This window comes from Sphingomonas sp. YR710 (assembly GCF_900101455.1).
GTDB lineage: Bacteria > Pseudomonadota > Alphaproteobacteria > Sphingomonadales > Sphingomonadaceae > Rhizorhabdus.
The window spans coordinates 1-112,132 of sequence record NZ_FMZJ01000013.1; the positions used below are offsets into that span (position 1 = coordinate 1).

113 protein-coding genes and 1 pseudogene (1 of these 114 cut by a window edge) are annotated in these 112,132 nt (G+C 63.1%); 53 read left to right on the plus strand and 61 right to left on the minus strand.

Annotated elements, in window-relative coordinates; genetic code table 11:
- Window positions 1–297 precede the first annotated feature (297 nt).
- The 12 genes from BLS13_RS15020 to BLS13_RS15075 form a co-directional block, all read right to left on the minus strand.
- Complete coding sequence (locus tag BLS13_RS15020) at window positions 298–582, minus strand: flagellar biosynthetic protein FliO (RefSeq protein ID WP_093453353.1); 285 nt, start codon at window positions 580–582, stop codon at window positions 298–300.
- A complete protein-coding gene (gene fliN, locus BLS13_RS15025; RefSeq protein ID WP_037523555.1) occupies window positions 579–896 on the minus strand; it encodes a flagellar motor switch protein FliN in 318 nt (105 codons plus the stop codon). Before fliN ends, BLS13_RS15020 begins: the two co-directional genes overlap by 4 nt.
- The gene (fliM, locus tag BLS13_RS15030; protein WP_093453355.1) at window positions 893–1,873 is read right to left on the minus strand and encodes a flagellar motor switch protein FliM; all 981 of its coding nucleotides are present in this window, start codon (window positions 1,871–1,873) and stop codon (window positions 893–895) included. The genes fliN and fliM overlap by 4 nt, the downstream gene beginning before the upstream one ends.
- A 115-nt stretch (window positions 1,874–1,988) precedes the next feature.
- Window positions 1,989–2,591, minus strand: a complete 603-nt coding sequence (locus BLS13_RS15035) for a flagellar basal body-associated FliL family protein (protein WP_093453356.1) — start codon at window positions 2,589–2,591, stop codon at window positions 1,989–1,991.
- Window positions 2,592–2,606: 15 nt separating this feature from the next.
- The gene (locus BLS13_RS15040; protein WP_093453358.1) at window positions 2,607–4,439 is read right to left on the minus strand and encodes a flagellar hook-length control protein FliK; all 1,833 of its coding nucleotides are present in this window, start codon (window positions 4,437–4,439) and stop codon (window positions 2,607–2,609) included.
- A complete protein-coding gene (locus tag BLS13_RS15045; RefSeq protein ID WP_093453359.1) occupies window positions 4,436–4,867 on the minus strand; it encodes a hypothetical protein in 432 nt (143 codons plus the stop codon). Before BLS13_RS15045 ends, BLS13_RS15040 begins: the two co-directional genes overlap by 4 nt.
- Window positions 4,864–6,162: a FliI/YscN family ATPase gene (locus BLS13_RS15050; RefSeq protein WP_093453518.1), complete on the minus strand. Its 1,299-nt coding sequence runs from the start codon at window positions 6,160–6,162 to the stop codon at window positions 4,864–4,866. Before BLS13_RS15050 ends, BLS13_RS15045 begins: the two co-directional genes overlap by 4 nt.
- 29 nt (window positions 6,163–6,191) lie before the next feature.
- Window positions 6,192–6,854: a FliH/SctL family protein gene (locus BLS13_RS15055; protein WP_093453361.1), complete on the minus strand. Its 663-nt coding sequence runs from the start codon at window positions 6,852–6,854 to the stop codon at window positions 6,192–6,194.
- Complete coding sequence (gene fliG, locus BLS13_RS15060) at window positions 6,847–7,863, minus strand: flagellar motor switch protein FliG (RefSeq protein ID WP_093453362.1); 1,017 nt, start codon at window positions 7,861–7,863, stop codon at window positions 6,847–6,849. Before fliG ends, BLS13_RS15055 begins: the two co-directional genes overlap by 8 nt.
- Window positions 7,856–9,598 (minus strand): flagellar basal-body MS-ring/collar protein FliF, encoded by a 1,743-nt coding sequence (gene fliF / locus BLS13_RS15065; RefSeq protein WP_093453364.1) that lies wholly within the window; start codon window positions 9,596–9,598, stop codon window positions 7,856–7,858. Before fliF ends, fliG begins: the two co-directional genes overlap by 8 nt.
- Before the next feature lie 3 nt (window positions 9,599–9,601).
- The gene (gene fliE / locus BLS13_RS15070) at window positions 9,602–9,967 is read right to left on the minus strand and encodes a flagellar hook-basal body complex protein FliE (protein ID WP_093453365.1); all 366 of its coding nucleotides are present in this window, start codon (window positions 9,965–9,967) and stop codon (window positions 9,602–9,604) included.
- Window positions 9,964–11,238, minus strand: a complete 1,275-nt coding sequence (locus tag BLS13_RS15075; protein WP_093453367.1) for a sigma-54 interaction domain-containing protein — start codon at window positions 11,236–11,238, stop codon at window positions 9,964–9,966. Before BLS13_RS15075 ends, fliE begins: the two co-directional genes overlap by 4 nt.
- Before the next feature lie 311 nt (window positions 11,239–11,549).
- Here BLS13_RS15075 and BLS13_RS15080 point away from each other — a divergent pair, with 311 nt between their 5' ends.
- From BLS13_RS15080 to BLS13_RS15090, 3 genes are all read left to right on the plus strand, one after another.
- Complete coding sequence (locus BLS13_RS15080; RefSeq protein WP_093453368.1) at window positions 11,550–12,374, plus strand: flagellin N-terminal helical domain-containing protein; 825 nt, start codon at window positions 11,550–11,552, stop codon at window positions 12,372–12,374.
- Between the two features lie 176 nt (window positions 12,375–12,550).
- Complete coding sequence (locus BLS13_RS15085; RefSeq protein ID WP_093453370.1) at window positions 12,551–13,375, plus strand: flagellin N-terminal helical domain-containing protein; 825 nt, start codon at window positions 12,551–12,553, stop codon at window positions 13,373–13,375.
- 101 nt (window positions 13,376–13,476) lie between these two features.
- Window positions 13,477–14,301, plus strand: coding sequence for a hypothetical protein (locus BLS13_RS15090; protein ID WP_143011972.1), 825 nt, complete (start codon window positions 13,477–13,479; stop codon window positions 14,299–14,301).
- Here the strand turns inward: BLS13_RS15090 and BLS13_RS15095 are convergent.
- The 8 genes from BLS13_RS15095 to BLS13_RS15130 form a co-directional block, all read right to left on the minus strand.
- Window positions 14,281–15,009, minus strand: coding sequence for a sigma-70 family RNA polymerase sigma factor (locus tag BLS13_RS15095; protein ID WP_093453373.1), 729 nt, complete (start codon window positions 15,007–15,009; stop codon window positions 14,281–14,283). The genes BLS13_RS15090 and BLS13_RS15095 overlap by 21 nt on opposite strands.
- Complete coding sequence (locus BLS13_RS15100; RefSeq protein ID WP_093453375.1) at window positions 14,999–15,871, minus strand: MinD/ParA family ATP-binding protein; 873 nt, start codon at window positions 15,869–15,871, stop codon at window positions 14,999–15,001. The genes BLS13_RS15095 and BLS13_RS15100 overlap by 11 nt, the downstream gene beginning before the upstream one ends.
- A complete protein-coding gene (flhA, locus tag BLS13_RS15105) occupies window positions 15,868–18,000 on the minus strand; it encodes a flagellar biosynthesis protein FlhA (RefSeq protein ID WP_093453376.1) in 2,133 nt (710 codons plus the stop codon). The genes BLS13_RS15100 and flhA overlap by 4 nt, the downstream gene beginning before the upstream one ends.
- A gap of 218 nt (window positions 18,001–18,218) precedes the next feature.
- The gene (locus tag BLS13_RS15110; protein WP_093453378.1) at window positions 18,219–18,530 is read right to left on the minus strand and encodes a hypothetical protein; all 312 of its coding nucleotides are present in this window, start codon (window positions 18,528–18,530) and stop codon (window positions 18,219–18,221) included.
- A complete protein-coding gene (flgM, locus tag BLS13_RS15115) occupies window positions 18,527–18,805 on the minus strand; it encodes a flagellar biosynthesis anti-sigma factor FlgM (RefSeq protein WP_093453379.1) in 279 nt (92 codons plus the stop codon). Before flgM ends, BLS13_RS15110 begins: the two co-directional genes overlap by 4 nt.
- Before the next feature lie 71 nt (window positions 18,806–18,876).
- Complete coding sequence (locus tag BLS13_RS15120; RefSeq protein ID WP_093453380.1) at window positions 18,877–19,419, minus strand: flagella basal body P-ring formation protein FlgA; 543 nt, start codon at window positions 19,417–19,419, stop codon at window positions 18,877–18,879.
- A 47-nt stretch (window positions 19,420–19,466) separates the two neighbouring features.
- A complete protein-coding gene (locus BLS13_RS15125) occupies window positions 19,467–19,943 on the minus strand; it encodes an OmpA/MotB family protein (RefSeq protein WP_093453381.1) in 477 nt (158 codons plus the stop codon).
- On the minus strand, window positions 19,940–20,623 hold the full coding sequence (locus tag BLS13_RS15130) for a motility protein A (RefSeq protein ID WP_093453382.1): 684 nt from the start codon (window positions 20,621–20,623) through the stop codon (window positions 19,940–19,942). Before BLS13_RS15130 ends, BLS13_RS15125 begins: the two co-directional genes overlap by 4 nt.
- Window positions 20,624–20,860: 237 nt before the next feature.
- Between BLS13_RS15130 and flgB the strand changes: the two genes are divergently transcribed.
- The 13 genes from flgB (at window position 20,861) to BLS13_RS15195 (ending at window position 31,621) form a co-directional block, all read left to right on the plus strand.
- Complete coding sequence (gene flgB, locus BLS13_RS15135; protein WP_093453383.1) at window positions 20,861–21,214, plus strand: flagellar basal body rod protein FlgB; 354 nt, start codon at window positions 20,861–20,863, stop codon at window positions 21,212–21,214.
- Between the two features lies 1 nt (window position 21,215).
- Window positions 21,216–21,620, plus strand: a complete 405-nt coding sequence (flgC, locus tag BLS13_RS15140) for a flagellar basal body rod protein FlgC (protein WP_093453384.1) — start codon at window positions 21,216–21,218, stop codon at window positions 21,618–21,620.
- Window positions 21,617–22,297: a flagellar hook assembly protein FlgD gene (locus tag BLS13_RS15145; RefSeq protein WP_093453385.1), complete on the plus strand. Its 681-nt coding sequence runs from the start codon at window positions 21,617–21,619 to the stop codon at window positions 22,295–22,297. The genes flgC and BLS13_RS15145 overlap by 4 nt, the downstream gene beginning before the upstream one ends.
- Window positions 22,298–22,318: 21 nt before the next feature.
- A complete protein-coding gene (locus tag BLS13_RS15150; protein WP_093453386.1) occupies window positions 22,319–23,626 on the plus strand; it encodes a flagellar hook protein FlgE in 1,308 nt (435 codons plus the stop codon).
- Between the two features lie 23 nt (window positions 23,627–23,649).
- A complete protein-coding gene (gene flgF / locus BLS13_RS15155; RefSeq protein WP_093453387.1) occupies window positions 23,650–24,390 on the plus strand; it encodes a flagellar basal-body rod protein FlgF in 741 nt (246 codons plus the stop codon).
- Between the two features lie 61 nt (window positions 24,391–24,451).
- Window positions 24,452–25,240 carry a flagellar basal-body rod protein FlgG gene (gene flgG, locus BLS13_RS15160; protein ID WP_037523513.1) on the plus strand — a complete coding sequence of 263 codons (789 nt, stop codon included), beginning with the start codon at window positions 24,452–24,454 and terminating at the stop codon, window positions 25,238–25,240.
- Window positions 25,221–25,925 (plus strand): flagellar basal body L-ring protein FlgH, encoded by a 705-nt coding sequence (locus BLS13_RS15165; protein WP_093453388.1) that lies wholly within the window; start codon window positions 25,221–25,223, stop codon window positions 25,923–25,925. Before flgG ends, BLS13_RS15165 begins: the two co-directional genes overlap by 20 nt.
- A gap of 13 nt (window positions 25,926–25,938) precedes the next feature.
- Complete coding sequence (locus BLS13_RS15170) at window positions 25,939–27,042, plus strand: flagellar basal body P-ring protein FlgI (protein ID WP_093453519.1); 1,104 nt, start codon at window positions 25,939–25,941, stop codon at window positions 27,040–27,042.
- On the plus strand, window positions 27,039–27,416 hold the full coding sequence (locus BLS13_RS15175; RefSeq protein WP_093453389.1) for a rod-binding protein: 378 nt from the start codon (window positions 27,039–27,041) through the stop codon (window positions 27,414–27,416). The genes BLS13_RS15170 and BLS13_RS15175 overlap by 4 nt, the downstream gene beginning before the upstream one ends.
- Window positions 27,413–28,771, plus strand: a complete 1,359-nt coding sequence (flgK, locus tag BLS13_RS15180; RefSeq protein WP_093453390.1) for a flagellar hook-associated protein FlgK — start codon at window positions 27,413–27,415, stop codon at window positions 28,769–28,771. The genes BLS13_RS15175 and flgK overlap by 4 nt, the downstream gene beginning before the upstream one ends.
- Before the next feature lie 21 nt (window positions 28,772–28,792).
- Entirely contained in the window at window positions 28,793–29,653 is an 861-nt protein-coding gene (locus BLS13_RS15185) for a flagellin (protein ID WP_093453391.1), read from the plus strand.
- A 114-nt stretch (window positions 29,654–29,767) separates the two neighbouring features.
- Window positions 29,768–30,631, plus strand: a complete 864-nt coding sequence (gene motA, locus BLS13_RS15190; RefSeq protein WP_093453392.1) for a flagellar motor stator protein MotA — start codon at window positions 29,768–29,770, stop codon at window positions 30,629–30,631.
- A 3-nt stretch (window positions 30,632–30,634) separates the two neighbouring features.
- Window positions 30,635–31,621 (plus strand): flagellar motor protein MotB, encoded by a 987-nt coding sequence (locus tag BLS13_RS15195; protein WP_093453393.1) that lies wholly within the window; start codon window positions 30,635–30,637, stop codon window positions 31,619–31,621.
- Between the two features lie 2 nt (window positions 31,622–31,623).
- On the opposite strand, the gene BLS13_RS15200 is transcribed toward BLS13_RS15195, so the two are convergent.
- From BLS13_RS15200 to BLS13_RS15210, 3 genes are read right to left on the minus strand one after another with little or no spacing between them, the layout of a single operon-like run.
- On the minus strand, window positions 31,624–33,021 hold the full coding sequence (locus BLS13_RS15200) for an efflux transporter outer membrane subunit (RefSeq protein ID WP_093453395.1): 1,398 nt from the start codon (window positions 33,019–33,021) through the stop codon (window positions 31,624–31,626).
- Complete coding sequence (locus tag BLS13_RS15205) at window positions 33,018–34,118, minus strand: HlyD family secretion protein (protein ID WP_093453396.1); 1,101 nt, start codon at window positions 34,116–34,118, stop codon at window positions 33,018–33,020. The genes BLS13_RS15200 and BLS13_RS15205 overlap by 4 nt, the downstream gene beginning before the upstream one ends.
- On the minus strand, window positions 34,115–35,776 hold the full coding sequence (locus tag BLS13_RS15210; RefSeq protein ID WP_093453398.1) for an MFS transporter: 1,662 nt from the start codon (window positions 35,774–35,776) through the stop codon (window positions 34,115–34,117). The genes BLS13_RS15205 and BLS13_RS15210 overlap by 4 nt, the downstream gene beginning before the upstream one ends.
- Before the next feature lie 119 nt (window positions 35,777–35,895).
- Between BLS13_RS15210 and BLS13_RS15215 the strand changes: the two genes are divergently transcribed.
- On the plus strand, window positions 35,896–36,168 hold the full coding sequence (locus BLS13_RS15215) for a hypothetical protein (protein WP_093453399.1): 273 nt from the start codon (window positions 35,896–35,898) through the stop codon (window positions 36,166–36,168).
- Here the strand turns inward: BLS13_RS15215 and BLS13_RS15220 are convergent.
- The 4 genes from BLS13_RS15220 to pstS all read right to left on the minus strand — a co-directional run bounded on the left by BLS13_RS15220 (window position 36,165) and on the right by pstS (window position 39,979).
- Complete coding sequence (locus BLS13_RS15220) at window positions 36,165–37,073, minus strand: phosphate ABC transporter ATP-binding protein (protein ID WP_093453401.1); 909 nt, start codon at window positions 37,071–37,073, stop codon at window positions 36,165–36,167. The genes BLS13_RS15215 and BLS13_RS15220 overlap by 4 nt on opposite strands.
- A complete protein-coding gene (gene pstA, locus BLS13_RS15225) occupies window positions 37,070–37,909 on the minus strand; it encodes a phosphate ABC transporter permease PstA (RefSeq protein WP_093453402.1) in 840 nt (279 codons plus the stop codon). Before pstA ends, BLS13_RS15220 begins: the two co-directional genes overlap by 4 nt.
- Before the next feature lie 10 nt (window positions 37,910–37,919).
- Window positions 37,920–38,870 (minus strand): phosphate ABC transporter permease subunit PstC, encoded by a 951-nt coding sequence (gene pstC, locus BLS13_RS15230; RefSeq protein ID WP_093453404.1) that lies wholly within the window; start codon window positions 38,868–38,870, stop codon window positions 37,920–37,922.
- Window positions 38,871–38,941: 71 nt separating this feature from the next.
- Window positions 38,942–39,979: a phosphate ABC transporter substrate-binding protein PstS gene (gene pstS / locus BLS13_RS15235; protein WP_093453406.1), complete on the minus strand. Its 1,038-nt coding sequence runs from the start codon at window positions 39,977–39,979 to the stop codon at window positions 38,942–38,944.
- 276 nt (window positions 39,980–40,255) lie between these two features.
- On the opposite strand from pstS, the gene BLS13_RS15240 reads away from it, so the two are divergent.
- The 3 genes from BLS13_RS15240 to BLS13_RS15250 all read left to right on the plus strand — a co-directional run bounded on the left by BLS13_RS15240 (window position 40,256) and on the right by BLS13_RS15250 (window position 43,366).
- The gene (locus BLS13_RS15240; RefSeq protein WP_093453407.1) at window positions 40,256–41,677 is read left to right on the plus strand and encodes a hypothetical protein; all 1,422 of its coding nucleotides are present in this window, start codon (window positions 40,256–40,258) and stop codon (window positions 41,675–41,677) included.
- A 13-nt stretch (window positions 41,678–41,690) separates the two neighbouring features.
- Window positions 41,691–42,377: a winged helix-turn-helix transcriptional regulator gene (locus tag BLS13_RS15245; RefSeq protein WP_176943607.1), complete on the plus strand. Its 687-nt coding sequence runs from the start codon at window positions 41,691–41,693 to the stop codon at window positions 42,375–42,377.
- A gap of 104 nt (window positions 42,378–42,481) precedes the next feature.
- On the plus strand, window positions 42,482–43,366 hold the full coding sequence (locus BLS13_RS15250) for a LysR substrate-binding domain-containing protein (protein ID WP_093453410.1): 885 nt from the start codon (window positions 42,482–42,484) through the stop codon (window positions 43,364–43,366).
- Between the two features lie 11 nt (window positions 43,367–43,377).
- Here BLS13_RS15250 and BLS13_RS15255 read toward each other — a convergent pair whose 3' ends face one another.
- On the minus strand, window positions 43,378–44,427 hold the full coding sequence (locus BLS13_RS15255; protein ID WP_176943608.1) for a DUF4118 domain-containing protein: 1,050 nt from the start codon (window positions 44,425–44,427) through the stop codon (window positions 43,378–43,380).
- Window positions 44,428–44,664: 237 nt separating this feature from the next.
- On the opposite strand from BLS13_RS15255, the gene BLS13_RS21235 reads away from it, so the two are divergent.
- The 14 genes from BLS13_RS21235 to BLS13_RS15325 all read left to right on the plus strand — a co-directional run bounded on the left by BLS13_RS21235 (window position 44,665) and on the right by BLS13_RS15325 (window position 58,446).
- A complete protein-coding gene (locus BLS13_RS21235) occupies window positions 44,665–44,898 on the plus strand; it encodes a DUF983 domain-containing protein (RefSeq protein ID WP_371128212.1) in 234 nt (77 codons plus the stop codon).
- 187 nt (window positions 44,899–45,085) lie between these two features.
- Window positions 45,086–45,946 carry a type II secretion system protein N gene (locus tag BLS13_RS15265; protein WP_256325920.1) on the plus strand — a complete coding sequence of 287 codons (861 nt, stop codon included), beginning with the start codon at window positions 45,086–45,088 and terminating at the stop codon, window positions 45,944–45,946.
- Window positions 45,943–48,114 carry a type II secretion system secretin GspD gene (gene gspD / locus BLS13_RS15270; protein WP_093453415.1) on the plus strand — a complete coding sequence of 724 codons (2,172 nt, stop codon included), beginning with the start codon at window positions 45,943–45,945 and terminating at the stop codon, window positions 48,112–48,114. The genes BLS13_RS15265 and gspD overlap by 4 nt, the downstream gene beginning before the upstream one ends.
- A gap of 4 nt (window positions 48,115–48,118) precedes the next feature.
- Window positions 48,119–49,603 (plus strand): GspE/PulE family protein, encoded by a 1,485-nt coding sequence (locus BLS13_RS15275; RefSeq protein WP_256325912.1) that lies wholly within the window; start codon window positions 48,119–48,121, stop codon window positions 49,601–49,603.
- Complete coding sequence (gene gspF, locus BLS13_RS15280) at window positions 49,596–50,819, plus strand: type II secretion system inner membrane protein GspF (RefSeq protein WP_093453416.1); 1,224 nt, start codon at window positions 49,596–49,598, stop codon at window positions 50,817–50,819. Before BLS13_RS15275 ends, gspF begins: the two co-directional genes overlap by 8 nt.
- The gene (gene gspG / locus BLS13_RS15285) at window positions 50,819–51,436 is read left to right on the plus strand and encodes a type II secretion system major pseudopilin GspG (protein ID WP_371128213.1); all 618 of its coding nucleotides are present in this window, start codon (window positions 50,819–50,821) and stop codon (window positions 51,434–51,436) included. Before gspF ends, gspG begins: the two co-directional genes overlap by 1 nt.
- The gene (locus BLS13_RS15290) at window positions 51,411–51,881 is read left to right on the plus strand and encodes a GspH/FimT family pseudopilin (RefSeq protein WP_176943609.1); all 471 of its coding nucleotides are present in this window, start codon (window positions 51,411–51,413) and stop codon (window positions 51,879–51,881) included. Before gspG ends, BLS13_RS15290 begins: the two co-directional genes overlap by 26 nt.
- Window positions 51,871–52,236 (plus strand): type II secretion system minor pseudopilin GspI, encoded by a 366-nt coding sequence (gspI, locus tag BLS13_RS15295; RefSeq protein WP_093453419.1) that lies wholly within the window; start codon window positions 51,871–51,873, stop codon window positions 52,234–52,236. Before BLS13_RS15290 ends, gspI begins: the two co-directional genes overlap by 11 nt.
- Window positions 52,237–52,367: 131 nt before the next feature.
- A complete protein-coding gene (gene gspJ, locus BLS13_RS15300) occupies window positions 52,368–53,021 on the plus strand; it encodes a type II secretion system minor pseudopilin GspJ (protein ID WP_143011973.1) in 654 nt (217 codons plus the stop codon).
- Window positions 53,022–53,023: 2 nt separating this feature from the next.
- Window positions 53,024–54,001: a type II secretion system minor pseudopilin GspK gene (gene gspK, locus BLS13_RS15305; protein WP_176943610.1), complete on the plus strand. Its 978-nt coding sequence runs from the start codon at window positions 53,024–53,026 to the stop codon at window positions 53,999–54,001.
- On the plus strand, window positions 53,998–55,104 hold the full coding sequence (gene gspL / locus BLS13_RS15310; RefSeq protein WP_176943611.1) for a type II secretion system protein GspL: 1,107 nt from the start codon (window positions 53,998–54,000) through the stop codon (window positions 55,102–55,104). The genes gspK and gspL overlap by 4 nt, the downstream gene beginning before the upstream one ends.
- Complete coding sequence (gspM, locus tag BLS13_RS15315) at window positions 55,101–55,583, plus strand: type II secretion system protein GspM (RefSeq protein WP_093453425.1); 483 nt, start codon at window positions 55,101–55,103, stop codon at window positions 55,581–55,583. Before gspL ends, gspM begins: the two co-directional genes overlap by 4 nt.
- Before the next feature lie 62 nt (window positions 55,584–55,645).
- Entirely contained in the window at window positions 55,646–56,350 is a 705-nt protein-coding gene (gene gspN, locus BLS13_RS15320; RefSeq protein ID WP_093453427.1) for a type II secretion system protein N, read from the plus strand.
- 38 nt (window positions 56,351–56,388) lie between these two features.
- The gene (locus BLS13_RS15325; protein ID WP_093453429.1) at window positions 56,389–58,446 is read left to right on the plus strand and encodes a protein-disulfide reductase DsbD family protein; all 2,058 of its coding nucleotides are present in this window, start codon (window positions 56,389–56,391) and stop codon (window positions 58,444–58,446) included.
- 1 nt (window position 58,447) lies between these two features.
- On the opposite strand, the gene BLS13_RS15330 is transcribed toward BLS13_RS15325, so the two are convergent.
- Window positions 58,448–59,626: a serine hydrolase domain-containing protein gene (locus BLS13_RS15330; RefSeq protein ID WP_256325913.1), complete on the minus strand. Its 1,179-nt coding sequence runs from the start codon at window positions 59,624–59,626 to the stop codon at window positions 58,448–58,450.
- 4 nt (window positions 59,627–59,630) lie between these two features.
- Window positions 59,631–60,728, minus strand: coding sequence for a phytanoyl-CoA dioxygenase family protein (locus BLS13_RS15335; RefSeq protein WP_093453430.1), 1,098 nt, complete (start codon window positions 60,726–60,728; stop codon window positions 59,631–59,633).
- 313 nt (window positions 60,729–61,041) lie between these two features.
- On the opposite strand from BLS13_RS15335, the gene BLS13_RS15340 reads away from it, so the two are divergent.
- Both BLS13_RS15340 and BLS13_RS15345 read left to right on the plus strand, forming a co-directional pair.
- Window positions 61,042–62,334 carry an MFS transporter gene (locus BLS13_RS15340; protein WP_093453432.1) on the plus strand — a complete coding sequence of 431 codons (1,293 nt, stop codon included), beginning with the start codon at window positions 61,042–61,044 and terminating at the stop codon, window positions 62,332–62,334.
- A gap of 132 nt (window positions 62,335–62,466) precedes the next feature.
- Window positions 62,467–64,005: a sensor domain-containing diguanylate cyclase gene (locus BLS13_RS15345; protein WP_093453433.1), complete on the plus strand. Its 1,539-nt coding sequence runs from the start codon at window positions 62,467–62,469 to the stop codon at window positions 64,003–64,005.
- On the opposite strand, the gene BLS13_RS15350 is transcribed toward BLS13_RS15345, so the two are convergent.
- Window positions 63,983–64,816 (minus strand): arylamine N-acetyltransferase family protein, encoded by an 834-nt coding sequence (locus BLS13_RS15350; protein WP_093453435.1) that lies wholly within the window; start codon window positions 64,814–64,816, stop codon window positions 63,983–63,985. The genes BLS13_RS15345 and BLS13_RS15350 overlap by 23 nt on opposite strands.
- Window positions 64,807–65,268, minus strand: coding sequence for a DUF3617 domain-containing protein (locus BLS13_RS15355; protein ID WP_093453436.1), 462 nt, complete (start codon window positions 65,266–65,268; stop codon window positions 64,807–64,809). Before BLS13_RS15355 ends, BLS13_RS15350 begins: the two co-directional genes overlap by 10 nt.
- A gap of 283 nt (window positions 65,269–65,551) precedes the next feature.
- On the opposite strand from BLS13_RS15355, the gene uvrB reads away from it, so the two are divergent.
- Entirely contained in the window at window positions 65,552–67,744 is a 2,193-nt protein-coding gene (gene uvrB / locus BLS13_RS15360) for an excinuclease ABC subunit UvrB (protein WP_093453438.1), read from the plus strand.
- A 57-nt stretch (window positions 67,745–67,801) separates the two neighbouring features.
- Here the strand turns inward: uvrB and BLS13_RS15365 are convergent, their stop codons facing one another.
- From BLS13_RS15365 to BLS13_RS21240, 3 genes are all read right to left on the minus strand, one after another.
- Window positions 67,802–68,362, minus strand: a complete 561-nt coding sequence (locus BLS13_RS15365; protein WP_093453439.1) for a hypothetical protein — start codon at window positions 68,360–68,362, stop codon at window positions 67,802–67,804.
- A gap of 3 nt (window positions 68,363–68,365) precedes the next feature.
- The gene (locus tag BLS13_RS15370) at window positions 68,366–68,923 is read right to left on the minus strand and encodes a hypothetical protein (RefSeq protein WP_093453441.1); all 558 of its coding nucleotides are present in this window, start codon (window positions 68,921–68,923) and stop codon (window positions 68,366–68,368) included.
- A 135-nt stretch (window positions 68,924–69,058) separates the two neighbouring features.
- Window positions 69,059–69,160, minus strand: coding sequence for a hypothetical protein (locus BLS13_RS21240; RefSeq protein WP_371128214.1), 102 nt, complete (start codon window positions 69,158–69,160; stop codon window positions 69,059–69,061).
- Window positions 69,161–69,344: 184 nt separating this feature from the next.
- On the opposite strand from BLS13_RS21240, the gene BLS13_RS15380 reads away from it, so the two are divergent.
- A complete protein-coding gene (locus BLS13_RS15380) occupies window positions 69,345–70,028 on the plus strand; it encodes a transposase (RefSeq protein WP_093453443.1) in 684 nt (227 codons plus the stop codon).
- Between the two features lie 34 nt (window positions 70,029–70,062).
- Here BLS13_RS15380 and BLS13_RS15385 read toward each other — a convergent pair whose 3' ends face one another.
- The 13 genes from BLS13_RS15385 to BLS13_RS15445 all read right to left on the minus strand — a co-directional run bounded on the left by BLS13_RS15385 (window position 70,063) and on the right by BLS13_RS15445 (window position 79,815).
- Complete coding sequence (locus BLS13_RS15385; RefSeq protein WP_371128215.1) at window positions 70,063–70,980, minus strand: dioxygenase family protein; 918 nt, start codon at window positions 70,978–70,980, stop codon at window positions 70,063–70,065.
- 151 nt (window positions 70,981–71,131) lie between these two features.
- Entirely contained in the window at window positions 71,132–71,503 is a 372-nt protein-coding gene (locus tag BLS13_RS15390; RefSeq protein WP_176943612.1) for a beta/gamma crystallin-related protein, read from the minus strand.
- 124 nt (window positions 71,504–71,627) lie between these two features.
- Window positions 71,628–72,524: a hemolysin family protein gene (locus tag BLS13_RS15395; protein WP_093453448.1), complete on the minus strand. Its 897-nt coding sequence runs from the start codon at window positions 72,522–72,524 to the stop codon at window positions 71,628–71,630.
- A 72-nt stretch (window positions 72,525–72,596) separates the two neighbouring features.
- Window positions 72,597–73,106, minus strand: a complete 510-nt coding sequence (ybeY, locus tag BLS13_RS15400; protein ID WP_093453449.1) for an rRNA maturation RNase YbeY — start codon at window positions 73,104–73,106, stop codon at window positions 72,597–72,599.
- 143 nt (window positions 73,107–73,249) lie between these two features.
- Window positions 73,250–74,248: a PhoH family protein gene (locus BLS13_RS15405; RefSeq protein ID WP_093453524.1), complete on the minus strand. Its 999-nt coding sequence runs from the start codon at window positions 74,246–74,248 to the stop codon at window positions 73,250–73,252.
- A 118-nt stretch (window positions 74,249–74,366) separates the two neighbouring features.
- Window positions 74,367–75,719, minus strand: coding sequence for a tRNA (N6-isopentenyl adenosine(37)-C2)-methylthiotransferase MiaB (gene miaB, locus BLS13_RS15410; protein WP_093453525.1), 1,353 nt, complete (start codon window positions 75,717–75,719; stop codon window positions 74,367–74,369).
- Window positions 75,720–75,733: 14 nt separating this feature from the next.
- Complete coding sequence (locus BLS13_RS15415) at window positions 75,734–76,456, minus strand: lysophospholipid acyltransferase family protein (protein WP_093453451.1); 723 nt, start codon at window positions 76,454–76,456, stop codon at window positions 75,734–75,736.
- A gap of 6 nt (window positions 76,457–76,462) precedes the next feature.
- Window positions 76,463–76,885 carry a Fur family transcriptional regulator gene (locus BLS13_RS15420; RefSeq protein ID WP_093453452.1) on the minus strand — a complete coding sequence of 141 codons (423 nt, stop codon included), beginning with the start codon at window positions 76,883–76,885 and terminating at the stop codon, window positions 76,463–76,465.
- Window positions 76,886–76,993: 108 nt separating this feature from the next.
- A complete protein-coding gene (locus BLS13_RS15425) occupies window positions 76,994–77,410 on the minus strand; it encodes a Ros/MucR family transcriptional regulator (RefSeq protein WP_093453454.1) in 417 nt (138 codons plus the stop codon).
- 125 nt (window positions 77,411–77,535) lie between these two features.
- On the minus strand, window positions 77,536–78,000 hold the full coding sequence (locus BLS13_RS15430; protein ID WP_093453456.1) for a GNAT family N-acetyltransferase: 465 nt from the start codon (window positions 77,998–78,000) through the stop codon (window positions 77,536–77,538).
- On the minus strand, window positions 77,997–78,614 hold the full coding sequence (gene tsaB / locus BLS13_RS15435) for a tRNA (adenosine(37)-N6)-threonylcarbamoyltransferase complex dimerization subunit type 1 TsaB (protein WP_176943613.1): 618 nt from the start codon (window positions 78,612–78,614) through the stop codon (window positions 77,997–77,999). The genes BLS13_RS15430 and tsaB overlap by 4 nt, the downstream gene beginning before the upstream one ends.
- Window positions 78,614–79,204, minus strand: a complete 591-nt coding sequence (locus BLS13_RS15440) for a malonic semialdehyde reductase (protein ID WP_093453459.1) — start codon at window positions 79,202–79,204, stop codon at window positions 78,614–78,616. The genes tsaB and BLS13_RS15440 overlap by 1 nt, the downstream gene beginning before the upstream one ends.
- Before the next feature lie 38 nt (window positions 79,205–79,242).
- Window positions 79,243–79,815: a NifU family protein gene (locus BLS13_RS15445; RefSeq protein WP_093453526.1), complete on the minus strand. Its 573-nt coding sequence runs from the start codon at window positions 79,813–79,815 to the stop codon at window positions 79,243–79,245.
- A gap of 128 nt (window positions 79,816–79,943) precedes the next feature.
- Between BLS13_RS15445 and BLS13_RS15450 the strand changes: the two genes are divergently transcribed.
- From BLS13_RS15450 to BLS13_RS15465, 4 genes are read left to right on the plus strand one after another with little or no spacing between them, the layout of a single operon-like run.
- Window positions 79,944–81,545, plus strand: coding sequence for a hypothetical protein (locus BLS13_RS15450; protein WP_256325914.1), 1,602 nt, complete (start codon window positions 79,944–79,946; stop codon window positions 81,543–81,545).
- On the plus strand, window positions 81,545–83,131 hold the full coding sequence (locus BLS13_RS15455) for an O-antigen ligase family protein (RefSeq protein ID WP_093453528.1): 1,587 nt from the start codon (window positions 81,545–81,547) through the stop codon (window positions 83,129–83,131). Before BLS13_RS15450 ends, BLS13_RS15455 begins: the two co-directional genes overlap by 1 nt.
- Window positions 83,132–83,147: 16 nt before the next feature.
- The gene (locus tag BLS13_RS15460; RefSeq protein WP_176943614.1) at window positions 83,148–84,500 is read left to right on the plus strand and encodes an oligosaccharide flippase family protein; all 1,353 of its coding nucleotides are present in this window, start codon (window positions 83,148–83,150) and stop codon (window positions 84,498–84,500) included.
- Window positions 84,494–85,732 (plus strand): glycosyltransferase family 4 protein, encoded by a 1,239-nt coding sequence (locus tag BLS13_RS15465; RefSeq protein ID WP_093453462.1) that lies wholly within the window; start codon window positions 84,494–84,496, stop codon window positions 85,730–85,732. The genes BLS13_RS15460 and BLS13_RS15465 overlap by 7 nt, the downstream gene beginning before the upstream one ends.
- 22 nt (window positions 85,733–85,754) lie before the next feature.
- On the opposite strand, the gene BLS13_RS15470 is transcribed toward BLS13_RS15465, so the two are convergent.
- A complete protein-coding gene (locus tag BLS13_RS15470) occupies window positions 85,755–86,591 on the minus strand; it encodes a 2OG-Fe(II) oxygenase (RefSeq protein WP_093453464.1) in 837 nt (278 codons plus the stop codon).
- A gap of 190 nt (window positions 86,592–86,781) precedes the next feature.
- On the minus strand, window positions 86,782–87,969 hold the full coding sequence (locus BLS13_RS15475; RefSeq protein WP_176943615.1) for a glycosyltransferase family 4 protein: 1,188 nt from the start codon (window positions 87,967–87,969) through the stop codon (window positions 86,782–86,784).
- A gap of 194 nt (window positions 87,970–88,163) precedes the next feature.
- On the opposite strand from BLS13_RS15475, the pseudogene BLS13_RS15480 reads away from it, so the two are divergent.
- Window positions 88,164–89,189 (plus strand): annotated as a pseudogene (locus BLS13_RS15480) (acyltransferase family protein); the annotation flags it as partial.
- Between the two features lie 63 nt (window positions 89,190–89,252).
- On the opposite strand, the gene BLS13_RS15485 reads toward BLS13_RS15480, so the two are convergent.
- On the minus strand, window positions 89,253–90,407 hold the full coding sequence (locus BLS13_RS15485; RefSeq protein WP_093453530.1) for a glycosyltransferase family 2 protein: 1,155 nt from the start codon (window positions 90,405–90,407) through the stop codon (window positions 89,253–89,255).
- Window positions 90,408–90,409: 2 nt separating this feature from the next.
- Window positions 90,410–91,468 (minus strand): glycosyltransferase family 2 protein, encoded by a 1,059-nt coding sequence (locus BLS13_RS15490; RefSeq protein ID WP_093453531.1) that lies wholly within the window; start codon window positions 91,466–91,468, stop codon window positions 90,410–90,412.
- Window positions 91,469–91,730: 262 nt separating this feature from the next.
- Here BLS13_RS15490 and BLS13_RS15495 point away from each other — a divergent pair, with 262 nt between their 5' ends.
- From BLS13_RS15495 to BLS13_RS15510, 4 genes are all read left to right on the plus strand, one after another.
- Window positions 91,731–92,339 (plus strand): hypothetical protein, encoded by a 609-nt coding sequence (locus BLS13_RS15495; protein ID WP_143011974.1) that lies wholly within the window; start codon window positions 91,731–91,733, stop codon window positions 92,337–92,339.
- Between the two features lie 122 nt (window positions 92,340–92,461).
- A complete protein-coding gene (gene xrtD, locus BLS13_RS15500; RefSeq protein WP_176943616.1) occupies window positions 92,462–94,006 on the plus strand; it encodes a VPLPA-CTERM-specific exosortase XrtD in 1,545 nt (514 codons plus the stop codon).
- Window positions 94,007–94,011: 5 nt separating this feature from the next.
- Window positions 94,012–96,399 (plus strand): tetratricopeptide repeat protein, encoded by a 2,388-nt coding sequence (locus BLS13_RS15505; RefSeq protein WP_176943617.1) that lies wholly within the window; start codon window positions 94,012–94,014, stop codon window positions 96,397–96,399.
- Between the two features lie 25 nt (window positions 96,400–96,424).
- Entirely contained in the window at window positions 96,425–97,891 is a 1,467-nt protein-coding gene (locus BLS13_RS15510) for an undecaprenyl-phosphate glucose phosphotransferase (RefSeq protein ID WP_093453533.1), read from the plus strand.
- On the opposite strand, the gene BLS13_RS15515 is transcribed toward BLS13_RS15510, so the two are convergent.
- Window positions 97,885–98,745: a SurA N-terminal domain-containing protein gene (locus BLS13_RS15515; protein ID WP_256325916.1), complete on the minus strand. Its 861-nt coding sequence runs from the start codon at window positions 98,743–98,745 to the stop codon at window positions 97,885–97,887. The genes BLS13_RS15510 and BLS13_RS15515 overlap by 7 nt on opposite strands.
- A 112-nt stretch (window positions 98,746–98,857) precedes the next feature.
- Here BLS13_RS15515 and BLS13_RS15520 point away from each other — a divergent pair, with 112 nt between their 5' ends.
- Window positions 98,858–99,124 carry an XrtV sorting system accessory protein gene (locus BLS13_RS15520; RefSeq protein ID WP_093453471.1) on the plus strand — a complete coding sequence of 89 codons (267 nt, stop codon included), beginning with the start codon at window positions 98,858–98,860 and terminating at the stop codon, window positions 99,122–99,124.
- 19 nt (window positions 99,125–99,143) lie between these two features.
- Here the strand turns inward: BLS13_RS15520 and epsI are convergent, their stop codons facing one another.
- The gene (gene epsI / locus BLS13_RS15525) at window positions 99,144–99,851 is read right to left on the minus strand and encodes an exosortase-associated protein EpsI, V-type (RefSeq protein ID WP_256325917.1); all 708 of its coding nucleotides are present in this window, start codon (window positions 99,849–99,851) and stop codon (window positions 99,144–99,146) included.
- Window positions 99,848–100,771, minus strand: a complete 924-nt coding sequence (gene xrtV, locus BLS13_RS15530; protein ID WP_256325918.1) for an exosortase V — start codon at window positions 100,769–100,771, stop codon at window positions 99,848–99,850. The genes epsI and xrtV overlap by 4 nt, the downstream gene beginning before the upstream one ends.
- 213 nt (window positions 100,772–100,984) lie before the next feature.
- On the opposite strand from xrtV, the gene BLS13_RS15535 reads away from it, so the two are divergent.
- Window positions 100,985–101,497: a hypothetical protein gene (locus tag BLS13_RS15535; RefSeq protein WP_093453473.1), complete on the plus strand. Its 513-nt coding sequence runs from the start codon at window positions 100,985–100,987 to the stop codon at window positions 101,495–101,497.
- Window positions 101,498–101,525: 28 nt separating this feature from the next.
- On the opposite strand, the gene BLS13_RS15540 is transcribed toward BLS13_RS15535, so the two are convergent.
- The 4 genes from BLS13_RS15540 to BLS13_RS15555 all read right to left on the minus strand — a co-directional run bounded on the left by BLS13_RS15540 (window position 101,526) and on the right by BLS13_RS15555 (window position 106,091).
- Window positions 101,526–102,068 carry a CAP domain-containing protein gene (locus tag BLS13_RS15540; RefSeq protein WP_093453474.1) on the minus strand — a complete coding sequence of 181 codons (543 nt, stop codon included), beginning with the start codon at window positions 102,066–102,068 and terminating at the stop codon, window positions 101,526–101,528.
- Window positions 102,069–102,767: 699 nt separating this feature from the next.
- Complete coding sequence (locus tag BLS13_RS15545) at window positions 102,768–104,138, minus strand: glutamate--cysteine ligase (RefSeq protein WP_093453476.1); 1,371 nt, start codon at window positions 104,136–104,138, stop codon at window positions 102,768–102,770.
- A gap of 167 nt (window positions 104,139–104,305) precedes the next feature.
- Window positions 104,306–105,046 (minus strand): 16S rRNA (uracil(1498)-N(3))-methyltransferase, encoded by a 741-nt coding sequence (locus tag BLS13_RS15550; RefSeq protein ID WP_093453477.1) that lies wholly within the window; start codon window positions 105,044–105,046, stop codon window positions 104,306–104,308.
- 166 nt (window positions 105,047–105,212) lie between these two features.
- On the minus strand, window positions 105,213–106,091 hold the full coding sequence (locus BLS13_RS15555; protein WP_176943618.1) for a TauD/TfdA dioxygenase family protein: 879 nt from the start codon (window positions 106,089–106,091) through the stop codon (window positions 105,213–105,215).
- Between the two features lie 563 nt (window positions 106,092–106,654).
- On the opposite strand from BLS13_RS15555, the gene ubiA reads away from it, so the two are divergent.
- Genes ubiA through BLS13_RS15570 form a run of 3 tightly spaced genes read left to right on the plus strand, consistent with a single transcriptional unit; the run spans window position 106,655 to window position 109,737 of the window.
- Window positions 106,655–107,563 carry a 4-hydroxybenzoate octaprenyltransferase gene (gene ubiA, locus BLS13_RS15560; RefSeq protein ID WP_093453480.1) on the plus strand — a complete coding sequence of 303 codons (909 nt, stop codon included), beginning with the start codon at window positions 106,655–106,657 and terminating at the stop codon, window positions 107,561–107,563.
- Between the two features lie 55 nt (window positions 107,564–107,618).
- Window positions 107,619–108,965: a TldD/PmbA family protein gene (locus tag BLS13_RS15565; protein ID WP_093453482.1), complete on the plus strand. Its 1,347-nt coding sequence runs from the start codon at window positions 107,619–107,621 to the stop codon at window positions 108,963–108,965.
- A complete protein-coding gene (locus BLS13_RS15570; RefSeq protein WP_093453483.1) occupies window positions 108,958–109,737 on the plus strand; it encodes a 3'(2'),5'-bisphosphate nucleotidase CysQ in 780 nt (259 codons plus the stop codon). The genes BLS13_RS15565 and BLS13_RS15570 overlap by 8 nt, the downstream gene beginning before the upstream one ends.
- 63 nt (window positions 109,738–109,800) lie before the next feature.
- Here BLS13_RS15570 and BLS13_RS15575 read toward each other — a convergent pair whose 3' ends face one another.
- Together BLS13_RS15575 and BLS13_RS15580 are read right to left on the minus strand one after the other, a co-directional pair.
- Window positions 109,801–110,217, minus strand: a complete 417-nt coding sequence (locus BLS13_RS15575; protein ID WP_093453485.1) for a CoA-binding protein — start codon at window positions 110,215–110,217, stop codon at window positions 109,801–109,803.
- Window positions 110,218–110,242: 25 nt separating this feature from the next.
- Window positions 110,243–111,244: an Mrp/NBP35 family ATP-binding protein gene (locus BLS13_RS15580; protein WP_093453487.1), complete on the minus strand. Its 1,002-nt coding sequence runs from the start codon at window positions 111,242–111,244 to the stop codon at window positions 110,243–110,245.
- A 71-nt stretch (window positions 111,245–111,315) separates the two neighbouring features.
- Between BLS13_RS15580 and hflK the strand changes: the two genes are divergently transcribed.
- Window positions 111,316–112,132, plus strand: partial view of an FtsH protease activity modulator HflK gene (hflK, locus tag BLS13_RS15585; RefSeq protein ID WP_093453488.1) — the 5' portion only. The gene runs 236 nt beyond the window's last position; 817 of the gene's 1,053 nt are visible here — the first part of the coding sequence; its start codon is at window positions 111,316–111,318; its stop codon lies beyond the right edge, outside the window.

Sequence of the window (112,132 nt, forward strand, 5' to 3'; positions counted from 1 at the left end):
AGGATCATGACAAACCCGAAAAGCAATATGCCGATGCCGGCCTCGATGCCGAAACGATCGTCGCCACCGTATTGGCGGCGTTAAGGAAGAACAGCGGAAGCGTGAGCGCTCTGGCGTGAGCCACTTCCCCTCCCCGCCAAGGGAGGGGATACAGGGGTGGGTCGCGAGCCGTAGGCGAGCGTCCGACCTCGAACCAAGACATGACTTCAGTGGCATCGAGCCACCTCAGTCATTACCCACCCCCTTCCCCTCCCTAAAAGGGAGGGGCGAAAGAAGAACAGGGAGGGGATAAGAAGATCAATCTTCGTCGGGCATCACGAACACACCGTCGCCCGGCGCTTCGGCGAGTTTCTCAATCCGGCCGCGCGAGACGGCGATGAGAATGCGCTTGTTGGCGAATTCGACCACGGCCAGCCGGCCGGTCGCACCGATTGGCACCGCATCGATCACCTTGATCGCGCGCACCCGCTGGCCCATCGCGACGCCGGGCTGCAGCTTGCGCCACAGCCATAAAGAACCGAACGCCAGCCCGCCGACCAGCGGCACCAGCAGCAGCAATCGTAAAATATAATCGAACATCATGAGCGGCGTTCTATCCCCGACAGCCGCGCATCGGTGGCGACCACATCGACCACCCTTATCCCGAATTTGCCGTTCACTGTCACTACCTCGCCCTTGGCGACGAGGGTGCCGTTGACGAGGATGTCGAGCAGTTCGTTCGATTGCCGATCGAGTTCGACGACACTGCCCGAATTGAGGTCCATCAGATCGGCGAGTCGCAGCGACGTGCTGCCGACCTCGACCGACAGGCGCAGCGGAATATCCTGCAGCAGCCGATAATTGCTGCGGGTGCTCAGGTCTGCGCCGAAGGCGGAAACATCGGACATGTCGCTCATTTCAACAGACCCTTGCCTATGGTGTCGATCATCATTGCCGCGCGCCCTTCCTGCTCCCCGATCGTGCCTTCGGCGAATCGGCGGTTGCCGACGAGCAGGGGCACGGTCGACGAAAGGTTGATGGGAATTACATCGCCCGGCTTCAGCGCGAGCAGTTGCGCGACCGTCATCTCCGGCCGGGCGAGCACGCTGCGCACGGGCAGCGCGACATTTTCGAGCGCGGCTGCCAGCTTGTCCCGCCATTCGCCGGCATCGGCATCGGTGTCGCGGTGGATCCGCGAGGTGAGTTCGTCTTCGATCGGCTGGAGCATCGACAGCGGATAAAGAATCTCGATGCGGGTCGAGCGGGTGATGCCCGGCTTGATCGAAAAGCGCTGGACCACAACGCCTTCATCACCGCGCATCATGCTGGCGAAAATCGGGTTGGTCTCATGCGCCATCGGCTGGAATTGGAGCGGATAGAATTCGCTCCAGCTACGCTCCAATATCTCGGTGATGCCCTTGGTCAGCCGGTTCAGCAGCCGCTCTTCGGACGGCGTGAACTCGCCCGATTTGGTGGCGGTGCCGCCGCTCGTACCGCCGTAAAAGGCGTCGACCATGTTGGAAATGAAGGCTGGCTCGATCGAGATCATCAACGTGCCCTTGGCGGGCCGGATCCGAAACAGGCTGAGGCTCATGAAATCAGGTTGGTTGCGTTGCCATTCATCGAACCGCCGGGTCTCGAGCGGATGCGCCTCGATCTGCGCGCGTGCCTGGGCGATCGGCTCGATCATGTCGCGCATTCGCCGGCCAAGCCGCTCGTTCATGCGTTCGATCAGCGCAAGATCGGCGGTGGGGCGGTCTTTCTTCTGACCGAGGGTGAACGGAACCACGTTGCTGACGTCGGCGGAGGCGTCGTCGCCCAACGAAATGCCGCTGAGTTCATCCATTAGCGCGGCGACTTCATCGCCCGAGAGACTGGAACTGGCGCGCGTCATTCTGGTGAATAAGCCCTGATCTGTCCGGGCCGGCGGGAGAGCCGGCAACCGATATGATAGGACGTGGTGGTTAACAAATTATCGCGCTTGTGCAGGCGTTTGGAACATCGATCGATTATTGGATGACCATGCTGGTGAAATAGACATTGTCGACCCCGCCAAAGCCTTCGCGCTGCCGCAGGACGCCGTTCATCGCATCCTTCAGATCCTTTTGGAGCTTCAGCTTGCCTTCGGGCGTGGTGATTGCGAATGAATCCTGCTGGGCAATCGTCATCAGGATCGCCGATCGGATCGGCATTTCGTTATTCTTGATATTGTCGATGACCTTGGCGTCGTAAAATGTCGCGGCGGCCACGCCAATCTGGGCGAAACTGTCTGAATCGCGCAGATTGGCCGTGAACGGTTGGTCGAACGTGTAATAGCTCGCTTTATATTTGGATGGATCGGGCGATTGTTCGCTTTCGATGCCGGTAGGGGCGGAAGGCTTGGCTTCGCCGCTGGCTGCTGCCTTTTCCCCCTCCTTCAGCACCAGCTTGGGCATGTTGGGGTCTTCCTTCGGCGCATCCTTATGCGCGCCTCCGACCAGTCCGGCACCTGCCGCGTAGAGGCCTGCGCCAACACCGCCGGCGAGCAGCACGAGCGCGCCGACAGCACCAAGCAAAATCCCCTTCATCTTGCCCTTCTTCTTGGGCTGGGCTTCGGCGGTGGCACTGCTCATCGTTCAGATCCTGGTTCAGGCATAAAGTTCGTCGTCGGCGGGCGGCGGCGAATCAGGTGTTTGGGCGCGAGTAGCTGCCTGTGTACGCACAAAAGGTTTATGATCTTCTGACGACTGGCGCTGACCGCCTGCGGCGCCGCCGGATCCTGTCTGACTTCCGAGATCGACATGCGATTCGGCGATCCGCAGACCTTGGGCCCGAACCTCGGCAATCAGCCGCGGCTGCGCATCGACAAGAATGGTACGCGCCGCATCATTGTCGGCGGTCATCCGTACCGATGTTCCGGCTGCACTGTTGGCGATCTCCACCTGCAATGATCCGAGATGCTCGGGGTTGAGCTGAAATTTCAAGTGCCCGTTGGCGGTCGCGGCCTGTGTGATGTCGTGTGCCAGACGATCGAGCCACTGATTGTCGCGAGCAAGATCGAGATGCCGGGTCATGCTCTGCTCGGCCTGGGTCGGGCCAGGGGCGACAGAAGCGGTGGCATCGTTCGACGATATTTGCGTCGCGTGCGGTTGGCCGATCGCCGATGGCGTGCTGGTATCGAGCCGAGCGTCGGCCTTGGTCAGGGTGACGGCGTCGAGTACCGGAGAGGCGGTATCGGCACGGGCATGTTTCGGGCCGGGGGCAGCGGAAACGTCATCGGAGGACGAGGCATGCGATGGCGGCGGCATCTCGGATTGCGCTGCCACGGCCGGGTGTTGTGCCAGGGCAGCGGGGAGTTGGGCTGTCGGTGCGAGGTTCGGTATCGCCTTGTCAGCGACGGTCTGCGCCATCGCAGCGTTGACGGGTGGACGTGGTTTACCGTCGTTGAGCGGAAGCCCCTTGTCGTCGATAGCCGGCATGGCGTTGGCATCGGCAATCGGTTCGGCATCAGTAATCGGGACGTCGGTGACCAGAGTCTCGCGGCCATCGCTGGTCGGCAACGGCTTGTCGTTGATAACCGGCATGGCGTTGGGGCCCGCGTTCGGTCGAGCATCGGCAGTCGAGATATCAACGATTTGAATTACCTTGCCGTCGCTTGTCGGCATGCCATTGGCCGCGGCACCCGACGTGGGGGCGGCCGTCAGGGAGTCGGTGGATGACAATGGTATCTCCGGGAGGTCCAGGCCCGATCCTGGCGGTGCCGCGGACTCATCCGATGCCGAAGCGGTTTTGCCGGGTGCCATCGGCGCTCTCGCTTGTGACTGGAGCGGCTTGGCAAAGGCCGCGCGCAGGCCGGCCATCAAGGTGGCGACATCCTGCTGTGCGGCCGGCCCGTCCGCCGTTGAAGATGGCGGGTTGGCAATCGGTGATGTTGGAGCCGCCGACGTGGCGGGCACTCCGTCGATATTTGTGGCGGTACCAGTCATCGATGGCAACTGGCCGATCGGCGCAAATATCGGTCCGGTGGGGAGGGGCACGGCTGGCAAGCCCGGCGTGGTCGCGGCCGCTATCGATCGAATAACAGGCGTGGCCGATTCGCCGGCGCTCGCGGGCTGCACCGCTGTTGTTACGCTACCGATCAGCGCCAGCACCGCCGTCACGCCCTGCTCGGCCGCGGCGGCCATGGCATCAGCCGTAGCGGCCGGGGCGGGTGGAACCGGATCGGCCATCGGAGAGGCCGCGATCGACGGCGCGGGGTCTCCGGCGAGGTCGCTCGAATGATCGGTCGAATCAGCGCCCGATCGATTGTCCGAGGCCGATTCCGGATCGCTCCGGTCCGCCTGCCGGTGCTCCAGGACTTTGGCAAAGTTCGTCAATGGGGGAAGAGTGCCGTTCCGCGCCGGCGCGCCTTGCGGGCCGGCCTGAACCGCCGGAACCGAAGGCGCGGGCATAGGGCTGATCGCCGCCAAATTGATCGTCATCCCTGGTCCTCCTGATCATAACGGGCAACCTTGCGGCGAAAGGGCACTGCGCGTCTGGCCTCGAGCCAGGCCGCCAGGGCCTGCACGGCCTGGCCGTCCAGTTTTTCGGCGCTTTCCTGCTTCTGCCGCGCTTCCAGGCGCTGGCCGGCTGCCTCGCGTGCGGATGCCTGTGCGCCAACGATGGCGTCGGTCAACCCATCGCGAATCCGGTCGAGCCGGGCGGCAAGCTCGCCGCGATTGCTAAGCACCGCACCGGTGGTGGCGCCGCCGCCAACCGACAGGCTATCGCGCAGCGATGCGAGTTTCGCTGCGTTGGCTTCGAGTTGCGTCACCTTGTCCGCGGCAACCGCCGCATCAGCGGCGGCCAGCAGGTGCTGAGCGCGACGCACGCGCGTGACGCGGGCGCGTCTGGCGACGACCGCTTTCATCCGCCAAAGCCTGCGATGACGGCCTCGACAGCGCTGGCATAGTCGACATGCTCGGTCTGGCCCTGCGAGATAAATTCGAGGATCTGGTCGTGCCGCGCGATCGCGACATCGACGATCGGATCGCTGCCGGCGCGATAGGCACCCATCAGGATCAGGTCGCGATTCTCTTCATAGACCGACCATAAGCGGCGGAAGATCTGCGCGGCCTGCAAATGCTCCGGCGCGATTATGTCGTTCATCACGCGGCTCAGCGATTTGCCGATGTCGATCGCCGGGAACACGCCCTGTTCGGCCAGGCTCCGCGACAAAATGATATGGCCATCCACGATTGCGCGTGCCGTATCGACGATCGGATCGTCGGTATCATCGCCGTCAGCGAGCACGGTGTAAATGGCGGTGATCGATCCGTGCGAATGGGCATCAACCCCCGCGCGCTCGATCAGGCGGGGAATCAGGCCAAGCGCGGACGGTGGATAACCCTTCATCGTTGGCGGCTCGCCGAGCGACAAACCGATCTCGCGTTGGGCATGGGCGACGCGGGTGAGACTGTCGATCAGCAGCAGCACACGCTTGCCGAGACTCCGGAAATATTCGGCGATCGCGGTTGCGCGCATTGCCGCGCGCAGCCGCAGCAAAGGGGGGTGATCGGCGGGTACGGCGACGACGACGCTTTTCGCGCGGGCGTGCCCCGAAAGTTTGGTCGCCAGAAAGTCGCTGACCTCACGGCTGCGCTCGCCGACAAGTCCGACGACGATCACATCGGCGTCCGCGCCCGCGATCATCTGGCCCATCAATACCGATTTGCCCACGCCCGATCCGGCGGCGATGGCAATGCGCTGGCCGACGCCGGCGGTCAGCAGCGCATTGATTGCGCGCACGCCCATGTCGAACGGCTCGGTCACGCGGGCGCGGTCGAGCGGATTACCGCGCTTGCCCGCCAGCGGCCAACGCTCATTGGTCGATATCGGTCCGAGCCCGTCGAGCGGACTGCCGAGCGCATCCATCACGCGCCCGAGCAAGGCTTGACCCACATCGACGGCGCCGCTGCGCTTGTCGGGCTCAACCCGGGCACCCGCGCCGTGCGGCGCATCGGCGTCGAGCGCCATCAGCAGGGTGCGGTTGCCGCGGAAGCCCACCACTTCGGCAAGCGCCGCATGGCCATCGGCGTCAATCACCCGCGCGTTCGATCCGACCGGTACGGGAAAGCCCGTCGCCTCGAGCATGAGCCCGTCATAAGCAGCGAGCCGTCCGATCCGGCGCGGCCCCACCGTATCGAGCGAAATGCCGTCCAGCATGGCAGCGGCGGCGCGCGCGATCGTGCCGGTCAACGTGGCAGCCCCATCGAATCGAGCTGGGTGCGCAGCCGCGCGATCCGAACCTGGGGGCCATCCTCGATCCACCCTTCGGCGGTTTCGAGCATGATCGTGCCGGGCTGAAGGTGATGATCGGACGCGATCGGGACGCCGAAATCGAAATAGGACAGGCGGGCGACATCGTCGGGGTGGAGGCGCAATCGGGCAGGGCCCGCTTCGGCGGTGACCAACTCGGCCACGGCTTCGGCACGGGCGCGCAAGGTTTCGGTGTCGATCTGCACTTCGCCGACAACCTGCCGGACGAGGCGGGTCACCGTCTCCGCCAGGATCGTCGCCAGTGCGCCGTGATTTTCGGGCTGCAGCGCTTCGGCCGAACGGATCAGCTTCGCCAGCGCGGCGCGTTCGCCGGACATTTCCATCGCGATCGTCTCACGCCCGCGCTCGAACCCTTCGGCGAAGGCTTCGGCGCGGATGGCCTCGATGTCGATCGGTTCGCCGTCCGTCGGCTGGGGGGCAGCCGATGCGCGTGGGGTGAAATCGACGTGGTCGCTGGCGCGACGTTGCGGATGACCGCCGCCGGCCCATGGTGTGAACTGGCCGGAAGCGGCGGGTCTTGCCCATGCGCCGACCGCAACCGCATCGCCGAGCAGATCGGTCTCCCAGAGCTCAGACATAATCGTCACTCTTGCCGCCAAGGTTGATCGTGCCTTCCGCCGCCAGTTTGCGCGCAATCGACAGCATCGACTTCTGCGCTTCCTGCACATCGGCCAGCCGCATTGGCCCGCGGTCGGCGATTTCGTCCTGGATCGATTGGGCTGCGCGTGAAGACATGCAGCTGAAAATCTTCTGGCGGAGCCGCTCGTCGGCACCTTTGAGCGCGACAACCATCGTGTCGCTGTCGATCGCGCGAAGCAGGGTGCCAAGATTCTTGTCGTCGACACTCATCAGATTGTCGAAGATGAACATCTCTTCCTCGATCGTGCGCGCCAGAGTCTTGTCGAGCTTCTGCAGCGCCTTGATGATCCGTGTCTCCGCGGCCTTGCGCGAATTGTTGACGATCTTGGCGGCGTCGGTCGCGCCGCCGCGGCGGGTCGTCGATGCCGAGGCCGATGTCGTGGTCGGGCGGCTCAGCAGTTCCTCGAGCTCCAGCAAGGCGGTTTCCGTCACCGGCCCCAATGTCGCTACGCGATAGACGAGATCGGCCTGCACATCTTCCGGCAGCAGTGCCAGCACTTCCGCTGCGACCGCCGGATCGAGAAATGCCAGTACGAGCGCTGCGATTTGCGGATGTTCGTTCTCGATCAGATTGGCGATGGTGCGCGCATCCATCCATTTCAGGCCCTCGAGGACGCTGACATGCTTGACCGGGGTGATCCGCTGAAGAACCTTGTCGGCCTTCTCGGCGCCCAGCGCCTTGTGCATCATGCCCTTGATCTGCCGGTCGGCTGCGAAGCCGAGCGTGGTTCGCGCTCTCGCCCGATCAACGAAGACGTCGAACACGCTGTCGATTTCGGTTTCGGAGACGTTGGCAACGCCGAACATCGCGCCGCCCAGGTGCTGAACTTCATCGGGTTCCAGCCGGCTCAGTACCGTGGCGGCTTCTTCCTCGCCCAAGAGCATCAGCAGGATCGCCGCGGTCTGGCTGCCGGACGGTGAGGGTGAATCTGCGCCGTCATCAGCCATTGTCGTCGTCTGCCCCCGGCATGTCAGCACGGATCAGATCGCGTACGACCAATGCCGCGCGATTGGGATCCTGCCGTACGAAATTGCGAATGAGCTCGGCCCGATTGGTATAGCCCGGCGTCGCTTCAATCATGTCCAGCGTCACCGTCTTGCTCGAATCGCGCAGTGCTTCATTGGCAAGCGCTGCCGCGATTTCGCCGCGTACCGCCGGGCTGACATTGGCCGGAATGCTCCGTGTCGAGAGTGCAGCCTGGACGGTGGTGGAACGTTCCTCAAGCATCGCGGCGCGGCGTTTGAAGAGTGGCCGGGCGATACCGAAGATCAGCAGTGCAACGACCAGCAGCGCCGAGAGATTGCGCGCCAACGTTGATACCCAGCTCGCCTCCCACCAATTCGGTGCCACGATCTCGTCGGGCGAGACAGCGAAGCTTCGAGCCGAGATGGCGACGACGTCGCCGCGGGCCTGATCGGCGCCAACTGCGCCGCGTACCAGGGTTTCGATCGACGCGATTTCGGCGCGGCTGAACTTGCGGCTGCCCTCGCGGAGCGCCACGGCGACCGACAGGCGGCGGACGGAGCCGACCGGGCTGCGTGTCACCGAAACCTCACGGCCGAGTTCGAATGTGCGGTTGAAGGTTTCCGATGTCTTGCCCTGATCGGCGGCTGCGGTGGTGCCGGGGTTCGCGGGAACCGTCTGGTTCGGAGCTGCCGTCACCTGACTCGCCGCCGGCGGCTGGTTCGAAAGCGCGCCGGGAATTCCGCTGGCTTCGCCGGCTTTGTTCGCGGTCCAGCCGCCCTGTTCGGCACGGACCACCGCGGTGTCCTTCGGATAGCTTTCGCGGGTCGCCTGGCTTTCGGTGAAATCCATGTCGGCATGGACCTCGGCGGTGAAATTGCCGGGGCCGATGATCGGCGTCAGCATCTTGTTCAGCGAGTTCATATAACGCTGTTCTATTTTCGACTGAATTTCGACCTGGCGTGCGGATGCTTCGCTGATCGGATCGTTGCCGGCTGCCGAAAGCAAGCGGCCGGACTGATCGACCACCGAAATGCCATCGGGCGCGAGCCCCGGAACGGAGGACGCGACCAGATGGACGATTGCCTGCACTTGCATGTCGGACAGGGTGCGGCCCGGTCGCAGGCGCAGCATGACCGATGCCGTCGGTTTGGACTGGTCGCGCAGGAATACGCTGGGCTGTTCGGCGGCGATGTGGATTTTCGCATTTTCGACCGCGTCGATCGCTTCGATCGTGCGGGCGAGGTCGAGATCGCGTGCCGAGCGCAGCTTCTCGCCCTCCACCGCGCGGCTGGCACCCAGCGGCAACGAACTGATCATCGCGTCGCCATCGGGCGCTGCCTTGGGCAGGCCCTGCTGCGCGAGCAGCATTCTTGCCTGATAGAAACTGGTTTCCGGGACGGAGAGCGAACCGGTGTCGCGATTGATCTGATAAGGAATATTGGCGGCTTTCAGGGCATCCGCCACCGCGCCTTTGTCGGCATCGGCAAGGCCATTGAACAGGTCGCGCTGCGGCGCGCCCGACATCGTCATCCATAGCATGGCGGCTGCGCCCAGCAGCGCGATCAGGCCGATCATCGGCAGGCTGCGCTGGACTGCTTGCTGGCCGACGAATCCACGTACCCGCTCAAGTAGCGATGCCGTACCGAACGGGTTCGGGCGGATGGTTGCAGGCAGATCGCGATTCGGATCCTGCGGGGCAAGGGCGATATCAGCCATCGATTATACCGGCATGCTCATGATGTCCTTATAGGCGGACAGGAGTTTGTTGCGGACCTGCAGGGTCGCCTGGAACCCGACATTGGCCTGTTCCCGCTGCAGCATGACTGCAGCAATATCGGTCGTTTCACCGCGCTCGTAGGATTCGGTGATGCTCGACGCCTTGGCCTGCTGGTTGTTGACCTCGGTCAGCGCGCCGCGCATCGCGGTGGCGAAATTTCCCGATGGCGCAGCGGTTGCGCTTCCGGCGGCGCCGACCCCGGCGATCGGTGACGGAGCAGGGGCGGCGGCCGCCTTTTGCAGCGCCGAATTCTGCTGGAGGATCGCATTGCGCATCGCCAGCAGGTTGCTGGTGTTGATCGTACTCATGCCGCAGCCGTCCGCAGATCAGCGAGCCGGTAGCGCAAAGTACGCTCGGAAATGCCGAGGCGCTCGGCGGCGCGCAGGCGGTGGCCGCCCGTTGCCGCCAAGGCTTCCTCGATCGCACGGGCCTGTGAGGCGCGTCTGGCATCGTCGAGGCGGATCGGTGCATCGATGATCGGCGTCGGTTCCGGGGCAACTGCCGTCATCTGGAATATGGACACGGCGAGATGCGTTTCAATCGAGAGGTCTTCAGCTTCGATGCGATCCCCGTCATGCATCAGCAGTGCCCGTTGCAGCACGTTTTCGAGTTCGCGGACATTGCCCGGCCAGCTATGCGCCATCAGTCGATCAAGCGCATTGGCGGTCGGCCAAGCAAACGCTTCGTCGGCCGCCATGTGGCGGAGCAGCAAAGCAGCGGTGATCGCCCGGATATCCTGCCGACGCTGGTGAAGTGGCTTCATCGCAATCGGCATGACATTGAGCCGCCAGTAAAGATCGGCGCGGAACCGCCCTGCAGCAACTTCGGCTGCCAGATCGCGATTGGCGGCGGCGATGATGCGGACGTCGACCTGCACGGGGCGGGTGGCGCCGACCGGAAGCACTTCGCGCTCCTGGAGCGCGCGCAGCAGCTTTGCCTGGAGCGCCAGCGGCAGTTCGGCAATTTCGTCGAGAAGGAGCGTACCGCCCTCGGCCGACCTGAACAGACCTTCGCCGGATCCGCTGGCGCCGGTAAATGCGCCCTTTTGGTGGCCGAACAACATCGCTTCGAGCATGGTTTCGGGCAACGCTGCGCAATTGACCGCGACGAAAGGCTTGGCGGCGCGAGCGCTGGCGGCGTGGATGTAGCGGGCCATGCCTTCCTTGCCCGTGCCGGTCTCGCCCAGAAGCAGCACGGTGGCATCGCGGCTGGCGATGCGGCTGGCCATCTTCAGGAAGGTTGCGCTTTCAGGTTCGCCGCAAGCGGGCGTGCCGACGGGACGGACGAGCTCGGCAATCAGCGCATGGCCGAACGCCATGTCGTCGAAACCGAAGCGCACCACCGTCGGGCGGCCGATCGTTGCGGGCACGAAGCACGGCGCGCCGGGCGCGAAGTCGGTGAGGATATCGCGTTGGCGGGCATGTGATTGTTCGCTGATGTGAAGAAGGCGGATATCGTCGCGGCTGGCGGATGGCGCGGCGGGATCGATCGTTGACGTTGCGATGCCTGCGCCGACCAGCCAGCCGTTAAGCGCTGGGTGGGCGATCTGTGCCTTTTCGCTGATCCCGATCCCGTTCATCGCGTTCCTCGTGAAAGGCGGATCCCGATGCAGTCTCGGGCCGATTTCCTGAGAAATGACAATAGGTTTCGAATCCTACGAAATGCTTAATAGACCGCGCGACCCGCGCCCCCGCATATGTGCGTATGCGCCGGCCCACGTGCGGGGGCGTCGTGCGCGGGAACGGGGACGCCGAAAACGTGGCTAAGGAACATGAAAAACGGGCTGTGAATTTTTCTGGTTAAAGCAACGGTAAGCACGGTCGTTAATTGGACCGTGGCGAGAACGGCATGCAGCCGAGGCGCCGATACGATCGAGAAGGAAACGATCACATGACCGTAATCAACACCAACATTTCTTCGCTTCGCGCCCAGAACAGCAACCGCATGGCTGTCATGATGCAGGAGACTGCGATGGAGCGTCTGTCGAGCGGCAAGCGCATCAACAGCTCGAAAGACGACGCCGCCGGACTCGCCATCGCATCGTCGATGACGTCTTCGATCAAGGGCATGGCGGTTGCCATCCGCAACGCGAATGACGGCAACTCTTTGGCGCAGACGGCAGAAGGTGCGCTTGGCGAAGTCAGCAACATGCTGCAGCGCCTCCGCGAACTGGCGGTTCAGGCATCGAGCGGTACCTACCAGGCTTCGGATCGTCTCAATGTTCAGACCGAAGTCGCGACAGTGCAGGCGCAGATGACTTCGATCATCACCAATTCGAAGTTCAACGGCAACACACTGTTCAGCGCCACCAGCGTCGCAACCTCGTTCGACATCCAGACCGGCGTCAATGCGGGCGATACGACGACCATCGCGGTCGGCGGGCTCGACAAGGTTACGGCTGCCGGCATTTCGACGATCAAGGTCGATACCGCAGCCAACGCCGCACTGGCGATCACGGCGGCCGATGATGCGCTGACCCAGGTCAACTCGGTTCGGGCCGGTCTCGGTGCGACCCAGAACCGCCTTGATGCGATCGTCAATGTGCTGACCGCGAACCAGAACAATCTCAGCGACGCGCGCTCGCGGATTGAGGATGCCGATTTCTCCCAGGAATCGACGAACCTCGCCAAGGCGCAGATCCTGGCCCAGGCTTCGACGGCGATGCTCGCCCAGGCGAACCAGAGCCAGCAGGGCGTGCTGAAGCTTCTCCAGTAAGCCCGAATTGACGGCCGATTGGGGCCCCCCGCGAATGGTGATTTAAACGCCGGGGGCCTCCATCATTTGGTAACCATCTTTGTAACTTAAGCATCTTTCAGAGGGGTCGTTACCCGGAACGTGGCGAGGACGGTCGATCAACCGGCACGCCGAACGAACCGGAAAGGAACGACCCAATGACTGTCATCAACACCAACGTTTCGTCGCTGCGCGCGCAGAACAGCAGCCGCATGGCATCCCAGCAGCTCAGCACCGCGATGGAGCGCCTGTCGAGCGGCAAGCGCATCAACAGCGCGAAGGACGATGCTGCCGGCCTGGCCATTGCATCCTCGATGACCTCGTCGATCAAGGGCATGAACGTCGCCATCCGCAACGCCAATGACGGCAACTCGCTGGCGCAGACGGCGGAAGGTGCGCTCGGCGAAGTCGGTAACATGATCCAGCGTGTTCGCGAACTGGCCGTCCAGGCATCGAGCGGCACCTATCAGTCTTCGGATCGCGCCAACCTGCAGACCGAAGTTTCGTCGCTCCAGGCCCAGATGGCGAATGTTGTGTCGAGCACCAGCTTCAACGGCAACACCCTGTTCAGCGCAACCTCGATCGCGACGAGCTTCGACATCCAGACTGGCGTGAACGCTGGCGACACGACCACGATTTCGGTCGGTGGTCTCGACAAGGTTGCTGCGGCTTATGTCTCGACAATCAAAGTCGACACCGCTGCCAATGCTGCGCTGACGATCACCGCAGCGGACGCCGCTCTCACCCAGGTTAACTCGGTCCGTGCCGGTCTCGGTGCGACGCAGAACCGCCTCGACGCAACCGTCAACGTGCTGACGGCCAATTCCAACAACCTCAGCGACGCGCGTTCGCGGATCGAGGATGCCGATTTCTCGCAGGAGTCGACCAACCTCGCCAAGGCGCAGATCCTCAGCCAGGCTTCGACGGCGATGCTCGCCCAGGCTAATCAGAGCCAGCAGGGCGTGCTCAGCCTTCTCCGTTAAGACGGCCTAAACACCTCAGCCGTCTGGTCGGCCCCCGGCGCATGTTTCCCCCGCGTCGGGGGCCTTCCGACCTTTCTTAACCGATATCTATGGAAGACGGGATGGACGCAGCTTCGGCTTCGGGTGGCGACAGCGGTTTCGATGCGGCGCTCAGGGCGCTGGACGAACTCCAGAGCGAACTTCCCAAAAAGGCGGATGGCATCGGCGTCACGCCGGCTTCGTTCGCGATCAGCATCGACGACGGGCTCGATCCCCTTGAAGCCATGGCCGCTGCAACCCTGGCTGAGATGGCCGCCGATACGGCCGCCTCCGCAAGCAATATTGCGGTCATGGATGATCTTGAAGCCGCGCTTAACGCCAGCATGGCCGAGATAAGTTTTACGCAGCCGGCATTCGAACCCGCGCCCGCTCCAGCTCCGGCGCCCCAAGCAGCGCCACCCGCTGTGGTCCCGGTCGCCCCGATTGCGGAGGTCTTGCCGCCGCGATTGCGCTTCCTGCCGATCGTGGCCGTCGTGCTCGGTGTATTTTCCAGCCTTCTGTCGATGATCGGATTGATTGTCGCGAGCCGCACGATCGCCGGGGCGTCGCTGATCGTCGCCGATGCGCGCGAGCGCCAGCAGCAGATGACCGAAGTCGGAAAGCTGGTGCGCGATCTGGACGTCATTCGTGCGCGGCAGCTCGAATTGCTGCGGCGTCAGCAGGCTGCGGCGTCAACCTCGGTGGCGACGCGCGACGATCTGCACAATGCGATGGATGGGATCCGCAACGATATGGCCAAGCGCGGGCCGGATATCGAAATCCTGAAGATGGTTCATGAGGGCAATGCGCAACTCGCCGAAGGCCTCGCGGCGATCGGCATGAAGGTCACGCGGATCGAGGGGACGCTGTCCGCGCAAAGATCGATGCTACCGCCACGCCGCCAGTGATCCGCGCAATTTGTCGAGAGCCTGCTTCTTGATCTGGCAGACGCGCGCGGCGCCGACCCCGATCGTCTGGCCGATTTCCTCGAGGTTCATCTCTTCGACGAAATAGAGCTGGAGCACGATTGCCTCGCGCTCGGGCAAATCGGAAATATGGGCGGCCAGGGCTTCCTGCAATTCGCTTCGCTCGATCGTCTGATCGATCCGGTCCTCGACATCGGCGAACCACATCGACTGGTCGGAATAGACTTCGTCGAGGGAATCCTGATGGATCGCTGCACTGTCGTCGATCAACGCACGAAGCGCGGCGCCGTCGAGCCCCATCGCATGGGCCAGTTCGGACTCACTGGGTGTGCGCCCGTTGCGCTTTTCGAAGTCCGATTTCGCCTTCATCAACTGGCGGCGTTTGGTCATCGCCGAACGGCACATCATCGCATGGCGGCGAAGATGGTCGATCATCGCTCCGCGGATCCGCATCGACGCATAGGTCGAAAAGGCATGGCCACGATCTTCATAGCCGTTGGCGGCCTCGACGAGGGCGATCATGCCGATCTGGCACAGGTCCTCCACATCGATCGCCGACGACATCCGCCCATGGACATGCCACGCGATCTTGCGAACGAGCTGCATATGGCTGCGGATCAGATCTTCCGACTTTGGCCTGGCTGGCTTGCGCGAATATGTGTGGATCGGATCCCTTGCATCAGCGAGCATGGGTGATTGCCTCCAGGCCAAAGAAACTGTCACCGCCCGGCGCCGCCACGATCGCCATCGTGTTGACCGTCCGTGCGAGAGCGGTGATCGCTTGCGCCGCGCGCGCATGGGGATGCTGATCGACGACGCAGCGCCGCCGAAGCGCCGCGGAGCGGATATGCTCGTCGTCGGGAATGCCGCCGAGATAGCTGAGCCGCGTACTGCCGAGGAAACGTTTGCTGACATCGGCGAAGCGCCGGAACAGGTCGCGGCCCATCGCCTCCCCTTCGATCCGGTTGGCGACGATGGCGATATCCGCCACCTCATGGTCGAGCGACAGCAGCTTCACGGTTGCATAGGCTTCCATGAAATAGTCGCTTTGCGGGCAAAGGATCACGATCGGCAGGTCTGAAGAAGCTACCATGTCAAGCGTATCAGGATCCGCCTTGCCGGGCGTATCGACGACGACGAAGTCGAGCGAGTTGCGATGGACGCGAAATGCATCGGCCAGTTTAAGCCGGGCGACCATATCAATCTCCCGGCGGCGCCCGTCGGCGGGGCCGGCGGGAACCACGAACAGCGCGTCGGGGCCGTCGACCACAATCTGGTCGACGGTGAGCCGACCGCTGATCACATCGTCGATCGATTCCCGCCCGTTGATGCCCAGCCCGCGGGTGGCATCGCCGGGGCCGGGATCGCAATCGACAAGCATCGCGCGGCGGCGCATCTGCGACAGCGCGAGCGACAGGTTGGCTGCGACGGTGGTCTTGCCGACACCGCTATGACCGCAGGCGATGCTGATTACGCGCGCGCTGCGTCGCGCGTGCGGCAGGGTGAGGGAAGGGCCGACCGGTGAACGGGTTTCGGGCCAGACGAAGCTCATTGCGCCATCTCCATGGGCCGCGCGAGCGCGGCATTATTGCCCTGCGAAGGTCCGCCACCGACGACGGCGGCGACTTCGACTGCCTTGCCGTCGGGGATCTCGAGGAACGACATGACCGGAGTTTCCGGCAAATGTGGTTTAAGAAGTCTTGCCAAAGGCCGACGGGCGATCGGCGACGTGACGATTGCGAAGCGGGTTGCGCTGTTCACGAGCGGCGCGGAAGCCTCGGAAACCGCGGAAACAATGCGGTTTGCGAGCGCCGGCTCGAACGGATGCGCCGCGCCCGGGCTCGCGCGCACGGCCTGCGCCAATAAAGATTCAAGGCCGGCGTCGAGGGTGATGACCTGCAAAGGCATCTTTACCGGGACCAAAGTCTGGACGATGAGCGCACCGATTCGCGACCGGATATTCTCGACGAGCGCCGCCGAGTCGTTGCTCTGCGCGGCGGCGTCGACCATCGCTTCGGCGATACGGCGGAAATCCTTGAGCGGAACGCCCTCGGCGAGCAGGGACCGGCAGGCGGCGGCGATCTGCGCCAGCGACAACGGTTGCGGCGTCAGGCCGCTCACGAGCTGGGGTGCGATTTCCTTCAAGGCATCGAGCATGTGCTGCGCCTCGTCCATGCCGAACAGATCGGCGGCGCTGGCGGCGATCACCTGATTGAGATGCGTGGCGACCACGGTTGCCGGATCGACCACCGTATAGCCCGAAACGATCGCCTCGCTGCGCTTTTCCGGGGTGATCCAGACCGCTTCCAGGCCGAAGCTCGGATCGCGCACCTCGCGGCCGGAGACCCGATCGGTCAGATCGCCGCTGTCGAGCGCGAGCAACTCGTCGGGCCAGGCCTCGTCCTCGCCCATGATCACGCCGGCCACGGTGATGCGATAGGCATTGGGGGCGAGGCTCAGATTGTCGCGGACTCGAACCAGCGGCACGACGAAGCCCAGTTCGCGCGACAGCTGGCGCCGAATGCCGGTGATCCGCGCCATCAGCGGTGCACCCTTGCGCTCGTCGACCAGGCTGACCAGCCCATAGCCGAGTTCGAGGCCGAGCGCAGCGCCGTCGGACACTTCATCCCATCCGATGCTGTGGGGAGCCGGCACGTTGGCCGGCGCCTGCTCCACGACGTCGATTTCGGTTCCGACAGGCTTGGCGCCGCGGAGTTTCCAGGCGAGCAAGCCTGCGATGGCGGTCGCGCTCAGAATCAGGAAATGCGGCATGCCCGGCACCAGGCCGAGGATGCCGAGGATGCCGGCCACAGGAGTCCATGTCCGCGACGATGCGAACTGGCTGGTGATCTGTCCCGAAAGATCGAGCGGAGAGGAGACGCGGGTAACGATCGCGGCGGCGGCGATCGACAGCAGCAACGCGGGGACCTGGGCAACCAGTGCGTCGCCAATCGCCAGGATGATATAGGTGGAGGCGGCTTCGCTCAGCGACAAATGGTGGCTGGCGACACCGAGCACGAGGCCGCCGAGGATGTTGATCATCAGGATCATCACGCCGGCGACGGCATCGCCCTTCACGAACTTGGATGCACCGTCCATCGATCCGTAGAAATCGGCTTCGGTGGCAACATCCTGGCGGCGCTTCTTGGCTTCGTCCGGGGTCAGCAGGCCGGCATTGAGATCGGCGTCGATCGCCATCTGCTTGCCGGGCATCGCGTCAAGGGTGAAGCGCGCCGAGACTTCGGAGACGCGGCCGGCGCCCTTGGTGATCACGACGAGGTTGATCACCATCAAGATGCCGAACACGAACAGGCCGACGGCATAGTCGCCGCCGATCAGGAAATGACCGAATGCCTCGATTACATGGCCCGCCGCGCCGGGGCCCGTATGGCCGTCGACAAGGACGACGCGGGTCGAGGCGACGTTGAGCGCCAGTCGCAGCAGGGTGGCGAACAACAGGACGGTCGGGAAGGAGGAGAAGTCGAGTGGCCGTGCGGCATTGAGGGATACCATCAGTACCGCCAGGCTGATCATGATGTTGGCGATGAAGCCGATATCGAGCAGTGCCGACGGGATCGGGATCACCATAAGGCCGACCAGCATCAAGGTTGCCATCGGCAGGATCGCACCACGTCCGGCGCTCAGCCAGACCTTGCGGTTAAGAGCTGCGCTTGCCGCCATGAGGTTAAAGGCTCCCCGAAAACGGGCCGTTTTCCGGGCGGTGGGGGCTGGTTGCAACGATTTTGGTCATGGCGTCCTCGGCTGTCTTCAGATCAAAAGAAGCAAAGGTCGTGCCAGATTGATTGCGCCGTGGCGCCTATGTCATTGAATCGAAAAGCCCCGCCGGACGGGGCCGGCGGGGCTTTCGAAAGGCTTCGCGTGGGATGCTTGTCGCTCGATCAGGGCCGTCCGTAGGTTGCGGGCGTACAATCGAAGCGGCCGGCCGCCGTCGCGAGGAGGTCCATCCGTCGGACATTGCGATCGGCGAGGTATCGGACGCGGACGCGCGCCGCATCGGCCTGCGCCAGTGCATGAAGCAGGCGATCGGCGATGCCTGGGGTCTGCCGCCATGTGCCGACGGTCTTCATCTTTTTGACGCTATCGCCGAACAACGGCAGCGCAGCCTCGATCGCGTCGATGTCATCGGCGTCGAGCGCCGCGATGATCGCGGTTTCGGCCGCGATCAGATCGGCGATGACGGCGTCGCTCAACCTCTGCTCCCCGGCAGATCGAGGGCGATCATCCGGGCTGCAATGGCCTTTGCATCGATCGGATAACGGCCCTGGCCGATTGCCGAACGGATCGCCGCAATCTTCTGCGCATCGATCGGCGGTCCCGCCTCGGCCAGTGCCGTTACCAGCGACGCCGGCTGCGATTCTTCGGTTGGTGCGGAAACGGTGGATGTCGCCGCCGCAGCGCCAACCTTTCCGCCATCCTTTGCCTGACCTATGCGGGTCGGGACGCTCGGGCCTACCCCATTGATCATCACGGTACCTTTCCAAAATGGCCCTTCGGCCGAATATCACCTCTAAGCCTATAGAACGACATGTTGACGAATTATTTAAATCCGACCAACCGAACTTTCCCGACGTCGACGACTTCGGCGAACAAGGTCTGTCCGTGCCCCGCCGGTGAGACCCGCACGCGGCCGCCGATATAGCCGTCTTCCATCGCGGTTCCGTCGATGCTGACCTGAAATGCCTTGCCCTGCGCAATCAGTTCGACGGGATCGCCGCGGCGGACATCCGCCTTTGCGGGCTGGCTCGCGGCTGTCGAGGCGGTAGCTGCGCCGGCGATCGTGGCGACCCGGGTAAGCGGTACGCGCAGACGCCAGCCGGCGGTCGTGCAACGGACCGTAACCGCGCCGATCGTCGGTGGATCGATTTCGATGCCGGTGGGGCAGGCGGCCAGCCGCATGCGCCGGTCGATCGGCATCATCGGGCCGCCGGGCTGGCCGATATCGGCGCCGAGCCGGGTGACGACGAGTTGCTCGAGTTCGCCAAGATCCTGTGCAGGCGGCAAGGTATTCTGGGCTTGTGCGGTTGTGGCAAGGAGCAGGATTGTCAGGACAATGGCGGGGATCGGGATCGCGCTTTTCATGGGTTCGGCTCCGGTTAACCCAGAACATTAAGCAATAAGCGTGCCACTCATTTCGGGATCTGCCGCACGCTGATGCGCTGCCCGCCGGCCGATTCACTGCCGCGCATGGGTGGAATGGCGATCTCGATCATGTCGTCGGTAATGCCGCCGGCCCGGATTGCCCGCCCAACAGCGGCGGTGCGCGCAGCAGCCAACTCCCACGAATCGAGCCGTGCAGAGCCATTGTCGCGGCCCTGCGCCGAGACGATGACGCGGGCGGTGTGGGCGCGGGCGTCTCGGCCGATCCGCACGAAGCGCATACGTGCATCATCCTTCAGAACGGCCTCGCCCGGTTCGAACAGGCTGGCAGAGGGAAATCCGATGATCGCGGCCTCGTCGGCATTCCCGCCGAACGCGCCGCGTATGCCGGCCGCCATTTTCAGACGGTCGCTGGTCTGCGCCTGCACGAGCACGAAAAAGGCCAGCAGCAGCATGATCAGATCGGCGAAGCTCAGCACCCAGCGCTGCGGGTTCGTACCATTCATACAACGTTACGCAGCACAGGTTTCTGCTTTATCGGGACCGTATCGAATTCGGCACGCGCGATCAGTTCGAACTGTTTGAGCGCGGCAGCCTGCCAATCGAGTTTGGCCGCCGACAGCCGTTCGAGCCGGCCCGCGATCGGCCCGGCGATCGCGGCCGAAAGGGTGATGCCGTACAAGGTCGTGAGCATCGCGATCGCCATTGCCGGGCCTACACGCGCCGGATCGTCCATCGCCGCGAACATCTGGATCAATCCGATGATCGTGCCGATCATGCCCATGGCGGGGGCGGTATCCGCCATGCCGCGCCAGACGTCGATGGTGGCGCGGTCCCGGCTGCGGCGGCTTTCGATCTCGTCGCTCGCCCACCGGCTGAATTCGAGCGAATTCCTGGCATCGGATAGCGCGCGCGCGGCGCGCACGAGAAAGCGCTGCGCGGTTTCGACGCGGTCGGCGCAACTCACGTTGCGAATTTCGGCGAGTTCACGGATCCGGTTGACCGATACGCGCGCCGCGCGCGCATCGGCTTCCGGATCGGCGGTGAAGAGGAGCCCCAGCGAACGCCAGGCGCGACCGAGATCGGCGACGGTCGAGCGCGCGGCGGTGGTCAGCAGGGTGCCGCCCACGACGATCGACAGGGCGAAGGGGTCGAAATAGCGCGAAATCTGGTCGAGAATGATCATCGTTCCCCCAGGCGGATGCAGGCCGTCATCGGGACCGGCAAAATATTGCCGCCCCCGGCAAAAACTTGCCGGACGCGCAGCACCACCCGTCGCTCTCGCCCGGATATGCCCGCTTTTTCGCACTTGGCACGGCAGTTGCTTCGTACGTTCGTGAAGAACCTACGCCGCCGCCATCGTACCTGTTCATCGATGGTAACGGCAGGTAACGGGAAAGCTTTAGAAGGACGACGCAGAAAAATGGCCGACACGCTTTTTGGAGTACATGGTGCAGCGCTGGCGATCCGATCGCAGCGCCTCGCCATGCTTGCCTCCAATATCGCGAACGCCGCGACGCCCAACTATAAGGCGCGCGACATCGATTTTTCGAAGGCGCTCGCCGATGCTACCGGCAACAGCGGAAAGTCGGTCGACCAGGCTGCGCAGGATGCCGTCGGCTATCGCGTGCCTCTCGAGACATCGATGGACGGCAACACCGTCGAACTGTCGACCGAGCAGAATCAGTTTGCCGAAAATGCCATCAAATATCGCACGACCCTGTCCTTCCTCGAAGGGCGCGTGGGCACGGTGATGCAGGCGCTGAAGGGAGAATAAGGTGGCCGGTCCGCTCTCCGTCTTTGATATCGCCGGACGCGCGATGTCCGCGCAGATGGTGCGCCTGAACACTACGGCGTCGAATCTCGCCAATGCCGGTTCGGTCGCAAGCAGCAAGGCGCAAGCCTTTCGCGCCATCAAGCCGGTATTCTCCTCGGTGACCGACAGCCCTGGCGTTGCGACCGTCAAGGTCGACAGCGTCGTCGCGTCGAATACCGAACCGACCAAGCGCCATGATCCCAACAATCCCAAGGCGGACAAGGACGGGAATGTCTGGGAAGCTGGCGTCGATAGCGCGGCGGAGATGGTCGAGATGATGGAAACGGCGCGCCAGTATCAGAACAATGTCCAGGTCATGCAGACCGCAAAGACGCTCACTCTCGAAACTCTGAGGTTCGGCAAATGACGATTTCATCCGGCAATAGCTTTCTCAGCGGACTGTCCTCGACCGCCAGTTCCGCGGCGGCTGCCAAGACGGCCACCACCGGCAGCAAGACGCTCGACCAGTCGGCGTTCCTGAAGCTGATGACCACGCAGATGCAGACGCAGGATCCGTTCAATCCGGTCGACAACACCCAGATGGTCGCCCAGATGGCGCAATTTTCGAGCACCACCGGCATCGCCGAGATGAACACCTCGCTGAAGGCGATCGCCGGCGACATCGCCGCCTCGCGGGTCGGCGACGCGGCGGGCTGGATCGGCAAGTCGGCGCTCGTCAAAGGCGATAGCGCGACCGAACTGTCCAACGGATCGTTCGCCGGCAAGATCACGCTGGCGAAGGACGCGAATGAGGTCAACATCAGCCTGGTCGATGGATCGGGCAACGTTGTTTATAATGGCTCGGCTTCGAATGTCGCGGCCGGCGATGTTCCCTTCTCCTTCGACGGCAAGGATGCAAACGGCAACCAGATCGCGGGGCCGTTGAAAATTTCCGTGAATGCCAAGGATGCGTCGGGGCAGATTGACGCGACCAGCTCGGCGTGGACGACCATCATCGGCGTCCAGTCCCCCGCCAGCGGCACCACCAAGCTCGTCACGCCGTCCGGGGTGATCGCCCCGGCCGACGCCCTGCAGCTTTCCTGAATTCGAAACGGAGCCTGATCCATGTCCTTTTACACGTCGCTCTCCGGCCTCAAGGCATCGCAGACCGAATTGTCGGTTATCTCGAACAATGTGGCCAACGTCGGTACGACCGGCTTCAAGAAGAGCGAGGCGAAATTCGGCGATATCGTGTCGTCGTCGCCGTTGCAGACCAGCACGACTGCAGGCCAGGGTACGCGCCTGCGCGGCATCGATCAGCAGTTCACCCAGGGCGGATTCGAGAATTCGGAACGTTCGCTCGATCTTGCCATCTCTGGGCAGGGCTTTTTTGTCACCCGGTCGACGGCATCCAATGCGCAGGTCAGCTACACGCGCAACGGCGCCTTCCGTGTGGATGCCCAGCGCTTCGTGGTCGACTCGGCGGGTGCTTATCTTCAGGTGCTGCCTACCGATTCTACCGGCGTGCTGACCGCAACCGGCCTCAATTCCGCACGATCGCTGCAATTGCCGCTAACGTCAGGCACGTCGAGCGCGACCCAGACCGTCGACGTGGCGATTACCTTGCCGACCGACGCCGATTTGCCGGCGAACCGATCCGTCTATACGACAGCGCACCCTTATGTGTTCGATCGCTTTGATCCAAACAGCTATAATCAGGCGACGACCAACACCGTTTACGATGCCACCGGCACCGCCTTCCCGATGACAACCTATTATATTCGCGACACGCTGCCGACGACGACCACGCCGGGCACAAGCTGGACGGCCCGGACGTTCATAGGCGACAAGGAGGTTAGCTCCGACCCGGCCGTCACCAGCCCCGCGACGCCCATAACATTGACGTTCGACGAATTCGGTTCGCTGACCGCGCCCAGCGGCCCGCTGACGATGGCCAACGTTCGACCCACCGGTTCGACCGGGCCGATCGGCTTCACACTGACGGTCAGCAGCGCGACGCGGCAGGCATCGGCACCCTTCACGCAGACCAGTTTCACCCAGGACGGCTATGCCGCCGGCCAGATCGACAACGTGACGATCGGCTCCGACGGGCTCGTTACAGCCACCTTCTCGAACGGCGACAGCCAGGCTTTGGGCAAGGTCATCCTCGCCTCCTTCACCAATCCGGAAGGCCTTCGCCAGCTCGGCGACAGCAAATGGGGCGCGACCGGCATTTCCGGCGAGCCGCAGATCGGTGAAGCCAATGGCAACGGTCTCGGCCTGATCCAGTCGGGCGCGCTCGAGCAGGCGAACGTCGATATCACAGAGGAACTGGTCGCCTTGATCCAGGCGCAGCGCAACTTCTCGGCGAATGCCAAGGCGATCGAGGCGGCGAATCAGATGACCGATACCATCGTCAATCTGCGCAATTGATGACGCGCCTGGGAGCCTGATCGATGGATCGCCTGATCTACAGTTCACTGTCGGCAATGAAGGCCGCGATGGCCCGGCAGACGACGACCGCGAACAATCTCGCGAACGTCAACACGTCGGGCTTCCGAGCGGAAATGACGTCGTCGCAGGCGCTGTGGATGAAGGGCGATGGGCTCGATGCGCGCGCGCCGACATCGGAAGAGGTATCTTCGGCGGATATGACCGATGGCGCTGTCGTCGAAACCGGCCGCGATCTCGACGTCGCGATCCAGGGCAGCGCGATGCTCGCGGTCCAATCGAAGGACGGCGAGGAGAGCTATACGCGGCGCGGCGATCTGCAGGTTTCCGATACCGGCTTGCTGACCACGGGTGACGGTTCTCCGGTGCTCGGTGACGGCGGCCCGATCACGCTGCCGCCAGCCAGCAAGGTGACGATCGCCTCGGATGGCACGATTTCAATCGTTCCGGTCGGCGGCGATCCGGCGCAGCCGCAGGTCGTCGATCGGCTCAAGCTGGTCCAGGCGAACGGCGTGGGCATCGCCAAGGGGATGGACGGGCTTTTTCGTGTCCGCGCCGGGGGCACGTTGCCGGCCGATCCGCAAGGCAAGGTGAAGCAGGGGGCACTCGAAGGATCGAACGTCAATACGTCGGCAACTTTGGTCGACATGATCGAGGCGAGCCGGGACTGGGACATGCAGGTCAAGATGTTGGCTGCCGCGCAAGAAATCGACAAGGCATCGGCCGATCTGATGCGGATGGAATGAGCGATCGATCGGGCGGGCCCCTCCGCCTGGGCGAACGTCGTAAGGTATAGGAGCGAATTCGATGACCAATGCAGCATTGCATGTCGCACGCACCGGGCTCGACGCCCAGAATATGCGAATGCGCGTGATCGCCAACAATCTGGCGAACGTGAACACCACGGGGTTCAAGCGCGATCGTGCCAGCTTCGAAACGCTGGCCTATCAGTCGGTAACGGCCGCTGGCGCGGCGTCGTCCGACGCGACCAAATTCGCAACCGGCACGTCGCTCGGTTCCGGCGTCCAGATCAACGGCACCGCCAAGGTCGACATCCAGGGATCGATGCAGCAGACCGGGAATGCGCTCGATATGGCGATCCAGGGCAGCGGCTTCTTCCAGGTTCAGATGCCCGATGGCCGCACCGGCTATACGCGCGACGGCGGTTTCAGCCTTTCGTCGGAAGGCACGATCGTCAACAGCGAAGGCTATCAGCTCCAGCCGCAGATCCAGATACCGCAAGGCGCGGGAAATATCACGATCGCCGAAGACGGTACGGTCAGCGTGAAGCTTGCCGGGCAGAACGACAGCACGGAAGTCGGAAAGATCGAAACCGCTCGGTTCACCAACCCTGCCGGCCTCGAAGCGGTCGGCAACAATATGCTCGTCGAAACGGCTGCCTCCGGACAGCCTCAGGTCGGCGCGGCGAACGCCGACGGGCGGGGGGCGATCGAGCAGGGCTCGCTCGAGGCGTCGAACGTCAACATTGTCGAGGAACTCGTCGACATGATCGAGACGCAGCGCGCCTATGAGGTCAACAGCAAGATGATCCAGTCCACCGACCAGATGCTGCAATATGTCAATCAGAACATCTAACCCGGACTGGGGCGCTTTCGCGGCGATCGCCACCGTTGCGGTCATCGTGATCTGCGCGGCGATCGATCCGGCGCATGCGAAGTCGACACGCGGCCCCGATCCTGCCTTTGCACCGACTTATGCGCAGCCGCCGGCGGCTCCCATCGCCAATGGCTCCATTTTTCAGATCTCCAACGGCTATTCGGCGCTCACCAATGGTTCGCGGGCCGCGATGGTCGGCGATATCGTCACGATCACGCTGGTCGAAAAAACACAGGCGGTGAAGGCGAACAGTGCCTCGACCGATCGATCGGGCAATATCCAGGCAACTCCCGCTGTCACCGGCCCGATCAGCCACCTGTTCAAGGGCACGGACGTGTCCGGCGGCGCCGGGGCGACTTTTACCGGCAAGGGTGCCGCCGCCCAGTCGAACCAGCTCGACGGCGAGATAAGCGTAACGATCGCGCAGATCTATCCGAATGGCACGATGCTGGTGCGCGGCGAGAAATTGCTGACCCTCAATCGCGGCGACGAGAATATCAACATCACCGGAATCATTCGCGGCGCCGATGTCGGCCCGGACAATCGCGTACTCTCCACGCGCGTGGCCGATGCGCGGATCACTTATTCGGGCAAGGGCGAGATCGCCCGGGCCAGCCGTCAAGGATGGCTTAACCGCTTCTTCTCCATGCTCAGCCCGTTTTAGGATGACCCTGCATATGTTCCGTAACGTGCTGCTATTCGCGCTCTGCCTCGCCGGCTTCACGCTGTCGGGCGCTGCGCACGCCGAACGGATCAAGGACATCGGAACCTTCCAGGGGCTGCGTTCGAACCAGTTGACCGGCTACGGCATCGTCGTGGGTCTGGCGGGTACTGGCGACGACAGCCTCGATTATTCGACGCAGGGCATGAAGGGCGTCGCCTCGCGCTTCGGGCTGCAATTGCCGCCGGGCGTCAATCCTTCGCTGAAGAATGCGGCTGCCGTCATGCTGACTGCCGAGCTGCCGCCTTTCGCCAAGCCTGGACAGCGCCTCGACGTCACCATTTCCGCGCTCGGCAAGGCGAAGTCGTTGCGCGGTGGCACTTTGGTCCTGGCGCCATTGTTGGGTGCCGATGGGCAGATCTATGCGATGGCGCAGGGCAATCTCGCGGTCGGAGGTCTCGGCATCGATGCCGCCGACGGATCCAAGCTTACGATTAACGTGCCGACGGCAGGCCGCATCCCCGGCGGGGCCAGCGTCGAACGTACGGTCGATGCCGGCTTCGCAACCAGCCCGCAGCTCCGTTTCGATCTCGCCGAAGCCGATCTGACGACGGTGCGCCGTGTTGCCAACGTCATCAATGCCCGTATCGGCGCCAACATCGCGCATGCGATCGATGCGACCACGGTCGCGATCGATTCCGCACAGGGTGCCGAATATCGCATCGGGCTGATGGGGCAGATCGAAAATCTTGATGTCGATCCCGCCAATGCGCCGGCCCGCGTGGTGGTCAATGCCCGCACCGGTACGGTGGTGATCAACGGCGCGGTGCGGATTGCCCCGGTGGCGGTGACGCACGGCAAGATGACGGTCAGGGTCGACGAAGATCCGAAGGTCAGCCAGCCCGCTCCGTTCTCGCAGGGGAAAACGACGATCCAGCAATCGAGCGCGATCAGCGTCGATCAGGAAAGCCACCCGATGTTCGAATTCCAGCCGGGCGCGTCGCTGGCCGACATCGTCAAGTCGGTGAATGCGATCGGCGCGTCGCCGGCCGATCTGGTCGCGATCCTCGAGGCGCTCAAGCAGGCGGGTGCGATGAAGGCGGACCTGGTGATCTTATGATCGAGAGCGTCAAAACCACCACTGGCGCGCTGGCCGATCCGAAGGCCAGCCAGACCGAGAAGCTGAAAGCTGTCGCCAAGCAGTTCGAGGCCGTGTTCTTGCGTCAGATGATCGGATCGATGCGCCAGGCGAAGCTCAGCGACGACATCATGGGCAGCGATGCCACCGATCAGTTCCGCGAGATGCAGGATTCTCACGTCGCCGACGATCTCGCGAGCAAGGGGGCTCTCGGCATCGCCGATATGCTGGTCAAGCAGTTCGCCGCGCGTGTCGCTCCGGCGACCGGCTCTGCTGCGACCGGCGCGAAGGCAGTTGCCACGGCTGCGAGCGCCGCCACGATCGCCGACGCGACCGCCAAAGGCGCCGCCCGATGAGTGACCTTCTCTCCATCGGTCGCTCCGGGGTTGTGGCCTATCGCGCCGCGCTGACCGCGGTCGGCGAAAATGTGACCAACGCGCAGACCGATGGCTATACGCGGCGCGAAGTGACCCTGAGGGAATCGGGCGTTGCGACCAGCAGCAGCTACCAATATCGCGCGTCGGCGATTTTCGGGGGGGCACAGGTTTCCAACGTCCAGCGTGTCTATGACGATTACAAGTCCAGCGCTGCCCGGCTGGCGGTATCCGATGCCGGGCGTTCCGATGCCAAGACGCAATGGCTGCAGACGACCGAAACCGCGCTCAATGATTCGGATGTCGGATTGGGTGTAAAGCTGAGCGGCGTCTTCACCTCGGCCGAAAGCCTGGGCACCGACGTCAACAGCGAGACCGGCCGCCGCACGATGCTGACCTCGATCAGTGACGCCGTCGAGCAGTTTCATCGTACAGGCGCGGCCTTGAAAGCTGCGGCCGACGGTACCGCGAACGCCGCCCGTACGACGATCGATGGGCTGAACGGCGCGCTCAAAGCGCTGGCGCAGGTCAATATCGGACTGCGCCGGGCGGCCAACGGCACGGCGGCTTCCGCACAATTGCTCGATCAGCGCGACACGCTGTTGAAGCAGGTTTCCGGCGCCGTCGGCATCGACGTTCAACTCCAGGACGATGGACGCGCCAGCGTCACGCTTTCGGGCAGCGGCGGTCTCAAACTGGTCGATGCGCAACGACCTGATACCGCGTTCATCGGCTTGCTCCAATCCGGCGACGGACGGCTTTCGCTGGTTGCTTCAGGCCTGACGCCGGAGACAGCGATCGAGCCCCAGACGGGATCGCTTGCCGGTCTTGTCGACGTGTCCAACACGATTGCCTCGCGCCGGTCCGACCTGGACGATATTGCGTCGCGCTTCACAACCCAGATCAACACCTGGAATAAGGCGGGAATCGATCAGAACGGCGATCCCGGTGCCGATCTGATCAGCAATGGCACGACGGCACTGGGGATGACGGTGGCCACCAGCGACTTGACCAAGGTGGCTGCGGCGTCGACCACCGGGGTGAGCAACGGCAACGCACTGGCCCTGAAGAATTACCGGACTCCGGTTGGTTCGGAAGCGCATTGGGCGTTGCTCGTCGCGACGCACTCGCAGGCAGTGGCATCTTCCGTTTCCGAGCAGTCGGCGACATCGGCGCAGCGTGACGGTGCACTGTTGGCGGTCGACGAGGTGACCGGTGTCGACCTTGATGTCGAGGCCGCGCAAATGCTGCGCTTCCAGCAGGCCTATACCGCCTCGGCGAAGATCATCCAGGTGGCGCGCGAAACGTTGCAGGACATTCTGGGCCTGATCCAATGAATTTAGCTGCGGAGTAAGACAATGATCACGGCAACCCGACTTCGGACGATGCAGCAGGTCAGCCAGCAGTCGAAGCTGACGCAGGAAATCGCGCGCGCGCAGTCCGATATATCGACAGGCCGGCGACTCAATGTGCCTTCGGACGATCCGATCGCGGCGGCCCGCATCGCCGAGATTCGAAAGTCTCAGGCGGACCAAACCGTATGGTCGCGCAATCTTGAAGCGGCCAAGGCCATTGCCTCGCAGGCGGATACCGCGCTGGGCGGCATCAACGACGTGATCACCCGGGCCAAGGAACTCACGCTGTCGGGCGCTTCGCAGTCGGCCTCGCCGAACGATCGCGCCGCCATCGTACAGGAATTGCGCAACCTCAATGTCACATTGGCCAATTATCAGGCGCAGACGACGCCGACCGGCCAACCGCTCTTTCCGACCGATGCGCCGCTGCAGATTTCGGGTTCCGCAACCTTTCTCGTCGCCGCAACCGCGAAGCAGTCCGACGTGTTCGATGGTGTCCTCGTCGCCCACGGCGGGACATCGACATTGTCGGCCATCATTTCCGCGGCAGCCGATGCCGTTTCGCAGGATGATCCGACCGCACGCCAGACGGCGTCGCAAATCAGCCTGGCCGATATCGATGCCGCTGCAAGCCATCTGACCAACCAGCGCAGCGCCCAGGGCGTGCGCGCGACGCAGATCGATTCTGCGGCGGAGGCGCTGATCAGCAGCGGTGAGCAGTTGACCGAGGAACGGTCTTCGCTCGAAGATACCGACGTGGCTGCGACCGTCATGAAGCTCAACGCGAAGACCCTCAGCCTGCAGGCGGCACAGCAGGCATTCGCCAAGGTCAATCGCAACACTTTGTTTGACTTTGTGAGTTAAGACACTCCCACGAGTATTGGATAAAGGCTTTCCCTTTTCCGTCGTTAACCCTGATCGGGGACGCGTTGGCAGGCGCTGTCCGATCGGCCCGTGCGTTCGATTGGGAGTGAGTATATGTTCGCAGGTATTGGCCTCGTCATCCTGCTGGTCATGGTGTTCGGTGGCTTCGCGATCACGGGCGGCGATCTGGGGCCAGTTCTTGAGGCTATCCCTCACGAAATGCTCGTGATCGGCGGAGCCGCGGTCGGTGCGGTGGTCGCTGGCAACTCGATGAAGGAATTGAAGGCGCTTGGCGGCGGTGTCGCCAAGATCTTCAAGGGGCCGCGTTATGTGAAGAAGGATTATCTGGACGTCATCTTCCTGGTGTCGACCCTGATGAAGAAGCTGCGCACGGAAGGGCCGGTCGCGCTGGAACCGCATATCGAGGATCCCAAGGCGAGCTCGATTTTTGCCGAATATCCTAAATTGCTGGCGGACGATGTGTTGATCCACCTGATCACCGATACGCTTCGGCTCGTCGTCATTTCCTCGGGCACGCTCGATCCACATGCGGTGGAGGACGTGATGGATAATTCACTGAAATCCCACCACCATGATGCGATCGGCCCGGCCGACATGCTGCAAAACCTCGCCGACTCGCTGCCCGCGCTCGGCATCGTTGCGGCCGTGCTCGGCGTGGTCAAGACGATGGGATCGATTGACAAGCCTCCGACGGTACTCGGCGGGATGATCGGCTCCGCGCTGGTCGGAACCTTCCTCGGCGTGTTGCTGGCTTATGGCATCGTCGCGCCCTTTTCCAACCGCTGCCGCCAGGTGATCGAGGCCGATGCGTCGATCTATGGCGTCGTCAAGCAGATCATCATCGCCTCGCTGCATGGCCACCCGCTGCCGCTGGTGATCGAGGCGGCGCGCTCCGGCATCACCCACAGCAACCAGCCGGCCTTTGCCGACGTCTTCGACGGCATGCGCGGTCGCTGATCGATGGCGCAGCCCCCGTCAAAGCGCGGCAGGAACGAGCCCGAACCCCGCCCGATTATCATCAAGAAGATCATCGCCGAGGCCCATGGCGGGCATCATGGCGGTGCATGGAAGGTCGCTTATGCCGACTTCGTGACCGCGATGATGGCCTTCTTCCTGTTGATGTGGCTGCTTGGCGCCACCAATGAGAAGCAGCGTAAGGGTATCGCCGACTATTTCACGCCGACGATGGTGCAGCTCCGCGAAAAAAGTGCGGGCGCGAACGGTCTGTTCGGCGGCGAATCGATTGTCGACAAGGACAATTATCCCCACCGCGCGGCGCAGACCGGATCGAAATCGCTCACGATTCCAAAGGATGCGACGGGTGGCCAGGATTCAGGTGCGGGCAGCCAGCGCTCTCGTGATCGCCAGGCATTCGACAAGCTCAAGGCCGCGCTCGAACAGAAGATGGCGAGCGATCCGAAGTTGAAATCGATGCGGAAGAATGTTCGCCTTGTCGAAACGACCGAAGGCCTTCGCATCGATCTGGTCGATCAGGCCGATTTCGCGATGTTCAAGGTCGGCACCGACGTGTTGCTGCCGGCGGCGCGCGCGCTGATGGGCGAGGTGGCGAAGGTGATCGAGGCGTCCGACAACGACGTTATCGTGCGTGGCCACACCGATGCGATGCCCTATGCCAGCGGGCAGACGGCGAATAACTGGACGCTATCCGCGGCTCGTGCCGAGGCGACGCGCAGGGCGCTGTCGGAGGCGGGGATCGGCAACCGCCGGTTCGCGCGGATCGAGGGTGTGGCGGATCGCGAACCCTATGTTCCTGGCGACGTCTATGATCCACGCAACCGACGAATGTCGATCACTTTGGCCTGGTCGGCCGCTCCGCCGGCACCGGCCGTGTCGGGCGAAACCGCCCCCTTCGCCGTCGGGCGTAAGCCGATCGACCTGATGGCCCCGGGTGGCGGACCCGATCCGACGGCAATGCCGCCGCGCTGAGTCTATTTGCGGGCCGCGCGGGCGATACTGTCCGGCGACCAGCCGCCACCCATCGCCTGATAGAGCGAAACATAGGCGTTGAGTCGATCGGCGCGTGCCTGGATCAGTACGAGTTCGGCGTTGAGCAGGCCGCGTTCGGCGTCGAGCACGTCGAGATAGGGGGCGTAGCCGGCATGATAGCGGTTGGTGGCCAGATGCAGCGCGGCCGCCAGCGCATCGCGCTGCCCCTGCAAGGCATCGACCTGTTCGCTCGTGCGCTGCGTCGTCGCCAGCGCATCCTCGACCTCGCGAAACGCGGTGAGCGCGGTCTTGCGATATGCAAATGCCGCCTGATCGCGCCGGGCCGCCGCTGCGTCGCTTTGGGCTCTGAGGCGGCCGCCTTCGAAAATCGGTGCCAATGCGCTCGCCCCGATCGACCATATGGTGATCGGATCGACCAGCAAGCTCGAGAGTGCGACGCCGGCAGTGCCGGTCAATCTGACGTCCGGCAGAAAGGCCGCGCGCGCCGAATCGAGATTGCGGTCGGCGGCAACGATCTGCTGCTCGGCGGCAAAGAGATCGGGGCGCCGGCGCAGAAGATCGGCAGGAAGGCCATCCGGGATCGCCGGTGCGGCCAGCCGGTCGATCGCCGCTCCGCGCGCGATGGCGGCCGGTAGCTGGCCGATGAGCACACTCAGACTATCTTCCTGCCGGGTCATAGCGAGCACCGCAATCGGAACGAGCTGTTCGGTTGCCTTATATTCCGCCTCTGCCTGACGCAGTTCGAGCATCGACGTATAGCCGACCGTCGCACGGCGGCGGGCGATGCGTAGCGCCTCGGCGCGTGATGCCAGCGTTTCGCGGGCGGTTGTCAGTCGGGCATCGAGCGCGCGGAGCGTGATATAGCTCGACGCGGTCGCCGATATCACCGCCAGCCGCACGGTATCGCGTGCGCCCTCGCTGGCCAGGAGTGCCGCTTGTGCGGCGGCATCGGCACTTTTCAGCCGGCCGAACAGATCGGTGTCGAACGAAAGTTGCAACTGCGGCCCGCCGGAATTCTGGACTGCGGGCTTTCCGAACGCGTTCACGCTGCGCGATCGCTGTGCCGCCGCGGCGGCATCGAGTGCTGGCATCAGTTGCGATCGGGCCAGGGCGGTTTGCGCCCGTGCCTCATCGACGCGGGCGACGGCGATCGCCAGATCATCGTTGTTGGCCAGCGCCGTTTCGACGAGCCGGGCCAGCACGGGATCGCCGAAACCCTCCCACCATGCGGCATCGATCGCCCTGCCGGCACCTTTGGGTCCGCGCCAGTCGGTCGGTGGCGCGACGGACGCGGCCCTCGGCATTTCAGGTCTTGGCGGGATGCAGCCCGAAACCCAAATGGTGGTGGCTAGCGTGAGAAAGCGGACGGCGCGGCTCATGATCCGGTATCGACCCGGGTTTCGACCGACATGCCGGGGCGCAGCCGATCGGCGAGTGGCTGGCCCGGATCGATGCTGATCCGCACCGAGATACGCTGGGGCACCTTGGTGAAGTTACCGGTCGCATTGTCGGGTTTCAGTACGGCGAATTCGGAACCGGCCGCCGGCGACATCCGCTCGACATGACCGCTCAATTTCTCGCCACCGAGCGCATCGACCGAGAAGCGCACGGCCTGCCCGACCCGCATATGGGCTGTCTGGGCTTCCTTATAGTTGGCGATCACCCAGGGATGCGGCGGAACCAGGAACAGCAACTGGGTGCCGTTCGTGACATATTGGCCGGTACGGACCCCGATGTCGCTGAGTTGTCCCGCCTCGGGTGCGCGGATCACGGTATGGCCCAGATCGATCTGGGCCAGCCGCAATGCGGCCCGTGCGCTCTCGACGGCCGCCCGCAGCGCGCCGCGGCCGACCGAAACGGTGCGGATATCCTCCCCCGCGATGCGGCTTCCGGCCTGCGCCTGCTTGAGGCCCGCCTCGGCCTGCTGAAGCGCGGCGCGGGTCTGATCGCGCTCGCGCAAGGATAATGAACCGTCGGTCACCAGATCGTTGACCCTCGCCATATCGGCGCGGGCGCGGGCAAGCTGGGCCTGGGCGTTGCCGACGCCGGCCTGCTGCGCCGCCAAAGCCGCTTCGCGCGAGCGGGCGCTCTGATCGCTGTTGGCGAGGTTGGCGACAGCGGAGTCGAGCGCCGCCTTCGCCTGATCGACCCGCTGGCGATAGACATTGTCATCGATGATCAGCAGCGGCTGGCCGGCCTTTACCTGATCATAATCGCTCACCAGCACCCTGGTGACATAGCCGCTCACCTGCGGGCTGATGATCGTCGTCTTGCCGCGCACGAAGGCATTTTCGGTGCGCTCGACGGCGCTGGTAAAAGGCCATAAATGCCATGCGTACAGCACCGCCAACATGCCGAATATGGCGACCGATACGATCGCTATGGTGGCCTGCGGGCTGAACCGCGGCGGGCGCCAGCCCGATCCCGTCGAGGGTGCCGGCGCCGGCTCGTCGTCGCTCCGATCGGTGTCGGTCATGATGCCGTCACGGTCTGCGCCGCGGCCATGCGCTCGCGCCGGGTGCGCAGGAAGACGACGAAACCCAGATAGATTGTCGTCGCGGCAGCCAGGATCGCGATGAGCTGGAACACGTCATTATAGGCCAAGATATTCGCCTCCCTCGTAATCTGCTGGCTCAGCAATGAAGCGCCCTCGGCGTTGCGCAGCGCCGGATCGACCAGGATGCGGCCATAGGCCGATCCACCTTGCTGGACGCGGGCGACGACCAGCGGATCGGTCATCACGATATGCTGGACCAGGGCATTCGAATGCGCCTTCTCGCGCATCACCTGAAATGTGCCAAGCAACGCCGTGCCGGCGAGCCCGCCGAGATTTTGCGTGATGCCGAACAAGGCGATGAACGACAATATATGTCCGGCGCCGCGCTGGATGGCACGGGTCATTCCGAACAGCAGCGCCGGCCCCATGAAAAAGGTCGTCGAGAATGCGAGCAGCGCTTGCGTGAAATAGAGTTGTTCGGGGCGGGTGAGATTGGTCGAATGCGAATCCATCGCGGATGCCACGGCAACCAATGCCACCGCGAACATCACCGGCTGTGTGAGATGTGTGACGTCGAGCAGGACGGCGCTTGCAATCGATCCCGCCACCACCGCGACGGCAATGATCAGGAAGAGCGTATGGAACTGATCATTATTGTAACCGAGCGTATTGAGCAGCCCGACCGCGGCGAACGACTGTTCCGACAGCACGATCCGCACCAGAATCGACACTATGGCAAAGCGGACGATATCGGCGCTGCCGAGCCAGCGCGTTTCCAGCAAGGGGCTGCCGCGATGATGTTCGACGAGCAAGGCCGCAAGAATCAGCGGGATCGACGCACACAAAGCCCAGCCGAGCCAGGGCGTGTCGGTCCACCAGAGTTGCCGGCCTTCGCCCAGCACCGCGCATAACAAGGCCGATCCGCCGGCGAACAGGGCAAAGCTCACGAAGTCCATCGGCTTGAATGCGTCCTGCCGTTCGCTCGGCGGCAGGCGGAGCAGCAGCACCGCCGCCAGCGCGATCACCGCCAGGCCGAATTCGAACAGATAAAGCGTGCGCCACTCCCCGAACGCCAGCAGTTCGGTTGAAAACAGCCGCGCCAACGGGGTTGCGAGCTGCGGGATACTGATGCCGATCACGATCGATTGCAGCCGCCACTTCATCGGCAGTGCCTGCATCATATAATAGAGCGCGAGCGACGTCAGCGCCGCCCCGGCCATGCCGCTCGCGGCGCGTACCGCCACCGCAGTCGCGAAGCTGTGCACGAAAAGGTGGGCAAAGGTTACGGCCGCATAAAGCGATACGAAGATGCTGGTGAACAGCCGCAGGCCGAACTGCTGGCGAAACTTGATCAGCAACAGGTTGATCGAAATGTTGGTCATCACATAAGCGGTCGGCAGCCACGCGATTTCATAGCCATAGAGGCCGAGAGCACCCTGGAGCTGGGGCAGGTTGACGGCGACCAGCGCGTTGCCGAGGCCGCCGGTGAGCCCCACCAGCACCGCAATCGCGCCATAAGCGAAACGCCGCATTGCGGGATGTTCGGGATTGGCCGGCGATCCTGGCATCGTTGGCCGTTCATGCGGCGCAAATTGCCAATCTTCGTCGGGATCGCGCCAGCGGACCATTTCCCGCATTTAGACCAGATCGGTGGAAATGCGAAGAGCCTGGTGTGGCGCGATGTAAGTGGTTTCGGGATTGCTACAGCACCGTTCGCGTCTATCTTTGCAGGCACGAACTCCCGGGGAGAAACGCCATGGATTCGCGCGAGGGGAAGCATCTTCACGACATGGTCGGCCTGCTCGGCCTGCGCGCGCAGGCCACGGCCGTAGGACTGGTGCAACTGGCGAAGGAGCTTCACAAGGCCGGTGTGCTGAGCGAAGAGGCGATCGCCCGTATCAAGGCGGCCATTCTGAACGACATTGCGTTGTCGCGACCGCGTGGTCGACAGAAGGACGAATATGAACGCGAACTGCGCAAACGTCTGGAAGCCGTTTTCGCCGACGAGGATGCGGGCGGCTCGCCTTAGCCGAAGCGGCCAGTCACATAATCGCGCGTCCGCTGCGCCTTCGGGTTGGAGAAGAGATCGGCGGTGGGGCCGAATTCGATCATCTTCCCCAGGAACATGAAGCCGGTATAGTCTGAAATACGCGCTGCTTGCTGAAGATTGTGGGTGACGATCACGATCGTGAAGTCGCGCTTCAATTCCATCAGCGTTTCTTCGAGCTTCGCGGTCGAGATCGGATCGAGTGCCGATGCCGGTTCGTCGAGCAGCAGCACTTCAGGCTCGACCGCGATACCGCGCGCGACGCACAGCCGCTGCTGCTGGCCACCCGACAGGCCGAGGCCGGAGCTCTGGAGCTTGTCCTTTACCTCGTCCCATAGCGCGGCCCGCTTCAACGCGCGTTCGACGATCACGTCCATGTCGGCCTTGCTCTTGCGATGATAGAGCCGCACGCCGAACGCGACATTGTCGTAGATCGACATGGGGAAGGGCGTCGGCTTCTGGAACACCATGCCGACCCGTGCGCGCAGCCGGGCAAGATCCGTGCCCGATCGCATCACATTTTCTTCGTCGATCGGCTCGGTGCCCTGGCCGGTTTCGATCACCATCGACACACGCTCGCGCAGCCGGGCGATGCTCTTGCGGTCGCTGAGCACATCTTCGCCGTCGAGCAGGATGCGGCCCACCGCATGCTGGCCCGGGTAGAGATCGTAGATCCGGTTGAGCGCGCGCAGCAGCGTCGATTTGCCGCAGCCGGACGGGCCGATCAACGCGGTGATCTTGTGCTTTTCGACCGGCAGATTGACGCCGTAGAGCGACTGATTCTTGCCATAGAAGAAATCGAGATTGCGGGCCTCGAGCGCGAAGTCGGTGCCGGTTGGCGCGGTCATATGATATTCGTCGCGGACGTCGGTGACGGTGGCGTTCATGGGCGGTGCGTCTCCCGGGCGATGATCCGCCCGATGATGTTGATGGAAAGGACGGCGACGGCGATCAGCAGCGCGCCGACCCAGGCAAGGCGGCGCCAGTCGTCATAGGCCGACAGCGCAAACTGGAAGATCGTCGTCGGCAGGCTGGCCATCGGCTGGGCAAGATTGGTCGAGAAGAACTGGTTGCCGAGCGAGGTGAAGAGCAACGGGGCGGTTTCGCCGCTGATGCGGGCGAAGCCGAGCAGGCCGCCGGTGACGAGGCCGCCGCGCGCGGCCTTCCAGACGATGCGGCGCACGACGAAGGATCGCGATGCGCCCAATGCCATGCCGGCTTCGCGCAGCGCGCTCGACTGGAGGTTGAGGATGTCTTCCGTCGTTCGTGTGACGATCGGGGTCGCGAGGAAGGCCAGCGCGACAGCGCCAGCCAATGCCGAGAAGCCGTGGAATGGCGCGACCAGCAGCTCATAGACGAACAGGCCGATCAGGATTGACGGTGCCGACAGCAGCACGTCGTTGAGGAAACGCACGACATGGCCATATTTGGTGCCCGCGCCATATTCCGCAAGCCAGGTGCCGGCGAGGATGCCGACAGTCAGCGCGATCACCATCGCGAGCGCACACATGACCAGTGAACCGACAATGGCGTTGGACAGGCCCCCCTCCGATCCGGGGGCCGGCTGGGTCATCGTGAAGACCTTGAGGTCGATACCACCGATCCCCTGCGTTACCAGCGACCACATGATGAGCACCAGCGCGCCGAGCGCGATGAGCGTGGCGACGCCGCAGGCGCCGATGAAGACGAGGTTGCCGATGCGGCGGAAGAGTGCGCGATCCATGCCGGCGACCTCAATATTTCTGGCTGCTGAGCAAGGCGCGCGCCATCGCCAGCACCGAGAAGGTGATGAAGAACAATACGAGGCCCAAAGCGGTGAGCGCGGCGGTGTGCATTTCGCCGGTAGCTTCGGTGAATTCGTTGGCGATCGTCGATGCGATCGTCGAACCTGATGCGAACACCGAGTCGGGAAATGTGTGCGAATTGCCGATGATGAAGGTGACCGCCATCGTCTCGCCCAGCGCGCGGCCGAGGCCGAGCATCACGACGCCGATCGCGCCGCGGCGGACATAAGGGATGATCACCGATTTGATCACCTCGAACGGGGTGCAGCCGAGGCCATAAGCGGCTTCGCGGACCTGCGGCGGCACCGACAGGAACAGTTCCCGGAACACCGCCGACATATACGGCAGGATCATGATCGCGAGGATGATCGAGGCGGTCAGGATGTTGGCGCCGTTGGGAATGCCGGAAAAGAGCTTTTCCTGCCACGATCCGGGGTCGGCGGACATGATCAGCGGAAGCTGGACATGCTCGGCGAACCATGGCGCGAACACGAACAGGCCCCACATGCCGTAAACGATCGACGGAATGCCGGCGAGCAATTCGACAGCGATCGCGATCGGCCTGGAGAAGCTGCGAGGACAGAATTCGACCAGAAAGATGGCCACGCCCAATGCCAGTGGAAGCGCGACGATCAGGGCAACGAACGAGGTGATCAACGTGCCGACGATCGGCCCCGCCGCGCCATAGACTTCGGTAACCGGATTCCATTCGCTCGACGTGAAGAAGCCGAAACCGAAATGGTGAAAAGCCGGCCAGCCGCCGACCGCGAGGCTGATCACTACTCCGGCGAGCGCCGCCATCAACAGCGTTGCGGCGCCGAAACAGGCGGCCCGGAACAGCGCCTCGCTCGATGCGCCGCGTGGGCCGAAGCGTGGTGTCGTTATTGTTGCAGTCGTCATGTCATTCACCCGACAAAGGCGGAGGCGCCGACGCGCCCCCGCCCTGTGATCGTTACGGTCGAACTGTTACTTCAGTGCGACACGTAAACCGGCTTGCCGCCTGCTTTCACATTCATCGTCCACTGCTTGCGGATCAGCGTCTTCACCGTGGCGGGCAAAGGCACATAATCGAGCGAAGCTGCTGCAGCGTCGCCGCTCTTGTATGCCCAGTCGAAGAATTTCAGGACGCCCTGGCCTTGGGCCGCGTTTTCCTGGTTCTTGTAGAGGAGGATGAACGTCGCGGCCGTGATCGGCCAGGCGTTGGCGCCCGGCTGATCGAGCAACAGGATATAGTTGCCCGGGATCTTGCCCCACTGCGCACCGGCAGTGGCGGCGGCGAAATTTGCGGCGACGGGCGCAGGATATTTCCCGACCTTGTTCTGCAGCAAGGTGAAGGTCGCCTTGTTCTGCTTGGCATAAGCATATTCGACATAGCCGATCGAACCCATCGTCTGCTTCACGAAGGCCGAGACGCCGTCATTGCCCTTGCCGCCGAGGCCGGTAGGCCACTGGACCGAGTCGCTGGCGCCGACTTTCGAAGCCCAGGTCGGACTCTTCATCGTCAGATAGGTGGTGAACACGAACGACGTGCCCGAACCATCCGAACGGTGAACGACGGTGATCGGCAGGTTCGGCAGTTTCACGCCCTTGTTGAGCACGGCGATCTTCGGGTCGCTCCACTTGGTAATTTCGCCGAGGAAGATCGACGCGAGCACCGGGCCGCTGAGCTTGATCTGGCCTGCGGCGATGCCCGGCAGGTTGACGATCGGCACGATGCCGCCGACGACGGTCGGGAACTGATAAAGGCCGGCAGCGTCGAGTTCTTCCGGCTTCAGCGGCTTGTCCGACGCGCCGAAATCGACGGTCTTCGCCTTGATCTGCTTGATGCCGCCGCCCGAGCCGATCGCCTGGTAGTTCAGGCCCACGCCGGTGGTAGCCTTATAGGTTTCGGCCCACTTCGCGTAGACGGGTGCGGGGAAGGTTGCGCCGGCGCCGGAAATGTCGGCCGCCTGAGTCCCTGTTGCAAACAGCAAGGCCGAGCCGAGCAGGGCCGTGAATTTTTTCATCATTGAAGAATCTCCGATCGCCGGAAAAGCTGCCCCCGGCGGTGCGGCTCTCCTAGGAGCGGCATGTTACGGCCATGTGACAAATTGTTAGAAGTGTTAACATATTGCGCTCCACTGCTATATTGCGGAGCGCTATCTCTCGGATATGGCAAGGTAAATGGTGGGCGGTCGTGTCGCTTTCGCTTTAATGTAAATTGAAGTTACGTCATTTTGTCATAAACACTACCTAACAAACCCACCATCCCGGCCGACATTGCCGGGCTGATAAGGGGTTCTAGCATGTCGAATCACACGTCCCTGCTCACCGGAGTGGGGTTGAGCGCGCTGATGATCGTGGGCGCAGCCAGCGGTGCCGAAGCCAAGGCCGTGAAGCACCACGTTACGCACGCCACAACACAGCATGATGCGGAGATTGAAGCGCTGAAAGCGCAGGTCGCAGCGCTCACCGCCCGCCTCGATGCGCAGGATGCCGCGCAGCGCCAGACAGCCGAACAGGCGCAGGCCGCGCAGACCGCCGCTGCCGCCGCATCCGCGCAGAGCGCCGCGGCCCAGGAGCAGGTTGCCGCGCAGGTGAAGGCCGTGCCCGAGCAGGTCAAGGTCGCGCTCGCCGCGCAGCCGAAGCCGAAGCCGCAATGGTTCAACGACACGAGCGTCAGCGGCCGCATGTACTTCAATTTCAGCAATATCGATCAGAAGGCAAATGGGGCGAAGCAGGCGTCGAACGGTACCGGCTTCAACATCAAGCGCTTCTATCTGGGCGTCGATCACACGTTCAGCCCGATCTTCTCGGGCAACGTGACGATGGATATCTCGAACGTCGTCGGCAGCACCTCGAACGGCAATTTCAATGCCAACACGACGGCGGCTCCCGCGAATTCGACGGCGCTGGTCGGTCGCGGCTTCTATGTGAAGAAGGCGTTCGTCCAGGCCAAGCTCAACCCGGCCCTGATCATCCGGCTCGGCGCGGCCGATCTGCCGTGGGTGCCTTACGCCGAAAATCAATATGGTTACCGCCATATCGAAAACACGCTGATCGATCGCACCAATTTCGGCACCTCGGCCGATTGGGGCATCCACGTCCTCGGCGATCTCGCGGGCGGTATTCTGAGCTACCAGCTCTCGGTTATCGATGGTGCGGGCTACCGCAACGTCAAGGTTACCAACACGGTCGACGTCGAAGGCCGTGTTTCGGTGGCCTATAAGGGCGCCTTCGCAGCGGTTGGCGGCTATACCGGGAAGCGCGGCAACGATGTCGAAGGCGCGGTGAACGTATTCCACACGGCGACCCGCTTCAACGCGATGGCCGGCTACAAGAGCAAGCTGCTCACGGTCGGCGGCGAATATTTCACCGCAAAGAACTGGAATAACGTCACCACCGCCGGCGAAGACAAGGCTGACGGCTTCTCGCTGTTCGGCAACGTCAATTTCTCGCCCAAGTGGAGCGCCTTCGGACGCTATGACTGGGTCAAGCCCAACAAGGATAGCAACGACAATCTGAAGGACGATTATTTTAACGTCGGTATCCAGTGGGAGCCGGTGAAGATCGTCGACCTCGCGCTGGTCTATAAGCGCGACGTGGCCAATAACGGCACGATCTCGACCCAGAACGGCACGATCGGCGGTGCCAACCCCGCCGGCACGCTGGTCGGCGGGCACGGCACCTATGACGAAGTCGGCCTGTTCGGCCAGCTCCGCTTCTAGGGCGGCGCGTTCGATGATGCGCACCCGCGTGCTGATGATCGACCGCAAGCCGCTCTGGCTGGCGGATGCGGCCGATCTTCTCATGCGGGCCCAGCATGCGGTGACGCGGGCTGCCGATCTGGAGGCGGCCCGCATCATCATTTCGGATAGGGCGCCGGCGCTGATCCTGATCGGCCGTCCATCGGGTGACCTGTGCCGGCACGAACTTTGCGCGGCCTTGCGGCCGCTTTTGCCGGCCGGGCAGGGCGTGATCATCGTCGCGCTTCCCCGCGGGGCGACGCTCACCGCCATTCGGTGCCTTGACGAGGGGGCGGATGCGACGATCGAGGAGCCCGTTGATCCCTATGACATCCTGCTTCGTGCGGAGGCGCCGCATTCGGGCCAGGTGATTCAGCAGAGCCATGTTCTGCGATATGGCGCGCTGACGATGGATCTCGATACGGTCAAGGTCCATGCCGGCAAGCAGCGGGTGGATCTCGGCCCGACCGCATTTCGACTTTTGCGAACCTTCCTCGAAAATCCCGAGCAGATGCTGTCGCGACGGGAGTTGATCGTATCGCTTGGCCATACGGAAGCGTCGGTCAACAAGAAGATGGTCGACTCCCAAGTCCGCCGACTGCGATCTGCGATGGCGCCTGCCGGGCTTGCCAACCTGATCGTTACAGTCGCGTCCATTGGTTACATGCTTTCCGGGGCCTGAATTGCACGCTATTCGGTAATAGCTGGAGCAACCGACCAAGCTGCTATAGATGTTTTCCGACGGGGTGCCGGGGCGCGCCGTGGGGAGCCGGATTCGAGCACGATATGACCATCAAAGCGCCGCCACCCTTTTCGGCCCTTCGCGCCATCGAGGCGGCGTCACGGCATCGCAGCTATACTTGGGCGGCGCGCGAACTGGAGATCACCCACAGCGCCGTCAGCCAGTCGGTCAAACGGCTGGAGACCCAGCTTGGCACCAAACTGTTCGAGCGCCGTGGTGGAGCGATGGAGCCGTCCGCGGCGGCGCTTCAGCTGGCGCAGGCCTATGCCGATGCGGCGGGGGCATTGCAGCGATCGCTCGAAGATGTGACGCAATCGGCACCGCCGCAACGTCTGGCGGTGAGCATGTCGTCCAATTTCGGGCGGTTGTGGTTCGCGCCGCGCCTGTCGCACCTGTCCAGGCTGTTGCCCGATCTCGATCTTGAGATTCGCACACGGCCGACCGGCGCCACAGGCCACGACGATAGCGATTTACAGATTGGCGCCCGCTTGTCGGGTGGTTCGGGGTGGGCATCGGAGCGGCTCTGCGATGTCGCGCCTGTGCCGTTGTGCAGTCCGGCCTTCGCTCAGCGTCATCGCCTTTCCGAACCGATCGATGTTACTCGCGTTGCGTTGATTTCCGACCGCGAGATGCCCTGGTCGGCATGGCTCGACGCAGCCGGCGTTGTAACATCGCCCAGGCGATCCGGTCATGTTTTCGATGACATGGCGATGCTGCTTGATGCGGCGGCGCGTGGCGACGGCCTGGCGCTGGCACCGACGATGTTTGCGCAGCGCTGGCTGCAGTCGGGCGCGCTGATAGCCCCCTTTGGCGACCGGACCGTTGGCGAGGAGCCGCTGATCGTCGCGTGGCGGACTGGCGGCGATATTTCGTCGCTGGTCGATCGCGTGCTGGATTGGCTGCGCGGCGAAACCCGTTTGCTGGCCTGATCCCGTATCGATCAATGCAGGGTGGATGTGGTGGGCACGATCGCCGCCGCGATGATTGGATCGGTTTCGGGCAGAACAGGCACGACCAGTTCAAAACACAGGCCCTCCATAGCGGGAACCGGACGGGCATGGCCGTGAAGCTGATCGGCGCTTGCCTGGATGATCTGACGGCTCAGCGTGTCCGCAGGTTGCCGTTCGCCTATGACTGCACTGGGGCTGGAGAGCGCGATGCAATAACCGCGGCTGTCAGCCTTCAGCTCGAGCCGAATCCGTCGGGTCGCATCGCCCGTCTGGCGATGCAACACGAAGCGGAACCATTCGAGCAGGATGATCGCGATCGATGTCGCCTGTTCGGGCGACACGCGAATTGCGTCGCCTGAAATCTCGATCGACAGATCGGGATCTCCGGACGCGGAGAGGTCGGCGGTCAACAACTGTCCGGCAAAGACCGACAGGTCGATCATGCTGACGCTGCCTGCATGCATGTTGCGATGGGCGCGAGCGATCAGCATCGTCCGTCGTGATGCCTCGGTCAGTGCATCCGACCAGCCCGCGTCGGCGCCTTCGCCGGCACGAAGCTGCAGCAGCGCGGAAACCAGTTGCAGATGGTGGGTCGTCCGTTCGTTATATTCACGAAACAAAGCAGCATGATCATCGGCAAGCTGCTCGGCGCGCAACTTCTGGATCCGATATTCGTGGAGCGCGCGGGTCATTCCGGTGATGAAATAGATGTCGACGGCGGATGTCAGCATGAAGAAGGCCATCGATGTCAGCGCCTCCGGGTCGACCTTGAAGGCGAAGGGGGGGCTGACGAACGCCCAATATGCGATGGCGGCAGACGCGATACTCGTAAAGATGGCCGGCCCGGCGCCAGCGAAATAGGCGGTCAGCACCACCGCCAGATAAAAGACCGAGAAGACGAAGCTCACATGGCCGAACATCGGATCGAGCGAGACGCGGATGGCGAACGCCATGGCGACGCAGCCGGCGGCGGCCACATACCGCCAATATCCCTGGAACCAGCCCTGTCCCGGCATTGCCTTCGCCTCGAAGATTCGCATGTATCGCGCGCTCCGATTGACCCATGGCGCGGGAAAGGCAAACGAAAATTGCTGCCGCCCTGCGAGCGTCGTGTTAAGAGCCATTTCATGCAAAAATCGACTCTGCCCGTTAGGGATCTTCGCAACGCCCTCTCTCGCGGCTTCAAGGGGCATTGCCCCGCCTGCGGTGAGGCTCGTCTTTTTGGCCGTTTTCTGAAACCCGTGCCGCATTGTCCGGCCTGCGGGCAGGATTGGTCGGTGCAGACCGCCGACGACCTGCCTGCCTATCTCGTGGTTTTGCTCGTCGGCCATCTGCTCGCGCCCTTCATCGTTGCGCTCAACCTGCGCTTCGATGTTTCGACAGCGATCCAGATGGCACTATGGCCAACGATGGCGCTGGTGATGTCAATGCTGCTGATCCAGCCGGTCAAGGGTATGGTGATCGCGTTGCAATGGGCGCGCCGGATGCAGGGCTTCGCGCCGTCGGCGTAACGGCTCGGGCTGGCATCGCGGCACGCAATTTGCCGACAGCCGGGATAGGATCGCGTTCCGCGCCTTTCGATGCAGCCTTTTCCCGACCTCTCCCACCTTTTCAGCCAGATGCCGCTTTCTAACGGGCTCGGGTCTCGCCTATAGCAAGGCGAAGATTAAGCGTCGTTCGGGGGATGGGCGTGTGAAGATGCTGTCGGCTTGGCACGCAAGGGCGTGGCCGCGAGAGGTTTCGCAGCAGCAATTGCTGGGTTTGGGAGAGCGTGCGGCGATCGCGCTGCTGGCGCTGCTCGGACTGGCCGTGATCTGGGCGGTGATCGCGCCAACGGGGCGGTCAGACAGGTTGATGCCGCCGGCCCCTGCGATCGATAGTTCACCGGCTATCTTCGGTGCGTTCGATCCGTTCTTCCGGCTCAGCGGTGGCGATGGCCGGTCGTCGGTCGTCACGCCGCTCAATATCACGCTTTACGGCATTCGCGCGGATCGTGCGTCGGGCCGGGGGGCGGCGATCATCGGCCTGCCCGATGGCACGCAGAACAGCTATGCCGTCGGTGACGCGATCATGCCGGGCGTCGTGCTGGCGGGCGTGACCTTCGACAGCGTCACGATCCGGCGCAACGGTGCCGCCGAGAAACTGTATCTCGATCAATCTCAGGCCGCACCCGTGGTCGGCGCGCCGGGCATCGCGCCACCGCCGATACCAGCGCCGTCGGGCCCCGATCCGTTCGCGGCGATCCGCGGTGGGCCGGGCCAGATGGCGGCGATGCGCAGTGTTGGCCCGCCCTCCTTGTTGACCGATATGAACCTTAGCCCGCGCCAGCGCGGCGACCGGATCGACGGCTATATCCTTCAGCCATCGGGCACTGGCGATGCCTTTCGCGCAGCGGGATTCCGGCCGGGCGACGTGCTGGTCGCTGTCAACGGCACCCGCCTGATCGATGCCGTCGGCACGGGTCCGTTCGCGCAGGCGATCGTAAGCGGCGGCAGCACGAGCCTCCAGGTGGAGCGCGACGGCCGGCCCGTTACTGTCACGATCGGGCGCGCGAAATGATCGGATGGCGTAACGCATCGCTGATCGCGCTGATCGCCGCCACGCCAGCGCCGATCGTCGCTCAGCAGATCCTCAACCTGCGCGATGCCGATATCCGGGCCTTCATCCAGGACGCGGCACGCGTTACCGGGCGCAATTTCATCATCGATCCGCGGGTGACCGGCAAGGTCTCGGTCGTCACCGACCGCGAACTCACTCGCAGCGAATATTTCGAGCTGTTCCTGTCGACCCTGCGCGCCAACAATCTCGTCGCGGTGCCGATGACGGGCGGGGCGCTGCGGATCCAGCCGATCGACGGTGCGGCGACCTTGCCAAGCCGGATCGGCTCGTCGGGCGTGTCGGCGAACCAGTTCGTGACCGACATCATCCGGCTGCGATCGGTCGATGCCACGGTGGCGCTCGATTCGCTGCGGCCTTTGGTCAGTCCGCAAGGATCGGTGACGGCCAATCGCAGCGCGAATTCGCTGATCATCGCCGATTATGCCGACAATGTCCGCCGGATGCGCGGGCTGATCCGCGAGATCGATCAGGATATTTCGACGACCCGGATGGTCCCGCTCAAGAATGCCGGCGCGCGCGAAATTGCCGGTGCGCTGTCGGCGCTCGCGGGCGGCGGGGCTCAGGCGGGCGGGCAGGGCGCCAGCGCGGTCAGTGGCGTGACCGTGGTCGCGGTGGATAGCGGCAATGCACTGCTGCTGCGGGGCGACGTCAATGGCGTCACGCGACTGGCGAACCTCGCCATGGATCTCGATCGCCGCGCCGCCAGCGCCAGCGAGATCCGGGTGATCTTCCTGCAATATGCCGATGCCGCAAAGCTGTTGCCGGTTCTTCAGCAACTTGTCGGTCAGGCGGCCGAAGTGGCTCCGGCGTCGACTCCCGCGTCAGGTGGTAACGCGCCCGGTGGTGGGGCTGCCCCGGCCGCGCCGATCACGGTCAGCAGCGGCGCGGCGCGGGCCAAGGGCGAACCGGTCGTGACCCGCTTCGAGGGGGCCAACGCGATCATCATCTCCGGCCCCGCTGACATTCAGCGCACCTTGGGGGAGGTTGTCCGCCAGCTCGATACGCGTCGCGATCAGGTGCTGGTCGAGGCGATCATCGTCGAAATTTCGAACGATGCAGCGCGCAAGCTGGGCGTCCAGTTCCTGCTCGCAGGCAAGCCCGGCAGCGGCATTCCCTTCGCGGCGACCAACTATTCGAACGCAGCCCCCAATATCCTGACGATCGCGGGCGCCGTCGGCGCCCGCCAGCTCGATACCACCACGACGATCGTCAACGGCACGACCACGACGACGACCAGCAGCAGCGCGACCAGCGATCAGCTGGCGCAGGCGGCGGTCAGCTCGATCCTGAGTGCGGGCGGCGGCTTTGCGGGTTTCGCCAACACGATCGGCAAGAATGCGATCTTCGGCGCGATTCTGAATGCGGTCCAGTCCGATACCAAGTCGAACATCCTTTCGACCCCGTCGGTCCTGACCCTCGACAATCAGGAAGCAAAATTGCTGGTCGGGCAGGAGGTGCCGGTCACCACCGGCCAGGCACTGTCGAACAATTTCGAAAACCAGTTCCGCACCGTCCAGCGCCAGAATGTTGGCATCCAGCTTCAGGTGAAGCCGCAGATCAATGCCGGTGGCGCGATCAAGCTCTATCTCAAGCAGGAGGTCAGCTCGGTGGCCGGGCCGGTGGCGACTGGGTCGTCCGACCTGATCCTCAACAAGCGCGAGATCGAAACGACGGTCACCGTCGACGATGGCGAAATCCTCGCGCTGGGCGGCCTGCTCGACGATAATGAGCGGCGGACGATCGAGCGTGTCCCGCTGCTCAGCGACATTCCGGGGCTCGGCCAGTTGTTCAGGTCGCGCTCGCGCTCGCACGTGAAGACCAATTTGATGGTGTTCATTCGCCCGACCATCCTGCGCAGCAAGGCCGATGCCGAGCAACTGGCAGCGCAGCGTTATGGCTATATCCGCGCAGAGCAGCGCCGCTATGCGCCCGGCGAGGAACCCGGTATCGACCAGCTCGTGCGCGACTATATGGGCGCCACACCACCGCCCGAGCCGGCGGCGGCGCCGAAGCCGGCGGGCCCGCCCGAGATCATCGTGCCGAAGGTTACGACGTCGAGCGAAGTGATCGGTCCGCTCGACGCCCCGGTCCCCAAGAAGAAGAAATGATCGCGTGACGGCGCCCGTCATTCCTTATGCCTTTGCGCGCCGCACCGGGCTGGTGCCGCTCGGCGTCGTCGATGGCGAGGGCCGGCCGGTGATCGGCATGCGGGACGACTGCGATCGCATGGCGCTGGTCGAATTGCGCCGCCATATCGGTCGGGCCTTCACGGTCGAGATGCTGGCCCATGATCGTTTCGATCGCGCGCTCAGCGAACATTATGCGATGGACGGGCAGGCGGCGGCGATGCTGGGCGGCGCGCTGGTTATCGGCGAGGAGTTGTGGGCGCTTGCCGGCGAATTGCCGACGTCCGCGGACCTGCTCGACAGCGCCGACGATGCACCGGTCATCCGGCTGATCAACGGCATCATCGCCGATGCCGTCCGGCAAGGCGTGTCGGACATCCACATCGAGCCTTATGAAACGAGCCTCGTTATCCGCATGCGGATCGATGGCGTGCTGAGCGAGCGGCTGCGGCTGCCGGCCGCGGTCGCGCCGGTGGTGGTCAGCCGGATCAAGGTGATGTCGCGGCTCGACATCGCCGAGCGCCGGCTACCGCAGGACGGGCGTATCGGCCTGTCGGTCGGCGGGCGGCTGCTCGATGTGCGCGTCTCGACGCTGCCGGGGCGCGCGGGCGAGCGGGTGGTGCTGCGTATCCTCGACAAGGAGGCGGCCGGGATCGATCCCGATGCGCTCGGCATGCCCGATGCGATCGATCGCACTTTCCGGGGAACGCTTACCGAACCGAACGGCATCGTGCTCGTCACCGGCCCCACCGGATCGGGCAAGACGACCACGCTCTATGCGGCGCTCCGCCTGCTCAACGATGGCAGCCGCAACATCCTGACGGTCGAGGATCCGATCGAATATGCGGTCGACGGGGTTGGTCAGACCCAGGTCAATCCCAAGGTCGGGCTCGATTTCGCCGCCGGCCTGCGCGCGATCCTGCGGCAGGATCCCGATGTGGTTATGGTCGGCGAAATCCGCGACCGCGAGACCGCCGATATCGCGACGCAAGCGGCGCTGACCGGCCATCTCGTGCTGTCGACCGTCCATACCAACGATGCGGTCGGCGCGATCACCCGCTTGCGCGACATGAAGATCGAGCCGTTCCTGATCGCCTCCACCGTGCGCGCGGTGATCGCACAGCGACTGGTGCGGCGGCTATGCCCCTCGTGCAGCGTCACCGCTGATCCGCCAGTGGCCATACGGGAGGCGTTGAAACTGGAAGAAGGCGTCCGGGTCCGCGAGCCCCAGGGCTGCGATCGCTGCGGCAAGAGCGGCTATCGTGGCCGGATCGGCGTGTTCGAACTGATCCGCATCGATGATCGCATCCGCGCGATCATCAACGACAATGGCGACGAGGATGCCATTTCGAAAATCGCTTTTGCCGATACCGGGACGCTCGCGAAGGCCGTGCAAAGGCTGGTGCACGACGGCGTGACCAGTCCCGAAGAGGCGTTGCGGATCATGCGCAGCGACACGGTCGATGGCTGATTTCGTCTGGCGCGCGATCGACACGGCGGGCCGCGAACGCAGCGGCCGCATCTATGCCGACAGCGCGGACCTCGTCCGCGCCCGGCTGGAGGCGCGGCGCTTTTACGTCGTCGCGGTCGATCGCACCAGCGGGGAGGCGGGGCCCAGCCTGTTCGCCCGGCTCAGCCATCGGTCGCGCCGCCTGTCGTCGCGCGAACTGACCTTGTTCACGCGCCAGTTCGCGACCCTGGTGCAGGTGATGCCGATCGAGGAGGCGTTGCGCACGATCGCGCGCCAGGGCGGCAAGCCGAAGAGCGCCGCCATTTTGAACGCGGTGCATGAGGCGGTCTTGCAGGGCTATCGCCTTGCCGACGCGCTGATGGTCGAGGGCGCGAGCTTCCCGCCGCTCTACCGTGCGATGGTCGCGGCCGGCGAGGCTACGGGCACGTTGCCCGAAATTCTGGTGCGGCTGGCCGATCTGCATGAACGGCAGGCGGCGGTGCGGGGCAAAGTGGTGACGGCGCTTGCTTATCCGATCGTGCTGGCGGTCGTCGCGTTCGGTGTGGTGATGGGGCTGATGCTGTTCGTCATCCCCAAGATCGTCGATCAATTCGATATGGCGGGACAGCGATTGCCTTTGCTCACCCGCATCATCATCGGCATTTCCCGGTTCATGGGAAGCTGGTGGTGGGCGATGGTGATCGTTGCGCTGGCGGCTGTGGCCTTGCTGGCGCAGGCGATGGCCGATAGCCGGCGTCGGGCGAGGATCGACGGGCTGGTGCTGCGCATGCCATTGCTCGGCCGACTGATCCGCGATCTTCACGCTGCGCAAATGGCGCGCACCTTGGCGACAATGGTCGCAAGCCGGCTGCCGCTGGTCGAGGGCATTGCCATCACGACGCCCACCTTGCGCAATCAGGCGCTGCGTGCGGCTTCGGTAACAATCGTCGACGATATCCGCAGCGGCAACAGCTTGTCCTCGGCATTGCGTCGCGCGAACCTGTTTCCGCCGATCCTGATTTATATGGTTTCCAGCGGCGAAGCCTCCGGTCGTCTCGACGAAATGCTGGAGCGCGCGGCCGACTATCTCGAACGCGAGTTCGATCTGTTCACGGCCATGCTATTGTCGCTGCTCGAACCGGCGGTGATCGTCGCGATGGGCGCGATCGTGGCGGTGATCGTGCTGTCGATTCTGCTGCCGGTGCTGCAGCTCGATACATTGGCGGGAATGCGATGATGGAATTCGACGAACGCAACATGACTCCCCTCCCTGCTTGCAGGGAGGGGCTGGGGGTGGGTGGCGAGCATCAGCCAGCCTCCGATGGTGAGACTAACGGCCATACGACCGCATGTGTGTCGGATGAGATCCCCTCTTGTGTGCCGCCGAGTGCCTCGGCGGTACCCACCCCCAACCCCTCCCTGCAAGCAGGGAGGGGAGCAGTCGCGAACGGCTTCACCCTCGTCGAGCTGATGGTCGTCATCCTGATCCTCGGCCTGCTGACCACGATCGTGATCATCAACGTTCTCCCCGCGCAGGATCGCGCGATGAGCCAGAAAGCGAAGACCGACATCGCCCTGCTCGAACAGGCGGTCGAACGCTATCGGCTCGACATGTACGATTATCCCGCCACCGGCGCCGGATTGAACGCGCTGGTGCAGGCGCCGCCGGGCTTGCCGCATCCCGAACGTTATCCGCCGGGCGGCTATATCAAGCGGCTACCCGACGATCCGTGGGGCAATGCCTACCATTATGAAGCGCCGGGCAAGCATGGCCCGGTCGATATCTACAGCCTCGGCGCCGACGGGCGCGAGGGCGGCGATGGCCAGAATGCGGATATCGGCAACTGGAAATGATCCGCTGACCCGCGAACGCGGCTTCACCCTGGTCGAGTTGGTGGTGGTCCTGTCGATCATCGCCGTCGCGACCACGGCGGTTCTGTTCGCCTTGCCCGATCCCGGCCGCGGCTTGCGGGACAGCGCCGAACGCTTCGCGGCGCAGGCCGCCACAGTGCGCGACGCGGCGGTGATGGGCGCAAGCCCCATGGCGATCCGCTTCGATCCCCATGGCTATCATTTCGAACATTATGTCGATGGCGGTTGGCTTGCGACCAACGCCAAGCCGTTCCGCCCGGTCGAGTGGCCGGACAATGTCGTTGCCCGCATTGCGCCCGAAGGAACGGCGCGCATCCGCTTCGATTCGACGGGCCTCACCGATCCGACGACATTGCTACTCACGGCATCGGGCGCGAAGGCGACGGTGATGATCGACGCCGGGGGCGAGGTGCGTCTTGGGCAATAAGCGGACCGACGAGGGCTTCACCCTGATCGAGTCGCTGGTGGCACTAGCAATTTTCGGGCTCGCGGCGGTCACGTTGCTCAAGCTTGAAGGCGCGACGATGTCGAGCAGCCAGCTGCTCGAGCGCAAGGCGATCGCGCAGATCGTTGCCCGCGATATCGCGGCCGACGTGCTGACCGATCCGATCGCGCCGCCGTTCGGTACCGCAACGGGTACGGATATGGAGGCCGGCGCCGAATGGCACTGGACCCGGACGATCAGCCATATGCCGGACAATCGGCTGATGCAGGTGGTGATCAGCGTCGCCGATCCCGGCGGCGGGGAGGCGGCGTCGATCACGCTGTATCGGCGGACGTGAGGGGGGCCAGGTCTCTTTTCTCGAATGGCGTGAGAGAGGATATCGATATGCGTTCCAAGCCCCTCCCCTTTAGGGGAGGGGTTGGGGTGGGGCCTCTCCTTCCCACCAACGCTTGTCTCGGTGAGACGCGAATGCCCCACCCCAACCCCTCCCCTAAAGGGGAGGGGCTTATATTACTTCATCGATCCCTTCGTCGAGGCAACGGCTTCACCCTTGTCGAACTGCTGGTCGCGCTCGCCATCTTCGCGATGATCGCCACCGCCGGCGCTGCCTTGCTCGGTTTCAGCATCGAAGCGCAGCACAATACCGCCCGGTCGCTCGATCGGATCACCGCGCTACGGCGGGTGTCGGTGCTGTTGGCAGCCGATCTCGCGCAAGCGGTGCCGCGCATCAGCCGCGACGCGCGCGGCGATCGGCAGCGCGCCTTCATTGGCGATCAGCCGAACGGAACCGGGCCGATGCTGGCTTTCGTTCGCGCCGGCTGGATCAACGACGGCGATGCCCCGCGATCGTCGCTCCAGAAGGTCGCCTACCGGATCGAGGATGGCGCGCTCGTTCGCCGGAGCTGGCCGATCGTCGATGGCGTCACCGATGATCGTGCGATCCGTTCGGTACTGATCCGCGGCGTCGGCGGCGGCCGGCTGCGCTACCGCAAGTCCGGGGCGTGGCGCGATCTGTGGGACGAGCATCTGCCCGATGCGATGCCGGAGGCGGTCGAGCTGACGATGACGATCGACGGTATCGGCCCGATCCGCCAGATGTTCGTGATCGGCGTCGGGCGATGAGGATGCGGCGAGGGGAGGAAGGTGCGGCGTTGCTTGCTGTGCTGTTGCTGGTCGCGTTGATCGCCACGCTGGCGGCGCTGGCGGTTGATCGGCTCGGCCTTGCCACCCACCTCACCGCCAATGCGCGCTCGATCGATCAGGCCCGGGCTTATGCGTTCGGCGCCGAGGCGCTGGTGACGTTGATCGTCGACGATCTCACCGACCGGTCGGGCGGTTCGGTGCGGCTGCCGGCCGGCTGGCGCGAAGAGGTGCGGACGATCCCGGTCGAAGGCGGCATCATCCATGCCCGCATCCATGATGGCGGCAATTGCTTCAACCTCAACAGCCTGGTCGAGGGCAATGTCTCGACCGGCTGGAAGGCGCGGCAGCAGGGCATGGTGCGGTTCCTGACCCTGCTGGAGATCGTCGGCGTAAGCGAAAGCCAGGCCCGGCCGATCGTCGCCGCCGCGACCGACTGGATCGACAGCGACACCGAGCCGCAGCCGCTCGGCGCCGAGGATCGCGCTTATGCCAATGCGGCGGTGCCGTATCGCACCGCCAATGCGTTGATGGCCGATCCCAGCGAATTGCGCACCGTGGCCGGCGTCACCCCGGAAATCTATCGGCGGGTGCGGCCGTGGGTATGTGCGTTGCCGAATGCCGAACCGTCGGTGCTCAACGTCAACATTCTCCAGCCCGAGCAGGCGCCATTGGTGGCGATGCTCTATGACGGGCGGCTCGGCCTGTCGCAGGCGGCGGCGCTGCTGCGCGATCGGCCGCCGGGCGGCTGGGCGAGTTCACAGCAATTTCTCCAGTCGCCGCAGATAAATGCGCTCGCCAGCGTTTCGGGGCTGGCGGGCGAGGTCGACGTGCGCACCCATTGGTTCACGCTTGATCTTGACGTGGCGCTGGACGGTGCGCAGGTGAAGGAGCGGGCGCTGATCGATGGACGGAATGCGCCGGCGCGGGTGCTGATGCGGCGATGGGGGAGCGGCGAATGACGAACGGTTCGTCGGGTGACGCGGCACTATTGCTGTTCGCGCGCGCCGATGTCGGTGATATCGAAGGCTGGTTCCGCCTGCGGGACGGACGGATCGCGGCGCGCGGCGCCGGGCTGGACCGGTTGGCAGGGCCGCTGGAGGGCGAGCGGGTCGTGCTCGTTTTGCCGGGCACCGACGTCAGCATCGAATGGCTCGATCTGCCCGCACTTACCCAGCCGCAGGCGGTTGCGGCCGCCCGTCTCATGCTTGCCGAACGCAGCCTCGCCGGCATCGATCATCTCCACATTGCAGTCAGCCCGGTTCATGGCGCGCGGCGCCTGGCGGCAACCATCGATGCCGATCTGCTGGCGCGTTGGATTGGCTGGACGCAGGAGGCCGGTTTCGATCCCGATATAGCCGTTCCGTTGCCGCTGCTGATCGCTTATGGCGAAGGGCCGCCGCGGCTGTGGATCCGCCATGGCATCGGCAATGTCCATGGCCATGATCAGCTCTTTGCGGTCGAAGCCGATCTTGTGCCGGTGGTGCTTGGCGAGATGCCGACCGAGCCGATGGACGAGGACCGATTCGAGGCCGAGCTGCCGTCAGCGTTGCTGGCGCTTCCGCTCGACTTGCGACAGGGGCGGTTTGCGCGGCGACGCGAATGGCGCGTCGATGCCGGCTGGCGGCGCAAGATGGCGCGCTATGCCGCGGCGGCGGCCATCCTGCTATTGCTGGTGCCGGTTACAAGGCTGGCGCGGATTGCCTATGACGATCATGGCTTTCGCAGCGAGGCCCGCCGGATCACCCGTCTTGCGCTGGGCCGGGAAAGCCTGCCCGATGATCCGCGCGAGGCCCTGCAACAGGCGCTGGTCGGCATTCGCGGGCCAGGCCTGGGCTTTTCGAAAATGGCGGCTCTGGTGTTTGCCGGCATCCGGCAGACGCCGAATGTCGAATTGGCGGGGATGATCTTCGATCAGACCGGGGCGATGACGGTCACCGTCACCGCGTCCAGCCCCGCCGATCTCGCGATGCTGGTCGAGCGGATCGGGCAGAGCGGAATGGTCGTCGAAACCATGCCGGGGGCCGGACGCGGCAGCTCGGTGCTCCGGTTGCACAAGCCATGATCGAAGGCCTGATGATATGGTGGCGCGTCCGCACCGCACGCGAACGCGGGCTGCTGGCGGTGCTCGCGATCCTCGCTGTCCCGATGCTGTTCTGGTACGGGGTCGGCAGGCCGTTCGGGCTGATGCTCGACCATGAACGGATGCAGCGCGATGATGCCGAACGGATGCTTGGCGACGTCGATGCGATGGCGGCCGAACTGGTCACGCTCGACGGCCGCCATGTGCAGCCGCTTGCCGGGCCCCTGCCGCGGGCCGTCCGCGTAGAGGCCGAGGCGGCGGGCTTCACGGTATCGCGCGTCGATCCAACAAGCGGCGAGGGCGTGGTGCTGGTGCTCGACGCCGTCCGCGCGCAACCTTTCTTCACTTGGCTGGCGACGGTCGAGCAACGCCGCGGGCTGGTCGTCGAGCGACTGACTGCGCATCCGAATAGTGATTCGACTCTGGCGATTTCGGTAACCCTGCGGCGTCGGGCGAAATGACGTCGTCGGGCGCCGGGCGACGAAAAAGTGAACGAAGCCAATAAGAAAGGGAAGAGGTTGCCATGAAGACCATCCTGACATTGCTGATCATATTGGTGCTGGGGGCGGCCGGGCTTACGCAGGTACCGCTCAAAACGGCGGTCGAGACGATGCATCTCGGCAAGTTCGGCCTCACCGCGAGCGAGATCGACGGCAATCTGTGGTCCGGCCACCTTCTCAACGCACAGCTCGGCAAGGTTCCGCTTGGCGACGTCAGCAGTAACATGTCGTTCGCCGATCTCGCGAAGGGGCGCGTCAAGCTGGTGATCACCGGCACCGATCCGGTTTCGCAGCTCAAGGGCGCCTTCGGCTATGGTATCGGCGGTGCGGGGGTAGAGGGCTTCAATCTGGGCGTATCCGGTTTGCAGGGCGCGCCGATGATGCCACCGGCAACATTGGTGCTCGACGGCCTGACGGCGCATTTCCCGGGCGGCGAATGCGCCGAGGCGAGCGGGAGCGCGCGGGTCTCCTTGTCCGGTACAGCGGGGGGCCTGTTGCCGATGGCGGGCATGTCCGGCCCGGCGCTGTGCCGCGAAGGCAAGCTGGTGTTCGATATGGCGAGCGACAGCGGGCATGAGCAGGAGGTGATCACCATTCTCTCGGCGAACAGCTATCGCGTCCGCGCCTTGATCAAATCGGCTCCGCTCGCGCTTGCTGCCCGGCTGCAATCGGCTGGTTTCGTCGCCACGCCGGACGGCTTTGTCTATGAGGGCGAACGCACACTCTGAGCTTTGCAGCGGACTGTCCCGGGACCATAAGACGGCGCATGACGATGATCTCAAATCTGCTGCGCCTACTGGCTGTCCTGTGCCTGTCGATCGGATGGATGGGAACGGCTTCGGCCGGACATATCACGGCCTCGCTCGATGCCGAAACGCTGCATCCAAGGCCGGGCAGCCGGATCACGATCGCGCTAGCGATGCGACCGGAAAGAGATTGGCACGGCTATTGGGAAAATCCCGGCGATGCGGGCATTCCCACCAGTGTCAAATGGGCGTTGCCGGCAGCGGCAAAGGTGGGACCGCTGCGCTATCCGGTGCCGCAGCGGCTCATCGTCCAGGGGCTCATGAACTATGTGTTCGAGCAGCCTTATGCGCATCTGGCGACGCTCGATATTCCGGCTGGGATCAAAACCGGCACGCCGATCCATATCGCGGGCGAGGCGAACTGGCTCGCCTGCTCGCCGTCGATCTGCGTGCCTGAACATGGGCCGGTGGCGATCGATCTTGTGGCCGGGGATGGCGCCGTCACGCCCGCTGCGCGCGCGCGTTTCGATGGCTGGCGCGCGAAGCTGCCATTGCCGCTCGGCCAGCCGGCGCGGTTCGAACATAAGGGCGGGCAGTTCCGGCTTGCCGTTCCTCTGCCGGCCGGGCGGCCGATGTCGTCGCCATATTTCTACCCAATTACCGACGGTGTGATCGATTATGCCGCACCGCAGTCGGTGAGCCGCACCGGCGATATGGTGGTGATCGAGGTGCGCGCCGGCGCATCGGCGGCTACGGCGAAAAGCGTGTCCGGTGTGCTCGCTATCGGCACCGATCGCGGGCTCGCGCTGACGGCTGCACCGGGCAAGGTTCCTGCGGCAGGCGTGGCCGTTGTCGCCGATAATGGGAACGACAGTGGCGGAGGCAAGCGGCTCACTTTCGCTTTGGCACTGGGCGGCGCGGTGCTCGGCGGGCTGCTGCTCAACGTGATGCCCTGCGTCTTCCCGATCCTCAGCCTCAAGGCGATGAGCCTCGCCCGATCCGGCGAGACGCCGGCCAAGGCGCGCGCCGAGGCGCTGGCTTATGCCGGTGGCGTGATCGCCAGCTGTCTGGCGCTCGGCGTCGCTCTGCTCGCGTTGCGCGCGGGCGGAGCCGCGGTCGGCTGGGCGTTTCAGCTCCAGGATCCACGGGTGATCCTGCTGTTGCTTTTGCTGGTGGTCGCGATCAGCCTCAATCTCGCCGGCCTGTTCGAGCTTGGCTCGATCGGTCTCGGCGAGACGATGACGCGCGGCCACAGCCTGAGCGCCGCATTCTGGACCGGTGTGCTCGCCGCATTCGTGGCGACACCCTGCACGGGTCCGTTCATGGCCGGCGCGCTTGGCGCAGCCCTGATTCTCCCTGCGGCCGCCGCACTGGCGATCTTCGCGGGGCTGGGCTTCGGGCTGGCCTTGCCCTTCTTGTTGCTCGGTTTCGTGCCCGCGCTTCGTCGCCGCCTGCCGAAACCCGGCGCTTGGATGAATCGGCTCCGCCATATCTTGTCCGTGCCGATGTTCATGACGGCGCTCGGCCTCTCCTGGATTCTCGGGCGGCAGGCTGGGGTCGACGGCATGACGCTCGGCCTCGCCATCGCTCTGCTGTTTGGGCTGGCCTTGTGGTGGGTCGGGGGCCGGCAGGGGGCGGGCAGGCGCTTCGCCTGGGCGCCGGCGATCCCCGCCTTGCTGTTGGCGGTGGCGGCCATCGCCATCGTTCCGCGGCAGCCCGCGCAGGCCTCTGCGGCAGCGGCGGGCGATGGTGCCGTACCGTTCAGCGAGAGCCGGCTCGCCGGACTGACGGCGCAGAAGAAGCCTGTCTTCCTCTATTTTACCGCTGACTGGTGCCTCACCTGCAAGGTCAACGAAAAGGCCGCGATCGAGCGGGTCGAGGTTCGCCGCGCCTTCGCCGATCATGGGGTAACGGTGATGGTCGGCGACTGGACCAATGGCGATCCCGCGATCGGCCGCTTTCTGGAGGCGCAGGGCCGATCCGGGGTGCCGCTCTATCTCTATTATCATGCCGACGGGCGGATCGAGACCCTGCCGCAATTGCTGACGCCTTCTTCGCTGATCACGCTGACGGCCTGAATTACGGCGCTCCGCGCGCAAGTCTCTCCTCTGCGGCGGTAAAAGCGGATTGCCCCGCCGCAGGCATGTCTCCGAGCCCGGTTGCGAAATAGGCGATGCCGGTGCCCCTCGTCCGATCGATCCACAGACCCGATCGCACCCCATAGGCTTCGCCGGCATGACCAACCCGCGCGACGCCATCGCCAAACGGATCGTCGCGGCAGCCGTCGGCCTTGTTGGCCAGCGTCTCGCTCGCCAACCCATAAGCGCAAGTGAAGCCATGATCGGTGTCGCCATTACTGCCATCGAAGCGCCATAGCGGTGTCAGCAGCATGTCGATCGATGCCTTGTGCAGAAAGCGGCGCCCGCCGGATCGCCCATCATTGAGCAGCATCTGGCCGATCCGCGCAAGGTCGCGCGCCGATATCCGCAGCCCGCCTTGCGGTGAAAAGCTCGCGCCGTTGCGACCAGGCTGCCAGCGATCGAGGTTGCAACTGCCGTCGCTGGCCGGAACGATCGGGCAGGCAGGGCGGCGGCCATGGAGATCGTCGCGCACGACATGGCCGTCGGGTTGGTACAGCACCACCGCGCGGGCGATCGCGCGGTCGCTGCACCCGCTCCAGTTGAAGCAGGCATCGAGCCGCAGCGGCCGGATCACCAGCCTTAGCATCAGCCGATCGAAGCGCTCGCCGGTCGCTGCTTCCATCACGGTCGCGATCACCGGGAAGTTGAGATTGCTGTAGCGAAACCATCCCCCCGGCGGATGATCGGGATCCCAGGCGTTGGGATCGACCAGCGTGGCTGCGATCGTCCGGTCGAACGGCAAGGCATAATCGACGCCATCGCGCAGGCTGGACCGGTGCGACAAGAACAGCCGCAAGCTCAGTGGCACAGCGGGATAGGCCGGGTTGCGGACCTTCTGGCCCAGATAGCCCGAAATATCGGCATCGAGATCGAGTGTTCCGGCCTCTACCAATCGCAGGACACCCAGCGCTACCACCAGCTTCGAAACCGAAGCGATCCGCACGGGATCGCGCACGCTTGCCGCGCGTCCCGTGCTGCGGTCTGCCAGTCCTTCGGCCCGGCCGGTTCCCATATGATCGCGTGTGAACGGCTGGCGTACGGCCGCGACCATCTGAGCCTGCGCCGGAAGGGGGAGCGCCAGCCCCGTCGCGATCAGCAGGGCGATCGGGCTGTGCATCGCGTTACAGCTTGTATGCGCCGCTGGTATAATAGCCTTCGCCGTGCGGGCGCGGCTTCTGGTGGAAATATTCGGCGAACAGCGGCACGTTGAAGCGCGGGCAATAATGGGTGACGATGCTCTTGCGGGTGGCTTCACCCGAAATCGGCATGCCGCCATGGGCAAGGTCTGAATTCCACACCAGCACGTCGCCGCGCTTCGCCCGGAAAATTTCCTTGAAGAGCCCGCGCTGCTCCGCCTTGGCCGGCAATACGCGTTCATGGCCGCTGATCTGTTCTCGGGCCTGATCGGGCGTCAGCCCCCCAAGTCGGGTTGCTTCGGCCACGCTCTTATATTCGCCCTGATAGAGATAATCGTCGAATCGGTGGCTGCCTGGATAATAGAATAGTTCGCCGGCATCGGCGCTCACATCTTCCAGTGCGATCCATGTCGCTGCGAAGCGACGCGGTATCGAATAAGCGACATAAGCCGAATCCTGATGGGCAGGCTGGGACGATCCGCGCAGGAAGCCCAATGTCTGGGAGGCGAGCGGCATTGCTTCGAACACCAAAGCCAGGAATCGCACGATCGGCGCCGATAGCATCAGGTCGCGGATGGCGATCGCATGGACATGGATGTCGATGGCTTTCGATGCGTGTGGATTGATCTCCGGGCGCCACGGGATGAGCCCGTTCTGTTCGACGGCATGGCATTCGAAACGCAGATCCGGAAATTCGCCGCGATAGGCCCCGTCGAGCGCGCGGGCGGCACGGGTCAGCAGAATGTCGGGGATGGCTTCCGGCAGGATGACATACCCGTCACGGACCCATTGGCGGAGCCATTCGGCCTCGACATGGGTGATCGCGTGCATGTCGAGCCGGCCCTGGATGCGGTCGAGCGCATCGGGCGCATCGGTCCAGAACCCGCCGAAACGCAGTTCGGCGGCCGCTGCATCATCGGGGCGTGGCGCCTTCGCATAAGGCAGATAGCCGCGCGCGCGGCCATAGATTCGATAGTGATCGCGCGCGGATGCGGCCAGGCCCTGCCGAATCTCGTCGGCGGCCATCTGATAGGCACGCAGATAGAATGCGTCGTCGAACTGTTCTGTCGCCTGTGCGTCCACTGCGTCGATCCCGGTTTGCGCGAAGTGCGCTGATAGCTCCGGATATCAGGCGAATCCTCGAATGAGAAGCGAGGCGGAAGTTCTTTCGCCTGCCGATCAGCATGCTACGACGGTTGTAAATATTCGCGGCGCGTGCGCCCGGGCGCTGACCAGAGCCCTCTCCCGCTTGCGGGAGAGGGTTGGGTGAGGGTCTTCTTTCTTCTTTGGTGGATTACGCCATTGAAAGAAAAAGAAGAAAGACCCTCATCCAACCTTCTCCCGCAAGCGGGAGAAGGCAATAAGACTTAAATGATTAGTGCGGCAAGGGGACGGCATGGCGGATCAGGCGAATTTCTCCACGATGCGGCGGCTGCGCGCCATTCTTGGCGGTGCCGCGGGCAATCTGGTCGAATGGTATGACTGGTATGCCTATGCGGCCTTCACCATCTATTTCGCGCCGGCTTTCTTTCCGAAAGGCGATCAGACCGCGCAACTGCTGCAGGCCGCGGCGATCTTCGCCGTGGGGTTCGCGGCGCGCCCGGTGGGCGCCTGGATCATGGGCATTTATGCCGATCGCGCGGGGCGGCGCGCGGCGCTGAGCCTGTCCGTGGGAATGATGTGTGCCGGATCGCTGATGATCGCGCTGACGCCATCCTATGCGTCGATCGGTCCAGCGGCGGGCGTGATGTTGCTGGTCGCGCGGATCGTACAGGGGCTTTCGGTCGGTGGCGAATATGGCGCTTCGGCGTCTTATATGAGCGAGATGGCGGGCGCGAAGTGGCGCGGCTTCTGGTCGAGCTTCCAATATGTCACCTTGGTCGGCGGGCAATTGGTGGCGCTGGCGGTGCTGATCATCCTCCAGCGGACCTTGCCGGCTGCGGCGCTCGACGCCTGGGGCTGGCGCGTGCCGTTCGTGATCGGGGCCGGGCTCGCGATCGTCGTTTTCTGGATTCGCCGGAACCTCGAGGAAAGCCATTCATTCGTCGCGGCGGAACGCTCCGGCCGGCGCGCCGGCACGACCATGACCTTGCTGCGCGATTATCCGCGTGAGGTGTTGACGATCATCGGGCTGACGGCGGGCGGATCGCTCGGTTTCTATATCTACACCACCTATTTGCAGAAATTCCTCACCAATACGGCAGGTTATACCAAGGTGCAGGCATCGGAAATCAACGCCGTCGTGCTGGTCGCGTTCATGCTGTTTCAGCCCCTGATGGGCTGGCTTTCGGACTTCATCGGCCGTCGCAACATGCTGATCCTCTCCTTTGGCGGTAGCGCGCTGGTCCTGTGGCCGGTCATGACCGGAATTGCTGTCGGTGGCTCGGTTGCCCACGCGCTGGTGCTGGCGATCGGCGCGGTGGCGCTGCAGGCCGGCTATACGTCGATCAGCGCGGTCGTGAAGGCCGAACTGTTTCCGACCACAGTGCGCGCGCTCGGCGTCGCCTTTCCCTATGCCATCGCCAATGCCCTGTTCGGCGGCACCGCCGAATATGTCGCGCTCTGGTTCAAGTCGGCAGGCAATGAGCAGGGCTTCTATGTTTATGGAATTGCTATTTTATTGATAAGCTTCGTCTGCGCGCTGCTGATGCGCGACACAAAGCGGCACAGCCGGATCGTCGAGGATTGAGCATCCTCCGGCAATATATTCGCGATCGGTGTTGACTCCATTGGCGATGGCCTGTTGATCTTAACATATTATTAAGCCCCCGCCGGATAAACAGGGGGGCTCAGCAAATCGGTTGGAGGGGGCTGGCGGGAGATGTATTCCGCGAGAGAGACGCGCGACAATCATCGACCGACAGAATTGGCGGTTGCCGCTCCGTCAGCTTCGACCGATCATGCGCCTGCCAGCGAAGTTGGGCATGACCGGCCGGCATCACCGGAAAGCTGGTCGCGTGCGCTGCTCGACACCCAATCCGAAGTTGCGGCGGCGGGTAGCGATCTGGGCCGCGTCATCGATGCCGTGGTACAGGGCACATTGCGGCTGATGCCGCATGTGATCGGCGCGGTCGTCGAACTCGCTCATCCCGATCTGCCGGCCTATCGGGCGATCAGTGGAGTCGGGCTCAATCGTCAGAGAATGTCGACCCGAACCATTGGAAAGCTTTCCCAAGCATGCATGCGGACGGGTGAGGTACAATATTGCAGCGACACCGAAGCTGATGAATCGATCGATCACCAAGCATGCCGCGAAGTTGGCATCCGATCGATACTGGTCGTTCCCTTGCCGTTCGAAGGGTTGACCGTTGGGATTCTGAGGGTCTTTGCAGCAACGGCGAACGGCTTCGACAAGCGTGATTTGTTGACCGCACAACTGCTGGCTGGCCCGATCGCGATCGGGTTGGCGAGTGCCGGGCAGGCGCGCGCATTGCACGCGCATGACATTGCGGCGAAACGTTTTGCCGCCACGTTCGAACAGGCTGCCGTCGGCATCGCCCATGTCTCGCCGGATGGCAATTTCCTGCTCGTGAATGACCGCTTCTGCGCGATTGCCGGTCACGATCGTGAAGCGTTGCTGCGGGGCGGCTTTCAGCGGATCACGCATCCCGACGATCTGAAAACCGATCTCGATTATCTCGCCCGGCTGACCAGGGGCGAAATCTCCAATTATGCGATGGAGAAACGGTATATCCGGCGTGACGGATCACTGATCTGGGTCAACCTGACGGTGTCGCTGGTGCGGCACGCCGATGGCAGTCCGGATTTTTTCGTCTCCGTCATCGAGGATATTTCCGCCCGCAAGCAGGCCGAAAAGCAGGCCAATCAGGACACGCTGACGGGCCTGCCCAACCGGCGCTGGCTGAAGTCCCGGCTGGCCGAGGAATTGCGCAGATTGCCGTCGGCCGACAAGCCGCTGACCGTTGCCTATCTCGATCTCGATCGTTTCAAGTCGGTCAACGATCGGTTCGGCCATGCCGAAGGCGACAAATGCCTGATCGAGGTGGCGCATGTGCTCCGGGATGGTTTGCGCGGGAGCGACGTGGTCTGTCGCATGGCGGGCGATGAATTCGTGCTGCTGCTATCGGGCGCCGGCTATCGGGAGGTTGTGGATCTGCTCATGCGGCTGCAGGGTGCCGTCAAGGCGCTGTCGGCGCAATCGGCGTGGCGGATCGGGGTGAGTGCTGGGGCCGTCATTGTCGCGCCGGGCACGGAAACGGGAATCGATCCGGTGCTCGCTGCGGCCGATCGGCTGATGTACGGCGTGAAACGCAAATTCGGTCGGAAGCTGGCGGTTCGTACCTTCGATTCGGTCAGCCGGAAGCGCCATTTGGCGCTCAGAACAGTCCTAGCCCGTTGACCTCAACCTCATCGAGTACGATTCCGAACACGAAATTCAGTCGCAGTCGATAGGCTGTCGCGCTCTCGATCACGGCTTCGACATGTTGGTCGCCATTGTGGCGGACATAGGCGCGGTCGGTAAGCGACGCGAAGCCCGAAGGCAGGCACGCGCTGACCACCGACAATGAGGTGAAGCGCGTTCCAGGGCGCGTGGACGTCCAGTGGTTGGACATTTCCAGGTCGATGCTCGCGACTGGATCGAGCGTGAAGCTATATTGCGGTTGCCAGCCCTCGCTGCCGCCACGGCCGTCGGTCGTCGCGGGGTGGCCGTTGCGTTCGAGAAACCAGCCATGATCGGGATCGGCGACCATGCGAAACGCTGCGCCGTCGGGTGCCACGGCTTCGGCGCCGTCGATCAGCGGCATTGGCGGGGTATAGCTTCCGCCGAAACCGGCGTCGGCGATCCATGGCCCGTCGGGAAATTGCACGAGGTTCACCATGTGGGTGCGCGGCGGCACGCCATCGGCCATCAGCCAAACCCGCGCCAACAACGGCCGCGCATCGAATCCCAACGCCGTCAGTCCGCGCAGGAAGAGCTGGTTTTGCTCGAAACAATAGCCGCCGCGCCGCCTGTGGACGAGCTTTTCGAACACATGATCGGGATCGAGGCTGATACCCCTACCCAGCCGCACGTCGAGATTTTCGAACGGGATCGCCAGCCGGTGCGCGCGCTGCAGCGTCGCCAGCCCCTCGGCAGTCGCTGGGGGCAGCAACCCGAGGCCGACGCGCGCCAGATAGCCGTCGAGATCGATTGGCGGACCTATTTGCATGGGCCGGTACGCTGTCCGCTGCCCGTGGTGACGATCTTCACGGGTTCGCCGTTGCGGGTGCCGGTGGTGAGAGTGGCAAGCGAATAATTGGTTGCGGTGTAATGGCCCTTCGACGCGACGAGCAGGCCATCCGGAAAGCGCTTATTGGTGCAGAACGTGTCGTAGATCAGCGTGCCGCCCACCATCGAGAAACGCCGAAGCTTGCAGGTCGCTGCATCGTCCTGCGTCAGCAAAGCCTCAGGGCGGCTCGCGACATCTGCTGGGGTGTAACAGCTCTTGCGCTTGGTATTGCCGCTGAACAATTTGATCATCCACTGCGGAAAGCCGGGGACTTCGGCGCTCACCGTCACCGTCTCATGCGCCCATGCGCCGGGCATGAAGCTGTCACCGGCAAAGGCCGGAGCGGCCAGGGCGGTCAACGTCGCGATTAAGAGGATGGAGCGCGGGGTCATGCGCCAGCCAGCATGCAGGCGTCTGCCACGCGGCAGACATGGACATAATCGATCATCAGGCACCTCACGCTGGATCACCCTCCCCTCTGGAGCGATTTCTCGAACGATCGAATCATCGGTGCCACGGAAATCGTCTCAAATCAAAGGGTGGGTGCTGCACCCGCTGAGAGTCTGTTTGGAAATGCGCGAAAGAGCGTATTTCCAAACAGACTCTCAGCGGGTGAATGCGTGGGAGAAGATAAAAGGTGAACATCGGCTCGCCCTATCCTACATTGGCCGGGCCATGACGATACAGATCCGCACCAGCCTTGAAGAAATTGATCACGGCCAAAGCTTCGTTCCGCACCGCCCCGAACGGCCGGCGAAGGTCGATGGCGGCCGGCCGTTCATCCTCAAATCCGATTATGAGCCCAGCGGCGATCAGCCGACCGCGATTGCCGAACTGTCGGCCCAGGCAGAGGCCGGCGAGCGCGATCAGGTGCTGCTCGGCGTCACGGGGTCGGGCAAGACCTTCACCATGGCCAAGGTGGTTGAAAAGCTCCAGCGCCCCGCGCTGGTGCTCGCCCCCAACAAGATCCTCGCCGCGCAGCTTTATGGCGAGTTCAAGCAATTCTTTCCCGACAATGCCGTCGAATTCTTCGTAAGCTATTATGATTATTACCAGCCCGAAGCCTATGTGCCGCGCAGCGACACCTATATCGAGAAGGAAAGCTCGGTAAACGAGGCGATCGACCGGATGCGCCATTCGGCCACCCGATCGCTGCTCGAGCGCGACGATGTGCTGATCGTCGCTTCCGTCTCCTGCCTCTACGGCATCGGTTCGGTCGAAACCTATTCGGCGATGATCTTCGATATCAAGCGCGGTCAGAACTATGACCAGCGCGAGATCATCCGCAAGCTGGTGGCGCTCCAGTATAAGCGCAACGAGCAGGCGTTCGCGCGCGGCAATTTCCGGGTGCGCGGCGACAGCCTCGAAATCTTCCCGTCGCATTATGAGGACAGCGCCTGGCGGATCGCCTTCTTCGGCGACGAGGTCGAGGAGATCAGCGAATTCGATCCGCTGACCGGCAAGAAATCGGCCAATCTCGAATCGATCCGCATCTACGCCAACAGCCATTATGTGACGCCGGGCCCGACCTTGAAGCAGGCGAGCGACGCGATCCGCCACGAACTTGGCGAACGGCTCAAGGAGCTGGTGATCGAGGGCAAATTGCTCGAGGCGCAAAGGCTCGAACAGCGCACCAATTTCGATCTCGAAATGATCGCCGCCACCGGCAGTTGTGCCGGCATCGAGAATTATTCGCGCTTCCTCACCGGCCGGCTCCCCGGCGAACCGCCGCCGACTTTGTTCGAATATCTGCCCGACAATGCGCTTCTGTTCGTCGACGAGAGCCACCAGACGATCGGCCAGATCAACGGCATGTCGCGCGGCGATCATCGCCGCAAGATCACGCTCGCCGAATACGGCTTCCGCCTGCCGAGCTGCATCGACAACCGCCCGCTGCGGTTCAACGAGTGGGAGGTGATGCGCCCGCAGACCGTCTATGTCTCGGCGACGCCGGGATCATGGGAGATGGAGCAGACCGGCGGCGTGTTCGCCGAGCAGGTGATCCGTCCGACCGGCCTGATCGACCCGCCGATCGAGGTGCGCCCGATCGAAAGCCAGGTCGACGATCTCGTGTACGAATGCCGCCAGACCGCGAAGCTGGGTTATCGCACCCTCGTGACCACGCTCACCAAGCGGATGGCCGAGGATTTGACCGAATATATGCACGAGGCTGGCCTCAAGGTTCGCTACATGCATTCGGACGTCGAGACGCTGGAGCGCATCGAACTGATCCGCGATCTGCGGATGGGCGTTTACGACATCCTCGTCGGAATCAACCTGCTGCGCGAAGGGCTCGACATCCCCGAATGCGGGCTGGTCGCGATCCTCGATGCCGACAAGGAGGGTTTCCTGCGCTCCGAAACCTCGCTGATCCAGACGATCGGCCGCGCCGCGCGCAACATCGAGGGCCGCGTGATCCTCTACGCCGATCACATCACCGGATCGATGGAACGCGCGATGGCCGAGACGGGCCGCCGCCGCGAGAAACAGGCGGCGTACAATGCCGAGCATGGCATCACCCCCGAGACGATCAAGAGCAACATCACCGATATAGTCGGTCACCTGGCGTCACGCGATCAGGTAACGGTTGATACGGGGATCGAAGACCGTCCGCACATGGTCGGCCACAATCTGCGCGCTTACATCGAGGAACTCGAAGGCAAGATGCGGGCGGCGGCGGCCGATCTGGAGTTCGAGGAAGCCGGCCGCCTCCGCGACGAAATCCGTAAGCTGGAGGCGGAGGAACTGGGCCTTCCGGTCGACGAGCATCGCGCGGGCGTGCGTGGCAATGCGAGCGGTGGGAAGCCGGGGACGCGGACGACGCGGTACGGGAAGGCGGCTAAAGCGAGGGCGGCGAAGCGGCGGTGAGGGCCGCTTCGGTCATTCATACCATTATTTCGATAAAAGGCAGTGAGCCGTCCGAAATTAGGAAGTTCGGTGACAATGCATTTTGGCGAATGCCAGAAACGCTTGATTGAGGAGGATGCCGTCAATCGTCTTGGTAATGAATTGCGTATGGCCTGCCTCGGCCGAGTTTACGCTGGTATCGACGCTGGCACTGACTGGCACGGTAATGCGGGCATCCGGGGCCGCTTCGACCGCATAAACCACGTCGCTGGTCCATTTGAGCTTGGTTCCTCCGTTGGAGATCAACTGCATATGGTTGATCGTGGCGGAGATCGTACACGCCGGCACATCACGTAACGATGCTCCGGCATGACGAGCTTCTTGAACGAACGCGTTTTTCAGATAGTCCGCAAGCGGTTCGGATAACGAGATTTGTTTGTTGAACGTGTACCCGCTGGTTTCAAACTGGTTCGGGGCCACCTTCTCTGGCAGCGTTCGCGTAAATTCTCCGACTCGCAGGTTAAAGGGGGTCTCCGCAAGCGAGGCTGGGGCATAGGCGATTGTTACTGTCGCATCTCGTGCGGAGACGCACGCGGAAAGCAGCAACGGCATTGCGGCCGCAGCCAAGATCTTCTTCATTCCTCACCCTTCCTTGGGACAATTGGGTTCAAATGCTTTTGCAAAAGCTTCCGATCCGATCATTGCATTGATATTCTTAGCAAATAAGAGGCTGATTGACTCAATAGCACCACCGAATTTAGCTGCCTTGAATGCGGTATCTTCGTCCGCTTCATACAGAATATTCCCGCCGCTTCCGCTGAGGGTGTAGTGCGCTGTCAGTAGGAAATCAGCGTCGAAGCCGAGGTCGTCGATCTTGACGGCCTTTACCGTGCCCGTGAGATGACAGCGGGCTTCGGCTTGCAGGGATACACCCGACGTCCGAAGCTCCTGCCGCAACCCGTCGGCGATGAAGCTTCCCACTGACATCGATAAATAGATGTTTCCGATCGCGGTATTTGGAATCTGGTTGGGTTTGATCTTGGGATCGGCCGGCGTGTAGGCGAAATCATCCACATTAACGTGGCCTCGCAGCTCAACCACCGAGCGCGGATGATATAGTATCGTCACCGGCGCGGCTGCCACGGTTGGTCCGGCCATGAGCATCGCGGCACCTGTCAGTGCCGTGCGTATCCCCTTCATCCGCCCCCCAATTTTCTCGCCCGCCGCCTGTTAACATTCAAAATCGTGTTCTGTAAAATACCTTATCACCCAAAACGGATGCTGAGCAGCAGCTTCTCCTCGCCTTGCGGTAGATTGACAGCACATAATTGGCGGTCAAACGCGGGTAGCTCTGCTCAATTCCTCGCCAACGATGGCGTCGTTGCTCTTGGACGAAACATCACCCGCCAAGCCTTCCTCGATGCGCTGTCCCAGCAACGCCTTCAGTTCCTGCCACTGCTGATCGCTACCCGCCTGCGCGGGAAAAGCCGCTCAAGCGCATATTGCTTGATCGCAGCCTGGGACGCAAATTCAGGGACGCCACAAATTCGGGGACGCAACACAAATTCGGGGACGCAATACTAAATAGACGCGCTTCACCCCCTCCGCTACACTCCCCGACATGGCCCGACTCGCCCGCATCGTCATCCCCGATGCCCCGCACCACGTCACCCAGCGTGGCAACCGGCGGCTACCGATCTTCTTCTCGGACGATGATCGCCGTTTCTATCTCGATCTGATTGCGGCGGCGTGCGAGGCGAACGGCACAATCTGCCTCGGCTGGTGCCTGATGGACAACCATGTCCACCTGATCCTCGTCCCCGCCACGCCCGATGGCCTGCGTGCAACGCTCGGCGAGGCGCATCGGCGCTATACCCGGCGGATCAACCAGCGCGAGGGGTGGAGCGGCTATCTCTTCCAGGGGCGGTTCGCGAGCTATGCGATGGACGACGCCCACCTGATGGCCGCCATTCGCTATGTCGAGAACAATCCGGTCGCGGCCGGGCTGGTCGGCGCGGCGGCTGACTGGCGCTGGTCGAGCGCGCGGTCGCATGTCGCGGGCCGCCAGGTCGAGGGCGACCGGCTCACCGACGTCGCCGCGCTCGGCATGCATGTCCGCAACTGGCGGGCGATGCTCGCGCTCGGGCTGGAAGCCGCCGAGGCAGAGGGCGCAACCGTTGCCGCGATCGAGGCGTGCCTGCGGACCGGGCGACCGCTCGGCGGGAAGGCGTGGATCGCGCAGCAGGAGACCGGCCTCGGGCGCCCGCTGCTGCCGGGCAAGCGGGGACCGAAGCCGCGGGTTTAGTATTGCGTCCCCAAAACTGGCGTCCCCAAAACTGCTACAGCGCGACACCCACTGTGACCGTGGCGGTATAGCCGGCGGTCGTATTGCCCGTCATCGCCGGTGTCTGCGCGGCGATCTGCGCGGATGTGTTGTCGCCGAACACATTGTCGGTCGCGGTCGTGATGGCGGACAGGTTGCTCGCGCTCTGCGTGTAGCCGCCGCTCGAATAGACCGCGCTGCAGATGTCGCGCGGCATGGCAAGCTGGGTGGTGAGCACGGATGCGCGGCCGCTGGTCGCGGCGGCAAGGCTCGAGAAGATCTCGAGGTGGATGTGCGGATAGCGGCCCGAATAGCATCCCGGGAAGATCGTCGTGAAGGTCACCTGCCCGTTGCCATCGGTGACGAGCACGCCGCGCAGATAGCTTTCGGCCGGCACCGAGTAGAGCGAATAACTGCCGTTCTGGTCGCAATGCCACAGATAGATCGCATAGCCCGATAGCGGCAGGCAGCTGTTGTTGACGTTGACCAGGGTGAGCGTGAGCTTCACCTGTACGCCGGCCGCGACGGTGGTTGAACTGATGAAGCTCGCGCGGATATCGCTGCGGACGATCCCGCTCAGGGTCAGCACGTTGCTGGTCGATCCGCTCGACGAATTGGTGCCGTCGGCGGGGTAGGGGCCGGCGGTTTCGGTCGGATCGGCGATGCAGGCGCCGCTGCTGCTCGTGGTGGTTGTCGTCGTGCCGGTCGTCGTACTGCCGGTGGACGTGGTGGAGCTGGTGGTGCTGGTCGATGCGGTGGTCGCCGTGGTCGAACTGCTGGCAGTCGAGCTGTCGTCGCCGCCGCATCCGGCCAGCAAGGCCGTCGAGCCGACACTCGCGAGCCAGCCGAGCGCCTGCCGGCGGCCCAGAATCTGCCTGGCCATGATCGTCAGGTCATGTGCAAGTCCCTGATCATGGTCGTCACCATCACGCATCATTATCGCTCCTTCGGCATTGCCCGCCCCGACGGTCGCGTCGGCGGGGTCACTGTCGCGAAGCGGATTTGCGTGCGAATTTCGCTAATGTTGCGTGGACGTCATCGCCTGCAACCCGCCGCCATATCGCGGCGGCGGGCAGGTCGTGTGATTATCGCTCGCCGCGGCCGAGGGGCCGCGCTGAGGAAATCTTGTCGTCCATGTTGATGTCGCTCAGGTGGCGGACGGAGCGCCGAATGACCTCGCACCGGCCACGAAAATCATCGTCCACGCAGACGAGCCAGCGACCGCTTTCGATCGAGATCGACGAAATCTTGTCGTTGATGTCGAATTCACGCATGCTCGGCACGGGCCGGTCCACGGTGATGCTCCGGCCTTCGAACTTGTCCTTGACGAAGAAGGTTGCGCGAGGCCGGCCATAGTCGCCACGGCTATCGTCATAATCCCCACGATCGCGGGCAATCGCTGCCGGCGCGATCGCCAGGACCGACAGGGCCGCCACAGCGCTTACGAGCTTATTCATATGTCCTCCACCATCAAACATTCGGCCGGTCCTTCACGGCAGCCGGCTCGAGATGGCCTAACATCTACCTCATGTCGCACGGATGAACCGCTCAGGCAGGGTGGCGAAGATCAGCGATTCGGCATCAAAGCTGGGGTTCGGGTTCGGTCACCGGCGGATGCAGCAGCAGCTTCCTGACCCTGCGTTCGTCCGCTTCGATGATTTCCAGCCGCCATCCGCTTGCATGCTCGACGATTTCGCCGGCCTGCGGAACATGGCCGGCCAGGGCCGAAGCGAGCCCGCCGAGCGTGTCGACATCCTCGTCGATATCGGCGAGTCGCGGGTCGATCGTCTTGGCGACATCTTCGAGTTCGGCGCGCGCATCGGCGGACCAGATCGAATCGTCGAGCGGGATCAGCAACTCTTCGCTTTCCTCGTCATGCTCGTCCTCGATCTTGCCGACGATTTCCTCGACCAGATCCTCGATCGTCACCAGCCCGTCGGTCCCGGTATATTCATTGAGCACGATCGCCAGATGCGTCCGGTGCTCGCGCATTTCGGCGAGCAGATCGATGATCCGCATCGATGTCGGCACATATCGCGGCTGGCGGATTAGCGGCGCGATCGTGGCCGGGCGCGGCGCATCGGTGGCGATGATCTTGAACACGTCCTTGACGTGTACCATGCCGATCACATGATCGAGGTCTTCGCGATAGACCGGTAGCCGGCTATGTTCGGCCTCGGCAAAGCGGGCGACCAGATCCGCGAAGCAGGTCGTCTCCGGTACCGCGACGATCTCGCCGCGCGGCACGCCGATGTCGCCGACCGTGCGTTCGCCGAAATGCAGGATGTTGCGGAGCATTTCGCGTTCGGCGGACGAGAGATCATCCTCCTCGCCCGGGCCTTCGCCCTCATGTTCCTCGATCGCTTCTTCGATCTGGTCGCGCAGGCTGGGCTCATGCTCTTGTCCGAAGAGCGCGCGCAGACTGCGCCAAAATCGTCCGCCGCCGTCCGCGGCGCTGCTACTATGGTCGTCGGGCATGTTGGTCGTGGGTCACCCTGTTGGATCGCGGAAGCGGTATCCGAAACCTCGCCCCTTCGGCAACGAAGAAGTTCATTCTTCCGTCACGACATAGGGATCGCCGATGTCGAGCGTGGCCAGCGCGGTGCGCTCCAGATCCTCCATCGCCTCGGCTTCCTCGTCGATCATATGGTCGAAACCGAGCAGGTGGAGCGTGCCGTGGACGATCAGGTGGGTGGCGTGGATCTCGGTTGCGACGCCCTTTTCGGCGGCCTCGCGTTCGCAGACCCCGCGCGCGAGGATGATGTCGCCGAGCAGCACTTCGCCATCGTCGCTGTTGGCCAGCGTCTCCAGCAGGTCATCCTGCACCATCGGGAAGGACAGGACGTTGGTCGGCTTGTCCTTCTGCCGGTAGGTGGCGTTGAGGGTTTTGACCTCGTCATCCTCGGTCAGCCGGATCGAGATTTCGGCGGCATAAGATGCGGTGATGATGTCGGCATAAGGCGTAACCCCGATCGCGGCTTCCACCGCGCGGGTGCCCAGCGCCTCCCAGTCGATCGATTCGGACCAGCCGGGTTCGAGCTGGACGGCGACTTCAATCATGGCGGGTGAACCAGATTAAGCCCCTCCCCTTCAGGGGAGGGGTTAGGGCGGGGCCTACCCTCCCAACCAACATTGCGCTTGGTGAGATCCGGAGGCCCCACCCTAACCCCTCCCCTGAAGGGGAGGGGCTTTTAAGGTCGCGCTCAATCACCGTCCGGCCCCTCATAAGCCTGCACGATCCGGCCCACCACCGGATGGCGGACGACATCGGCCGCGCCGAAGCGCACCGTCGCGATCCCGTCGATGCCCTCCAGTTTCGCCACCGCATCCGCGAGGCCCGACTTGCCGATATCGGGCAAATCGATCTGCCGCGGATCGCCGCACACGACCATGCGGCTGTTCTGGCCGAAGCGGGTGAGGAACATCTTCATCTGCGCGGGGGTGGTGTTCTGCGCCTCATCGAGGATCACAAAGGCATCGCCGAGCGTGCGGCCGCGCATGAAGGCGATCGGGGCGATTTCGATCTCGCCCGAGGCCAGCCGCCGCTCGACTTGTTCGTTCGGGAGCATGTCGTACAGCGCGTCGTAGAGCGGGCGCAGATAGGGATCGACCTTCTCCTTCATGTCGCCGGGCAGGAAGCCCAGCCGCTCGCCCGCCTCGACCGCGGGCCGCGACAGGATCAGCCGTTCGACGGTGCCGGTGATGAGCTGCTGCACCGCCTGCGCGACCGCGAGATAGGTCTTGCCGGTCCCTGCCGGCCCGAGCGCGAAGATGATGTCCGACTTGTTCAGCGCCTCCATATAGCGGATCTGCGTCGCCGATCGCGGCACGATCGTCTTCTTGCGGGTGCGGATCATCACGCGCGGCGGATCGGAGACGTCGTTGCGCAGGATGCCATCAAGCGTCGGCTCGGCCGACATCGCGATCACCGCCTCGACCGCGCCGCTGTCGATATCCTGTCCCTGGACGATTCGGTTGTAGAGCCCGCTCAGAACCTCACGGGCCCTCGCGGCGGCGCTGGCTTCGCCCTCGATCTGCAGCTTGTTGCCGCGTGCGGCGATATAGACTCCCAGCCGGTTTTCGATGGCGACCAGATTCTGGTCGAATTCGCCGAACAAGCGGCCAAGAAGCTGGGGTCTGTCGAAGAGTATCTCGAGCCGGGCGCGATCTCCGGCCTGCGCTTGGACTGGCTTGCGCGACATATATTGCGGCAACATCCTTTTCCTGCCCCGACCCGCCGGGAAGGCGGGACTCGGATGGGCAAGGCGAATGTAGCCTGTATTGCCGCCAAGCGAAGGGGAAATACGGGCCGGTCGCCGATCAGGCGGCGACCTGTTGCTCCGCGAGCACGCCGTTTAGACTGTTCGGGCCCGCCGAGACGATCTCCGCCGTCACCAGCTCGCCGATCGCGGCCGCGGTTTCGACCACCACCGACTGCAGCCAGGGCGACTTGCCGATGCGCTGGCCGGCTTTCTTGCCGTTGCGTTCGATCAGGATCTCGGTGCGGCGGCCGACGAGGGCGGCGTTGAACGCCTGCTGCTGCTCGTTGATCAAGGCTTGTAGCCGCTGGAGCCGTTCGTCCATCAGTTCGGGCGCGACCTGATCGGCCATCGTCGCGGCTGGAGTGCCGGCGCGCGGACTATATTTGAAGCTGAACGCCTGTGCATGTTTGACCGCGCGAACGATGTCGAGCGTCGCTTCGAAATCGGCGTCGGTCTCACCGGGGAAGCCGACGATGAAATCGCCGGACAAGGCGATATCGGGCCGCACCGCGCGGACACGGTCGATGATCGCCAGATAGGAATCGCGCGTATGGCTGCGGTTCATTGCCTTGAGGATGCGATCCGATCCCGATTGCACCGGCAGATGCAGGAAGGGCATCAACGTCTCGACGTCGCCATGCGCCGCGATCAGGCCTTCGGTCATGTCGTTCGGATGGCTGGTCATATAACGGATCCGGGCGAGGCCGGGCAGTCCGTCGAGGGCGCGGATCAACCCATCGAGGCCATGGCGGCGTCCGGCGTCATCGTCGCCGGCCCAGGCGTTGACGTTCTGGCCCAGCAGGGTGATCTCGCGCGCGCCGGCATCGATCAAAGCCTTCGCCTCGTCGACGATCGCGCCCCAGGGCCGCGAAACCTCGGCGCCGCGCGTGTAGGGTACGACGCAATAGGTGCAGAATTTGTCGCAGCCTTCCTGCACCGTCAGGAAGGCGGTCGGCCCCTGTTTCCGGCGTTTGGGCAGGCTCTCGAACTTGGAAATCGCCGGCATATCGGTGTCGAGCGCCTTGCGGCCCGCGGCGGCGTCCGCCACCAGCGCCGGCAGGTTGTGATAGGCCTGCGGGCCCACGACGATATCGACGGCCGGCGCGCGGCGCGGAATCTCGCCGCCCTCGGCCTGGGCGACGCAGCCGGCGACCGCGATCATCGGCTGCTGGCGCCCGCGCGATTGCTTCACGATGCGCCCGATATCCGAATAGACCTTTTCGGCGGCCTTCTCGCGAATGTGGCAGGTGTTGAGCACCACCAGATCGGCCTCGTCGGCGCTGGCAGCCATCGTCAGCCCGTCGGCTTCGAGCAGTTCGGCCATGCGTGCGCCGTCATAGACGTTCATCTGGCAGCCGAACGACTTGACGTGAAAGCTCTTGGGGGCGGGTTTGCTCATGCGCGCGCCTATAAGCGAACCCGCGCTCAAGCGGAAGCGGTGAGCGCCTGTTCGATCGCGGCCTGTGCGTGCGCGGCCAGTTGTTTGCGATCGGTGGACGGGGGCAAAGGCGGCAGGAAGTGGAGCCGAACCGTCAGCCGGCCGCGCCGGCCCAGCACCTTCGCGGCATTGGGGCCGAGCGGTTCGTCGCCGCTCCAGGCGATCTCGGCGGCAACCGGCCCATAATCGATCGCAACCGGCTGAACGGCGATGTCCGCCGGCGGTGGCGCTACCGATGCGAATAATGCCGGCCGGAACGGGAAAAGCGCGCGCCCGTCATTGGTGGTGCCCTCGGGGAACAGGGTGATCGGTTTTCCCACGATCAGCGCCTCGCCGATCTGATCCGCCTGGCCGCGCGCGGCGCGCCGGCTTTCGCGGTCGACGAAAATCGTGCCGCCGATCCGCGCGATCATGCCCACAAGCGGCCAGCCCGCGATGTCGCTCTTGGCGATGAACCCCGCGCCCGTCGCCCCGCCGAGCGCCAATATGTCGAGCCAGCTCAGGTGATTGGCGACATAGAGCACATTGGCCGCGACAGGCCGGCCCACCACTTGCACATCCAGGCCCATCGCGCGGCCGAAATGCCGGAGGAAGAAGCGCGGCCAGGGGCTGTGGCGGCGGAGCAGCCGGGCGGTGCCATGGCCCGCGAAACAGAAGCCCAGGATCGCGACGCCGCAGGTCGCCCGCGTGATAAACCGCAGTCGCCGCATGTCGACCTATTGCTTGCGGCTCAGCGAGACGCCGTACAACTCCATGCGATGATCGACCAGGCGAAAGCCCAGCCGCTCGGCGATCCGCCGCTGCAATTCCTCCAGTTCGGGATCGACGAACTCCATGACATTGCCCGTCTCGACATCGATCAGGTGATCATGATGGGTTTCGGCGGCGGCCTCATAGCGCGCGCGACCGTCGCCGAAATCATGGCGTTCCAGGATGCCGGCTTCTTCGAACAGCCGGACGGTGCGATAGACGGTGGCGATCGAAATGCCCGGGTCGATGGCCGACGACCGCTGATGCAGCACTTCGACATCGGGATGATCCTCGGCGGCGGAGAGGACGCGGGCGATCACGCGACGCTGCTCCGTGATCCGCAGCCCCTTCTCCGCGCACAGCGTCTCGATATCGATCTTACGGTTCATGGCAGCCTTGTCATGCGATAGCCGGATCAGCGTCGCATGAGGCCTAAAGAATTTTTGCCGTCAAAGGAAGGCGGGCGGGGACGGATATTCTCCGACCCCGCCTCTTTTCTAGGAGCGTGGGCCGCGCTTCGTGCCCAGCCCGATCTTCTTGGCGAGCGAACGGCGTTGCTCGGCATAGTTTGGCGCAACCATCGGATAGTCCGCCGCCAGGTTCCATTTCGCCCGATATTGATCAGGGGTGAGCTGATAATGCGTCATCAGGTGACGCTTGAGCATCTTCAGCTTTTTCCCGTCTTCCAGGCACACGATATAATCGGGGCGAATCGAAGCACGGACCGAGACGGCGGGCTCCTGCTTTACTTCGGGTTCAACCAGCTCGTCGCCGAGTGTCGACAGGGCGTTGTGGACATTCTGGATCAGCAGGGGAAGATCAGAAACAGCAACGCTGTTGTTGCTGACATGAGCGGATACGATATCGGCAGTGAGGGCGATCAGCGTGTCCGGCAAGTCATTGATATCGGTCATGTGAAGTGTCTTTCAATAAGCATGCTAGTCAAGTTTCAGGCTCTCCCCCAAAAAGCCACCGCTACACTCTGCGCTTTTTCGCGCTATATTGCAATGCTGTTTGCTACAAGTGACGGGGAACTGCGTCAGAGTGCACAAGATAATGTGAGGGCGTCGTAGACTGCGCCGTCTCGCCCCCGATAGTAACCTGAACGTCTACCGATCAACATGAACCCAGCATTTACATATAACTGCAAGGCGGGGTTATTATGCCGTACTTCAAGATGAATTTTGCTGGCTTGCTGTTCCCGGGCGATGCGGCTTGTTTGCTCAATCAAACGCAGACCTATTCCCAACCTACGGTGCGCAGGGCGGACGGCCAGCAGCAGCAGCTCGACTTCATCGACCGCGATGCGATTGAGGGCGAAGCCCGCAGCTTCTCCGTCGTACCGGGCAAGGCTGAGCCACACGCCAGGCAGGCTGAGCATCGACAGGCTTTGCGACGCGGTCCAGGCCTCGCCGAAACCGGGGTCGAACGCGTCGTTCATCGTCAGCATCATTTCGTCGAGCGCCTCGGCGCCCGCTTCGCGAATATCGATGCGATCGGTCATGTGGCGATCGGCTTTGCATCGGCACCGCGCCCGTAGATCGGCTGGGGTGGCAGATCGGCGCAGGACGGCGGCATCATCATGGCGTTGGCGGCATTCGGCAGCACATCATCCGCATCGCCCCACATCCGCGCGCCCGTGAGCATATGGGCGCCCGATCCGTGGATCCTTCTCTCACGAATTTGCGATGCGGCCTCGGCGGGCGTCAGCGATGCGAGATCGTTCAGCGGCGCGACCGGATCAGCCGAAAAGCGCTGCACGAAAATTTCGCCATGGCCGCCGATGACCGCTACGGCGATCGTCTCCCCGTTCATTGGTGCTGCCATCGCGGCGATCAGGCTCATCGATGAATAGCCGTGCACCGGCACCCCCCATCCGAAAGCCAGCGCCCGGGCGGCAGCGATGCCGACGCGCACGCCGGTGAAGCTGCCCGGTCCGCAATCGACGAGGATGCGATCGGCTCGCCCGCCGCCGGGAAGCCCAGCGATCATCGGCATCAGCTGTTCGGAATGGCCCCGGCCGACGACATCATGGCGACCGGCGATGAGGCGGGCTCCGTCGAACAGAGCCACCGAGCAAGCGGCTGTGGCCGTATCGATAACGAGGCAGCTCGACATCAGACGATCTTGTTGAACTCCGCGAACTCCGGCCGCGGAAGCCGGTCGAAGACCGTCGACGGGTCGCCATATCCCAGTGTTGAAATGAAATTCGACTTGTAGTTCGTGCCGGCGAGGAAGGCCGCATCGACAGCATCATTGTCGAAACCCGACATCGGGCCGGTATCGAGGCCGATCGCACGCGCGGCCATGATGAAATAGGCGCCCTGCAGGCTGCTGTTGCGAAAGGCGCTGCCGGCGATGGCTTTGTCGTTGCCGGCGAACCAGGGGCGAACGTCCGCATGCGGGAACAACATCGGGCCCTTTTCGTAAAATTCCATGTCCATCGCGATGATCACGGTGGCCGGCGCCTTCCGGATCTTTGCGGCGTTGGTGCCGGAGGACAAAGCGGCAAGCTTGTCCTTTTCCGCCTGGCTCACGCACCAGATGAGGCGCGCCGGCATCAGATTTGCGGCCGTCGGGCCAAATTTCATCAGATCCCAGATCTGGTGAAGCTGGGCCTCGGTCACGGGTTGGTCGGTATAGCCGTTATAGCTGCGCGCCTTGCGAAACAGCGCATCGAGCACGTCATCGGAAAATATGCCCGCCATGCAGAACCCCCCAGCAATATTCGCGAATGTGAGGCCGCTCAGGCGGCCCGGACTTCGATCACTTCGGGCACATAATGCTTCAGCAGGGTCTCGATGCCCTGCTTGAGCGTCGCCGTCGATGAAGGGCAGCCGGCGCAGGCGCCATGCATGGCCAGAAATACGGTGCCGCGATCGAAGCCGCGGAACACGATATCGCCCCCATCCTTGGCAACGGCGGGACGTACGCGCGTTTCGATCAGATCCTTGATCTGATCGATGATGTCGGCGTCATCGGGATTGTTGCCGAACGTTTCGTCGGACTGGACGGCGATGCCGCTGGCGCTGCCGGCCCGGAACAAAGGTGCATCGGATACGAAATGATCGAGCAGAACGCCGAGCACCTGCGGTTTCAGCCCGGACCAGTCGACGCCTTCGCCGGCGGTGACCGATATGAAATCGCGGCCGAAGAATACGCCATCGACATCGCCGAGCGCGAACAGCGCCGCCGCGAGCGGCGATGCCTCCGCCTCCTCATGGTCCGCAAAGTCGCGGGTTCCCGCCGCCATCACGGTGCGGCCGGGCGCGAACTTCAGGGTCGCGGGATTGGGCGTGTTTTCGGTTTCGATGAGCATGGGTGCCATTTGGCTATTCTTGCGGCCAGTATCAAGGGAATCCTTGGGGATGGATCCGATCCACCCGGGATCGTGTCCGAATATCCTCCCGGGCTCGTGAAGCAAGGATCGATTGCCGAAGAGAACGGATGTTGGCACAAGTCCTTGATCAGATGCGGGCGGAGCTGACGGGCGGGAGTGTGTGGATGAGTGTCGTTCGGGTCCGGCTGTTCGGTGTGGCGGTTGTGCTCGCCGGTGCGCTCGGAATGGTGATCCTGGGTGTCGTCTGCCTCTCTGCGGAGGGACGGAGTACGGCGCCGACGGCCAGGAGCGTTCCGCCGCCTCCGCCCATGCGCATCGGCGTCAACGTGCCGACCATCGCCACCTCTTCGGGGCAGCGCATATACGCCAATCTGGCTGCGCACGCCGAATGGATGTTGGTGAAAGGCGGTTGGAAGCGGATCGATCCGGCGATGCTGGATCGGGAGGGGTGGGTGAAGGCACTCGGACCAGGCGAGTCCGCCGCACGGCCGATGATACGTCCGGGCGCGCCCTTTACCAACCTCCGGATCCGGTGCACTTATGCGGGCAGGGGTTCCCTCGGTGCCGGTGGTGTCTTTCGTGTCGAGGCAAGTCGGGATCATGAACTCGATTTGGCGGTGACGGCGAACCCCAATCCCGATGCAGGTGGCTGGCTAATGTTGCAGGCGACCGATCCGCAGGATCCGCTGCGCAACCTCGATTGCCGCGAGCCGGATATGCCGAAGGACCTGCTCTTCGCGCCGGAATTCATAAGCTATATTCGGCAGTTCGCATTGGTCCGCTTTCTCGACTGGTCCGCCGCCAATGCGAATCAAGGGGGAGACTGGGCACGCCGCAACACCCCCCATCGCGGTTATCAGGGCGGCGAGCCGGAGGGCGTTTCGGTCGAGCATCAGGTGGAACTCGTGAACGAAGCCGGCGTCGATGGTTGGTTCGTGCTGCCATATAATGCCGATCCTACCTACGTCGAAAATTTCGGTCGCTACGTGCACGATCATCTCAAGCCCGGTCGGACCGCTTATGTCGAACTGGGCAACGAACTTTGGAATCTGGGCTTCCCTGCCGGGCGGCAGGCCATGAAGGAAGGACAGGCCGAACAGTTGGGCGGCGGCAATCCCCAAAATGCAATGCTGCAGCGCTATGCCGAGAAATCGCGCGATACGCTGGCGATCTGGACACGGATCTTTGCCGACAACCCTACCCGGCTGGTCCGGGTCGTTTCGACGCAAAATGTCTGGACAGAAACCGCGCGCCAGGTGCTGGGGTTCAAAGACACCGCCCATTATGTTGATGCGCTGGCGACCGCGCCTTATGTCCAGTTGGACGCGAATGGCTATGCGTCTGGGGATCTGGACCGGCTCTTCGCTGATCTGGGGGAGCGGGTCGACAAGGCGATCGGCTACGCGGCCGAAAACCGGCTGATCGCAGCCCAATATGGTAAGCGCTATATCGCCTATGAAGGCGGTCAGCATTTGCTACCGAAGGATATCGAATTTGCGAAGCGGATCCAGCGCGATCCGCGGATGGGGGCCCTCTATGTCCGCTATTTGAACGGCTGGCGGAGCCAGGTGGGTGATGTGATGACCCTCTATGCGGCAACCGGCCCGATTTCGCATTTCGGGGCGTGGGGGCTGCGCGAATATGCGGGTCAGCCGATCGACGAAACGCCGAAGCTGAAGGCTGTACGCGAGTTTCTGGGCAGGCGCTGATGTTCGGAATGTTCATCTGGTGCGCGCATCTCGAGGCCATGGTCGGGCTGGGGATGCTTATCTTCTATGGTAGTTTGTCGCCTGAGGTACGGCGCGAGATGGGGCCGGGGCCAGCCACCTTGGCGCTCGCAATGCCGCCGATTGCCTTCTTTCTGCCCAAATTGTTCCTGCTGCACATCGTTTACTTCCTGATTGTGCCGGTTTTGGCGACACGGCGCAGTCTGATCGTTCCGATCTATCTGTTCGCGCTCATGCTGCTGCCCGATTTCAGGTCTCCGCTGATGGCCGGCCCGGTATATTTTTTCTACGGCACGATCTACGACAGCCTCGGTTTCGGTGCACTGCTGACCATGCTGACACGATTTCCGGCCTACAGCCGGATTCGCCCGGCGAGCGACATTCCGGTATTGCTGATCATGCTCGTGCTCATGTTCGGCCGCAGCAATTTCGGCAGTCTCACGAACCTGTTGCGGGTCTATGTGGAGCTGCTGCTCACTTATGGCCTGCCTTATTATATCGCTAGCCGTGGCGTTCGCTCAATCGACGATGTGAAGCGGGTGATGCTGTACATGGCATGTGCGGCGGTGATGATCTCCGCCATCATGTGCTACGAGGCGTTGCGCACCTGGCCGATGTATCGGATACTCTACACCCATTATGATGTCGATTTTAAAGGAATGGTGAAGCTACGATCGGGCTGGCTGCGGACAACGGGTACCACTATCGAAACGACATCAATGGCATTTATATTGGTGCCATGTTTCCTCGCGGCGCGCTGCTCGCGACGCGCCTTCGCTTCATCGCGGCAACATATCGGGGTGCTTTGCTTGCTGGGCCTCGGCCTGGCCCTGCCGCAGTCGCGCGGTGCGCTGGTCGGGCTGCTGTTTGCGATGACGGCGATGAACATCTATCTGCGGCGGTGGGCAGCCGTTGGGGGCGTGGCATTTCTGGCCATCGGCATTGCGTTGGCAATGCTGGTCGTCCCTGCCGAAAGCAGGTTGGGCAGCATGCTGGGTAAATCGGCCGAAACCGCCGGTACCGCAGATTATCGCAAGGATCTCTTCTGGCGGGGATTGGAGGAGATTCGCAAGCGGCCTGTGCTGGGGGCCTCCGAAACCGAGGTCATGGCAAACCTCGAAGATCTTCGGCAAGGAGAAGGCATCATCGATTTCGTGAACACCTATCTCTACGTCGCCTTAGTGACTGGAGTGGTCGGGCTGATCCCCTTTGTCGCGGGATTAGCCGGCCAGCCTCTGGCCTTGTGGAAAATCCGGCGTGGCCTGCCGCCGCGCGGGGCCGATATCGATGTCATGGCCTTCATTTTTGCCGGGATATTGGCCCCGATGGAGATGCTCGCTTTCACCTCGCTAGGCGGCCGGCCGAGCACTTTTATCATGATGCTTATTGGGTTCGCTGCGGCGCTCGTCAGTCAGCGACGATATGCGGTTAAAGCCGGTATGTCGTCCGAAGTGGGGGACCGCAGGGCCGATGTGCGTTCGACGCAGACCAACCCGTCCGGTGTGGCGATGCCTGAGGCCGGGGAATGGCGCGAACCCGTTCCGAAGGGTATGGGGCGTCCGTTGTAATGACGCGGCGCCATCGATGATCGCACCTGCACCGTTGGCCAGATTGGTCGTCCGGATCAAGGCGCAGAGGGGCGGGGACTCAATGGTCCTGATCGGGACTACATTGGTCTCGAATCTGGTGCGTATCGCCAGCACGATGGCGATGACGAGGTTGCTCGCCCCCGACATCTTCGGGCTGGTTGGTATCATCAACACGATCTTCTTCATCGTCACGATGCTGACCGATCTCGGGTTTCAGGCCTATGTCGTGCGCCACCCCGACGGCGACGATCGGCGCTTCCTCCGTGTAATCTGGACGATCCACGCGGGACGCGGGGCCGGGCTGGCTTTGATTTCGGCCGCGTTGGCGTTCCCGCTGGCCCAATTGCTGGCAAAGCCCGAACTCGCGCTGCCTTTGGCGGTGGCATCCACAATCTTCCTGATCAACGGCCTCGCATCATTGTCGCTGATCACTGCGCTGCGCACTCATCAGGTCGCCAAGCTCTGTTATCTCGATCTGGGAGTGCTGATCTTCCAGACACTCGTCGCGATGACTTCCGCCGCGCTACTGCACAATGTCTGGTCGATCATCATCGCGATGGCGGCCTCAGCGGCGCTGCGGACGATTCTAAGCTACAGCCTGTTTCCGAATTCGTGCAGCGGAATCGCCATCGATCGGGCGGTGTCAAAGGATTTCTGGCGATTTTCGCGCTTCGTGATGGGCTCCAGCCTGCTGACGCTGCTGATCGCGCAGACCGACAAAATTGTCTTGGCCCGTGTCTTGAGCCTCGATCGTTTTGGGCTTTACATGATCGCCACCACGCTCGCCGGCGTGCCGCTGGTTTTTGCCGGCAACTATGCAAGCCGGATACTGTACCCACGCTATGCGAGCATGTTCCGGGACACCTCGGATCGTCTGCCCCAAATCTACTATGCCGGGCGGCGTACGCTGTCGCTGATCTACAACTTCTCCGTCGGCGGGTTGATCGGCGGCGCTCCGATCCTCATCCGCGTGCTGTACGACGATCGTTATGTGGAGGCATCGCCCTATTTGTCGCTGCTCGCGACCGCGTCGCTGATGGCACTCGGCAACCGTGCCGCCAATGAGGTGCTCACCGCGATGGGACATGTTCAGGTTACGTTTACCGCGAATGTCTTCCGGCTGACCTGGCTGATCGTCGTCGGCGTTCCCGCTTATCTGGGCTTCGGGCCCCTCGGTCTGGTGACCGCGATCGGCCTGATTGAAGCGCCGCCGCACCTCTATAACTGGTGGCAGCTTCACCGTTTTGGGATTTTCAATGCGCGCGAGGAAGGCATTCTGATCGGCGCGGCCGTGCTGGGGATGGGGATCGGTTTCGTCATGACCGCGCTGCTGTCGTTCCTGTGGTGATACGGGCGGATCCGGAGACCACGGGGCTGCATATCGCTTATTTTGCCCCGGCATGGCCACCGGAGAGCATAGCGAACGGCGTCGTCACCTATGTCGCGGTGATGCGCGCCTGGCTGATGGCGCAAGGTCACCGTGTGACGATCGTTGCGGATGGGGTGGCTTATGGCACGGATGACGAACCGGTGTCGCTGGACGGCGATGGCATTGTGGCGCGGATGCGGGTTCGGCTGGCGGCCCGCGCCGATAGCGGCACCGGCGATCGGCCGGGCGCCGGACGGCGCATAGCCCGGAATTTTGCACGGCTTCACCGGCGCGATCCGATCGATCTGATCGAGATGGAGGAATCGTTCGGCTGGTCGGAGGTGGTCGCGCGCGCGGTCGACGTGCCGGTCGTCACGCGGTTGCACGGCCCCTGGTTCCTTTCGCCGGCCGAAGGCGAGCGTGCAGAGAAGACCGTGCAGACGCTGCAACGCATCGCCGCCGAAGGGCGGGCAATTGAGACGGCGCGCGCGATCACCTCGCCTTCCGCCCGGTTGCTCGATGCGGTGCGTGCTCGCCATCCGATTGCGGGTCAGGTCGCTGCTATCCCCAATCCGATCGTACCCGCTGCTGCCGCAGACCGGTGGCGCGCCGAAGCCAGCGACCCCGATCTGATCCTGTGGGTCGGCAGGATCGACCGGCGGAAGGGCGCGGATATCGCGCTCGACGCCTTTGCGCGGGTGGTGAAGATTCACTCTTCGGCGCGGCTCGTCGTCGCCGGACCGGACGGCGGAATCGCGATGCCGGGCGCAGCCAGACTGTTCTTCGAGGATTATTGTGCCGCGAGGCTCCCGCCGTCCGTGCGCGGGCGGATCGAATATCTCGGGCGCATTTCCCGAGCCGATATCGCCGGACTACGGCTTCGGGCCGCGTTGGCAATCATCCCCTCACGCTACGAAAACTTCCCCTACAGTCTCGCCGAGGCGATGGCTTTGGGTAGCCCCGCGATCGCGGCCGACAGCTTCGGCTGTGGCGAGATGATCGTCGATGGCGAGAGCGGGTGGCTGGTGCCGACTGAGGATGATGATGCGCTGGCCCGGGCGATCCTCGCCGTCCTGTTCGATCGGCAGAAGGCCGCGATGGTGGGCGCGGCTGCGTGGCAGCGCTGCGTGGATCATTACGGCGCCGATGTGATTGGCGAGGCTACGCTGGCATTTTATCGGCAAGTGTTGGCCAGCGCTGAAGCGCGCTGATCTCGAGGGCGTAGCTGCGGGTTCATTTGGGTCCGAGGCGGCGGGCAAAATGTTGGAGCTTCGCCGGCACCCAATCGTTCACCCAATGCTGATACGCGATCTTCCAGTCACGCTGTTCCTTTGAATTCGGCCGTGGCCGAAAATTCGTGGACCGGATCGGAATCGTGCCGGACGGCTCACGGATCGCGGTATAATAATAAGTCGCGATCGATCGACGGGAGCGGTCCGGCGGGCAAGCGAGCGGCTCCGGATGGCCATGATAGCTATCGAGCGCGGTGTTGAAGATCACCGCCCGGCCGAGGATCGGCGCGATGCTGCGTTCCTTTCTCGACATTGACGGATCCCATAGTTCAAGCTCGCCGCCGAATGCCGGAACCCAATCGTCGTTGAGGTAGATCAGCAGGTTGATCCGGCGCTCGACATGCATCTGGCTGTGGACGTTGAAATCGGCATGGATGCTCAAATGGCCGCCCGCGCACGTCTCGTGCAGGCCACCGCCGGCATGGTAAGGATCGGGAATGAGGCCATTGATGCCCGTCAGTTCGCTCAGGAAGGCAAGGAAAGCCTGGCTGTTGAGTTCGGACAGGATGTTGCGCACCAACCCGCTTGTGGTCTCGCCAGGCTTGAACTGGCATTTAAGCCGTTCTTGATCGCGATCGAAGAACCGTCCGCTCGTGCGATCCGGATAGGCACGCGCCACATTGCGAAGCAGGTCGGCATCAAGGAAATCGTCGATCATGATATGCGGAAAGGGTGGTGCGCCGCGATAGGCAGGGCCGAGTGCCTTGCCGGCGGCACGGCATTCCGCCTCGTCGAAACATAGATAGCCATGGTGTTCGCGAAGGGTGAGCAGGCTCATGCAGATACTCCGGTGGCGACGGACGTAGGCAGCTATTCTGCACATCGTGCCGATCGCGGCTAAGATGCTAACCCGACCTGACATAGATCAGCCCCAACGCATTTCCACCCGGCATTGTACGAAGAAGGGCCGGAGAGGGCCGTTGCCACAAGCTGAGCAGGGGATCCGTGCCAGTCTGAGGAAGGCGGTGCTAAGCGGTAGTCTCCAATCCGAATGATTTGACGATCGCTTCGGCGCGTTCGCGGTGCATCGCCTGATGCGTGCGCAATTTCATCGGCTCCAAAGCTTTCATACCCATGCGCTGAAGTTCGGCCCCGTGGAAGGTTGCCCAATCCATGGTGGCAGCAAGAGCGGCGGCGTCGCCCAGCTTGACGATCAGCCCGTTATCCATGTGGCTGATAAACTCGCTATGCCCGGATGTTCCACTTGCGATGACGGGAACACCGCGGGCGAAAGCGTCGAAAATGATTCGCGGTTGCTCGTCGGAGATCGTAGGAATCACAACGGCTTGATAGCCATCCAGCAGCGTAGAAAAGGGTACTCCATGTGGTACAGGGTCGAGCAAGCGAACTCGATCGGCGAACCGGTCGGCAACGGCCTTGCATTCTGCGGTGAGTTTGCCGACGCCCACAATGTCGATCGCGGCATTCGATTTCTCGATAGCCGCGATGAGCACGCGAATCCCCTTTTCCTCCGTCAACCTGCCGGCGAACAGGAGGCGGCGTGATTTCATCGACCATCGTTGCGCGGCTTCGCCCACTGATAGGATTTGATCCAGGTCGACCCAGCTAGGGTGCAAAACATGCGTCGGTCCTCGCGGTTTGGTCGCGAGGCTCGTTCGGTAGGCTTCTGTCGTGAAGAAGGAGGCGTCCGCGGCGTTCACGCACGCGCGGCTATATGCTTCGCGGATCCGGGCAAAGAGCCTGCGCCGAAGGGAGGCGGTCTCACCCTTTGCTATTCGCCAGAAGCTCGATTCGATATTAACCAGGACGTTTCGGCCGCGCAATCGCGCCAGCGGAACGCCAAACCATCCCAGCGCATAAGGCCAGCCCGCCATGCCAGTGTGGACAATGAAGCCCTTTCTGATGGCGCGATCCATCTTCAACAAAAGAAGTGGAATGCACAAGACGGAGGCCCTCGTAAGGGGCCATACAGGTATTATCTTCAGCCGCGGATGGAAGCACTTGACCCAATTTTTGGGCGGCGGCGCATCATGAACAGGACAGAATACGGTAAAATCGTCTATCTCATCGAGGTGAAGCAGAAGGTCTTTTTGCCAAAGCGGATCTGCCCACCAGGTTTCGCCGACCCGATATAGCGGAGTATTCACCACGAGGAGATACGGTTCTTTGATAATTGCTGAGGCGTGCCGGATCATCGGGGGATTTTGCACGGTATACTCACCAAGTCCATATAGATCACCGTGTGATCTTTCTATCCGGGTGGGGGAGCGGGCCGGCACCACAAATGCACCAAAGGCGCATTTCCAAACAGACTCTATGGGGTGGTAGTTGAGCCACCGGCAGGCCATAGCTGAACCGAGGAACCATGTGACAAAGGTGCTGTGACGCGATGCCGGCCATCCAACTGCGCCTGATTCCGTCCGATGGCGTGCAATTCCAGCGCAACAACTTCGATTTTATACGATTGATGATGGCGTTGCTCGTCATCTATTCGCATGCCTTTGCACTTTATTCGGGAAGCGAGGATCGCGAGACGTTGTCGTTGATAACAAATGGTTTTTACAATAGCGGTAGGATTGCCGTCTGGAGTTTTTTCATCGCCAGCGGTTTTCTAGTCTCGCGGAGTTTCGAGCGATCGGCTTCGGTGCGTCAATATGCGTCGAAGCGCATGCGGCGCGTCTATCCCGGCTATCTGGTCGCGACAACGATTTGCGCCTTCGTTGTGACGCCGCTGTTCATCGTTGGCAGGCAGTTCGCGCCGGATATATCCGAGGTAGCGCGAACGATCGCTCTGAATCTGTTTTTCTCCAATCACTTCCCAATCGATGATCTGTTCCTGAACAACCTCAGTTCGACGGTGAACGGATCGTTGTGGAGCATAAAATATGAAGTGCTCTGCTATGCCGGCATCGCTCTGCTCGGCTGGGCGGGGTTGCTGAGGAGGCGGGCTGCGATCCTAATTCTATATGTTGCGATCGTGTTCGCCTGGTGCTGGCTCGATGCGACGGGGCGCAAGCCCGGGGGATCTCAGTTCGTCAGGGATATGGTCGGCTGGCCCTATCAATGGTTCCGGGTGTTGCCCAACTTTCTGGCCGGTGTGCTGATCTACCTCTATCGCGAGCGGATCCCGCGATCGACGCCGCTGTTAATGGTCGGGCTGATAGCCAGTTTTGCCGCCTTCTGGTCTCCCTATCATCTGCAGGGTCTGATTCTGGCGCATCTGATCGCACCGCCGACGCTGGCTTATGGAATTTTTGTTTTTGCCTTTCATCCGAAGATTGCGCTGCATGCCGCCGCTCGGTTCGGCGATTTTTCTTATGGTACTTACCTCTATGGCTTCGTGATCCAGCAGATGTTGCTCGCTACATTCCAGTTGGGCTTTTGGCCATTCGTGCTGTTGTCGATGCTGTGTGCATTGCTGGCCGGGGCGGCGAGCTGGTGTCTGGTCGAGCGTCACTTTCTGCGGCGAAAACCAGAATCAGTCGCGCCTTGTTCGGATCCAGTGTCGTTCGCGCCGGGTGATACCGCTGAGATATATAGGCAGTTTCCACAGCATGTAGAGCGGGACACGCAACAGCGTCGCGGCCCGGATCTGGTCGCGGGCATGAGTCCAGACTGCGCCGACCAATAACAAGGTGATGGCTAGCAGCCCGCTCAGTACAAAAAGCGGCGGAATGGGCCCGCCGCGTCCGACGATGATGGCCAGTACGAACAGGATCAGGCTATTGATCATCATCAGCAACGCCAGCGGTGGCACGAGCAGGTGGAGCCCCAGCCATGTCGTTCCCCACTGCCCGGACATCAGCAACGGGGGCACCGCATGCCCTGCCGTGGCAAGAAACCCATGCTCCCAGCGGCGGCGTTGCGCCAATGTTCCGCCGGCGCTGCTCGGGTCCGACAGGATCGTCACATCGTCGACGAATAGCGGGCTTTGTCCCCGCCGTGCGAGCGCGATGCCGAGCCTGAGATCCTCGACGATGTCACTTGTTGCCAGGGGTGCCTGCGCAAATATCGGCCAGGGGAAGGCCATGCCCGATCCGGTCAATATCGCCGGTGCGCCAATGCGCGCGAGCCCGCGCTGGCGGATCAGGTTTTTCACGAGAAAGGCGAAGCCCGAAAGCTGGACCATCGGCCCGGCTTCAGGCTGTGGCGTCATCAGGTAACTCGCCTGCACCGGCCTGTCGCCTGCCAGCGCGATCTCCGCCAGTCGGCGAAGCCCGCCGGCCGAGATCCGGCAATCGGCATCGATCACGATCGCGACATCGGGCGGATCGGCGGACAGATGATCGCGCGCGAATGCTAGTGCGTAGCCTTTGCCGCGCGCGCCGGGATCGTGGCGCTCGATCACGTCCGCGCCCGCCCGCAGGGCCATGGCCGCGGTCAGGTCGCTGCAATTGTCGGCGACGACGAGAAGGCGGCCCCCGGACGGGAGATCGCCCAGCAGCGCCGCTATCGTAGCCGTGATACCGGTCTCCTCGTCATGAGCCGGTACGATCACGGCTACGCGCGGTTGGCGGCTCGCCGCACCCGCCGGCCGGGCGCGCAGCGGCCACAGTCCCAATGCCGTCTCGATCGCAAATACCGCCGACATGACGAAAATAGGAGCCAGAAGGGCCCAGCCGATCCCGGTCATGATCATACTTCGCCGGCCTTCTTATATTCGATCAGCCCCGACGGGCGGCCGCGCAGCCGGTTCCAGTAGAAGCGCGCCATTCCTGCCATCTCGGCATATTTTCCGATCATCAGGAACAGGCTTAGTTGCACGGCCTGCCGTCGTGTCCGTGTCCGCGCCTCGCGGACGGCAACGCGGACGATCTGGCCGAGCAGCGACAGAGCCAGCAACCCGAGCATGATCGGATACAGCATGCTGCGCGTAATGATCGTTTCGATCAGCAGAGTCACAGCGAGAGCCGGCACCATGCCGCCCCAGATCATCGCGCGGCGGCAGTTGCGATGATAATCGTGCAGCCGGCCGTCGGGATGGCGGGTCACCAGTTCGGCAAAGGCGTGGCCGGCACGCGCGGTGCGGCGCCACCATTGGCCGAAGTGCAGGATCGCGGCATCGTGGATCGTCATGTCCACATCGATGCAGGCGATGCGCCAGCCTGCCGCCCTCAGCCGGATCGACAGGTCGGGATCCTCGCCCGCGATCATATCTGTCCGATAGCCGCCGGCGGCCCGAACCGCGTCGGTCCGCAGCAGCACATCGCCGCCAAAGGCCATGGCCGGTCCTGCGGGGATGGCCCATTCGACATCGCACAGCCAGTTGTACACGGACCTGCCGGGATCTCGTTCGCGGCGCCGGCCGCATATCGCGGCCAGCCCCGGATCGGCCTGCAGCGCGGCGAGTGCGGTTGGTAGCCAGCCCGCGGCCAGCTCGCAATCTCCGTCGATCATCTGGACATAACCGATATCGGGTTCAATCTCGTCCAGTCGCGCGAGCCCCCGGTTGCGCGCGCGCGCGGCCGAATAACCACCGGCCGGATCGAGCGCGCAGACGTCGACGCCAGCCGCCTTTGCCTGGCCGATACTGCCGTCGGTCGATCCTGAATCGACATAGATCACGGGCTCATAATCGGTCAGCGACGCCAATGCCGTGGTGAGGCGCTCCCCCTCGTTGCGACCGATCAGAACGATAGCGACATCTCGGTCGTCATTCGAGCCGCGGATCTGGCTTGGCGGGGCATCGGACATCGGTATTGCTGTCGCACGATTCACGGCAATTATCGAGATCCGTTTCTTCGTATTGAAATCGTTAACGATTCGAAACAACCCGCGGTGGCACGCGGGCTTGGGGTGAATCGGGCGGCCGCCATCGGGTGTTAATCTTGTAAAGCGCCGGATTATTCCATATAGCTGCAATATTCGATAAGGGTCGGAGGGGATTTTTTGTCGATGGCTGGAACTGCGCGTGCCTGTTCGAAGGCGCGTCATGGTTCTAACGCGGGGGTGTTTGATGCGTAGCTTTTTGCGGGTTCTTGGTGTTGCTGCTGTGGTCGTTCTGGCCGCGCCCTTGTCGGCGGCGCCGTTGCCGGCGGACAATACGGGTTTCGCTACACCCTATATGGGCCAATTGATCCAGGGCGACTTTGTCGCCACGGGATCGACGTTCAGCTCCATCAAAGCCGTCACTTCCAACGCAAATCCGGGCGGATCGGGCTTTTCGGTGTTCGCGTCGTTCGATGTGATCGGCAATGTCGGCGGGATCTCTGCCGGCGGCGTTCTGATCCGCCGCGATGATACGCATTCGCTGGGCACCGTGACGGCGGGGCTTTACAATTACAGCCTGACCGCCGCCAATCATCTCGGCGGCCTGGTTTACAATTTTGCAGCACCCTCGGGCAGCTTCACCTCATCGTTCGATTCGTCGCTGCTTACCCTCGCGGGCGGAAAATATATTTTTCAGGTACATTCGTCGGCAACCAGCGGCGTCAGCCTTTATCGTCTCAACGTCAGTTCTGTGCCGGTCCCCGGCGCGGCCCTGTTGTTCGTCGCCGGGCTGGGCGTAGTGGGTATTGCCAGCCAGCGCCGCCAGAAGAACAAGCAGACCATTCAGGCTGTCTGACGGCTTTGCGTGATCGGGCCGTGGCATTTCCACGGTGCCATTAGCTTGTATGTTCGCGCGTGCCGGCTCATGATCCATCGCACAATATGGCGGCAGTCACAGAATCCAGTCGATCGGGGAGCATGGACCGGGCCATCCTGAAGCGGGGCGCGCGCATTGCGGCTCCGGCGCTGGTGTCCGGTATCATCCTGTTTCTGTTCTGGAGCGCGATTACTAATATCGCGGGCCGCTGGCTTTCCAGCGAAGAATATAGCCACGGCTTCATCGCGCTGGCGGTTTCCGGTTTCTACCTGTTTCGAAGGCGCGGTGCGTTGCTGGCGGCTGCGGGCGGGTCGACATGGCTTGCGGTGCCGGTTGTCGCGCTCGGCGCCGGGCTGGCGCTGTTCAGCGAACTTGGCGCGACTTTCTTCCTCGCACAATATGGTCTCGTGCTGCTCCTGGCTGGCTTGGCGCTTGGGCTGTTCGGCATGCGGGGGCTCCGGATCGCTGGGCCGGCGCTGCTGCTGATCCTGGTTGTCGTACCAGTGCCCTATTTCCTGGAAGCGCAGGCGACCGCGCGGTTGCAGCTCCTTTCCACACAAGCAGGAGTGGCGATCCTGCATGCCCTGAAGATCGCGGCCTATGCCGATGGCAATATCGTCGATCTTGGTAGCTATCAGCTTGATGTTATCGAGGCCTGTAGCGGCCTGCGATATCTGTTTCCGTTGACCGGCCTCGCCGTGATCATCGCCTTTTTGTACCGCGGGCGATGGTGGCAGCGTGCGTTGGTCGTCGCGTCCGCTCCGCCGATTGCGATCGGCATGAACATCCTGCGCATCGCCGCCATCGGTATCCTGGTCGAGCATCAAGGGCCTTCGGCTGCGGCAGGATTTACCCATGCTTTCGAAGGCTGGGTGATATTCGTGGCCTGTGCGGTGATCCTGCTCGGGGAAATCGCGCTGCTCAACCTGTTCGCGCGTCAACCTTGGGGCGATGTTTTCGGCCTTGACGATCCCGATCCGATTCCGTCGACCGCGCCGGCAATCGGCTGGACCAGTCTGCCGATGCTGACGGCGGTGCTTGTGCTGGTCGCAACCATACCGGCCGTGATGGCGCTGCGCTTCCGAACGCCGGTTCTTCCCGCGCGCCCGCCCTTGCTGTTGTTTCCACTCGAAATTGGCAGCTGGCGGGGCGCGGTGGCGCCGCTCACGCGGACCGAACTGCGCTTCCTCGGCAACCCCGACTATATCAACGTCGATTTTGCGCGGAGCGGGGCGGGCGAACTCAATCTGTTCGTTGCGTATTACGACCAGCAAAGCCAAGGTGTTTCGCCGCATTCGCCGCAGGTCTGTATCCCCGGTTCGGGCTGGACGATCACCTCGCTGCAGCAGCGGCCCGTAATGATCGGTGGCCGGTTGCGCATGGTAAACCGTGCTGTTGTCGAAGCAGGTCCGGCGCGGCAGATCGTCTATTATGTCTTTTACCAGCGAGGGCGCTGGATGACCGACGAATATAGGGTAAAGTTTGCCTTGCTGGAGGATAGCCTGCTCAAGAATCGAACCGACGGGGCCCTGATTCGTCTCAACGCCCTGGTCCCGCCCGGCGGCACCGAGGCGAAGACCGATGCCATGCTGACGTCGTTCCTGGCGCGCGCGATGGTCCCGATCGGGCGGTTCGTTCCGCAATGAGGGATTTGGCTCGTTCGGCCCGGCGCCGGCATCCTTTGGCACGCCTGGGGCTGTGCCTGCTGCTGGCGATCGCCGGTTGCGGTTCGCCGCAGGAACGTGCGGCCAAGGCGCTCGTGCGATACGAAAATTATTATGCTCAGCACGACATGTTGCGCGCGCGCATCGAAATCCGCAACGCGATCCGCGAACAGGATGATGTCGCCGATTATTGGAACAAGCTCGGCCGCGTCGAACTCGCCCTCAACAAATATTTCAACGCTTATTCGGCCTATTCCCGTGCCCTCGAACTCGACAAGGGCAATATCGAGGCGATGCAGGCCGTAGCCGAATTGTCCTATTCGGGTGGATCGCCCGATGATGCCGTCAAATATGCCGATAAGATGCTGTTGCTTGATCCGGGCAATCTGCGGATGCTGTTCGTCAAGGGCTCGGTGGCCTTCGACACGAAGAAGTACGATGATGCGCGGGCCATCGCCCTGCATATGCTGTCAGTTGAACCTGGCAATGAAGGGGCAGCGATCCTGCTCGCCCGCGTGCAATATGCGACCGGCGATTCCAAGGCTGCGATAGCCACACTCGAAAATTCGGTGTCTCGTGATGGCCCGTCGCGGCCGAAATTTATCGCGTTGCTCGATTTTTACAGCGATCAGCAGGATCTTGCGGGCATCGACGCCACCTATGCGCGCCTGTTCAAGCTGCAGCCGCGCAACATCGATCTGCGCCTCGAATATGCCAGGGTGCTGTACGAAAGTGATCGGCCCGATCGAGCGCTGGCGATCATCGATCGGCTGCAATCGGCCAATCCGCATAATACCAAGCTGCAGCAGAAGATCGTCGATTTGTGGATGGCCGTCGGCAGCAAGGCGATCGCCATCGATCAGGTGCGCCGCTTTGCCGAGGCCGGCAATGATCAGATGAAGGTCGCGCTCGGCCAGCTTGCCGTCGATCAGAAACGGTTCGCAGAGGCCGAAGCCATCCTGCGGCCTTTCGTCGACAAAGGCAGCATCACGCCCGAAAATGTCCAGGCAAACACGCTCTATGCGGCAGCGTTGGCGGGGCTCGGCAAGCGGACGGAGGCGCTGGCGCGGGCGGATAAGGTGCTCGAATTCGATAAGACCAATCCGCAGGCGCTGTTGCTGCGGATCCAGATTTCGATCGATCGCAAGAATCTCGGCTTGGCGCTGAACGACGCGCAGATTTTGGGGCGCGACAATCCCGATCTCGCGGCGGCACGGGTTGCACTGGCTCAGGTCTATGCCCTGCGTAAGGAACAGGCCCTGGCCGACGGTGTTTTCGCCCGGGCGGCTGATGAACTGCCGGCGAACGCCGATTTGTTGCGCGCCTATATCGCCTACCTGATCGGTACTGATCGCCGTCAAATGGCGCTCGACATTGCCGAGAATTTTACGCGGCACAATGCCGATTCCCTCGAAGGCTGGAAGATCCGGGCCGATCTCTGCCTTGCGCTCGGTGATGAGCGTTGCGCACAACTTACGCTCGATGCTCTCGGCCGGCTCCGGGGTGGTGATAAAGCACGCGCCGCGTTGTCGATGGCGATGAACGAAAAGCACAAGGATGGCGCGCCGCTTTCAGGCAGCCTCCCGGCGATGTTGCAGTCGGTGCTGGGGGGGCAGGTCAGCCTTGAGGCAACCGCACAGAAGCTCGTGGTTCAGGGGAGGGCGCCCGACGCCGAAAAGATCACCAAGGCCGTGATCGTGCGGCAGCCGCAGAATGAACTCGCCAAGCTGGTTCTCGCCAATCTCGCGCTGCTCCGGGGCGATCGCCAGGGCGCGGAGGCCGCAATACAGGGGGTGATCGAGCGCGATCCGACGCAGGCGCTCGGTTATCGTGATCTGGCACGCTTGCGCTTTGGCGCCGGCGATCGGTCGGGCGCGTTCGCGGCGCTTGCGCAGGGGCTGGCGCGTCTGTCGTCGAACGATACCCTGCTCTTCGAACGGGCGACGTTCGAGCAGGCTTCGGGTAGCAATGCCGCCGCCGCCAAAAGCTACCGGCTGTTGTTGCGTCAGCACCCGGACAATCTGATCGCGATCAACAATCTGATCTATCTCCTGTCCGAAGATCGTTCGCCGCCGGCCCTGCAGGAAGCCGTGCAGCTGGCGAAGCGGATCGAATCGGAGGACCTCCCGGCATTTCTCGATACACGCGGATGGTTGCTGCTGCGGACTGGCAATGTGGCCGGTGCCGTGTCGCTTCTGCGGCGTGCCATCGAGGGGTTTCAGCCGCCGTCGATCTATCGATATCATCTGGCAGAAGCGCTGATCGCCGGTGGCGACGCGGCGGGCGCCCGGGCGCAGGCGCAGGCGGCACTGGCGAGCGCATCGGGCAATGAGCGCTGGATCGCGCGCGCGCGCGATATCCTGCGGGTGCGTTGATAATGACGGTGCGGATCATGAAGCCATGCTGACCGTTCCGGACAGTCCCCCGGCACTTGCCGAGATGAAGTCGCGCAAATATCGTTTTACATCGAACGTCATCGCTTCGATCGTGATCACCGCGGATATCGCCTGCCTCATTCTGGGCTCGGTACTGGCGGTCATGGCCTATGCCATATTGGCGGGCCGCCAATATTTCCTCGACATGCACGTCACGGTGGCCGTGATCGTGGCGGTGAACTTCTTGCTGATCCGGCTGTCGCGCGATTCCTATTCGCATCCGATGGGGCGCGGCCAGGACAGCGATCAGGGTGTCGTCTTCGAATTCCTGATCGCAGCCATCCTGGTGTTCGCGACGGTCTGGCAATTGGGGCTCGCCACCCTGTTTTCGCCGGGGCTTGGCGTCTGTTACGTCGGCTCCTGCCTGCTGCTGCTGTTCGTCAGCCGTTATGCCGTCCGCAAGCTCGTCTGGCATTTGGTGCAGGCCGGCTATATCGGTCAGCGCATCGTCATTTATGGTGCCGATGAGCATGCGACGGGCCGGGTGCTCCGGCTGCTCGATCTCGAAAGGTTGCCCTATCTGTCGGTAATCGGCATCGCGGACGGCCGCACCACCCGGATCGACCGCGATCGCTTATGGGGTGTGCCGTTTCTCGGCGATCTCGATGCGCTGCTCGAGCGGGTGAAGCGCGGCGATGTCGACATGGTGATCATCGCCCTGCCGATGATCGGGCAGGATCGGCTCGATCAGATCACCGAAACCCTCCAATCGGTGTCGGTCGACATCTGCCTCATGCCGCGCGAGGCGATGGATCTGTCGACCCAATATCGTATGCGTTTCATCGGATCCTTGCCGCTCTTCGCGCTATGGCAGCGACCGATCCGCGATTGGGATCACATCATCAAGGCGCTCGAAGATCGGTTTCTGGCGCTCGGGGGGCTGATCATACTATCGCCCGTGCTGGCGCTGGCGGCACTGGCGATCAAATTGACCAGCCCGGGCCCGATCCTGTTTCGTCAGCAGCGCTTCGGCTTCAATAATGTGAAGATCGACGTCCTGAAATTCCGATCGATGTATGTCGATCAGCAGGACGAAAGCGGCGCCGAGCGGACGGTGCGGGGCGATCCGCGGGTGACGCCGGTCGGGCGCATCATCCGGCGGCTCAGCATCGATGAACTGCCACAATTGTACAATGTATTATGCGGGGAAATGTCGATCGTGGGGCCGCGCCCACATGCGACGACCATGAAGGTCGGTGACAAGCAATATTTCGAGGCGGTGAAGGGATATGCCGCACGGCACCGGGTGAAACCGGGGATAACCGGCCTCGCCCAGGTCCGCGGTCTGCGGGGAGAGATCAACACGATCGAACGCGCCAAGCGGCGCGTGGAATATGATTTTTATTATATCGAAAATTGGTCGCTGATGCTCGATATCCGCATCATTCTCGAGACCTTCTACAAGCTGTTATGGGATCATAACGCCTATTGAGCGGACTTGGCCGGCCCCGCCGCGGGTGCTGTGCCCTTAGCCGGCTCGAAACCCGATTGGTACTGGATCTCGGCCTCCTTGCGGGCGCGAACGACCTGGGCCTGGCTTTCCTTGACCAGGGCGCGCCGTCGTACCGCTTCGGTGGCCACCGCGCGCGCCACGTCCGAAGGGGTGCCAATCGTGTCGCGGCTGATGATCACGCTGGCGACGAACTTGCCGCCGGAAGGCAGGATGAACGGCTCGCCGGCCGGCAATTCGTTGATCTTCTTCATCAGCTGCGGATCGAGCCGCCCGGAATCGATGACGCCCTTGCCGCGCGTGAATGTGATGCCCAGCTGCTGCAGCCCGGTTGCAACCGCGTCGAGCGAATGCGCGTCGCGCAGCGCGAGCAGGCGTTTCACATCCTTGGGCGCATCAAATTGCAACTGATCGAGCAGCAGCCGCTGGCGCTGCGCGAACAAAGAAGGGTTGTCGTTGATATACTGGTTGATATCGCGATCGTCCGGCACCGGGACGGTCTGGGCAATCTTCTGGCCCAGCATGCTGACCAGCAGATTGTCGTCGAGGCGGCGCTTTTGCGCCACATAATCGGGGGTCTTGTCGATACCCTGATCCTTGGCCTTCTGGACGATCAGCTTGCGGTCGATCAGGCGCTCGAGGATTTCCTTGCGCAATACCTTGCGATCGACATTGTCCGGAATACGAACGCCCTGCAATTCGGCGTTGAGTTCCTGCATCGAGATTTCATCACCGTTGACGATGGCGACGACCTGACCTTTGGGCTCCTTATGGCATCCGGCCAGGAGCAGAGTGGCGATCATCGCACCGCCGGCGAGCCTCAATTTCGCATGCACCGTGAAAACCCCCTTATCGGCACCGACTTACGGCGGCGCACCAAGATTGCTACATGATTGCCGGGGCGTACCACAAGCCTCTATGAAGGCCGGGCGGTAAAAGGGGCAAGGCGTGGAAACCATATACGACTGGATAACGATCGCCATCTTCGCGGGGCTGGTAGTCCTTTTCATGCAACGATCGACGTTGCAGAGCCCTCGCGACTCGATTTGGCAATATCTTGGTGCGGCAATTGGCTGCGCGGTCGCCAACTGGTTCGGCAATAATGGCCTGGGCAGTGGTAGCTATCTCTATAACGCAGCAGCGATTGCCGTGATAATCGGAACGCTGGCTTATATCTTCACTGTTCTTCGGCCGTTGGATCGTCGGGGAGACTGATCGCATGCGCACGCCGTGTTCAGGCCGGGGCACCTGCCTCGCCAAACAACACGCGACGCGCCAGTGGGGACAGCAGCGCCAGCATTGCCAGTGTGAAATGCTTTAGCACCGCGATGGCCTGTAGGTCGTCGATCGCTGCTGTCGACACGCGGATCAGCACGCCATCCGGTACATGTCCGATCAGATTTTCCTGGGCTACCGCAACATGTTGCTCCCACCAGCGGGTCGGAAATGCGTTCCCGATCCGCGTCCAGTAGATCAGTTGCTCGCGCCGGCTGCTGCTGCGGGTGGAGATGAAATGCGCCGGTACGATCAGCCCGCGCCCAACGGCCAGCGGCTCGAAATGATTCTCAAGCAATTCATAACCTGCCGCCGGATAGCAGACTTCGGGCCGGTGGACCTGCAGCACGCCGTCCTGGGTACCGCTATAGGCGATCAACAGCATCACCGGCAGATCCGTTGGGGAGGAATAGAAGCGGGTGACTAGGCTATTGTAGATGCGGTCGCGCAACTGATCCCGCGGCGGGAGCACCAGCCCGCTATTGCTCTCGCACTCCCAGTTCCCAACCTTCTTCGGGAAAAGATCGTCGAGCTTTTCACCATGGAGCATCCGGAACGGGATGTCGGGGCGGCGCAGATTCGCAACCAGACTGGTCGCCGCCAACGCACCGCCGACGATCATCGTCCGGCGATCGAAGACGGGGGCGCGGGCCTGATCGTCGGTCACCGCTGCGCCTGCCCGCGTGCGAGCCGCCGCCGCAGCGGTGATGCCAGCGCATCGACGCCGAAAATACCCAATACCGAAAAGAGGAACATGGTGATCCCCGAGAAGCTGTGGAGAAAGCCCTGGGCGGCGGCATCTCCGAGATAATAAGTGATCAGGATCAGTACGATCACCCGGATGAAATTGGCCATGATCGCGACGGGAACGATCGCGAACATCAGCAGCAGCGCGTAACGCCAGTTCGCATTGTGGCGAATGTAGATATAGAACAGCCCGATCGCGGACAGGCTTATCAGCGAATTCAGCCCGGCACAGGCGGCAGCGATAAGCAGTTGGTACTGGCCAATCGCGATCGTCACGCCCGATCCTGCGATCGGATAGCCGAACAGGTAGAGCAGGTTGATGGCCGTCTGCGAAATCGCGATCTTCAGCGGTTGCGTGATAATCGCGACAACGGTGTCGGGTGGCGGAAAAATGAACAGCATATAGACAATGGGAAACCACAGCCCGCGCATCGCCGCAGTTCCCAGCAGATAATAAGCGCCGGTCAGCAGCAACCCGTACATCATGAATCCTTCGACCTCGATCACCGAGGTGATACGGGCGAGCACGAATAACGGAGCGGCGACCAGAAAGCCCAGCAAAGCGAGCTTCGGGTCACCGGGCGCGCGCCGGTCCCGAACTTCGGGCCAGCGCCGTGAGAACAGCCAGAGCCCGGTCGCCAGCACGATCGGGCCGTGGGCGCCCTGTTCGGTCGACCAGTTTTCCCGCGCGACATCGAACATCGTCGGCACGGCGAGAATGATCGCACCGAGCAGCAGCAGCCAATGTTGTCGCATGGTGGCCAGCAACGGAGCGAGATCGGCCAGCCCATAAGTGCCTTGATCGTTCGCGCTTCGGGCAGTCGCTTCGGGTTCGGTCAAGACTTACCTTGCTCGTATGGGTTTGTGCCGGGAATCACAGCAAAGCCGTCCTGCCGTTCTAGAAGACGATCTGGCCAAGGCGTTCATCGGCATGGCATAGCCGATCGGCCGTGGCCGTAACAGACGTGAACCGCTTCTATTTTGCGGTAGCTTTGAAATGTGTTAAGGCCGGGCTGATAGAGTTGGGGTCGTTGTGTATCGGGGTCGTCGTTCATGTTGAAGGAAGCCGTTGCCTCCAAGGCAGCAAAATTGCTGATGACGTGCGTATGTCCTGTAGCCGGGACGACAGCGCTAAGCCTTGGCGTGCCACAGGTTCGCGATGCCGTTCACAAGGCGACCCAGCCACGCCAATATGCCAAGCCGAAAACGCGCGTCCGGGCGACGCCTGCGGCTGGCGAGGGCACGCAGGTGGCATCGGCCGAAACGCCTTGCCCCTCGGTGACGCCGCTGGCGTTGTCCAATCTTCCCACGATCACGACGCCGATGCCGCCGATCCAGGTTGCCGAAGTGCCGCCGCTCGATCCCAAAAATCCGATTCCGCTGGCACCGCGCATCTTCGTGCCGCCATCAGGCGGCAATCCGCTGCCACCGGGTTCGCCTCCCGTCGTGCCTGAACCGCAGACCTGGGTGCAGCTTGTGCTGGGCTTCGGGATTATCGGCGGCGTCGCACGGGTGAGCTATCGCCGCAACGGCACGGGCCCCAAGGACAAGCCCGTAAGCTCCTGACCTCTGGATGGCATTCGGTTGGTGAAGGTCAGAACGGCCGCTCGCCGATCACGTTGCCGCCTTCGCTGTACCGGCAAACCAGGAAATCGTCGCGACGCCCGTGCGCGACCGCACAGCCGACGGCGTGGGTTGATCGCCACATCACCTGCGTATAATGGCCAACCCGCTCGAGATTTCCCTTGATGAAATTGTTCGGGAAAATGCCCGGCTTGAAATCTTTTTTTTCGGCCACCCACAGCCCGACCATCGCCTCCGGCCCATAATAGCCACGCGTCCCGGCCCAAAGATTCTCCCCTTCGGGGTCGGGGTCGCGCGGATCGTCGGGCGAGTGGACGAGATAGCCGACGTCAGTCAGATGCCGCGCCCAGATTTGTGCGTCCCGCGCCAGGCCCTGATCCCATGTGAGCGCGGGAATGCCCATTTGCGTGCGCTCCCGATTATGGGAGCTCAGCAGTCGGTCGGCGAAATTGCCGTCGAGATCCGTCGCACCCATCGATAGCGGCGCCGCAAGCGACAAGGCGATCGCGCCAGCCAATTTCACCAGCCCTGATTGATCGAAGCTCCACCGCATCTGTTCGCGCCATCCGATTGTATCGATGGAGCAAGTTTATGGGTTGGAAATTGCCTGCCTCTTAAATAACGTGGTAAGCAATTGTTCAGTATCGATTGTGGAAACCTGCAAAGCGACAGTTTCTATCAAAGGTATCCACTTGATAGCTGATGATGTTTAATAAAATATCGATGGGCGTGAGTTTACTTGTGCCGAAATGGTTATCGGCTTGGTAACGATAATTTCTGGTAGCGGGCCGGGTCTCGTATGATGAAGAGGAATTTTACTGGATAATCTGTGCGTCTTTCACGCTGCCAGATTCTCGAGCGGCTTGGGTGGGGCTGTGGCGGAGCCTGTGGGCCGGAAAATTTCCGGCTCGCGATCGACGGCCGAAGCCAGACCCACGATTTTACCACAGCTGCCCACGCCAAGCACGCTCTCCGGTTTTCCCGGTGCACCCTCTCCTGCGAAGTCCTCTTGTAAGGATCCCCTGCTGACGTATCGCAACTATAGTTTTCAGCTTAGCTCTTTACCAGCGAGTCTCATCCCGATCCGTGATGAATCCGAATCTATCCGCAACATGTTGCATTTTGATCACGGATTTTGTGGCAAAGTTACGTACTAACGTACGGTAGCATTTCTTTTCTGTTTTTCTACCGATGCAATTAGAAATTTTGTTGCATAAGTTACCAATTGCCCCGTTGACCGGATGCGGGCTCCTCAGAAGCGTGCATCGTGATAGACCTGCGACATGTCGCCGCCCCATTGACCGTGGTAAAGATCGAGCAACCGTTCTGCCGGCGTTTTGCCGGATGCAACGATTTCATGCAGCGGCGCGAGGTAGCCGGTTTCGTCGTCGCCCGCGCCATTGATCCGCGCGCGCGCGCGCAGGCCCGATGCCGCGATGTCCAGGATGGTGGCGCCAAGCTCCTGAAAGGTCCGGCCGCGCGGGCCCTTCGCCTTGAGGCCAAGCCGTGGCACCTCGCTGCGGATGCGGCGATGATCCTCGATGGTCCAGTGCTTGACCTCGTCCCAGGCGGCGTCGAGCGCACCTTGGTCATAGAGCAGCCCGACCCAGAACGCCGGCAGCGCGCAGATGCGGTTATGCGGCCCGCCATCGGCGCCGCGCATTTCCAGGAAGCTCTTGAGGCGCACTTCGGGGAAGGCGGTCGACAGATGGTCGATCCAGTCGCCGATCCGCGGGCGTTCGCCGGGCAGGACGGAAAGCTTGCCGGCGAGGAAATCCTTGAAGTCGAGCCCGGCGGCATCGACATAGCCATCGCGAAACGCGAAATACATCGGCACGTCGAGCATATAATCGGCATAGCGTTCATAGCCGAAGCCATCTTCGAACACGAACGGCAGCATGCCGGTGCGGTGCGGATCGGTGTCGGTCCAGATATGGCTGCGATAGCTGAGATAGCCGTTGGGCTTGCCCTCCAGGAAAGGCGAATTGGCGAACAAAGCGGTCGCCAGCGGCTGCAGTGCCAGGCTCACCCGGAACTTCTTCACCATGTCGGCTTCGGATGAATAATCGAGATTGGTCTGGATGGTGCAGGTGCGCAGCATCATGTCCAGTCCCATCGATCCCACCCGGGGCATATGCCGCAGCATGATGTCGTACCGGCCCTTGGGCATGATCGGCAATTCCTCGCGGGTCTTGTCCGGCCACATGCCCAGGCCGAGGAAGCCGATGCCGAGCCGTTCCCCGATCGCCTTCACCTGTTCAAGGTGGCGGCCGGTTTCGGCGCAGGTCTGGTGAAGGTTGTCGAGCGGGGCGCCCGAAAGTTCGAACTGGCCGGCAGGCTCAAGGCTGACATTGCCGTCCGAGCCCTTGAGCGCGATGATCTTGTCGCCTTCGTAGATCGGTTCCCAGCCATATTTGGTCAGCGCGATCAGCAGTGCGTGGATGCCGCCGCGTTCCTCATAAGATGGCGCGCGGTGTGAATCTTCGAAGAACACGAATTTTTCATGCTCGGTGCCGATGCGCCATTGTTCCTTGGGCTTTTCCCCCTCGGAAAAGACGGAAATCAAATCCTCACGGGATTCGATCAGCGGATCCTCGCCATCGGCTGCTGTGCGCGTACTCATCGCCGCCCCATAGCGGACCGATCGGTACCTGGCTAGACGATCGTGAATTCGTCACATTTTTTGGTGCGCGCTGCCCGCAGATCCGCAGCGGCAGGCATGAGAAAGTTTTGATAAGCGCTGTCAGAACTCCCCTCTCTGCAAGCAGCGAGGGGAGTGCCTCCGGCCCTTCACCGCCAGTCTCCCGCCTTTGCCATCCATAAAGTTACTGCCGCCGCCATCGCCGTATCGGCGCGCAGGATGCGAGGCCCCAACGACACGCCGACAGCCTGGGCAATGCCACGGATCATGGCGCGCTCGTCGGGGGTGAAGCCGCCTTCCGGTCCGATCAGGATCGCGGCCGGCCCCGGCGCGATGGCGTCGATCATCGGCACGCCGCCTTCCTCATCGGCAAAGATGAGCGCGCGATCCGCGGGCCAGTCGCGCAGAAGCGCGGTCAGCTTTACGGGTTCATCGAGAACGGGGAGCGCCGTGCGTTCGCATTGCTCGGCTGCCTCGATCATATGCGCGCGCAGGCGATCGAGGTTGAGCCGGTCGACGATGGTGCGCTGCGTGATCACCGGCTGCCACCGCGCGACCCCGAGTTCGGATGCCTTCTCCGCCACCCAGTCGATCCGACCCTTCTTGATCGGCGCCGCGAGCAGCCAAAGATCGGGCACGGCTTCGCGCGGGCGGATATGGTGGGTCAGGCGAACGGCAAGGCTGCGCTTGGCGACACTTTCGATCTGGCTCAGCCATTCGCCGCTGCGATCGTCGAACAGCATGATCCGATCGCCAGCCTTCAGACGCATCACGCCGGTCAGATAATGGGCCTGTCCACCATCGATCGTCAGCACCTGTCCGTCGGATAGTGGGCTGTCGATGAACAGGCGGGGCAGGCTGGCGGGCGGCCAGGCGGGTGTGGCGGTCATGGCTGGCGCTTATCAGGATCGCGCGTACAGGTCACGAATGCGAATTGCGGTGTCGCAATGCGTCACCGCAATAGCATATAGCCATCAACAGGGCATTCACGCCGGCCCAAAGCCGAAATCGTGCCAGGTGCACCAATTCCGTCGATCTCTGCGCGGTTCGTTTCGATCAGGCGGCGGCGCCGACTTTCGAATAGTTGAGCGATTTCACCGCGCCGACCTTCGGCGGGGGGGCGATCGTCTTGCGCAGCGTGCGCGCCGGGCCTTCGCTCTGGACGTTCGGGCGGGCATGCTGCAGCGCGATGTTGTCCCAGACGACCAGATCGCCCTCGCGCCAGTGGTGCGCCATTTCCTTGTTCTTGTCGTATAGGTGATCGAACAGGAGGCCGAGCAGTTCGTCGCTTTCCTGTTCGCTCATCCCCTCGACGTTGCGGGTCATCTGCTGTGAGATGTAGAGGAGCTTCCGCCCAGTCCGGGGATGCGTGAGCACGATGGGCTGCGGATCGGAGTCCTCGCTGGCCTTCAGATCGTTCAGCAGCACATTGGGGTCACCCGCGGCGCGCTTCTGGTAGGTCTCGGGATCGTGCTGGTGGATCACGAAGTGCCCCTCGGCGCGCTTGCGCAGATGCTCGGGCAGCGTGTCCCAGCCGACGATCGAACTGACGAACATTGTCGGAGCGGATGGCTGTTCGACCTTTTCGCCGTAAAGCGACAATGCGTAGCACCAGTTTTTCGCCCACTGCGAATCGGAGTGGTACATCAGCCGGCCGAAGGGCGCTGCCGACTTGGGTTTTTCGTTCGAGACGTAGAAATCCTTCATGATCGGCAGATCGTCGGGAACGCTCGCATCGTCGCCGATCAGCATGTTGGACAGATAGGTCTGGAACTGCACGTCGATGTCGACGTCGCGGAAAACGAGCAGGCTACGCTCGTCGAACAGCGTCCTGAGTTGCGCACAGGTTTCCGCGTCGAGCGGGACTTTCGGCTCGAGGCCCGAGATCTCGGCGCCGAATGCGGGGGTGATATCTTTGATGGTGAGCTTTGCCATATTCGTGGCCCTATCGGTTCGCATGAATCAAGAAGGTAGCCACCCTAGCAGAGCTGCGGGTTGCGTGTCCGTTTGAAATTGCCTGAAGGCGCGACGATAAGAGCGCAGACGCGGACGCCGGTCAGCTGGTTGATTATGATGAGCCGCCATATTGCGATGCCTGACGTCTTCGCAACCTCGGGCCGCGGCGGTTACGGCTTGAGTATTTTGAACAAATCGGGTACAAATGCCGGAGCGGCGTCCCCGACGGCGTACGTGCCGGGTTGGTTCTGAGTGGCGAAAAATTTTCCGCCATAAAAACAGTAATTATCGTTATAAAACAATAAATTATCTGACATCGTTTTGTAATAGTTTCAACGGAAAATGCGCCCGAATTGCCCGAACGGCCGTTGAAAATGCGGCTTTGTGCGGCCTTTAACCTACAAGAGCCACGCCGTCGCCGCGCCGATAAGCAGCAGTTTCACCAACCAGCCCGTCGCATGGCTCAGCGTCACCAGTGGATCTAGCCGGATGACCCGCACCGGGTTGCAGCCGCCGCGCGACAGGGCTAGCCGGGGCGCATGATGGATCCCGAGATCGTTGCCGACAGCGAGCGCCGCGGCCTGCTCGCGCGCCTGCCCAGGACGGTCCGCGATCTGGTGCAACTGGCGCGCTTCGATCGGCCGATCGGCTGGTGGCTCTTGTTCTGGCCGGGGGCGTGGAGCATCGCACTGGCCGGGGCGGCGTTCCGGCGCTGGGATCTGCTCTTGTGGTTTCTGCTCGGGTCTATCGCGATGCGCGGGGCCGGCTGCGTCTATAATGACATCGTTGATCGCGATCTCGACCGGAAGGTCTCGCGGACGGCGCAGCGTCCGCTGGCGAGCGGGCGGATCAGCATCAAAGCGGCTTGGGCATGGCTCGCGGGCTTGTGTCTGGTCGGGTTGATCGCACTGATCCAGCTCAATTCGGTCGCAGCTGTGACGGCGCTCGCCAGCCTCGGCGCGGTGGCCGCCTATCCATTCATGAAGCGGATCACCTGGTGGCCGCAGGCATGGCTCGGCATCGTCTTCTCCTGGGCGGCTTTGGTCGGCTGGCCGGCGGCGACCGGCGGGTTCGCGCCGGCTTTGTGGCTGCTGTATTCCGGGTCGATCTGCTGGGTGATCGGCTATGATACGATCTATGCGCTTCAGGATATCGAGGATGATGCGCTGGCTGGCGTCAAATCCTCGGCGCGCGCGCTGGGCGCGCATGCGCGGGGCGGGGTCGCTGTGTTCTATGTTCTCGCCCTCATTCTGTGGGGAGCGGCTTTCTGGCTGGTTCGGCCGCAACTTCTGGGTCTGGTCGGGCTGGCGCCGATGGCGGTCCATCTCGGCTGGCAGGTGATCGCGCTGGATCGAAGGGATCCGGCCGATGCGCTCGCGAAATTCCGGGCGAACCGCTTCGCCGGGCTACTGATGTTCCTCGCCTGCCTCGTGATCGGCGCGACAGCGTGAGGATTTATTGCCGATAGGCTTTGACGTTCGGCACCCTGCTTCCTAAGTCCGGCTGATGTTCACAGTCCCCCAAGCCGAAGATCGTACCGCCGCCCTCGTCTCCGCAGCCGCCAAGGCCGGCGCGGATGCCGCCGATGCGCTCTATGTCTGCAACGCCTCCACCCAGATATCAGTGCGCCTCGGCGCGCTCGAGGATGTCGAACGATCGGAGGGGGAGGAAATCGGTCTGCGCGTGTTCGTCGGCAGCCGATCGGCCAGCGTGTCCTCGTCCGATCTGTCGGACGATGCGCTGTCGGCACTGGTCGAACGCGCGGTGGCGATGGCGCGTGAGGCACCCGAGGATCCCTGGTCGGGGCTGGCCCCCGAAGACCGGTTGCTGCGCGGGGCGGCGCCCGATGTCGATGGCGATGACCATGCCGATCCGTCGCCGGCGCAGCTGCGCGAACGTGCCGAAGCCGCCGAGGACGCCGCCCGCGCGGTGACCGGCGTCACCAACAGCGAAGGTGCGGGGGCTTCGGCCAGCCGTACCGTGATCGCGCTGGCGACCAGCCATGGTTTCGCGCGCGGCTATACGTCGAGCGGCTATGGCTGTTCGGCCAGCGTGATCGCCGGCGAAGGCGGCGGTATGCAGCGCGATTATGCGTTTCATTCGACCCGCCATCTCGAGGATCTGGAAGATGCGCAGGCGATCGGGCAGCGTGCGGGCGAGCGCGCGGTTCGGCGCTTGAACCCGGGAAAGCTGAGCAGCGGCGCGATGCCGGTCGTCTATGATCCGCGCGTGGGATCGGGGCTGCTAGGCCATCTGATCGGCGCGATCACCGGATCGTCGATTGCCCGGCGGACAAGCTTCCTGCTCGATAGCCTCGGCACTGCGGTGTTCGGGCCGGGCATCGTTGTGCGCGATGATCCGCTGCGCCCGCGCGGGCAACGATCCAAGCCGTTCGATGGCGAGGGGTTGCCGACCGCAGCGAGCGATATCATCGCCGATGGCGTCCTCACCGGCTGGTTGATGGATTCGGCCTCGGCCCGGCAGCTCGGCCTCTCGCCGACCGGCCATGCCACGCGCGGTGTTGGCGGGCCTCCCGGAACGGGGGTTACCAACCTTTATCTGCAGGCGGGAAGCCTCTCGCCGGCGGAGTTGATCGCGGATATCACGCTGGGCGTCTATGTTACCGAGCTGATCGGGCAGGGCGTCAACGGTGTCACCGGCGACTATAGCCGCGGCGCTTCGGGCTTCGTGATTCGCGACGGCCAGATTTGCGAGCCGGTCGCCGAGATCACGGTCGCAGGCAATCTCAAGGATATGTATCGCGAATTGACGCCGGCTTCGGATCTGGAATTCCGCCGGGCCGTTGATGTTCCCACGATCAGGATCGAAGGGATGATGGTGGCCGGTGCCTGAAACGCTTCTGGATGCGGTCAGCGCGGTGGCGGCCGAAGTGGGCGCCATGGCGCTCGCATCGTGGCGCGGCGACTTTCGGCACTGGAACAAGGACGAGGGCAGCCCGGTCAGCGATATCGATCTGGCGGCCGATGCCTTGCTCTACGAGCGGCTGATGGCGATCGATCCCGAAGCCGGCTGGCTGTCCGAAGAAACCGCCGACAATGCCTCGCGGCTCAACTGCGTTCGCGTGTGGGTTGTCGATCCGATCGACGGTACCCGCGATTATGTGCGCGGTCGTGACGGCTGGGCGGTGTCGATCGCGCTGGTCGAGGGCGGGCGGCCGCTGATCGGCGTGCTCGATGCCCCCGCGCGCGGCGAGCATTGGCGCGCGCAATCGGGGCAAGGGGCGACGCGCAACGGCGTGCCATTGATCGCGTCGCGCCGTACCGATTTGTTCGGCGCACGCGTGCCGGCCGACGTGCTGATGAAGCAGGATGCCGATCTGGTGACGGTCCCCAAACCCAATTCGATCGCGCTCAGGATCGCGATGGTGGCGGCGGGCGAGGCCGATCTGCTGGCGACGATCCGCTGGGGGCATGAATGGGATATCGCGGCGGCCGCGCTGATCGCGCAGGAGGCGGGTGCCACTGTGACGAACGCCTTCGGCCATCCCCTGCGCTACAACAGCACCCGCGGCGAGGCGTTCGGCGTGCTGGCGACCGCGCCGGGGATCCATGCGTGCGCAGTGGAGCGGCTTGCGTCGCGGGCCGTGAAGGGCGTCGTGCGCTGAAACCTCGCCGGCCCTTTTTTGATCCTCCCCCTGGCGGGGGAGGATGGAAAATGAATTCCGGCGCTACAAATCCAGCCGGCCGAACTCGATCTTCGGGCAGCGATCCATCACCACCTTGACGCCGGCGGCTTCGGCACGGGCTGCGGCGGACTCATTGATGACGCCCAGCTGAAGCCAGACGGCGCCGGCATGCGCCGCAATGGCGTCGTCGACGGCATCGCCGGCATCGTCCGGGTTGCGGAAGATATCGACGATATCGATCGGCTCGTGGATATCGTTCAGCGAGGCGACCGCGGTTTCGCCGTTGACCGATCGGCCCGTGAGCGCCGGATTGACGGGGATCACCTTGTAGCCGTGGGTTTGCAGAAAGCGCATCACGCCGTTGCTGGCGCGATCGGGGCGGTCGGATGCGCCGATCATCGCGATCGTGTGGGCATGCTGCAAAAGGCTGGCGATATCCTGGTCTGTATGGAGTGGCATCGGCTTCTCCTGTAGAGCGGGCCTCTTAAAATGCGGCGCGCTTCACAGGGTTCAACCACTCTATGAGCTTCGCCGCAAGAGGGGCGAAGATCGTATCGTCATCCTGCGCGGCCGGCGGAAGGCCCGCATCGGACGCCATGCGGATGCCGATATCCAGCGGAACCCGGCCCAAAAACGGCAATGCCATCGTCAAAGCGGCCGCCTGTGCGCCACCCTGGCCGAACGGATCGGATATTTCGCCGCAGTGCGGACAGGCATAGCCGGCCATATTTTCGACCATGCCGATGATCGGAACATCGGCATGACGGAAGAAATCGACCGCGCGCGTGGCGTCCATCAGCGCCAGATCCTGCGGAGTCGAAATGATGATGGCGCCGGCCGGCTTGTATTTCTGGACCATCGTTAATTGCACGTCGCCGGTGCCCGGCGGCAGATCGATGATCAATATGTCGGTATCGCCCCATTCGGCGTCGATCAGCTGGCCCAGCGCATTGCCGGCCATCGGGCCGCGCCAGGCGATCGCCTGGCCGGGTTTGACGAGTTGCGCCATCGACAGCATCGGAATGCCGAGCGGCGACATGATCGGATCCATCTTCTGGCCCTGCGCGGTCGGCCGCATGCCTTCGGTCGCCATCAGCCGGGCCTGCGAAGGGCCGTAAATATCGGCATCGACCAGCCCGACCTTCTTGCCCGCCCGGTGCAACGCGACGGCCAGGTTGACCGAGAGAGTCGATTTGCCGACCCCGCCCTTTCCGCTGCCGACGGCGATGATCCTGCGGCCGCGCTTCTCGGCGGTCATCGCCACGCGGACGCTTTCGACGCCGGGAACCGGGCCGAGCGCCGCCTTGACGGCCTGTTCCAGCTTTTCGCGTGCGCCGCTCGACAAGCCGGTCACGTCGAGCACGACGGATGCGACGCCGTCGGCGAAGCGGGGTGCTGCGGCGCGCTTGCTCGCGATCAGGCCGCGGCTGCTGATGGGGTCGATCACGCTGTCGAGCGCCAGCGAAAGGGAGTCGATGATATCCATGCGCGTCCGCTTAGATCGTCGGCACGGAAAGAGCACTGTTTTTCCTCAGGAGCGGCACCTATAATGGGCGCATGAGTGAAAAATCCGAAGCGCAACCGCCGAGCATAGCCGTGTTGAATGAAGGTGGCCCCTGGGGCGGCGGTTCCGGCGGTGATGATGGCGATGGAGCCAACAGTCCGTGGAATCAGGCTCCACGGCGCAAGCCGGGCGGCAGCGGGGGGCGTTCGGCGCTCGACGAACTTTTGCGGCGCGGGCGCGAGCGGTTTGGCGGCCCCGGAGCGCCTGAGCCGGACACCCGCAAGATCGCCAGCTTTGCGGCGATCGGCCTCGTGCTCGTCTGGCTGATCTGGACGAGCATGCATCAGATCGACCCGCAGCAGCGCGGCGTGGTCACCCGCCTCGGCAGCTATGCCGGCATATTGCAGCCGGGCATGCGCTTTTCGTTTCCTGCGCCAATTGACGTCGTCACCAAGATCGACGTCGAGGATATCCGCGTGAAGGATATCGGTTCGACATCCGCCAATGATCAGAATCTGGTGCTGACCGGCGATCAGAACATCATAGATCTGGCTTATTCGGTGCGATGGAACATTCGCGATCCGGAACTCTATCTATATCAGCTCGCCGATCCCGACGACACAGTGGGGGAAGTCGCCGAGAGCGCGATGCGGGCCGAGGTTGCGCGCGTGTCGTTGAACGATGCGATCGGGCCGCAGCGCAGCCAGATCGAAGCGCGTGTCGCGCAGCGCATGCAGGAGATTCTCGACAGCTATCGATCGGGGATCGCGGTGCAGGGTGTGGCGATCAAGCAGGCCGACCCGCCTGCCAAGGTCAACGATGCCTTCAAATCGGTGTCGGCCGCCCAGCAGGAAGCGCAGACATATCTGA

What these genes read in the sequence shown, in the direction of transcription:
- BLS13_RS15020 (WP_093453353.1), bottom strand. Translation starts at nt 582, where the DNA reads ATGATGTTCGATTATATTTTACGATTGCTGCTGCTGGTGCCGCTGGTC.
- fliN (WP_037523555.1), bottom strand. Translation starts at nt 896, where the DNA reads ATGAGCGACATGTCCGATGTTTCCGCCTTCGGCGCAGACCTGAGCACC.
- fliM (WP_093453355.1), bottom strand. Translation starts at nt 1,873, where the DNA reads ATGACGCGCGCCAGTTCCAGTCTCTCGGGCGATGAAGTCGCCGCGCTA.
- BLS13_RS15035 (WP_093453356.1), bottom strand. Translation starts at nt 2,591, where the DNA reads ATGAGCAGTGCCACCGCCGAAGCCCAGCCCAAGAAGAAGGGCAAGATG.
- BLS13_RS15040 (WP_093453358.1), bottom strand. Translation starts at nt 4,439, where the DNA reads ATGACGATCAATTTGGCGGCGATCAGCCCTATGCCCGCGCCTTCGGTT.
- BLS13_RS15045 (WP_093453359.1), bottom strand. Translation starts at nt 4,867, where the DNA reads ATGAAAGCGGTCGTCGCCAGACGCGCCCGCGTCACGCGCGTGCGTCGC.
- BLS13_RS15050 (WP_093453518.1), bottom strand. Translation starts at nt 6,162, where the DNA reads ATGCTGGACGGCATTTCGCTCGATACGGTGGGGCCGCGCCGGATCGGA.
- BLS13_RS15055 (WP_093453361.1), bottom strand. Translation starts at nt 6,854, where the DNA reads ATGTCTGAGCTCTGGGAGACCGATCTGCTCGGCGATGCGGTTGCGGTC.
- fliG (WP_093453362.1), bottom strand. Translation starts at nt 7,863, where the DNA reads ATGGCTGATGACGGCGCAGATTCACCCTCACCGTCCGGCAGCCAGACC.
- fliF (WP_093453364.1), bottom strand. Translation starts at nt 9,598, where the DNA reads ATGGCTGATATCGCCCTTGCCCCGCAGGATCCGAATCGCGATCTGCCT.
- fliE (WP_093453365.1), bottom strand. Translation starts at nt 9,967, where the DNA reads ATGAGTACGATCAACACCAGCAACCTGCTGGCGATGCGCAATGCGATC.
- BLS13_RS15075 (WP_093453367.1), bottom strand. Translation starts at nt 11,238, where the DNA reads ATGAACGGGATCGGGATCAGCGAAAAGGCACAGATCGCCCACCCAGCG.
- BLS13_RS15080 (WP_093453368.1), top strand. Translation starts at nt 11,550, where the DNA reads ATGACCGTAATCAACACCAACATTTCTTCGCTTCGCGCCCAGAACAGC.
- BLS13_RS15085 (WP_093453370.1), top strand. Translation starts at nt 12,551, where the DNA reads ATGACTGTCATCAACACCAACGTTTCGTCGCTGCGCGCGCAGAACAGC.
- BLS13_RS15090 (WP_143011972.1), top strand. Translation starts at nt 13,477, where the DNA reads ATGGACGCAGCTTCGGCTTCGGGTGGCGACAGCGGTTTCGATGCGGCG.
- BLS13_RS15095 (WP_093453373.1), bottom strand. Translation starts at nt 15,009, where the DNA reads ATGCTCGCTGATGCAAGGGATCCGATCCACACATATTCGCGCAAGCCA.
- BLS13_RS15100 (WP_093453375.1), bottom strand. Translation starts at nt 15,871, where the DNA reads ATGAGCTTCGTCTGGCCCGAAACCCGTTCACCGGTCGGCCCTTCCCTC.
- flhA (WP_093453376.1), bottom strand. Translation starts at nt 18,000, where the DNA reads ATGGCGGCAAGCGCAGCTCTTAACCGCAAGGTCTGGCTGAGCGCCGGA.
- flgM (WP_093453379.1), bottom strand. Translation starts at nt 18,805, where the DNA reads ATGATCAATGGGGTAGGCCCGAGCGTCCCGACCCGCATAGGTCAGGCA.
- BLS13_RS15120 (WP_093453380.1), bottom strand. Translation starts at nt 19,419, where the DNA reads ATGAAAAGCGCGATCCCGATCCCCGCCATTGTCCTGACAATCCTGCTC.
- BLS13_RS15125 (WP_093453381.1), bottom strand. Translation starts at nt 19,943, where the DNA reads ATGAATGGTACGAACCCGCAGCGCTGGGTGCTGAGCTTCGCCGATCTG.
- BLS13_RS15130 (WP_093453382.1), bottom strand. Translation starts at nt 20,623, where the DNA reads ATGATCATTCTCGACCAGATTTCGCGCTATTTCGACCCCTTCGCCCTG.
- flgB (WP_093453383.1), top strand. Translation starts at nt 20,861, where the DNA reads ATGGCCGACACGCTTTTTGGAGTACATGGTGCAGCGCTGGCGATCCGA.
- BLS13_RS15145 (WP_093453385.1), top strand. Translation starts at nt 21,617, where the DNA reads ATGACGATTTCATCCGGCAATAGCTTTCTCAGCGGACTGTCCTCGACC.
- BLS13_RS15150 (WP_093453386.1), top strand. Translation starts at nt 22,319, where the DNA reads ATGTCCTTTTACACGTCGCTCTCCGGCCTCAAGGCATCGCAGACCGAA.
- flgF (WP_093453387.1), top strand. Translation starts at nt 23,650, where the DNA reads ATGGATCGCCTGATCTACAGTTCACTGTCGGCAATGAAGGCCGCGATG.
- flgG (WP_037523513.1), top strand. Translation starts at nt 24,452, where the DNA reads ATGACCAATGCAGCATTGCATGTCGCACGCACCGGGCTCGACGCCCAG.
- BLS13_RS15165 (WP_093453388.1), top strand. Translation starts at nt 25,221, where the DNA reads ATGTCAATCAGAACATCTAACCCGGACTGGGGCGCTTTCGCGGCGATC.
- BLS13_RS15170 (WP_093453519.1), top strand. Translation starts at nt 25,939, where the DNA reads ATGTTCCGTAACGTGCTGCTATTCGCGCTCTGCCTCGCCGGCTTCACG.
- BLS13_RS15175 (WP_093453389.1), top strand. Translation starts at nt 27,039, where the DNA reads ATGATCGAGAGCGTCAAAACCACCACTGGCGCGCTGGCCGATCCGAAG.
- flgK (WP_093453390.1), top strand. Translation starts at nt 27,413, where the DNA reads ATGAGTGACCTTCTCTCCATCGGTCGCTCCGGGGTTGTGGCCTATCGC.
- BLS13_RS15185 (WP_093453391.1), top strand. Translation starts at nt 28,793, where the DNA reads ATGATCACGGCAACCCGACTTCGGACGATGCAGCAGGTCAGCCAGCAG.
- motA (WP_093453392.1), top strand. Translation starts at nt 29,768, where the DNA reads ATGTTCGCAGGTATTGGCCTCGTCATCCTGCTGGTCATGGTGTTCGGT.
- BLS13_RS15195 (WP_093453393.1), top strand. Translation starts at nt 30,635, where the DNA reads ATGGCGCAGCCCCCGTCAAAGCGCGGCAGGAACGAGCCCGAACCCCGC.
- BLS13_RS15200 (WP_093453395.1), bottom strand. Translation starts at nt 33,021, where the DNA reads ATGAGCCGCGCCGTCCGCTTTCTCACGCTAGCCACCACCATTTGGGTT.
- BLS13_RS15205 (WP_093453396.1), bottom strand. Translation starts at nt 34,118, where the DNA reads ATGACCGACACCGATCGGAGCGACGACGAGCCGGCGCCGGCACCCTCG.
- BLS13_RS15210 (WP_093453398.1), bottom strand. Translation starts at nt 35,776, where the DNA reads ATGCGGGAAATGGTCCGCTGGCGCGATCCCGACGAAGATTGGCAATTT.
- BLS13_RS15215 (WP_093453399.1), top strand. Translation starts at nt 35,896, where the DNA reads ATGGATTCGCGCGAGGGGAAGCATCTTCACGACATGGTCGGCCTGCTC.
- BLS13_RS15220 (WP_093453401.1), bottom strand. Translation starts at nt 37,073, where the DNA reads ATGAACGCCACCGTCACCGACGTCCGCGACGAATATCATATGACCGCG.
- pstA (WP_093453402.1), bottom strand. Translation starts at nt 37,909, where the DNA reads ATGGATCGCGCACTCTTCCGCCGCATCGGCAACCTCGTCTTCATCGGC.
- pstC (WP_093453404.1), bottom strand. Translation starts at nt 38,870, where the DNA reads ATGACGACTGCAACAATAACGACACCACGCTTCGGCCCACGCGGCGCA.
- pstS (WP_093453406.1), bottom strand. Translation starts at nt 39,979, where the DNA reads ATGATGAAAAAATTCACGGCCCTGCTCGGCTCGGCCTTGCTGTTTGCA.
- BLS13_RS15240 (WP_093453407.1), top strand. Translation starts at nt 40,256, where the DNA reads ATGTCGAATCACACGTCCCTGCTCACCGGAGTGGGGTTGAGCGCGCTG.
- BLS13_RS15245 (WP_176943607.1), top strand. Translation starts at nt 41,691, where the DNA reads ATGATGCGCACCCGCGTGCTGATGATCGACCGCAAGCCGCTCTGGCTG.
- BLS13_RS15250 (WP_093453410.1), top strand. Translation starts at nt 42,482, where the DNA reads ATGACCATCAAAGCGCCGCCACCCTTTTCGGCCCTTCGCGCCATCGAG.
- BLS13_RS15255 (WP_176943608.1), bottom strand. Translation starts at nt 44,427, where the DNA reads ATGCGAATCTTCGAGGCGAAGGCAATGCCGGGACAGGGCTGGTTCCAG.
- BLS13_RS15265 (WP_256325920.1), top strand. Translation starts at nt 45,086, where the DNA reads ATGCTGTCGGCTTGGCACGCAAGGGCGTGGCCGCGAGAGGTTTCGCAG.
- gspD (WP_093453415.1), top strand. Translation starts at nt 45,943, where the DNA reads ATGATCGGATGGCGTAACGCATCGCTGATCGCGCTGATCGCCGCCACG.
- gspF (WP_093453416.1), top strand. Translation starts at nt 49,596, where the DNA reads ATGGCTGATTTCGTCTGGCGCGCGATCGACACGGCGGGCCGCGAACGC.
- gspG (WP_371128213.1), top strand. Translation starts at nt 50,819, where the DNA reads ATGGAATTCGACGAACGCAACATGACTCCCCTCCCTGCTTGCAGGGAG.
- BLS13_RS15290 (WP_176943609.1), top strand. Translation starts at nt 51,411, where the DNA reads ATGCGGATATCGGCAACTGGAAATGATCCGCTGACCCGCGAACGCGGC.
- gspJ (WP_143011973.1), top strand. Translation starts at nt 52,368, where the DNA reads ATGCCCCACCCCAACCCCTCCCCTAAAGGGGAGGGGCTTATATTACTT.
- gspK (WP_176943610.1), top strand. Translation starts at nt 53,024, where the DNA reads ATGCGGCGAGGGGAGGAAGGTGCGGCGTTGCTTGCTGTGCTGTTGCTG.
- gspL (WP_176943611.1), top strand. Translation starts at nt 53,998, where the DNA reads ATGACGAACGGTTCGTCGGGTGACGCGGCACTATTGCTGTTCGCGCGC.
- gspM (WP_093453425.1), top strand. Translation starts at nt 55,101, where the DNA reads ATGATCGAAGGCCTGATGATATGGTGGCGCGTCCGCACCGCACGCGAA.
- gspN (WP_093453427.1), top strand. Translation starts at nt 55,646, where the DNA reads ATGAAGACCATCCTGACATTGCTGATCATATTGGTGCTGGGGGCGGCC.
- BLS13_RS15325 (WP_093453429.1), top strand. Translation starts at nt 56,389, where the DNA reads ATGACGATGATCTCAAATCTGCTGCGCCTACTGGCTGTCCTGTGCCTG.
- BLS13_RS15330 (WP_256325913.1), bottom strand. Translation starts at nt 59,626, where the DNA reads ATGCACAGCCCGATCGCCCTGCTGATCGCGACGGGGCTGGCGCTCCCC.
- BLS13_RS15340 (WP_093453432.1), top strand. Translation starts at nt 61,042, where the DNA reads ATGGCGGATCAGGCGAATTTCTCCACGATGCGGCGGCTGCGCGCCATT.
- BLS13_RS15345 (WP_093453433.1), top strand. Translation starts at nt 62,467, where the DNA reads ATGTATTCCGCGAGAGAGACGCGCGACAATCATCGACCGACAGAATTG.
- BLS13_RS15350 (WP_093453435.1), bottom strand. Translation starts at nt 64,816, where the DNA reads ATGCAAATAGGTCCGCCAATCGATCTCGACGGCTATCTGGCGCGCGTC.
- BLS13_RS15355 (WP_093453436.1), bottom strand. Translation starts at nt 65,268, where the DNA reads ATGACCCCGCGCTCCATCCTCTTAATCGCGACGTTGACCGCCCTGGCC.
- uvrB (WP_093453438.1), top strand. Translation starts at nt 65,552, where the DNA reads ATGACGATACAGATCCGCACCAGCCTTGAAGAAATTGATCACGGCCAA.
- BLS13_RS15365 (WP_093453439.1), bottom strand. Translation starts at nt 68,362, where the DNA reads ATGAAGAAGATCTTGGCTGCGGCCGCAATGCCGTTGCTGCTTTCCGCG.
- BLS13_RS15370 (WP_093453441.1), bottom strand. Translation starts at nt 68,923, where the DNA reads ATGAAGGGGATACGCACGGCACTGACAGGTGCCGCGATGCTCATGGCC.
- BLS13_RS15380 (WP_093453443.1), top strand. Translation starts at nt 69,345, where the DNA reads ATGGCCCGACTCGCCCGCATCGTCATCCCCGATGCCCCGCACCACGTC.
- BLS13_RS15385 (WP_371128215.1), bottom strand. Translation starts at nt 70,980, where the DNA reads ATGCGTGATGGTGACGACCATGATCAGGGACTTGCACATGACCTGACG.
- BLS13_RS15390 (WP_176943612.1), bottom strand. Translation starts at nt 71,503, where the DNA reads ATGAATAAGCTCGTAAGCGCTGTGGCGGCCCTGTCGGTCCTGGCGATC.
- BLS13_RS15395 (WP_093453448.1), bottom strand. Translation starts at nt 72,524, where the DNA reads ATGCCCGACGACCATAGTAGCAGCGCCGCGGACGGCGGCGGACGATTT.
- ybeY (WP_093453449.1), bottom strand. Translation starts at nt 73,106, where the DNA reads ATGATTGAAGTCGCCGTCCAGCTCGAACCCGGCTGGTCCGAATCGATC.
- BLS13_RS15405 (WP_093453524.1), bottom strand. Translation starts at nt 74,248, where the DNA reads ATGTCGCGCAAGCCAGTCCAAGCGCAGGCCGGAGATCGCGCCCGGCTC.
- BLS13_RS15415 (WP_093453451.1), bottom strand. Translation starts at nt 76,456, where the DNA reads ATGCGGCGACTGCGGTTTATCACGCGGGCGACCTGCGGCGTCGCGATC.
- BLS13_RS15420 (WP_093453452.1), bottom strand. Translation starts at nt 76,885, where the DNA reads ATGAACCGTAAGATCGATATCGAGACGCTGTGCGCGGAGAAGGGGCTG.
- BLS13_RS15425 (WP_093453454.1), bottom strand. Translation starts at nt 77,410, where the DNA reads ATGACCGATATCAATGACTTGCCGGACACGCTGATCGCCCTCACTGCC.
- BLS13_RS15430 (WP_093453456.1), bottom strand. Translation starts at nt 78,000, where the DNA reads ATGACCGATCGCATCGATATTCGCGAAGCGGGCGCCGAGGCGCTCGAC.
- tsaB (WP_176943613.1), bottom strand. Translation starts at nt 78,614, where the DNA reads ATGTCGAGCTGCCTCGTTATCGATACGGCCACAGCCGCTTGCTCGGTG.
- BLS13_RS15440 (WP_093453459.1), bottom strand. Translation starts at nt 79,204, where the DNA reads ATGGCGGGCATATTTTCCGATGACGTGCTCGATGCGCTGTTTCGCAAG.
- BLS13_RS15445 (WP_093453526.1), bottom strand. Translation starts at nt 79,815, where the DNA reads ATGCTCATCGAAACCGAAAACACGCCCAATCCCGCGACCCTGAAGTTC.
- BLS13_RS15450 (WP_256325914.1), top strand. Translation starts at nt 79,944, where the DNA reads ATGTTGGCACAAGTCCTTGATCAGATGCGGGCGGAGCTGACGGGCGGG.
- BLS13_RS15455 (WP_093453528.1), top strand. Translation starts at nt 81,545, where the DNA reads ATGTTCGGAATGTTCATCTGGTGCGCGCATCTCGAGGCCATGGTCGGG.
- BLS13_RS15460 (WP_176943614.1), top strand. Translation starts at nt 83,148, where the DNA reads ATGATCGCACCTGCACCGTTGGCCAGATTGGTCGTCCGGATCAAGGCG.
- BLS13_RS15470 (WP_093453464.1), bottom strand. Translation starts at nt 86,591, where the DNA reads ATGAGCCTGCTCACCCTTCGCGAACACCATGGCTATCTATGTTTCGAC.
- BLS13_RS15475 (WP_176943615.1), bottom strand. Translation starts at nt 87,969, where the DNA reads ATGATCCGGCACGCCTCAGCAATTATCAAAGAACCGTATCTCCTCGTG.
- BLS13_RS15485 (WP_093453530.1), bottom strand. Translation starts at nt 90,407, where the DNA reads ATGACCGGGATCGGCTGGGCCCTTCTGGCTCCTATTTTCGTCATGTCG.
- BLS13_RS15490 (WP_093453531.1), bottom strand. Translation starts at nt 91,468, where the DNA reads ATGTCCGATGCCCCGCCAAGCCAGATCCGCGGCTCGAATGACGACCGA.
- BLS13_RS15495 (WP_143011974.1), top strand. Translation starts at nt 91,731, where the DNA reads ATGCGTAGCTTTTTGCGGGTTCTTGGTGTTGCTGCTGTGGTCGTTCTG.
- xrtD (WP_176943616.1), top strand. Translation starts at nt 92,462, where the DNA reads ATGGACCGGGCCATCCTGAAGCGGGGCGCGCGCATTGCGGCTCCGGCG.
- BLS13_RS15510 (WP_093453533.1), top strand. Translation starts at nt 96,425, where the DNA reads ATGCTGACCGTTCCGGACAGTCCCCCGGCACTTGCCGAGATGAAGTCG.
- BLS13_RS15535 (WP_093453473.1), top strand. Translation starts at nt 100,985, where the DNA reads ATGTTGAAGGAAGCCGTTGCCTCCAAGGCAGCAAAATTGCTGATGACG.
- BLS13_RS15540 (WP_093453474.1), bottom strand. Translation starts at nt 102,068, where the DNA reads ATGCGGTGGAGCTTCGATCAATCAGGGCTGGTGAAATTGGCTGGCGCG.
- BLS13_RS15545 (WP_093453476.1), bottom strand. Translation starts at nt 104,138, where the DNA reads ATGAGTACGCGCACAGCAGCCGATGGCGAGGATCCGCTGATCGAATCC.
- BLS13_RS15550 (WP_093453477.1), bottom strand. Translation starts at nt 105,046, where the DNA reads ATGACCGCCACACCCGCCTGGCCGCCCGCCAGCCTGCCCCGCCTGTTC.
- BLS13_RS15555 (WP_176943618.1), bottom strand. Translation starts at nt 106,091, where the DNA reads ATGGCAAAGCTCACCATCAAAGATATCACCCCCGCATTCGGCGCCGAG.
- ubiA (WP_093453480.1), top strand. Translation starts at nt 106,655, where the DNA reads ATGGATCCCGAGATCGTTGCCGACAGCGAGCGCCGCGGCCTGCTCGCG.
- BLS13_RS15565 (WP_093453482.1), top strand. Translation starts at nt 107,619, where the DNA reads ATGTTCACAGTCCCCCAAGCCGAAGATCGTACCGCCGCCCTCGTCTCC.
- BLS13_RS15575 (WP_093453485.1), bottom strand. Translation starts at nt 110,217, where the DNA reads ATGCCACTCCATACAGACCAGGATATCGCCAGCCTTTTGCAGCATGCC.
- BLS13_RS15580 (WP_093453487.1), bottom strand. Translation starts at nt 111,244, where the DNA reads ATGGATATCATCGACTCCCTTTCGCTGGCGCTCGACAGCGTGATCGAC.